Raw genomic sequence first — 115,343 nt, 5'->3', positions numbered from 1 at the left:
TAACACTACTTGCTCTCGCTCCTGATAATTCCCAGTTAGAAGGGTATCGATGCGTGGCAATAGGACGATTATCGGTATGTCCCTCTACCTTAATCATATTTGGAATAGCTTCTATTAACGTACCCACCTTCTCAAGGAAAGGTTTGGCATCATCTAATAAACTCGCTTCACCAGATTCAAAGGTTAATCGCTCTTGTAAAACTAAAACAACACCTCGATCATCCCTTGTTGCTGAGATATGCTCATACAGTTGATTTTTCTCAATAAATTCTTGAACCTCTTGTAATAGCTCATCCATCTTGACTTCTTGATCATCTTCAAATTCCTCTGTATACTCCGCATCATTCGCTTCAGATCCAGATGAATCAAACTCAACCATCGAAGGCATAAACTCAAAAATTTGTCTTTGGTTAAAAGAATCAGCCATAGCCTGAAACTTTTGATTATCAATAGCTGACATGGAAAACAACATAATAAAAAAGACAAGTATTAACGTCATCAAATCAGAATATGTGATCATCCATTTTGGTGCACCACGTTCTGGCTCTTGTTTTCTACGCTTCAGCATTTTGCTCACCTTGCTGAGTCACAATCTCTTCATCTTTTTTCTTTGATTGACGATTAAAAGCACTTAATTTCTCTTCTAAAATTTTGGGATTTTGTCCGGATTGTACTCCAATGACACCTTCAATAATAATCTGCTTTAAAAAAACTTCCTCCTCAGTCCGGTTAGCTAGCTTTGCTGCCATTGGAATGAAAACTAGGTTTGCTAAAACAGCTCCATATAAGGTTGTAATAACAGCTAAAGCCATAGCAGGACCTAATGATGCTGGATCTTCCATATTCTGAAGCATTAAGACTAGTCCAACTAATGTACCAATCATACCCCAAGCAGGTGCATATTCGGCAGCACGCTCAAAAATGGAACGAGCATGGCGATGACGGTCTTCCATCGCCACAACCTCTGCCATTAATATATCCTTAATAACATCCTGCTCAATTCCATCAACAGCAAGTAAAATTCCCTTTTTAATGAAACGGTCATTTACTTCATCAAGGCTAGCTTCTAATGCGAGTAATCCTTCTCTTCTAGCTTTTCCAGATAACTCAACAAATGTATCAATTAAACCATTGATGTCTTGCTCGTTCGATTTGAAAACCTCGAGCATCATTTTTGGGACTACTAAGATTTCTTTTAATGAAAAATTGACAACGAGTGCTGCCATTAATCCACCGAGCACAATAAAAACAGATGCCCAGTCAAAAAAAACACCGAGTCCGCTTGGACCTGCATTTGCGATGACAGCCATCAAAAGAACCGTCAGTCCTAAAAATAATCCTATGGGTGTCATCAGATCAAACTTTTTCATATTCCACTCCCCGCCCGAACGTAACTGTATCGTTATGATTTCGTTGAATTTCGATATTCAATACGGTGTGGTAATACGACGATATGATTATCCAGCTCTTCTTTATTCATAAACTTAGTTAGTAATCTCATTGATACAGCACCAATATCATACATTGGTTGGACAACAGTAGTTAATGTAGGCCGGACCATTGTTGCCAATCGCGTATTATCAAATCCAATTACCTCAAAATCTTCAGGGATTTTGTATCCTAGATCTTGTGCACCATGAATAATACCTAAAGCCATTTCATCATTTGCAGCAAAGATCGCAGAAGGCTTGTCTTTTAATTTCGAGAATTTCTCCATCGCTTCAATTCCTGAATCATACGTATAGTCACCAACTAAGACATAATCCTCATTAAATGAGGCGCCACCATCCTCTAAAGCTGAACGATACCCTGCAAATTTTTGAAAGCCATTAACAGGATCATCCAGTGTACCTGATAACATGCCAATTCGCTTATGTCCCTTTTCAACTAAACTTGAAATCGCATCATAAGCGGCTTGCTTATAATCGATGTTTACAGAAGGGATTTCTTTATCGCCATCTAACGTAGCTGCTAATACAATCGGAACAGGTGATAGCTTAAATTGCTGCACATGTTCATCGGTAATTTGACTACCCATAAACACAATTCCATCCACTTGTTTCTCTAATAAAGTATTGATGAGGTGGATTTCTTTGTCTTGATTTTGGTCGGAATTACACAAAATAATGTTGTATTTGTACATCGTGGCAATATCTTCAATTCCTCTAGCAAGTTCAGCGAAAAAAATATTGGAGATATCCGGAATAATCACACCAACCGTTGTCGTTTTTTTACTAGCTAGTCCTCTAGCAACCGCATTAGGACGATAACCTAACTGCTCAATTGCTTCAAGTACTTTTTTTCTGGTTGTTGGCTTCACATTCGGATTTCCATTCACTACACGTGAGACAGTGGCCATTGAAACCCCTGCTTCTCTTGCTACATCATATATTGTCGTATTCACTGTTATCCTCCTTTATAATCGTGCCTAGATAAATTATGTATAATAACATTTATCATAGTATACAATGGGGAGGTCCGCAATGTCTTTACACTTCTTATATCGACATCTTTCGTAATATTTTCAATAAAAAGTGATGTAAATTGCTTCCCCTAAATTAGACCTATCTTCATTTAAATGTCTTTTCTTCCATAGTATATGTTTTTTATAAATTTTCATCAGGAATAAAATTTACATTCATTCCCTTTCAATTATACGGGAAAAATCAGCCCTTCGAAAGGGCTGATTCCATTTTAACCTTTTAATACACCGCTTTTATATAAACCAGATTGCTGTAGTTCATCTAAAAATGTATTAAATTGAGCAATATTCATTTGTTGAGCTGAATCTGATAAAGCAACAGCCGGGTCCGGATGCACCTCTGCCATAACTGCATCTGCTCCGATCGCTAAAGCGGCTTTAGCGGTTGGTAATAATAAATCGCGGCGACCGGTTGAATGCGTTACATCCACTAGTACTGGTAAATGCGTTTCTTGTTTTAAAATAGGAACAGCAGAAATATCTAATGTGTTACGTGTTGCCTTTTCATACGTACGAATTCCTCGCTCACAGAGCATAATTTGATCATTACCTTTAGAGATAATGTACTCAGCTGCGTGGATGAATTCTTCAATCGTTGCTGCTAAACCTCTTTTTAATAAAACAGGCTTATCTACAGAACCCGCTGCTTTTAATAGTTCGAAATTCTGCATATTGCGGGCACCAATTTGAATGACATCAATATAATCAACAGCCACTTCAATATCAGCAGGATTGACAATTTCACTAATAACAGCCATGTCTAATTCGTCTGCGACTTTTTTTAGAATTTGTAGCCCCTCTAGCCCTAACCCTTGGAAATCATATGGTGAAGTCCTTGGCTTGAAAGCTCCTCCTCGTAATAAGCGTAATCCCCTTGCTTTCATTGCTTTAGCTACGGTAAGAACTTGCTCATAGCTCTCAACCGCACAAGGGCCAATAATTAGATTTTGAGCACCATTACCAATTAATTCACCTTTAATATCGACGATTGTGTTCTCTGGTCTCTTTTTACGTGAGACAAGTAAAGCTTTGCTATTGTCATCTTCCTGAAGTTCCAAACTCGCTTTAAAAATTTGTTTGAAAATATGCTGCAAGGTTGAAGTCTCAAAAGGTCCTTCATTATGATCGGCAATATGATCAAGCATTTTTCTCTCTCTCACTGGATCAAAGCGCGTGACACCTTGCTTCCCTTTTAATTGACCTATTTCTTGAACCACTTCAGCTCGTTTATTAATTAACTCTAATAATTTCAAGTTAACCTCATCAAGCTCTGAACGCAACACTTCTAACTGATCACGACTCATACTCTCCACTCCCTCATCTCAACTACTTTATTTATGATTACGGTCATTATAGATCATTTGCAGAACATTGTCACTACTTTTTCTTTATTAATTAAACGCTTTTAAGTGCTAAAGTGAACTTTTATCAAATGACCTTTCAATTTCTAAACAGTATAAAGTTTACTTTAAAAAAAATCAATTGATTTTATCTTTTCTCGAAAACAAATTTTTCACACAATACCAGCTTCATCTAGTAAAATAATAGCAAGACTAATTATAGAGGAGACATGATGACATATGGATGAGAGAAAGCAGTCACCGTTATTTGCTCTCGACATCGGTACAAGGTCTGTGGTTGGTTTATTATTACAACCAAAAGATGAGCAATTCCAACTAATTAATATGGAAATAATTGAACATAAAGAGCGCTCTATGCTTGATGGCCAAATTCACGATATACCTGCGGTTGCAACCGTTATACAACAGGTAAAAGAAAAACTAGAGGAGCGACACGGTACACTTGAAAGGGTTTGCGTTGCAGCTGCAGGACGTTCATTAAAAACGAAAAGAGCCACCTATTCTTACGAATTAACCGGAAAACAAATGCTCACACAAGAAGATGTCATGCACATGGAATTAAGTGCTGTTCAAAAAGCACAATTTGAGCTGGCAAGAATAGAAGAAAAAGAAGACTCGCTTCATTATTTTTGTGTCGGCTATTCCGTCATTCATTATCAAATCGACGGAGAAGTTATTGGCAGTTTAATTGATCAAAATGGTGCCGAAGCAACTGTTGAAGTGATCGCCACCTTCTTACCCAAAATTGTCGTGGAATCACTCATACAAGCTTTATCACGTGCAGAACTGGAGCTAGAAGCTCTAACCTTAGAGCCAATTGCTGCGATTAATGTCTTAATTCCATCTTCCATGCGCCGATTAAACGTCGCTTTAGTAGATATTGGTGCTGGTACTTCTGATATTGCCATCACGGATGAAAATACAGTCGTTGCTTATGGGATGGTCCCTTGTGCAGGCGATGAAATTACTGAAGCCATTAGTGATCATTTCTTATTAGACTTCCAAGAAGCCGAGACAGTTAAAAGGCAGATCCGTTCAAATGAACCGATTTCTATACATGATATTTTAGGTTTTGAGACTCAATATAAAGCAGATGAAATTATTCAAGCAATTCGCTCACCCATTCGTCAATTGGCTAAAAAGATAAGTGATGAAATTCTTGAACTAAATGGAAGGCCGCCCAAAGCAGTTATGCTTGTCGGAGGTGGTAGTTTAACGCCTGAATTGACGACACATGTAGCTGACCAACTGAGACTTCCCAGGAATCGAGTCGCCATTCGTGGCATAGACGCTATACAGAAGCTCGATCGCGATCATCTTCCAGCAAATATAGGTCCAGAGCTTGTGACACCAATAGGTATTGCGATTGCAGCAAAAGAAAATCCAATTGAATATCTAAGTGTAAGCGTTAATGAACAAAAGCTTCGTCTCTTTGATATCAAACACTTAACCGTTGGTGATGCTCTCTTATCAGCAGGAGTAGAGATCTCTAAACTTTATGGAAAACCTGGTCTTGCTCAATTTATTACCATTGACCATAAGAAGATGACAATTCCTGGTGAGCTTGGCGAAATACCGACCTTAATGAAGAATAATCACATCACAACTTTACAAGACCCGATTTATGCTAATGATAAGATCGTAGTTAAGCGAGGAAACGACGGGAAAAAAGCAGTCGTTACGATCGAGGAAATGTATGGTGGAACGCCTAACTACCCTCTACTAGTTAATGGGGAGAAAGTTAACATACCAGGTGCATTTACTTTACATAACCAAGTATTACCTGCTCATTATGTTTTACAAGATGGTGATTCCATTTCTATTACGTACCCCAAAACAATAGCGGACATTTTACAAGCACTAAATATGGAGCCGCACTTTTTTGAGAAGCTTCAAATTAAAATAAATGGTAAAAGCCACCGTCTGCTCTATCATGGTTATGAACTACGTTGTAATGGCCAATTAGCAGATTTATACACGCCTGTTAAAGCATTTGATCACTTAATGATTCCAAAAGATTTACATGAAGTAACATGGACTTTAGCGAATGTTTGCCAACATTTAAACGTAGACGTAAAGAAACAACTGACACTTTATTTCAATGGACAAAAAACGGTCCTCACGAAGGATATAAACCAATTTTTCAGAGGCAATGAAAAACTTGAGGCAACCTCGCTCCTATATCCCAATGATGACTTAACACTGCAAGAAATACCTGATACACCTTTTATTTTACAAGATATCTTTGCCGTTATTGACATAGATACCGCACCAATGCAAAACCGTAAAATAGAAATACGTAAAAATGGGATCGAAACTGGCTTTGCCGAAACCGTCTATGAAGGTGATGAGATAAGCCTGACTATCACTTAAATAAGAATACATTTAAAAGCCGGTGAGAGACTCTCACCGGCTTTTCCTATTAGAGATGGGGAATTTCCCCACCCACCTCTTCATACGATTTATTTACTTTTTTCAACTTCTTCAATTTTAGATTGAATATCAGCTACTTCTTTTTTTACTTTTTCAGAAATTTCGCCTTCTGCTGATTCGATTTCGTCGGCTAAATCACTTGCTAGATCTTTTACATCATCTTTAACTGCATCTGCTTCTTTACGCACACTAGACGCGACATCTTTAACTTTATCTACAACTTGAGAAGACTGTTCAGATACCGTGTTAGCTATTTCGCTCGATCTTTCCTTCGCGTATTTAGCCCAATCATTCCCTTTTTCATAAGCATTTGTAGCAAATTCATTCGTCTTTTCCTTAGCAAGGTGAGCTTGCTCTGAAATATCCTGACGTAATTCTTTACCTGATTTTGGAGCCAATAAAAGTGCTGCGGAAGCCCCTACGATTCCACCTATTAATGAGCCAATTAAAAAGTCTTTCGTATTCATTTCTGCCATTTCTTATTCCTCCTTAGATTTGCTCTTTTTCTTTTTTTCTTGCTTTAAATTTTTCATAAAAATCAATAGCAACCTGTCCCCATTGTACCACTTGAGCTATTTGCTCAGATTGTTGATTTGTTTTCGTTGTGATCGTATGGGACACGTGCTTAATTGACTGATTAACTTGTTGAAAGGATTGACCTAATTCTTTGACGGAAGCAAATACTGGGTCTAATGATTCTGATTTTTGCTGAATATCGTCTGCTAATTGATTCGTTCTTTGCAAGAGCTTTTCTGTTTCGGATGTTACTCCATTCATTTGTTTTTCTACACTTGCAATGGTCGTCGCAACATGCTCTAAAGTTTGATTAGCAGATTTTAGCGTTTTAATGAGATAAATGACCAAAATTGCAAAAGCAACTGCTACAATTAGGGCACTTATGTATACTAATTCGATCAAGCTTCCACCTCCTTACATATTAATGTCATTCCCTTAGATTGAATAAAATAAACTTCCAAATTTGAGGATTATCATTTGGTAAATCATAAAAATTTAATTCGCTTTAAGGCAATGTAATTCCTTCTTTAAAATTGAGTATTTTTTTACAAACTTAACATGAATCTTATGGAAAATATTTATATACACCATACTACCACAATTGGATGTAGATTTCATAACCGAACCCAATTTTATGTAAAATTAAGCGACGATTTATTTATGTATGAAAGTTATCCTAAAGGCGATGTGCTCTCTTTTTCATTCACGTCGCATTGGCAGTCCTTTTTCCAGCTTCATTGCTTCGTATATCGATTTACTCCGCATTGACCTCTCTTTTTTCGGCTTCATTGCCACGTATTTTGATTTGCTCCGCATTGGCGGCCAGTTCTCTCGGATTCATTGCTACGTATTTTGATGTTGGTGGCGAAGTGAATCAGACTTCGCCATGTGGGTTTTGTATGAAAGTGTACGGAGGGAGATATGTGGAGGTCTGCTCGTCGCTACCGAAAATCATGCTCTGCGACAATCACGTGCGCTGAGCTAATCGGCTACGCCGCTGGATTTCTGCCCTGCCACTACGCCCCACGGCAGTCTCCACATGACTCGCCCGTTGGGTATGTGCTAACATCAAGTACAAATAATCACTCATACAACAATAACTAAAATTTATTTGAATGAAAAGTCACCAGTTAAGGACTGTAGGTAACTCATAGGATACGGAGTATGTTTTTTAATAGTGACGAATAGCTATCCGCATATTTTATACAACTCAACTGGTTTTTTTCTGGTCGTTAAATTGTTAAGTATACATAGGATCTAAATAAAGCGTAACGTAGGAGTGGTCTCCTGGACGTTACGCTTTACGTATTGTCAATCAATGTGCTGTTAATAATTCTTCATAGGCTTGCTGATATTTTTGAATATCACCAGCACCCATAAATAAGACGACGCCTTGATTATAGGAGCGTAATACACTCATATCACCATCATCAATCAACTTTGCGCCTGGGATTTTTTCTTGTAAATCATGAATGGTAAGCTGCCCTTGATTTTCTCGAGCAGATCCGAAAATATCACATAAGTACACTTGATCGGCTTTCGAAAGTGATTCAGCAAATTCTGTTAAGAATGTTTTAGTTCTTGTAAACGTATGAGGCTGGAACACAGCGATCACTTGTTTATCAGGATACTTATTTTTGGTCGCTTGAATCGTAGCAGCTATTTCAGTTGGATGATGGGCATAGTCATCAATTAAAATTTGTTGACCTATCACCTTTTCTGTAAAGCGTCTCTTCACACCTGCGAACGTTTTTAAATGAGGCTCCACCACATCTGCACTAATGTTTTCATAATGACAGATGGCGATAACTGCTAGTGCGTTTAGAACATTATGCTCACCAAATCCAGGTACAATAAACGTTCCATACAGGTTATTACGAACATAGACATCAAATTGCATCCCTACATCCGTTCTTTCAAGATTACGTGCTTGAAAATCATTGTCTGAATTAAAGCCGTAAAAAACAACAGGTACATTCGCATGCATTTCCTGTAAGTAACGATCATCTCCACAAGCGACAATCGCCTTATTGACTTGCATCGCCATTTCCTGGAAGGCGGTAAAAACATCCTCAACATTTTTAAAATAATCAGGATGATCAAAATCAATATTTGTCATAATACAATAATCGGGCTTGTAGTTCAAGAAATGTCTGCGATACTCACAAGCTTCAAATACAAAATACTCGGAGTCTTCCTTACCTTTACCCGTACCATCTCCAATTAAATAAGATGTAGGCTTGCTTGCTCCAAGTACATGTGATAATAACCCGGTCGTTGATGTTTTTCCATGTGAACCCGTTACAGCGATACTTGTAAAATTAGATATGAAATCTCCTAGAAATTTAGGATATGGCTTCACATCCATCCCTAATTCATGTGCTTTTTTTATTTCAGGGTGATCTTGTCCATAAGCCGCAGAAGCAATTAACGTCTGTCCCCCTTGAATATTTTCAGGATTAAACGGCAATAAAGGTATTCCTTTTTTCTCTAACGGCACTTGTGTAAAGAAATTCTTCTCAACATCTGAACCTTGTACTTGTTGATTCATATCATGCAAAATTTGGGCTAGTGCACTCATGCCTGACCCTTTTATTCCAATAAAATGATACGTATTCATAGATGGACCTCCAAAATCAACTCATTTAACTAAATGTCCAATTTATCGATATTTTTGATTGTTAAGCTGTCGATTCATTATAACAAACTACTTTGTGATGATCTAGACTAGCTAGTATTTCCTCTTTTGATTGTATTTCTATTATATACGGTAATCGAAGGATTGGTGCCTATAGCTTCATCGTATTGAAAAATCGCACTAAGTCACTTTCCCCTTATTACCTACTATTCCCTTTTTTAAACTTTTCATAGCCTTATTCTCCGAAGCTTAGTAATTCCTCTAATTCATAATCATCGACAAGAACATGTCGAGGCTTACTTCCCATCGCTTCTGAAACAACACCTTTCGCCTCCATCATGTCTACGAGTCGGGCAGCCCGATTATAACCAACCCTAAACCTTCTTTGAATGCTAGAAGCCGATGCATTCCCTTGTTCGACAACAAAATAACATACTTCTTCAAATAACTCATCATCTTGTTCTACAGCGGCCAATGCTGATTTTTCTAATTGACCATTTTCAATTAAATAATGTGGTTCTCTTTGCTTCTTCACAAAAGCGATGACATCCTCTATCTCTTCATCTGAAACGAAAGTACCTTGAACACGAATGGGTTTAGGTGTGCCATTTTCATGAAACAGCATATCGCCTCTTCCTAACAGTCTTTCTGCACCTGACATGTCTAAAATTGTTCGTGAATCGGTTTGAGACGAAACCGAGAATGCAACACGTGTTGGTATATTGGCTTTAATTAACCCCGTAATAACATCAACTGAGGGTCGTTGTGTCGCTAATAATAAATGAATGCCGCATGCCCGAGCTTTTTGTGCAATTCGGCAAATAGCGTCCTCAACTTCCTGTGGCGAAACCATCATTAAATCAGCCAATTCATCAATGACGACCAAAATATAAGGAAGTGCTGGTTTATCTGCTGCTTCAGAGAAACGTTCATTATATCGACCTATGTCTCTCACACCTTTTTGACTAAATAGTTCATAACGCCTTTCCATTTCCGTTACGACCCATTTTAAGGCATGTGTAGCTTGCTTAGCATCTGTAATGACCGGTGTTACTAAATGTGGTAACCCATTGTAAGGAGCTAATTCAACCATTTTCGGGTCAATTAGCATCATTTTAACCTCATCAGGATTCGCCTTATAAAGCAAACTGATTAAAATGGAATTTATACAGACACTTTTTCCAGATCCTGTAGCACCTGCAACCATTCCATGTGGCATTTTTTTTAAATCCGTCACAATGGGTTGCCCAGATATATCTAAACCTAAAGCTACATTTAAAGGAGAGTCTGGCTGGATGAACTCTTTACGCCTTAAGATTTCTCTTAAGAAGACTGGTTTAGATTGACGATTGGGAACTTCAATTCCTATTGTATTTTTCCCAGGAATAGGAGCCTCAATTCGAATATCCTTTGCCGCTAAAGCTAGTTTCATATCATCTGTTAAACTGGTTACCTTTGTAACTTTTACACCACGTGCTGGCTGAATTTCAAAACGTGTAACGGATGGACCCTTTGTCATGAACACGACTTTGGCATCGACATTAAAGCTGGTTAGTGTCTCTTCAAGTGTATCCGCCTGTTCCTTTAACCAATCGGAGTCATCCTCTGTCTCGACAGATGGATACTTTAATAATTGGATACTTGGTTTTTGATAAGTCCCGTTCAAAAGCTTTTGCCCATTATGTTGCTTATGCTCTTCTTTTGATACCCGCTCTGTAAAAGCTTTCGTCTCCTGACTTTTGGCGTACTTCTTCCGGTCTGAAGGTAGCATCATCACATTAAAAGGTAAGGTTGGTTTACCCTTATTATTTTGAGTAGTACTATGCTTCATTCCCTGCTTTGCTACTGCTTTACTCTTAACTGGAGCACTAGGTTTGACTTCCTCAACAACGGCTCGTTCTTCTGCTTGATCAGCATAAGCGTTTACTAGATCAGGAGTTGAAACAGCTTCTTGTTCCGATAGGTCATCGTCCATAACACGGTCTTCTGACTCTTGGAGGACAACTTCTGTTTCACTATAAAAACCATCTATTGTTTCAAGAGATTCCACTTCTTCATAACTTTGCACTTCCTGTAAATGCAAAGAGGGAAGTTCGTCTTCAATCGAAACGTGATTATCATTCGTTTGGCTTTCCTGACTCTTGAACGAATCCCTATCCATCTCTTCTGTTTGACGGTCAACTTGCTCTTTATGCAATGGCTCAGCTACGGCTGCCGCTAGTTCTTCATTCACCTCAGAAAAGACATCACCATCTGTCTCTAATGAATCATCGTTTGACTTCACATAAATGTGACCATTATTTTCCCATTTGCTTTTTTTCACTTTATACGGTTTATAACCGTAAATAGGTGATGGGACAACAGATGGTTTAAAACTAGCATTCGTGAATTTTTGTTTAGGTTGAGATTCAATATCCTTATTCGAATGACTATCTTGCACCGGATGTTTATTAGAACGATTCTCGTAAGTTGGTTGAAGATTGGAAGATAATGATTGCTTTTGTTCGTCCCTTAACTCAACGTTACGACTCTGATTCGTTTTTGTTTGTGTTCTGTTAACAGTCTTTTTTGATGGAAATTTTTTATCAATGGCTTTGACACTATTATTTTGAGCGTGCACCTTTTCCTTCTGTACAGATGTTCTCTTTGCTATAGAGTGATCATCCATTACAGGAAATCGAAACTTACCAGGCTTGGCATATTCGTATGTCATTTTTGATTGAGCTTGCCCTTCATGTTCTTGAACTGTTCTTCCGCGTGTATGTATCGATTGTTCTTCCTTTTTATGCTTATGATGAGATGCTAAATAATCAGAATCAGTTTCAGAATCCTCTCCAAAAAAGTAACGCCTTACTTTTGACCATACATCTTGAAATGTTGACATACTACCCCTCCGTTTCCACTCTGACCTAGTCTAGCTTTGAATAAAAAAACCACTAGAAAACTAGTGGTTCCAAGCTGTAGCATCTATCGAATGTTCAGCCTGTTCTTTTTTCAAAAACGTTCCTACATCTTCACTAAAGAATGATCAAATTGACTTCCTACTACAAAGGCGTCTTCTAATACTAGAATGCCTTTTTCTTCAGGTGCATTTGGGATTTGAAGCTCTTTAGCTGAACAAATCATACCGTGGGAATCTACACCTCGAAGTTTTGCCGCCTTAATTTTCAGTCCACTTGGCATTACAGCATCTACTGTTGCAACAACAACCTTTTGTCCTGCCTCTACATTCGGTGCACCGCATACAATTTGAACGGTTTGTTCGCCAAGGTCTACTTGACAAACACTCAATTTATCGGCATTAGGATGCTTATCCTTTTCTTTTACTAAACCAACAACAAAAGAAGCTTGGTCCTCAAATTGCAGTTCATTGACATCCGCTTTGTTGTCTGAGAATGCTTTTTGTATTAATTGTTTCATTTCTGAGTTTACTTCCAATTGGCCCGTACCTACAATTTGACCATATTTAGAAGCATGAAAGATATTAAATCCTGATAACTCTTTTGTATCTTGATCATATATTCGCACGACATCCCCATGCTTTGAGAATGCTCTTTTTTCTAGCTCAATATCTTTTACAAAGAGTAGCAAGGTATCTCCTACTCCTTTTTCATTATAAAATACATTCATTTCTTTTAACTCCTTTTGTCGAACACTCATCATTAATAGCACAACAAGAATATTGTACCATAATTACTTCTTCGTTGATGATGGGTCTTTAGGTTTTTTTTGCGCTAAGATAAAAGTAGGCTCAAGCTCCCCATTTTCGTAAAGAAACGGTAATGCTGTGACTGGGATTCTTCCATCTTTAAAAAACTGCAGGGCAATTTGTGCTAGGACATCATAACCTGTATCGTTTTGAATATCAGCAAAAATTAATACATCTTGATGTGGAATCGCAACAGCTAGCTTGCCAGTAACCTTGCGTTCCATTTTATCTATAAGTGATTGATCTAGAATTCGGCTGGCATCATAACCATCTTTGGCTCTTAAGAAATAAAAGGTGTTTCCAGCTACTCGGTCTTCATTTAATGGATGTTCTAATGACCGAATATTAAAAAGAGCGATTTCTCTAATTTTATCCGCCGTTAGCTTCGAGCTTTTTATCATCTCTTCGTGAATAAGTGTATAAGATTCACCTAAATCTACCGCGTAATATATACGTGTTTCACCAGTATGTTCATGGTAGATTAACTGCTTATTTTCCTTTGTTTCTGTTGGAAATGAGCTAGAACGAATGACAGGATATATATTCTTTTCGTTTCCTTCTAATGATACTTCTATTTTCATTGAGTGTAGGCCCAACTCAACATAACGTACGACTTCATCAATGGATCCAAATTCATTTCTTTCCCATTTTGCTAATAAAGGTTTTAATTGTAAAGTCACGCCTTTTTTTGTTTGTTTATCTTCAACTCTTAATGTGGATTCTTTATGGTCATAGGCCGTGGTCCATTCTTCATGAACGAGCTTTGCCTCAATTTTTTTACGAAATTCTCTCATTTCCATGATTATTCGCCTCCTTATACCGTTATAGTTTAACATGTTTATATAGCAGTCACCAATTTTGGTTTTATGTTTTGTATGGAAGTTGGTGCTAATGATTGAGTGCGGAGTTCTACTTGCCTCTACCGAAAATCATGCTCCGCTGGGTACTGCCCATTCTCAAGTTCAAAATCATACTTACAACAAAGATTAAAATGAATAAGAACAAAAAACAATGGGAATTAAAAACCACAAGTTAATAAGCTCTTTATCCAGGTACTGATTCTCTTGACTTCTGTTTCTACACATCAACTGTCAGTTTGGACAGATACTCGCGGTAAGAATAGGATTATCTGCACGATTTGCCTTGTTCATGTCAGTTACCATAGGGGAGAGGGCTAGTAAGTGCACGAAAAATAGAGGCTTGTGCTCACGCATTCGGCTTCCCCTCATTAACCTCCTTCTTTGTGCAGTTACTCGCTCTTCCAGCTCCCGTCCTCCCCACTGTGTTATCACTCACTTTCTCTTCATGAGATCAAAAAAACACGAAATTCTCATGAGAATCTTCGTGCCTTTTCGCATTTTTTTACTTAAACGCTTTTTCCTCTGCATTAGTTAGGAAGGCCTCAATCTCTTCTTCCGTCTTTCGGTCTTTGCTTACAAAGCGGTCGATTTCTTCACCACCAGAGTAGACAAGGAAACTTGGAATTCCCATAATTCCTAAATCAACACATAAATCAACAAATTGATCGCGATCAACATAATAATAATTAAACGTTGGAAAGTCCGCTTCCATTCTTGGCAAGTAAGGCTCAATCACGCGGCAATCTGGACACCAATCTGCCGAAAATAAAAATACAGCTGTTTCTTTTTTAACGATCTCTTGAAATTGTTCTACACTTTTCAACTGTTCCATCATCATTCTCCTTTATTCTTGCTGAATCTTCATATCCCCAGCTTTGATTTTTCCTATTTTTCGTAACCACTCTGATAGTATCAAACTAATAAATGCAGGTGCAACTATTAAAAATATGAAAATAGATATAAATGTCTCTTGATTAAAACCCATCTCACTTAACATCATAATAGGACCTACTAAACCACTTGTACCCATTCCAGCCCCCGCTGCATTATTTACCATACCAAAAAGATGAATTCCAATTGGGGCTAAAACCATACCTGCCACCGTAGGCGGAATAAGGATTATAGGGTTCTTAATAATATTTGGCATTTGTAACATCGACGTTCCAAGACCTTGTGACACTAATCCTGACAGTCCATTATCTCGATAACTACTTACTGCAAATCCGACCATTTGTGCCGCACAGCCAATTGTCGCCGCTCCAGCAGCAATACCTTCTATTTCTAACATAATGGCTAAAGCGGCACTTGAAATCGGTGCCGTAAGAGCAAGCCCCATAATTGTCGCTACTAATACCCCCATTATAATAGGCTGCTGTTCCGTTGCCCAAACAATCACGGTACCTATGGACTGTAATCCAGACTGAATCCACGGACCGATAAAACTAGCTGTTATAAAACCGGTAGTTATCGTAACAAATGGCGTAATAATCATATCAAGCTTCGTTTCACCAGATACCAATTTCCCTATTTCAGTCGAAATAATCGCTGCGATTAAACTCCCGGCAGGCCCCCCTAAAGTAGCTCCTGCCGCTCCACTAACAACGGCAGCAAACAACACTAACTTTGGAGCTTTCAAACTATAAGCAACGGCGACACCAATTGCTGGCCCCATCAAACTCATCGTCAACTGTCCTAATTCCTGTAAGTCTGTTAATAGTCTATTTTGTTCAAAAACAAGCATAAGTTGGTCAGCGGCTGTTTGAATAATTAATCCAATAATTAAGGATGCAAACAAGCCCAACGCCATAAAACTCATCGCATCAATGAAATACGTTTTAAAGCTCAATTGAATCCCTTTTTTATGTAGAAGCCCTCTCATGACTCCCCTCCTAGATGACTACTTATCATTCCAGCGATAAGAATGCAATATTTCCATCAATACCACGGTATCGTCTACTATTTTATCGTAATTCGTGAGTTTTGTAAGCTTCACATGTCCACTACCTACCGTTAACTCTATTTCGCGAAGTTTATCATCCGATTTCACAGATAAAAAAAAGTGTTCTTCTCCTTGTTCTTCTGTTAAAAATAATAATGACTCTGCCATTGCTTCTTGCTCCAACAAGCGCGGCTCATCTTCTTTTGGAATATAAAATAAAATGACCAGGTCCTCATGCTGGTCAAGAAATACATAATTAAATGTTTGTTCTTTTACCACCTCATAATTGGTGGGGATATAAAGTGAAATGTCCCCAAAATCATTATTAATATCTTGTCGATCAGACATCGTTTTTTGTTTAAAAGAGGCTTCTACATCCGGAAAAGTTTCTTCAATATTAGGGTAACATCCGACTAATAAAAGCAGACTTACGAATAAGAATACGTTTATTAAGTTAGTTTCCTTTATCTCCATGATCATCTCACCTTTTCATATACTCTTTGCTAGTCCCAAAAGTCCATCTTTGATTATAGTATGTAGCAAAAGATAAGCATCTCATTCGATCCTACTCCAAGAACAGGCTATACTAAGTATAGATTATTTCTAGAATATGGAGGGATTAGCAATGGAATTACTCGTATACTTAGCTGGTGAAATTCACTCACCTTGGCGTGACGACCTAAAGAAGAAAGCAGAGTCGCTTCAATTGCCTCTAGTTTTCAAAGGACCCATGGAGGACCATGACCGCTCAGACAATATCGGTGAAGAGATTATTGGCAATCAGCCAAATCCCGTTCAAAAAGATGAAGCGGCATCAGCTTTTAATAATCTTCGCACACAAATATGGATGAAAAAAGCCGATGTGGTTATTGCGTTATTTGGCGAAAATTATAAACAATGGAATACGGCTATGGATGCGTCAACAGCTATATCGCTCAACAAACCACTCATTTTAATCCGTCCTGAAAAGTTACACCACCCATTGAAGGAGTTATCCAATAAAGCCCAGGTCGTAGTTGAAACACCTGAACAAGCCCTTCAAGCCCTTTCTTATGTATTTGAATCCTAATAAAAAAGCTCTCTTCGGCCACATCAGTAGCCGAGAGAGTTTTTTAATGCTTCCATTCTTGCTGATTATATTCGTACTGGCCATACAACATTTCCACAATATGTAAAAACATTTGTTTTCTCGTTATTCGTCCAGCTGTAAATACTCCAATAGCGCCTTCTTTTTTACGAATATCATGATCAGCGGTTAGCTCTGCCATGATATCACCCAGTTCTCTTCCTTCTCTTAAACTTCTCGCAACATCAAAAGGTAGTAATATCTTAGCTCCACTTGCAAGCCAAACTTGACCTTGCTTATTAACAAGCGCACCCCAATTACAAAGCATAAGACCACCAGTTGTTTCTGTTACGCCACCTTCTAAACCAAAACCTAGGTCTGACTCGGTTATCTGAAGAGCTGCTTTCGCTCGGTTCACAGCACCTTCCACTGTTTCTTCATCACTAAATGGTTGTGACGAAACTCCTGATGGAACTTCTACACTTTGAACACCTGCATTCATTTTTAAGAATAATTCTTGAACGGCATGGACTTTGGCAGGATTTTTTGTTCCGACAGCAATTTTCATGATGTCAGCTCCTTACACTAAAATTGTGAACGTGCTATGCATTCTTATTGTTGTAAAATAGAGGCTAAAGTTGAACTGTCGCTCTCTTTGACAAGCTTGACGAGTAATTCCTTTGCTGCAGCATAATCGTCGATATGAATGATAGATGCTGAAGTATGAATGTATCTTGAACAAATTCCTACAACAGCAGACGGAACACCGTTATTACTAATATGTACACGTCCCGCATCCGTACCACCCGCAGAAACAAAATATTGATATGGAATGTTATTAGATTCAGCCGTATCCAAAATGAATTCTCTCATGCCTCGGTGTGTAACCATCGAACGGTCTAAAATGCGCAAGAGTGCTCCCTTGCCTAAATGACCAAATGCATCTTTACCACCTGTAGCATCATTTGCAGGACTAGCATCTAACGCATAAAATAAATCAGGCTTAATCAAATTAGCAGCCGTTTGTGCCCCTCTTAGCCCAACCTCTTCTTGAACAGTTGCACCGGAATAAAGGATGTTCGGCAATTTTTCATTTTTTAACTCTTTTAATAATTCAATCGATAAGCCGACCCCATAACGGTTATCCCAAGCTTTTGCCAAAATCTTTTTCTCATTAGCCATTGGCGTAAAAGGACAGATTGGCACAATTTGTTGACCTGGTTTAATCCCAATATTAATAGCGTCCTCTTTATCGTCAGCTCCGATGTCAATGTACATATTTTTTAAAGCCATCGGTTTAGCACGCTGAGCTTCTTCTAATAAATGTGGAGGGATTGACCCAATCACACCAATAACTGGACCTTGGTCTGTCATAATTTGAACACGTTGAGCTAGTAATACTTGACTCCACCAGCCACCTAATGTTTGAAATTGAATAAGCCCTTTCTCATTAATAGAGGTAACCATAAAGCCAACTTCATCCATATGTCCTGCCACCATGATAGTTGGTCCAGAGTCATCCCCTCTTTTAACGCCAAAAATACTTCCGAGTTTGTCCTGCACTATTTCATCCGTATATTTTGAAAGCTCACTTTTCACAAATTTGCGGACATCATGTTCAAATCCAGGTGCTCCCTGTAATTCTGTTAATGTTTTAAACAGTGATAATGTTTCCTGATTCATTGCAATAACTCCCTTCCAACTCATATAACTTTGTATTTAAATTGAACATACTCTTTTATCTTATCTGAAAATGACAAGTTTGACCACCTTTGGAACTAGAAACTCCTTCACAAGTTTAGACTAGATTATCGATAAATATTGATATTCTTGCGGTTGTGCTTGAAAGACAATGTTTACTTTCTGTATACTAAGAATGAGTCAATAAATGAAACAACACTTTTATAGAAAAAGCTCTTTATTCCTCTAATAGAAAGGAAGTATTTCGATGAGTACAAAGAATTTCTTGGCTGGATTAGGTCTTGGTCTTGTTGCTGGTTATTTAGTTCGTGAATCGATTTCCCATGCAAAAATCTCACCAGAACGTGCATTAAAGAATGTCAAAAAACAAGTAAGCACCATTCACCATATTTCTGGCTCTTGGATACATATGGTTCCCGAGACTTTACATCGTCATGATTTAACATATGAAGTATACATCGGTGGTATCTCAACTAAACAAAGCCAAGGCATTGTTCAATACGATTTCGTTGTCGACACAAAAACGGGAACTATTTTAGAGATGACCAAAACTCAATAAGAGAAAAAGCTACACCCATTTTAGTAATGGGGTAGCTTTTTTAATATGTTGATAAATGACTTTATTTTTGTCTAAAGACAGCTTCACAACGATATATTCTCATATTTCTTTCATGAAACTTTTGCTCGTACTCGGTCATGACATTTCCTTCAAAGTTACTATTATGAAGATCTAAACTGACATGATTTAAAATTAAGCCGTACTTAGAAAAGCTATGAAGTGAATATTCAAATAATCCTTGATTATCTGTTTTAAAATGAATCTCGCCTTGTTCCTTTAATAACAACTCATATTTTTCTAGAAAGCTTTGATACGTCAGACGACGCTTCTCATGACGATTTTTCGGCCAAGGATCTGTAAAGTTAATAAAAAACCTATTAATTTCCCCCTCACCAAAGAAGTCCAATATTTCTTCAACATCTTCATTTAGGAAAACAACATTGGAAAGTCCAGCCTCTTTCACTCTCTCCATCGCTGTAATCAGCACACTATCGTATTTTTCTATCCCGATAAAGTTTACATTAGGATGTGCTTGTCCCATCCCTAAAAGAAATTGACCTTTGCCCGTTCCTACTTCCACATAGATAGGATGATGATTCCCAAAAAGCTCTGACCACTTCCCTTTCACTCTTGATGGATTTTGAATAACGATGTTAGGGTTTTTCTCCATTTCTTCTTTTGCCCATGGTTTATGACGCAACCTCATTGATTAACACCTCTAATTTTTCAATTCGAATTTATAACGTATAAATTTTCTTTCATTGCTTAAGCTACTGATAACTTAATCAAAAAAGGAGTCTCCATCATGCCTTTATCAAAAGCTGACAAACTTGGACTAGTTATTGATCTTCTTCAAGATGCTGATTACGAACACCACTTTACACCAAATGAAAAAGAGCAATTAGACCTATTGTTATCTAGCTTATCACAAGAATTACAATTTCAATCAGATACAATTGTTGCCCTCACAAAAGTGCAAGATATTTTATCAAATGGTCACCTATCAGCTTATGAGAAAGAGGCCTTTGTCATGACTCTTCAAGAAGAACAACTGACTCATTCCGACATCGACTGACACTATTTCCTCGGAAATATCCTATTTTCCCACAACAAAAGCTCTACTTCACTCATTAGTAGAGCTTTTGTTCTGTAGGAAAATCCTTATATATAAACTCTTCTCTTCTTATCATCCTTCATCGTTTGATAAGTTCATTAGCAAATAATTCTTTAACTCTTCAGCTTGAGTTTGTTCATCTCTTTCTACATGCCATACGATCGAAGCAATCGATTGAGAAACGACGTACCACTGCATCCGTTCATAAAGAGATTCACCTACTTGAACACCATATTGGGCTAGCCACTTTTCCCACTCCGATTGATCTATATAATGATAAAGTAGCAGACCTAAGTCTAATGCCGGATCAGCGACAATCGCTCCATCCCAGTCGATTAAATATAATTGTTCTTCTTCGGTAAGCATCCAATTATTATGATTAATATCTGCATGACAAACGACATGGTGGTCATAATGTATGCTTGGGAGCTTTTCTTTTAAATACTGCATACCTTGTCTAATCGGTTCATCACCTATATTAAAAAGCTGCAGTTGTATGTTTAAGTTTTCATAAATAATCTCCGGTGTTAAAGGCTCATTACCGATTCTTTTAAACATATCTAATAATTCACTGGAACCATGAATTTTCGCTAATAAGTTCGCAACTCTTTTCTCATTCATTTCGTTGGACTTTAATTCTCGTCCATGTACCCATCTCTGTGCCGTTACGACATCGCCATTTTCTAAACGCTTCGTCCATAATAACTTGGGTACAATTCCCTCTGCTGAAAGTACAGCCAGAAAAGGTGATGAATTACGTTTTAAAAAAACCTTCTGGTCACCTTGCTGGGCTATATATGCTTCTCCAGTTATCCCACCAGCTGGCATCACCTTCCAGCCTTCTCCTAAGAACGTTTCCAACCAATTCACCCTCATTTTCATATACTTTCTCCATCTTCCCAAATTAACACTTATATAAGTATAGCTTATTTTACATGAAACTACCTTAAAAAATTTAAATTTTTTACAAAGAAAACAAAACGAAGCAGAGTTCAATTCGCTCTGCCCCTTTTATGGCTATCTCACACATACAAATGTTGAGACTGGCTTTATCTTTATCTCGTTTCCGTCGAATGTATATAATGGTATCAAAGATGCAACTTGATCGTCAACGACAACTTGCCATTTTTGTGGTTCAATTGGAACCTTACGCTCATACTCACTTGCATTAAATATGACAATAACCTGTTGCCATTTTCCGTATTTTTCCACTTGATTCAAAGAAAAACCAAAGCATTGTTCTTCAACGTGGAGCCAATTCAAATGGTTTCCAATTTCTTCATATGTAGATAAAGAGAAGGCTTTGTGGGACTTACGTATGGCGATAAGTTCTTTTACATAGTCAACGTAAGAACAATATTTTTCCCTTCTCCTCCAATCAAACTGGTTAATATAGTCAGGTGACCTATACGAGTTCTCCACCCCATATTTCGTACGAAAAAACTCTTGACCAGCATGGAGAAATGGTACGCCCTGGGCTAATAAAATCATCGCTGTCGCTAATTGATGTCTTTTTTCCCTCCACTGTTTATCTTCACTTGTACTTAAAAGTAATTTATCCCATAATGTATGGTTATCATGTGACTCTACATAATGAATCGCTTGTTCTGGACATTTGAATAACTCCGGGTTACCTACAATGCCTGACTTAATAGCTTCGAAGTCGCTTAAACTCCCCTGTATAAAACCTTTTGCTTCAAGCTGAAAAGTACTTCCTTTTAATGCATCACGGTAGGAATCTACAAAAAAAGCCACCTCTAATTGTTTGGCATTCGATAAGATAGCACGTTTTTGTTCGTCATATGTCGTTGGTAAATTCCAACCTTCTCCTAAAAGTAACACGGATGGTTTTCTCTCTTTTAGCTCCTTTGTTAGTTTGTTGATCGTATTCACATCAATAATTCCCATTAAATCAAAACGGAAACCGTCGACATCAAATTCCTCTAACCAATAAACCACACAGTCAATGATGAATTTTCGGACCATTTTTCTTTCTGTCGCTAAATCATTACCAACACCAGTACCATTGCTTAAGCTACTATCATGTCCGTAACGGAAATAATAGCCTGGTACTAATGTATGAAAATCTGATTGCTCGTGAATATACACATGATTAAAGACGACATCCAGAATAACTTGAAGATTCTCTTGATGTAATATGGCAATGAGTTTCTTCAGCTCACACACTCGTGTATAACCGTTAAACGGATCAAGAGAATAACTACCCTCCGGGCAAAAATAATGGACAACATCATAACCCCAATTGTATTCATGTGGCCAATTAGTTTCATCGACACTACCAAAGTCAGCGACTGGTAATAACTCTACATGTGTTATTCCTAGCTCTTTTAAGTAATCCATTCCTGTTCGTTTATTGTTCAAGCTCGTTCCTTGCTCTGTCAAACCTACGTACTTTCCCTTTTCTTTTATTCCATTATGTCTTCCAATTGTAAAATCACGAATATGCATCTCATAAATAATAGCTTCTACTGGTCGAATTTCAGTCGTTGGTACAGGCCATTGCGACGGGTTCGTTTTTTCCAAATGACCAATCATCGCCTTTTCCCCATTAACGGTTAACAATTTCGCATACGGGTCATTGGCTGTTGCCCATTCACCATTCACACATACATGGTATTGATAGAAATACCCTTCAAATTGTCTTGGCAATGTAAGTCGCCACACACCCTTCTCTGTTCGAAACAGGGGAATAATCTCGATTTCTTTGCATGACCAATCAACCGAAAGAAGCAGCTGCATTTTCGTTGCGGTCGGTGCCCAAACCGCCCAATGATAATGTTCATTTTGAAGTGAAAGGCCTAAATCGTCACCATGATACGTATATAGTTCTTCAAACATTTGAGTTCTTACAACCTCTTCAGCTATTTTGACTGTGAACTTGATTCCATCGATGTTGACTTGATAATGATTACCTAATATATAAATTTGTTCTAATTTTAAATAAAGTTTTTGTTTATTTTCTAAATGAATAGAAAATGATACGTACTCATTCGTCCCATCGCTCATCGATAAAAGTGAAAGCTTTTCTGATTTGAAAATTTCATTACCTTCTATAACAATCGTATATAAATCAATGAGTCTAACGTCTTTGATTATTGATTGGACACGAACCTTATCCATGACCCTCACCCCTTTTTTTACAGCTACACTTACGATATAAAGACCCTCTCCTATTGATGTATATCCCAAATAAAATGCCCTTATACGATTGATACCATTAACAATATGTATAAACTTTTGAATTCCCTTACCCTAATTAATGCTAGGCAAAAGCTAGTTATTCCGATAAAATGTAATCGATCACGTAGAGAGATTTTCACCAAAAGATATTTTCTAGGATGGGGGTTTCAACATTGAGTGACAAACAATTAAACCGAGCTCGTTTGCTCGTTTCTTGCCTAGATCGACCAGGAATCGTCTCCGTTTTATCTACATTTTTATTTAAACGCGGAGCTAACATTGTCCAATCGGATCAATATTCTACCGATCCAGCCGGCGGTATGTTTTTTATGAGAATTGAGTTTGATTTACATGAAGACGATACATTTCAACAAATGAATGAACAGTTTACTGAAATCGCCTCACAATTTCAACTCCATTGGCAATTGAGCCTTGCTCGTAAAAAAAAGAAAATGGCTATTTTTGTTTCGAAGGAAGATCATTGTTTAATGGAGCTTTTGTGGAAATGGAGAGCAGGCGAGCTCGACGTTGACATTCCCTTAGTCATTAGTAATCATCCTGACAGTAAACAAGTTGTTGAAAATTACGGTATACCTTTTTATCACATTCCTGTAAACAAGGAGAACAAACTTGAGGCTGAAACAAAAATGATGAAGTTACTTCAGCAAGCAGAAATTGATTTCTCGGTCTTAGCCCGGTACATGCAAATACTATCGCCTTCTTTCGTTGAACGTTTTCCCGATCGAATTATTAATATTCACCATTCATTTTTACCCGCATTTATTGGCGCCAACCCTTATGCAAAGGCGTTTGAACGTGGTGTGAAATTAATTGGAGCTACCGCCCATTATGTGACGAATGATTTAGATGAAGGACCGATTATTGAACAAGATGTTATTCGGTCCCATCATAGATACTCCTCAGATGAACTCCGAGTCCTAGGGCGCAATGTTGAAAGAACGACGCTAGCTCGTGCAGTACGATGGCATATTGATGATCAAGTAATCGTTCATGGAAATAAAACGATCGTATTTTCCTCATAACTAAAAAAATACCTTTATTTCCAATGAGATCACAAAAAAACTCAGGTAGATAATATCTATACCTGAGTTTTTTGAGTTACATGAATTAGCCCTGCTTTTCTTGTAACATTTTTAGTTCTGTATTTATATATTGAAACTCTTCTTCATTCATGTCTGTTTCTAAGTAAATGAGTTGTCCGCCATCATTTGTATCTGGTAATAATTGTTCACCGTTGGTTCTGATCCAAAGCTGCAAGGATTCCTTTAAGCCTCTCTTAGCTTCGTAAATGGTATCTCCAAAGCTAACACAACCATCTGCACCGATAATCTCAAACATAAACTCAGTTCCACCTAACCAGTTTGGCACTCGCCTAACAGACCATGAAAATTCTTCAGGCTGAACGATATGAATTTCACCCGATCTTCCGTTAATCATGTAGTCCCTCCTTCATCCATTCATTCGTTCAAATTTCCAAATTGAGTATAATCCGTCCCTTGTCACAAAGCATCTATCTCAAGTGATTTGTATTTTCCATCTATACCCATTTAAGGAGTTACTAAAACCCATTATTCATTTGACACATACTTAGTCATTATAAAGATTTTATAATTGCTTTTCAATACTAATGATATTTTTACTATTCATGAAATTCTTCCACTTCATCGCCATTTTCAACAATTTTTGTTTGGCAATAAGATAAAAGTATAAGAGCAAGGTCACATTGTGTTCTTTTAATTGGAGATGATGTCTTCGTAAGTTTGTCCATCCATTGTTTATAGTTTCTTTTATCAACGAATTCAACTGTTGAGCCCTGAAGTTTATTATCAATCATACTTTCTGGAGATAAGACAACTTTGCGAATGGGAAATGACAGTTGTTCTTTTTTTAATATGTACTGAATGACATTAGACATTCTTGATAAGCTTAGTAAAGGGCTTAGACGTTTTTGTTGTTTCTGATGAATATACTCTATCCAAAACCTCTCTGAGCTTGCTTCAAATACACTTAGATTTTCGCCCTCAAGAATCGTTACACAATAAATTTCGGAGGGACTAATGACTATTACCTCCATCTCCACTTCCGCATTTTTCACAAAAAAAGTCGGGTGATAAAGCAAAAAGAAGTTGTCTGGTATACGTGTACAAAATGACTTTAGGTGCTTATCTCCAAAGTAGAATGAATCTAAATTGGAGCGCTCACCTAAAGAAGAGCTTGCCCAAGTCATTTGTGATTCAAACATTAAATCGAGAAATTCCTCTCTCTTTCTTTGCAATTGGTTCTCTGAAGCTTCTTTAGGGTCTAAGTCTGTCGTTGTTTGTTGTTGTATAAAATGAGTTAATTTCTTTAATTTTTTCATAAACGGATTTAACTTTTTATGATTAATTGGGCTTGATTCTTCCATGACCATCTGGTCTGGCTTTCGCCATTGACTTTGTTCCCATTCGGTCTTGATATAATACCAATGTTCTTTTTTCTTACGTGTAAATTGGTTAACATACTGGTTGAATTCCCCTTGATATCGAGACACATAATCTGCTAATTTTATTAAATGAGCCATGGCTACCTCCACCATTTATAAGTTGATCGTTATATCGGCAAAAAAATAAAAAATTATAGACGACCATTTTATTGAGGGTAATAACGTGTGGATGTTGGCTGCTAGACCTGTCTGGCGACTGTACCTTTGTTTATATTCGGTACCTTATGGTAAAATAACATGACTAGTTTAAAGGAAGTGAAACGTTATGAAGGTAGTAACGAACATGGCACAATTAATTGGTGATACACCTTTATTACGCTTAAATCGGGTGACATCCCCACATGGTGCGACTGTTTATTTAAAACTTGAAATGCAAAACCCTAGTGGTAGCGTGAAAGATCGTGCTGCCTTTAATATGATTGTTGAGGCAGAAAAGCAAGGACTAATTACGCCTGGTTCCACAATCATCGAACCAACATCGGGTAATACAGGCATCGGTTTAGCTATGAACGCAGCAGCGAGAGGTTACCGGGCAATGATTGTCATGCCTGATACGATGTCTAAAGAAAGAATTAACCTTTTGAAAGCTTATGGTGCAGAGGTTGTCTTAACCGATGGTAACCTTAAGATGCCTGGAGCTATTGATAGAGCCTATGCCTTGCAACAAGAAATCCCGAATAGTTTTTTACCGATGCAATTCAAAAATCAAGCAAATCCTGATGCTCATAGGAAAACAACGGCCATCGAAATACAAGAAGCCGTTAAAGAAATTGGCAAACCGCTTGCGGCTTTTGTCGCAGCTTCTGGGACTGGTGGAACCATTACTGGTACTGGTGAAGAGCTCAAGAAATTTTATCCTGAACTTCTTGTAAAAGTCGTAGAGCCTCTAGGTTCACCCGTCTTATCAGGAGGAAGACCAGGACCTCACAAATTGGTTGGGACAAGCCCTGGATTTATTCCTCCTATTCTTAATACAGATGTATATGATGAAATATTAAAAATTTCTGATGAAGATGCTTATGAAACGGTAAGATCCTTAGCTAAAAAAGAAGGCATTCTAGTTGGCCCTTCTTCTGGTGCCGCATGTTATGCTGCTATGGAAGTAGCCAAAAATTTACCAAATGACCAAATTGTCATTACGATTGCCTGTGACACAGGTGAACGTTATCTATCCACAGACCTCTTTAACTATGAAGATAATGAATAATAACACTTAAGAGCCAAAGCCGCTTAACCAACGCTTTGGCTTTTTGACTTTTTACGTTTATTTGGCTAGTTCGTATAAGGCCTCTGCGTAAATAGCCGTCATCTTTAATAAGTCTTCTACGATGATATATTCATTTTTTTGATGGGCTAAATCTTCCCTACCAGGAAATTGAGCACCAAAAGCGACACCTTTTTCTAAGGCTCTTGCGTATGTTGCTCCACCTGTTGATAATAATACAGCTTGTTGTCCGGTCTGCCTCTCATATACGGATTGAAGAATTCGAATTTCTTCCTCTTGTTCAGATACAAAATTAGCGTTCATTTCGCTCTTCACCTGACAAGTAAAGGATAATTCTTCTGCTTGTTGCTTTATAGCAAACAAAGCTTTATCCATCGGCACTTCAACAGGAACTCGAATGTTTAACCCAATGATGCCTTCTTCTTTAGAAAAATTAAAAATTCCAGCATTCACTGTTAAAGCACCTGAAACGCTGTCACTACAGGCAATATTCAGTTTTTGACCATCCGAATCTATATATTCGTTTATAAACGATAGGTATTGTTCCGCTCGCTCTTGTAAAGATAATGTCAATAAAAATTCAGTTAATAGCAAGCCGGCATTGATACCTTTTTCAGGAGTTGAACCATGGACTGATACGCCTTCACATTGTAAAATTAAGTGCTCTCCTTCCACATATGCTCGTCCGAGGTATTCGGATTCTGATAGCCATCTCTCAAATTTTAATCGAACCTGATCTTCTGAAGTCCCAGCTATTATCGAAGCACGGGCTGTATCAGGTACCATATTCAAACGTTCTCCGCTATTAAACTCAATGAGCTCCAAATTTGATTGACAATCGCTATCTCCTTTAAATTGTAATTCAACGTCTAATAAGCCTTTTTCTGCATTAATAATAGGAAAGTCAGCATCAGGGGCGATTCCAAAGCTTGGCATTTCCTCATGCTTTTGATAATACTCCACACACCGCCAGTCGCTTTCCTCATCTGTACCAATAATTAAGCGAATTCTTTTGGATAATGGCAGTTTTAACTCTTTAATAATTTTCATTGCAAAATAAGCAGCCATTGTTGGTCCTTTATCATCCATTGCACCACGTGCATAAATTCTGCCATTTTCTAACGGTGCCCCAAAAGGAGGATAATCCCAACCTTTACCAGCAGGAACTACATCCAAATGACCTAGGACTCCTATCATATCTTTTCCTTCTCCTAATTCAATAACTCCTGCATAACCGTCAACATTCTTTACAAAAAATTCATCTTTTTTTCCTATTTCTAATATAAAGTCCAACGCTTTACCAATTTCTACTCCAAATGGTTGACCTTTTTTACTTGTACTTTCATCCAAAACGCTTGGTATTTGTAGGAAATCCTGTGTTCTTTCTATTAACTCTTTATGATATTTTTCTACCTCTAACTTCCAATTTATCGTTGACATATCGATTCTCCTTGTTAATGAATGTGCCAAAAGTTTTGATTGTTTTTTGAAAATGGTGTACACTATACCAAACGAGGGTGATTGGTTTTATTTTTGAACCAATAATAGTATTAGCATATCCCTACAACACGAAACTTCATCACACTACTATTTTGACTTATTATTATGGAACACCCGGTCGCTTTGCTTCAGCAGCATCGGGTAGCCTACATGAATCCCTTGTCACTATATTCCGGTCAATTAGTCATAAGTCTGCATGTCGTAGCAACTTGCTACATACACATCTTGTAAAGACTAGACTCAATTATGAAAGGTGAGTGGTTATTTGAATACTTCAACTGATCGTATGCTGACTCGAATTAAATCCATCTACCTCTACATCAAACAAAGGGGCACCGTCACGACGAATGAATTAGTTGAAGAGTTCGGGATTACGCAGCGGACGATCCAACGAGATCTCAATGTATTAGAGTACAATAAGCTTGTTGAAAGTCCTACTCGAGGAAAATGGAGCGTCACAAAGAAAAAAATTCGGATCTCATAATGCTTGAATAGAAACCCAGTCTTTTATTAAAGGCTGGGTTTCAACTGCTTTCATGTACGTGCAATGCTTGATCGTTTTTTTATTCTTCCTTATCGTTTACCAACTAATAATTGCTTCTCCTGCTCCGTCAATTCACGGTAATCTCCGAGCTTTAGATTCGAATCCAATTCTAACGCTCCCACTTTTAACCGTTTTAATTCAGTTACTTCTTTATCTCGAGCTAGAAACATTCTTTTTACTTGATGAAACTTCCCTTCCGAAATCGTTAATAAAATTTCGGATGTCTCATTACTATCTACAATCACTAATTCACCAGGTTTCGTCATATAGCCATCATCCAACTTAACTCCTTCTCGGAAAGCCTTTTGATCTTCTTCGTTTACTCTTCCTCTTATTTTCGCCCAATACTGCTTGGTGACATGTTTTCTTGGTGACATCAAGGCATGAGAGAAATCACCGTCATTCGTCAATAATAATAACCCTTCTGTATCTTTATCTAATCGCCCGACTGGAAAAGGCGCGTAAATGCTTTGTAAATCCTCATCCAATAGGTCAATGACAGTTCGATGAAGCTTGTCATGCGTTGCACAAATCACTCCTTTAGGTTTATTCATCATGACATAAATATACGGTTTATATTCGACTTCCTGACCATCCACTTGAACCTTTTCTTTCTCGGGATCCACCTTTATGGAAGGATCTTTCACGATTTGGTCGTTCACGAAAACCTTACCTTTTTTAAATAATGGCTTTACTTCTTTTCTTGAGCCATAACCCATATTCGCAAGTAATTTATCTATCCTAATCATCTATATCCCCCTACGTCATTCTTGTTAACTGCCAGTAAGGGCTTTATGTTAAGAAGCTGCTAACTACTCCATCACCCTTGTAAAACTTGCCTTTTTTTGAAAAAGAAAGAGCTGATAATCAAAACGATTAGCAACTCTACTCTAATTCATCACTTTCAAACATATAGTGCTTCGTTCTCATATTGACATTCATCACGATGCCCATGGCAACCATATTCGTAATAAGTGCCGTTCCTCCATAACTGATAAATGGAAGAGCAAGACCCGTTATTGGCATTAACCCAACCGTCATCGCGATATTTTGGAAAATCTGGAAAACAAATAATCCGATAATACCAGCCACTAAATAGGTACCAAATAAGTTATTACATGTCAAAGCGATAATAACCATCCGGTAAAACAAAAAGAAATAGGTTACAAGCAAAATCGTCGCTCCGATAAAACCAAATTCTTCTCCAATCACTGTGAAGATAAAATCGGTATGAATCTCCGGAATTGTGTCACTTTGAGTTTGAACCCCTTGTAAGAACCCTGAACCATACAGCTGACCTGATCCAATACCCTTTAATGCCTCCACAAGCTGATAACCTTCAGCCCCTGATGTACCATATGGGTCTAGCCAACCGTAAATCCTCGATAGCTGATGATCTTCAATAAAGAAAAAGAATAATTCTGGGTGATGATTATGAAGCCACACTAACGCTGCTAACCCCATAAACACAAGACCAACTAAAGATAAAATAATCCTCCAGCCAATACCCGAAACTAAAATAATTGTAGCTATTAGAGCAGCAATAACTAAGGCTGTTCCTAAATCAGGTTGTTTAAGTATAAGGAAAAAGGGTGGTAAACCGACCGCTAAGATTTTCCCTAAAATAAGTAAGTCTGTTTTAATATCATGACTTCGCCTCGAAACCGTAATACGGTAAAGTAAATGAGCTAACGTTAATACAAGAATAACCTTCATAAATTCCGAGGGCTGAATCGTTGTAAAACCTAAGTCTACCCAGCGCTGTGCCCCATTACGAAAAACACCTAAAGGGGTTTCGACTAAAATAAGTAAGATCATACCGATAATATAAAGAGGAATGGTAAAATTTTTAAATAGGTCATAATCCATTACCATCATCACGATCATAATGATAAAACCACCTACATAAAAGATTACCTGTCTCTGTACATAAAAGAAAGGATCGGTATGATACTGCCCTGCCGCACTGTATATCGCAACTAAGCTAAAACACATCAGCACGAACAACAAAAACAATGTCGTATAATCAATTTGTTGTAGGCTTGTTTTTTGTTCCTTCATTGTTCCCTCCAAACGAAACAACTACCCATCTATGTTAAGCTGGAACTTGTTCCTCCACATTTTCCATATTTCGTTTTTGCCTTTTATTATTCCTTGATATGTTCGCAATAATAGCTAAACCTATAAAGGTTACGAGTAAAGATGAGCCGCCATTACTAACTAATGGAAGGGTAACCCCTGTTATCGGTAATAATCCTGTCACCGCACCTACATTAAAGACAATTTGAATTGCCATTAAAAAGACGATTCCAAAAGCTAATAGGCTACCAAATGGTGACCGACTCTTTGTACCGATGACTACACCGCGGAATATAATAATCGCATAACATACAAAAATAAAAAGTACTCCTAATATCCCTAATTCTTCTGCCACGACCGCTAAAATAAAATCCGTATGTGCCTCTGGTAGATATAATAATTTCTGTACACCTTGTCCTAGACCGGTTCCGGTTAAACCTCCATGAGCAATAGCTATGTAAGATTGAACAAGATGATATCCTTCTCCCCACATATCGGCAAAGGGATCCATAAACCCTGTAATTCTTTGCATTCGATATTCTTCGGAACGAACAAAAAAGACAAATACGGAAACCCCTACTATTGCTAGTCCTAATAAATGTCGGAATTTTGCTCCTGAGAAAAAGGCTAGTAGCATGGCAACAGCCATAATGGATGTTGCGGTACCAAGATCGGGCTGTAACATGATTAAGCCAAATATAACGCCCACCATAATGAGAGGTGGCATAACGCCTACTAGAAATTTATCAATATAGGCTTGTTTTTGTGTATAAACCTGAGCTAAGTAAATAATAACTCCTAGCTTTACAAACTCTGAAGGTTGAATGACACCTAGACCTGGAATTCGAATCCAGCGTTCGGCACCGCCTACAGTATGACCTATTCCTGGTGTTTTCACAAGGATTAGTAAAATGATTGAGATAATGATGATGATAACGGATAAGTTCCGATAATAACGAAATGGGACATGCATCACGAATAAGAATGCACATGTAGCAATGATAAACCACATGATTTGTCTTTTTATAAAGTAATACGGATCGGAATTCGCTGTTTCTGCGATACCTATAGCATAGCTAGCACTAAATACCATAACTAAGCCAAATGTAGCAAGGAGGAAAACCGTTAAGATCAATAGCCAGTCATTGTCTTTTATAAATGAATACTTCATATCCTCCCCTCTTTCTATTTAGGATTCGAGTTTATTTTGTATGAAAGTTACTTATGGGCGATAGTTTGTGCCGTGAAGTTAGCTCGTCATCCATCTTGCGATCAATGACCTTAGTAGGACAGTGCTCCCTGTTCCTTACGTTCAAATAACATCTGCCCATTTATAAACATGTCTTTTATGTAAAGCCCTTTTATATTTTTGGTTATTAAGAGGTATTTTTGCCTCTGTTTTGTTCATTTGGTACTACTTGTCCATGTTAGTTTAATTATAGCAAAGCTCTTTTCATTTCTAAAGAGCAATCCGCTTGAACCTTTGTCTAAATTGAGCAAAAGATTGCTACACACTTTTATAAGCTTAATATAAACGTTCACTTTCAAATATTTAATGCTTTGTTCTCATATTCAGATTCATCACAAGTACAATAACAACCCTATTGATTATTAGTGCGGTACCTTCATAACGACTGCACCTAATGCCTGAGTTCCTCTAATTTGAAATACAACATACACGTAAACACTAATGTATACGCCCAGTTTACTCCTTCTTTCCCCTTAACTAACTATAGACTGCATATATACCTTACTTTTTTACTTTAGTGTATAACGAACGCCCCTTCTAAGGAAGAGGCGTTCGTATTTTACACGATTTTATGAAAATGGTTTATTTTGATTTTTTCTTATAATTTAATAAGTCAAAGCGTTCGCCTAGAATCTGCCCTGCCAAACGTGAACGTACAGCTAAGAAGAAATAGATAATCACACCGACCATAACAGAAACGAGCATGACAACAAAGCTATTCAATCTACTTTCTAGAGGTAAAAATTGCTGCAAACCTTCACTAATAATCCATACCCCTACCGCCATAATAGTAGAGAATATGACCATTAACAGTAATCTTTTTAAGATAAAACCATAGCGATAATCGGCATAATACCCGATTGCCCATACATTAATAGCAATAGAAACTGTAAAACTTAAATAACTGGAATAAATAGCTCCAAATTCTCCAAACCATAGGATGAATAAATAATTCGTTAATGCCTTTACAATTAAACCAATTAATAAAGCTACCACAGCAAATTTTTGCCTATTCATTCCTTGTAAAATAGCAGCTGTGACCGCGAATAAAGAAAACCATAAAGCTATCGGTCCATAAATACTAATTACTTCACCACCAAGCACAGCTTGAGCGGATCCAAATAATGAGTAATAGATGCTATCTCCAAGTACAGCCATTCCAATCGCAGCTGGTAATGAGATAAATAAGATAATTTGATATGTTTGTGTGATTTGCTTTTGTAATGTACCTTGATCCTCACTTATAAATGATTTCGTAATAGTCGGTACAAGCGTAATGGATAATGCCGTTGCCAATGCCATAGGAATTAAGACAATTTTATGAGCCATACCGCTATAAATACCAAAAAAGCTCGTTGCTTCAGGAAAGTCAATGGCCCTTAATCCTGCCGGAACTGAAAACAAATCGATAAATTGGTACAAAGGGATTGCCAAGCCTACAAATGAAATCGGGATCGCATATAGTAGTAACTCTTTATACATGTCCTTTAACTTGATATCATGATGGACAGTAGAAGCTTCAACACTTTTTAAGATACCTTTCCTTCGTTTAAACCAATAATATAAGAGTACGGCTAGTCCACCGAGACCTCCCACAAATGCACCAAATACAGCAAACCCTACAGCCAACACTTGGTTACCACTACCTACATTCATGATAAAAAAAGCGGCCGCTAAAATAAAACTAATACGTACGATTTGCTCTAAGACTTGCGAGACACTCGTTGGTCCCATTGATTGAAAACCTTGAAAATAACCCCTGATAATAGCCATTACAGGTACAATAATTAACGCAAAACTAACCATTCTAATAGCAAAGACAATATCCGTTATAGAAAAGTGGTCTTCACCAGCAGCCGCATCAGGTGAAATACGTGGTGCCAATATAGGTGCTAAAAAGAAAAGGAACAAAAAAGCCACCGTACCTGATATAGCCATAAAAACTAAACCAGAGCGAAATAGTCGATATCCGGTCTCGTAATCACCTAACGTCTGGTATTTTGATACAAATTTTGACACAGCTAATGGAACACCTGCTGTTGCTAAACTCAACATAACGGTGTATGGAATATAACCAAATTGGTACAATGTAATTCCTTCAGCTCCAACGATATGAGAAAAAGGAATGATATAAATAAAACCGAGTATTTTAGATATAAGTGTGGCTGCGGTTAAAACCATTGTTCCACGTAGTAATTTTGAATCTGCCATCCGTTCCCCCTGCCTATTAATACCCCATCATTAAATTCTTTTATCCTTCAATTATTTTTACGTAATAATCTCGGTAGCGAGGTCCATCAAACTCACAAAAATAGATACCTTGCCAAGTACCTAAAATTAGCTCTCCACCTTCAATAATAATTGATTGTTGCACACCAACTGTACTTGCTTTTAAATGGGCAGCCGAATTGCCCTCCATATGTTTGTACAGGTTATGAAACCAAGGATAGACCTCATCTAGACGCATGAGCATATCATGTTTCACATCTGGGTCCGCATTTTCATTAATCGTAATTCCAGCTGTTGTATGGGGGCAATATACATATACCACACCATTTTTCACACCTGAAGTATGAATAATCCGTTTGACTTCCTCGGTTATATCGACCATTTCATCACGTTGATTCGTCTGCGTACTTCTTTTCCGTAGCACCATTATGCCCCCCAATTAGCGACTAGAAAAATTTATAGAATACTTATTAGAATATACTACTGATTCCTATGTATTTCAAACGTTACTAAGCTATATGAAGTTGGCAAGTGTTTCTCTATATGTGTTAGCAAGTTTCCCCCAAAAAATCGATATCTAAATAACGAGGGGTATCTGCATTTTGTAAACCCTTTACTCAGAATCCTACTCTTATTATATAGGATTGGCGTTAAATGTCGTTAACTTTATGAAAAAAATGATAAAAGGACACTCTTTATTCAAGTGTCCTTTTTATTCTTGTTCTTGTTTTGGTGTTCGGTAAGCTCTTAGTGCTGTTTTTATCGAAGCATAGGTACCTATAGCAGCTGCTCCATAAAAGAAACCCATAAATATACCAGCTGCAAGGTCATGTCGATGACTGATAAAGATGGATACTGAATATCCAATGATATTGGCCAAAGTCGGTACCCATGCTTTGTTTAGTTTAAAAGTAATCTTGAGAATCTGTGTGACAATAATAATGGTTGGTACGGCTAAAGTGGCATCCCAAAAGTTTGTTTGAATATCAGGGAACATGATGGCTCTCCTTACGTTCTATTTTGAAAATGATGCTGATTATGTGCGGAGTTCTACTTGCAGCTACCGAAAAGTCATGCTTCACGTCCTGTGGGCTGAGCTAATTATTGGTAATGGTCTTTGGACTTCCGTTTTGCCATGACACCGTTTTAGCCTCTGACCATCTTATCTTCCATTCATTAAATCATTCATTCGAACTTCTAATAATTCCGAGACAGTTATAAAGGAGTAGCCTTCTTTTTTTAATGTTGGGATAATAGATTCGAGAGCTTGTATCGTATTATTACGACTTCCTCCAAAATCATGAAACAGAACAATATCGCCATTTCTCGCATTCGTTATGACTTGATTGATTATCCGACCTGCATAGGTATTCGAATCCCAATCTCTCGTATCTTGATGCCAGGACCACATTACCGTCATATAACCAAGTTCTGTAGTCAAATTCACTACACGCTCATTAAACACACCACCTGGCGGCCGGAAAAGCGTGGGCTTGATACCTATTTCTTGATAGATTAAATCCCCTGTTTTTATAACCTCTTCTTTGATCTGTTCTTCATTTAATCGATTCATTTCTCTATGTGAATAACTGTGATTAGCAATTTCATGCTTCTTTTCAAAAAGGTCATGTATGAGCCCAGGCTCTAACTCTACTTGCTTACCCGTTACAAAAAAAGTGCCCCTTGCACCATACTTCTCTAATATTTGAGCGATATCTAAGGTGTATGTAGGGTCTGGCCCATCATCAAAGGTCAAACAAATGACTGGTTGATCAGTTGGATAATCCCAAATCACTTGTCCCTTTGACTCATAGTACGAACGATCTTTTTCAAGAGCAGTTACTTCTGAGACACTGAACAATACCATAAAAACAAGTAACATCCATTTTCCTTTTTTAATCAGATTCACCCCTTCACCATTCCTCTTGAATTCCAATTAAAGTCATATATTCATTAATTCCTTCGACCATCACTTGAACAATCTCTGATCTTATCTGCTCATCAAGCATCTTCGCCCTATCTCCTGAATGGCTAATAAAACCAAGCTCAGTAATAATCGCAGCGGTATCCGTATAGTTCATTAAGTAATACTTTTTCCCTTTTAACACAGATAAATCTGTTTGATACAAATTATTAAGGTGCTTTTGGATAATCGTTGCTAGAGAATAACTTTTATCATTTTTTTGATAAATAACAATCGGACCGTGTGCTTTCTTACTTTTTGACCAATTGATATGTACACTTAAATAAATCGTTGGTTTCAATACATTGGCGATAAAAGCTCGTTGCCTTAAATCTTTAGAATGCCGATTTAATCTTGGCCCCTTATAATCGTCACTTAATGCATAATCATCAATTCTCGTTATAGCGACTTGGTAATTGGCATCTGCTAGCTGTCGATATAATTCTAATCCAAATAATAAATTGATTTCCTTTTCTAATATTCCATTAAAAGATGTGCCACCATCAACTCCACCATGACCGACGTCAATAATGACATCATATTGAGGCTTCAAAAATGCCTGAACCGGCATTTGATAACTGACTAACAACATCAAACAGAGTGGCCATACAACCATCAACTTTTTCACAACAAATCCCCCAAAACTTCAATCATACTTCTATTTTCTATATTTATCAGCTGACTTATACATCCTATTACATATATGATGATTCTCCATTCAAACGTAAAGAGAATGTATAAATGCTAGGACTATTCGAGTGGATGCCACAACAAACTAACCATTTCACTTTTCCTTTGTTTATTTCATTTTATATGAATGATGTTAAATTGTTTTGTGAACTTGAGAATTAGCAGTAACCCAGCGGAAGAAATGCAGCGGCGCCACCCCGGAGGACGCGGAACGAGCATTTCTGTAGCGACGAGTAACACTCTCTCTTTGCACTTTCTTAAAAAATGTTTAATTCCATAGCATAATGCTTATTCTGGTGATATGATAAGAAACAGTTTAAAACGAATAATTCTATGAATAACTAAAGGGTGAATGTAATGTACGATGTAATAATTATAGGAGGTGGCCCCTCGGGACTCATGGCTTCTGTTGCCGCCGCCCAGCACGGTGCCAAAGTACTTTTGATAGATAAAGGTGACAAATTAGGCCGAAAACTAGCCATTTCTGGTGGTGGTCGCTGTAATGTCACTAACCGTATGGAGCGAAAACAATTAATCGAGCACATACCAGGAAACGGCAAATTCATGCATAGCCCTTTCTCTGTTTTTGATAATGAAAATATCATTACATTTTTTGAGAATTTAGGGATTGAATTAAAAGAAGAAGACCGAGGTAGAATGTTTCCCGTCAGTGATAAAGCCAAAACCGTCGTTGATACTTTATTAAAAAGAATACGTACTCTTAATGTTGATATTAAAACCAATCATAAAGTTACCGATATCGAATATCGTGATGAGTACGTACATGCTGTTGTTTTGGACAACGGATCTTCTATAGAAACGAAAAATATCATCATCGCTTCTGGTGGGAAATCAGTCCCGCACACGGGTAGTACCGGTGATGGATATCCATGGGCTCAAAAAGCCGGTCATACGATCACCGAGTTATATCCAACAGAAGTACCGATTACTTCCAATGAATCGTTTATTCAAGATAAGAGCTTACAAGGCTTGGCATTAAGAGATATCGAACTCTCGGTTATCAATCCAAAGGGCAAAAGGATTATTACACATGATGGTGACATGATTTTTACTCATTTTGGTATTTCCGGTCCTGCAGCACTTCGATGTAGCCAATTTGTTGTCAAAGCTTTGAAAAAGTTCAAAGTAAATACGATAGACATATACATCGATCTAATGCCAACGATCAATCAAGAAGAGGTATTCCAACTACTAAATAAAAAACTAAAAGCAGATCCTAAAAAAACGATGCGTAATGTTCTAAAAGGCTTTTTACCTGAGCGCTTTTTATTGTTTCTTTTTGAGCATTTGCAGATCGATGCTTCCCAAACACAAGCTAATATATCTCATGAAGACCTTCGCAACCTTGCTCTTCATTGTAAGCAGTTTCCACTACGAGCCAATGGAACATTATCGATAGAAAAAGCATTCGTTACTGGTGGTGGTGTTTCAGTGAAAGAAATAGAGCCAAAAACGATGCACTCTAAAAAGAAAACAGGGTTGTATTTTTGTGGGGAAGTTTTAGATATTCATGGATATACGGGTGGTTATAATATTACCTGTGCTTTTTCGACAGGTTTTACAGCCGGAAAATCAGCAGCTGAACGTCAAGGAACCTCTCATACGCTATAATCAAAAGAAAAGGCTTCGATATTATATTAGACGTATACATGAAATACGCCCTGATTAAAGCCCTCATCTCATTATCTCTTTTGATGGGTTTAGAATTAGTTCTCGAAATCCTAAACGAAAACCCTCACTCACAACTGTGTGAGTGAGGGTTTTCTTCATTTATCCAACAACGATATTGACTAATTTTCCAGGTACAGCAATGACTTTACGTACGGACTTTCCATCCATTGCAGCTTTTACTTGCTCATCTTCTAAAGCTAATTCTTGCATTTGCTCTCGGTCAGCATCTGCAGGAATCACAAGCTTTGCTTTCACTTTTCCATTGATTTGGACAACAATCTCTACTTCATTTTCAACGAGCCAGTTCTCATCATACTTCGGCCATTCTACATAAGCAATCGTATCAGTATGGCCCAATTTCTCCCAAAGCTCTTCCGCTAAATGCGGCACGAATGGAGCAATCAGTTTTACAAAACCTTCCATCATCGACTTTGGTAGTTGCTCTTGCTTATAAGCTTCATTAATAAAGACCATTAATTGAGAGATAGCTACATTAAAACGTAAACCCTCTACATCTTCACTTACTTTTTTCACAGTTTGGTGATAAGCACGTGTCAAAGTATCGGTACCATTTGTATCAGCAATCTTTTCACTCAACTCACCTGTTTGCTCATCAATAAACAAGCGCCAAATACGGTCTAAAAATCGTCTTGAACCATCAAGACCATTTGTTGACCAAGCAATGGATGCATCTAATGGCCCCATAAACATTTCGTATAAACGAAGTGTATCTGCCCCGTGACTCGCTACAACCTCATCAGGATTCACGACGTTCCCTTTAGATTTACTCATTTTTTCATTATTTTCACCTAGAATCATTCCTTGATTATAGAGCTTTTGGAACGGTTCCTTCGTTGGTACAACACCAATATCATAAAGGAACTTATGCCAGAATCGTGCATATAACAAATGAAGCACAGCATGCTCTTGGCCACCGATATAAATGTCTACAGGTAACCATTGCTTTAATTTTTCAGGGTCAGCTAACGCTTGATCATTTTTAGGGTCGATATAACGTAAATAGTACCAGCAGCTTCCTGCCCAGTTCGGCATCGTATTCGTTTCACGACGACCTTTCATTCCAGTCTTAGAATCTACAACTTCTAGCCATTCTTTATTGTTGGCCAGTGGCGATTCTCCTGTATCAGAAGGTTTGATTTCTGACATCATCGGTAATGTTAATGGTAGCTCTTCTTCTTTTACTGCTGTCATCGTCCCGTCTTCCCAATGTATAATTGGAATAGGTTCACCCCAATATCGCTGACGACTGAATAACCAATCACGCAAACGATACGTCACTTTTTTCGTACCTAAACCTTTTTCCTCTAACCAGTCAATCATCTTACTAATACCTTCTACTTTATCTAATCCGTCAAGGAAATCAGAATTAACATGGTTCCCGTCACCAATATAAGCTTCTTTCGTAATGTCACCGCCAGCTACAACTTCTCTAATTGGTAGATCAAAGGTTTTGGCAAATTCATAATCGCGTTCATCATGAGCTGGAACAGCCATAATCGCCCCTGTACCATAGCTTGCAAGAACATAGTCACCGATCCAAACGGGAACTTCTTCTCCGTTTGCCGGATTAATGGCGTAAGCACCAGTAAAGACTCCTGTTTTTTCTTTGGAAAGCTCCGTTCTTTCTAAGTCACTCTTTGAAGCTACTTCTTTCTTATAAACCTCAACAATAGCACGTTGTTCAGATGATGTAATTTCGTCGACAAATTTATGTTCTGGAGCAAGCACCATGTAGGTTGCACCAAATAATGTATCGGGTCTAGTCGTGAACACCTTTACTTCTTTATCATAGCCCGCTAATTTGAACGTGACTTCTGCACCTTCTGAACGACCAATCCAATTGCGTTGCATATCTTTAATGCTTTCTGGCCAATCAAGGTCCTCTAAATCATCAATTAAACGGTCGGCATATGCCGTAATCTTTAACATCCATTGCTTCATTGGACGACGTTCAACTGGATGACCGCCACGCTCACTTTTACCATCAATCACTTCTTCGTTCGCCAAAACTGTACCAAGTGCCGGACACCAGTTAACTGCCACCTCATCAATGTAAGCTAAGCCATTTTCATAAAGCTTTAAGAAAATCCACTGTGTCCATTTATAATATTCCGGATCTGTTGTTGATACTTCACGGTCCCAATCATAAGAAAAACCTAATGATTTGATTTGTCTTCTAAATGTATCAATATTTTTCTTTGTAAATTCTGCTGGGTCATTTCCTGTATCAAGCGCATATTGCTCAGCAGGAAGACCAAATGCATCCCAGCCCATTGGGTGAAGAACATTAAAGCCTTGCATCCGCTTATAACGCGACAAAATATCTGTTGCCGTATACCCTTCTGGATGTCCAACATGTAAACCAGCCCCTGATGGAAATGGGAACATATCTAACGCATAAAATTTCTCATTATTTTGATCTTCTTTCGTTTGAAATGTATGGTTCTCTTCCCAAAACATTTGCCACTTTTTTTCAATTTTGTGATGTGAAAAAGTCATTTTATTTCCTCCTTTTTATCTATACAGACGGAATTGAGACGATCTTTAGAATTTAAGACCTTCCATAACGAAAAAAAACACCCATCCCTGATATAATCAGGGACGAGAGTTTATTTAACATTCCCGCGGTACCACCCACATTAGCAATCCATTAAGATTGCCCGCTTTGCACTGTTAACGAGGGTGACCCGTCGAGAATTACTTTTCATTCACTCTCAAGACTAAAAGGGGAGTTCACTTAACTCTTCGACTGACTTGCACCAACCGTCAGCTCTCTAAATATCCAAGTCTAAGCTACTAGTCCTTTGTTTCAAACGCCTTTGTATACGATTTATTATTTGTATTGTATGAATTGCTGCGCCAACTGTCAAGCGTCATATGTGGAATTCTTCGGATTTGTTGTGATTTTTTGTCGATTTTCGTTTTGTAATGGCTTCTCATAGATAGCCGCTGTCACAATGGCAACAATGATAAACACTAACAAAACATATATCATAATTTGAAAAGAATACATATCAACTAAGAATCCACCAAATAGAGGTCCTATCATTTTTGCACTTGTTGAAACACTATTAACAAGCCCTTGAAAGGAACCTTCTTTTCCTTTAGGTGCAAGCTTATGAGCGATCGTTGGAACAACGGGCCAGAAGAACATCTCACCGACCGTTAAAATAACCATGGCAATCATAAAAGCTGAAAAAAGCTCGGCTTGTGACAATACCGCATAAGATACAAAGAAAAGCGATATGCCGACAACCATTTGCCTTCTTAAAGAGGTTACCCATTTCTTTATAAATATAGACAAAATTGGCTGAGCTAATACGATCAATAAGCCATTTATAGTCCAGAACATACTATACTGTTGTAAAGTTAGTCCTAAATTTTGTGAATGGACAGACACATTTGCCTGCCATTGTGTGTAAACAAGCCAACAAATGAAAAAGCTTGAAAGCACAAGAGCTAATGAATAATAAACATGTTTACTTAGCTTTTTAACCGTTTCGGATTCAATGCTGACGGTTGCCCCAACTTCTTGGCCAGTATTAATTCGCTTAAAGGTAACCGCTACAAAAAGAAGAACAAAAATATACACTAGTGCATTGGCATAAAAAACAGTGGTAAGCTCGGTTTGTGTAATGAAACCAATACTTGCTGTTCCTATCGCAATCCCTAAGTTTTGAGCAACATACATTGCATTAAATGGCTTTCGCCCTCCATCTGGCCAAATACTACCCGCAAAAGCATACATGGCGGGAAATGTTGCTCCAGCTCCAAACCCGATCCCCATTAAACAGATCGTATATCCTATAACCGATGTATGAGCAAAAATTAATGCTATCGTTGAAACGACTGCAAAGCTAAGCCCTAACAGAATCGTTCGATAAGCTCCTATCTTGTCAAACAATCGTCCGCCTGTCATATTTCCTAACACACCTGCACCTGAGTGTAAAAATAAAATAAATCCTGCAGCGGTTAATGATTTGCCAAGTTCTTGATGAATAATCAGTGAGTTTAAAGGCCATAAAAAAGACGCCCCAGTTATCTGAATCGCAACGGCAATTAATAAAAACCAAAGTGACTTGGGCAACTTCTTCCTCTCCCCTTTGTATGAAAGTTACTGCTGATGCTCATGTTCGAAGGTTTACGTCCGCTGGGTTTCTGCTGACTCTCAAGTTCGAAAAACAATCCACCATCATTCATTTAAATTGAAAAAGAACAAAGTCAAATTGAACGAAAAACCAACAGTTGAAAAGCTAAACTACACGTTAATTTTTGTTGGTGGCGGAGTGAATTGCTTCGCCATGCGGGTTTTATATGAAAGTTCGTTCAAGGCACAATCTACTTCCTCTAATTTATACTTTACCCTTCCATAACACTTCCATAATATTGTTTCGTCTCTCTAAATAGTAATACTATAGTAAAATCCTGAAATTGACAATTGTTTTTTCTTAGTTGGTGCTTGTTTTTAAACGTGATAAAATACGGTAGAAGTGAATATGTTCGGAAAGTTAAAAGGATGATGAGATATGAATAATAAGTTAATGGAGTTGCCTGCACAATTTTCTCAAAAAAGATATTACACTTGGAATGAACATTTAAAAGAATATTTTGGTACAAAAGTATTTAAAGTCCCCCTTGATGCTGGGTTTGATTGCCCTAATCGTGATGGCAATGTCGCTTTTGGTGGTTGTACGTTTTGCAGTGAACGAGGTTCTGGGGATTTTGCTGGTGATCGGAAAGATGACCTCGTCACTCAGTTTCATACGATAAAAGGGCGTATGCACCGCAAGTGGAAAGAAGGCAAATACATTGGATATTTCCAAGCCTACACCAATACATATGCACCTGTAGAAACGCTGAAATCCTATTATGAAACTATTCTACAGCAAGAGGGTGTTGTTGGTTTAGCGATTGCAACGAGACCCGATTGTCTACCTGATGATGTCGTATCCTATTTAGCTGAACTTAACCAACGTACGTATTTATGGGTAGAACTAGGTTTACAAACTGCTCATGACAAAACAGGAAGACTCATTAACAGAGCACATGACTTCCAATGTTATGTTGAGGGTGTAGAAAAACTTCGTAAACATGGCATTCGCGTATGTTCCCATATTATAAATGGACTACCTTTAGAAACACCGGAAATGATGATTGAAACGGCACGCCAAGTATCTAAACTTGATGTGCAAGGGATTAAGATTCACCTACTACACTTATTAAATAAAACCCCTATGGTTAAGCAATTTGAGAAAGGTCTAGTCGAATTAATGTCATTTGATGATTATATTGATGTGGTTGTGAAGCAAATTGAACTACTCCCTCCTCAAATGATGATACATCGTTTAACGGGAGATGGACCGGGCGATCTTTTAATCGGTCCGATGTGGAGTAGCAATAAGTGGAAAGTTTTAAACGCGATTGAAAAAGAGTTAGAGGAACGTCAGACATGGCAAGGAAAACTATTTCACCCATAATAATAGAGCGCTTATTATCTGTTTTAGGAGGAGATAAAGATGAAAATCCAAGGGATTTTACCATTTGCACGTACGCTTTTAACCCAAACACTGGAGCCTGGTAATATCGCTTTAGATTGTACTGCGGGCAAAGGAAATGATACTGTAACGCTTGCCCAATTAGTTGGTGAAGCTGGTCACGTGTACAGTTTCGATATTCAAGAAGAAGCGATAGTCATGACTGAACAAAAACTTAAGTCGCTTGATTTACAGGAAAGAGTGACTCTCTATGTAAATGGTCATCAGAATTTCGATGCCTGTTTACCGGAAGAACATCTCCACCAAATCAAGGGGGCTATTTTTAATTTAGGCTATTTGCCTGGTGGAGATAAATCGATTGTCACGAAGCCCGATTCTACAATCGAGGCGATTAACAAGCTCTTGCATGTCATGCCGAAAGAAGGTCTAATCGTCTTGGTCATTTATCATGGTCATGAACAAGGACAAATAGAACGTGACCATTTATTAGACTATTTTAAAACAATCGACCAACAGCAAGCACATGTATTAACCTATCAATTTATGAACCAGAAAAACAATCCACCTTTTATTATCGCTATTGAGAAAAGATAATTACTCTCTATGTGAAATAGGATGAGAGACTATTGACAATTCGTACTAGTAAGTTGAAAATAAAAGACATTCAAGTACAAAAAATAAAATCGATCGATAGGAGCGTGGCTAGTGTGACAACCATTTTAGATTCCATTATAACGTTTAACAAATCGTTTGTAGAAAATAAAGAATATGAGCAATATCAAACTACTAAATTCCCGAACAAAAAGCTAGTTATTCTCACTTGTATGGATACTAGATTAGTAGAGCTACTTCACCGTTCCATGGACTTAAAAAATGGGGATGCCAAAATCATTCGAAATGCTGGTGCTGTTATTTCACATCCCTTTGGTTCAATTATGCGTAGTATTCTCGTTGCCCTTTACCAGCTTCAAGCAGAGGAAATTTTGATTATCGGGCATCACGGTTGTGGAATGACGGGTCTCGAACACGAAACTTTATTAGAAAAAGCAAAAGCCCGTGGAGTCGATTTAGATGTTATTGAACCGCTTGAATACGCTGGTGTTGATGTCAAGCAGTTTTTATCTGGTTTTAGTAGCGTTGAGGAGAATATTCTAAACAGTGTTGATCTCGTCAAAAAACACCCACTTCTCCCGAACAATGTACCTGTTCATGGGTTAATTATCAGCCCAGAAACCGGGGAACTTGACGTATTAGTGAATGGGTATACAGAAGAGACAAACGTCTAATACCTTCAGAAAAAAGAACCCTATTATTAATATAAGAACAAAAGCCACCAATCAAACTAGACTGGTGGTTTTTTATATCATTTAAAGTCATTCTCTCATTTAATTTTCAAATAAAAAATAAGCCGTCTATCCACACACCACAGTGTATAAACAACGGCTTCCACATATCAGATTGGTATCAGTCTAACGACATATCTCAGTTAAGATGAACGGTCTCTTCGATAAATCCAACTATTTAAATAAAATAAAAAGGTTGGGAGACCACCCATTTTAATCATTTGCTTTGACTTTTTTTTCAACTCTTTATTTTTTTGTACTTTAGAATCCGATAAATAAATGGCAATAATACCACGCCAAATTTGACGGTGGAATTTCGGATCAGGCATCGTTGACAACCTTTGTTCCGCTTGCTTGACAAAGTATTGAAATCGTTCAATCATCTGCTCATCATTGTCATAATAAAATAAAAAATTTAACTCATCATCAGCAATGTCCTCTTCTTGATCAATAAAATAATCAAGCAACAAATGAACGCCTTGAACCCAAGGGTAATAACCATCCTTAATGACATTTGCTTCTGCTTCTGTTAAGCCTTCTTTCGTGCCATAGGTCGCTAATGAATAAATCCCTAAAGTAGATCCTGTACAGGCTGAGAACTCGAACCAAGTCATCTCTGGGAGTTCGTTTTTATATTCCTCAAACCAAGCTTCTAATCTGGGAATTCGCTCTTCTTTGACCACATGCTTATGCACTTGTAAATCACCGTATAACTTACTGAGCTGCAACATGTTATCTTGAACAATTCGGAAAGATGGGAATGTCACTAAAATATGCTGACACGTTTCAATGAGCTCGTGTAAATAGCCACCGTCTTCCTGTTCAACTCGATATTGATAATAATTTACTAACGGTTCACCAGGCGTCAAAGCAGCTAATAAAGCATTATGTAAAGAACGGAAATCTTTCGGATCTAAATAGTCACTTTGGTCACACAAATTGTCTAAGTAATCACACATAATCTGATAGGCAATTATAAACTGGATTAATTCATCGAAGCGGTCTCGGGCAAGTAACCCATAAATACCGCCACCTTCACAATGAAATTCTTTTCTTTCAAGTGCATCAAGTGCCTGAGCTCTTAATTCTGGATCAGGGATTAATTCGGCTCTTTCTTTCCATTGGTCATAATAACGATGAACCGTCGGTAAAACATCCCTAAAAATATTCATCATTAATGGGATTGGTTGTGTCGGAACTTTCAAAGTGGATCCTCCTTATCTATACCTAACGTTAGCACAAAATGAGTCCGACAACAAACGATCAAATCTTAAAATCTTATGAAGATACTCATGTCCATAAGTTCATAATTCCAACCGCATGTCGAAATACAACTTCTTTTTCAGGCTCATTAAAAACCTCATGATATAGGCCTTTCCATTCTTTATAATACTTCTCCGTCACATCTAAGCTATCAAACCAGTCACGCACGGCATATTTACTCACAATCTTATCATCTCCGGCTTGCAAAACAGCAAGTGGTATATCTGGCATTTTTTCTGGATAACGTGTGGCAAGGTGCATATTTTTATGAAGCTCCTGGTACCACCTTACGGAAACCTTTGTTACTCGTAACTCATCACGAACATACTGATCTCTTATCTGTTCATCTCTCGTGACATGATTCGAATTTATTCCAGATGCTACCGTAAGAGTTGGGGTTAGGCGATTTAATACTTTAGAGGCTAAATCTTTGCTTGTCTTAATAGGCCTAAATAGACCTAAACAAGGTGAGGATAAAAGTAAACCTTGAATATCCTTCGCTTTGCTCTCCATCACATAACGAATCGCAACAAGCCCACCCATACTATGACCCAATATAAAAATAGGCTGTTCAAACTTCTTCGCTTCATCTACCCATTCTTGCACGGCATCTATATATTGAGAAAATTGATTGATATGACCTCGTTTACCTCTTGTTTTTCCTTGCCCTGGTAAATCACCCATGATGACATGAATACCATGCTCATTCCACTTCTGAGCTAACCACTCATAACGACCATGATGTTCACCTGCTCCGTGTATTAAAACAATCGTCGCTCTGGCATCTTTACTTGCATATGTCCACATGCAATCAACTCCTTTTACTCAGCCAAAATCTTGTCTTCATTTTACCGAAAACATGAACTAAAAGAAAGAAAATAGATTTTTTTGATGCTATTCACCTAGCATTTATGAAGTTTTTGACATGATTTGATACAATATATGAGGGAGCAAACATTTTTATAAGAGGAGTGTGCCAACTATGATTTATGCTTATAACGGAAAAGAACCTCAAATCGCTAAATCAGCTTTTATAGCTGATTATGTTACGATTACAGGTGATGTTGTGATTGGCGAAGAATCAAGTATTTGGTTTCAAACAGTCATCAGAGGTGACGTAGCACCAACTATTATTGGAAACAGAGTGAATATCCAAGATCAATCCATGTTACACCAAAGCCCTGATCTGCCACTTATTATTGAAGACGATGTCACGGTTGGTCATCAAGTGATGTTACATAGCTGCCTCATTGGCAAACGCTCATTAATTGGGATGGGTACAACGATTCTAGATGGAGCGGAAATCGGTGAAGGTGCATTCATTGGGGCTGGTAGTCTCGTCCCACCCGGAAAAAAGATTCCGCCCAACACTTTGGCATTTGGACGACCCGCTAAGGTTGTTCGTGCTATTAATGAAAAAGATCGTCAAGAAATGGAGCGAATTGTTAAAGACTACCGGAACAAGGGACAGATTTATAAACAAGCACAAGTAAAAAAGGATGTATAATATCGATAATGATAATCAATATTAATGGTAAAGGGTAGGAACGCCATTCCCACCCTTTACAGCTAGCTAATTAACCTAAATGTTCTGGCTCGAACGTTTTACAGTCTGTCTCTTCTGTCTTTTTGGCTTGCTTACCCTTATGACTTACCACATAAATTTTATCTGCCCCACAGCGATTATTATGATCCCAATACACACAGTTGTTTACTTCACATAATACTTCAACAGCCATTATCATCACCTCCTACGTACATTTTTACCTGTTTATATGCCTCGCATACCCAAAAGCCTCGGAAAATGTCTCACATTACAGGATAAATCTGGCTCTGTTTTTTTATGTCACTATACAGTAAAAAAGCCCTTCTACCGAGAGCATCGATTAGAAGGGCCTTTATCATTCATTTCATATCAAGGTTAACGTAAAACTTTAGCTTGCTCTTTTAAAGCGGCTGCTTTATCTGTGTTTTCCCATGGTAAGTCAACATCTGTACGTCCAAAGTGACCATATGCTGCCGTTTGCTTATAAATAGGGCGACGTAGGTCAAGCATTTTAATAATGCCTGCTGGACGAAGATCAAAGTTGTCTGCAATAAGCTGAACAAGTACTTCTTCTGATACGACACCTGTTCCAAATGTATCAACCGAAATCGATACCGGGCGTGCCACACCAATCGCATACGCTAATTGTACTTCACACTTATCAGCTAGACAAGCAGCAACGATGTTTTTGGCTACATAACGAGCAGCGTAAGCACCAGAGCGGTCTACTTTTGTTGCATCCTTACCAGAGAATGCACCACCACCGTGACGAGCATAACCACCGTACGTATCAACGATGATTTTACGTCCTGTAAGACCTGCATCACCTTGTGGTCCACCGATAACGAAACGACCTGTAGGATTGATAAAATACTTCGTTTGATCATCAATTAATTCAGCAGGAACTACTTCATTAATCACATATTGCTTTAAATCTTTTTCAATTTGTTCTAAAGTAATCTCTGGATGGTGCTGAGTTGAAATAACAATCGTGTCAACACGCACTGGTTTTCCAGCTTCATCATATTCAATCGTTACTTGTGTTTTACCATCAGGACGTAAGTAGTCTAAAATCTCATCTTTACGAACTTGAGCTAAGCGACGAGATAATTTGTGACTTAATGAAATCGGTAAAGGCATTAATTCATCCGTTTCATTCGAAGCAAAACCAAACATTAGCCCTTGATCTCCTGCACCAATTGCTTCGATCTCTTCATCTGTCATTTGACCTTCACGAGCTTCCAAAGCTTTGTCTACACCTAATGCAATGTCAGCTGATTGCTCATCAATCGACGTTAAAACGGCACAAGTTTCTGCATCAAAACCATATTTAGCACGTGTGTAGCCGATACCTTTAATTGTCTCACGAACAATTTTAGGAATATCCACATAAGTGCTTGTCGTAATCTCGCCGGCAACTAATACAAGACCTGTATTGACAGAAGTCTCACAAGCTACACGAGCATTTGGGTCACTTTTTAAAATCTCATCTAAAATCGCATCTGAAATTTGGTCACAAATCTTATCTGGGTGTCCTTCAGTAACCGACTCAGAAGTAAATAACCGTCTACTTTTTAAAACCATATCTCATTTCCTCCTCTGCACACAACTACAAACAGCTATGAGCCAATAATTTATAACGGCACTCATTTCCGATTGAATGGGAGTAAAATAACAATCGAAGACACAATTTGACAAATATAAACAATAAAAAACCCATTCCACACATACTGAGGAAAAGGGTTGGAGTGTTTACCTTTCGCCTCTTATCGTTCAAGGTCATATGCCTTGCAGGTTAGCACCTTTTCATTTCTTTTCATTGAAATGATGGTTGCTGGGTTTCTTCGGGCCTGTCCCTCCACCGACTCGGGATAAGAGTATCCGTTCGCAACATATCATAACGCAGATTAAAATGACTGTCAATTATTTTGAGATTTTCTTTTTATTTAATTATTTCCATTCTTTCACACACTAAATAACCTTCTTATTTTTGAGGACTACTTGTCTGTTTTTTCATCCAATTGGCAGCTTCCGTTAATATGCGCTGTTGATCCTTTAAAGGAAAATGATGCGAAAAATGAGGATAGTACCAGCTTTGAACATGACCATGTAACGCATTTTCTAACCGATAAGAATGTTCAATCGACACATGTTCATCTAACATACCATGTATCGTTAAAATCGGTACTGCACTTTGCTTTAACTCTGGAATTGGACTTCTCTCTTGATAGCGTTCGGGGTATTTATTTGGTGTACCACCAATTACACGCTTCATCATCCTCCTTAAATCAATACGCTCCTCATAGGTTAGAAACATATCCGTCACACCATTCCATAAAACACAACTAGCTAATGATGGCCGTTTTAAAGCCGTTAATAAGGCCATAACACCCCCCCGTGAAAATCCTAATGCATGGATTTGATTGTGCTGAACTTCTTCACTTTCATATAATAAATCGTAGGCTTTAAAAGCATCTTCACGATCCTCACCGGCAAAATCTTCTTGCCCTTCACCACCACGATTTCCCCGATAAAAAGGGGCGATGACAACGAACCCCTCACTGGCCCACTGAATGACTCTCTGAACTCTGACCATTCCAACATTTTTTATACCACCTCTTAAATATAATAGACCGGGTAGCTTACCTTTATTTAAAGGGGTTGCCAAATATCCCTTCACTTGTAATCCAGCACTTAAATAGGTGATTTCAAATAAATCAATCCTCTGATGAGGAGACGGAATTCTCTTTTTTTCTAACAACATCATGACACAACCTTTTCTCGCAGTAGGCAAACACACATTCAACCCTTTGAACATAGACTATCACAGATCTAATTATACAAATGTGCAAGGAGTTGATAAAGATGAGTACCTTAAAACGTTTAACTTTTATGCTGTTACTTCTTTTCCTTATATTAATACCTGTTGCTTGCTCAAATTCAAACGCCGAATTAGAAAAAGTGCGTCTAGCTGAAGTGACACGTTCTATTTTCTACGCTCCCCTCTATGCGGCTATTTCAGAAGGTTTCTTTGAAGATGAAGGAATTGATTTAGAATTAACAACAACCTGGGGTGGAGATACAACAATGACAACACTTCTATCTGATGGAGCAGATGTTGCTTTAGTAGGTGCGGAAACATCGATTTATGTGTATGCCCAAGAGGCCAATGATCCTGCCATCAACTTTGCCGCTTTAACTCAAACTGACGGAACCTTTTTAGTATCTCGCGAAAAGCTCGACTCATTCGAATGGAGCGATTTAAAAGACTCTACATTCCTCGGTCAACGTGTCGGTGGTATGCCGCAGATGGTCGGTGAACATGTATTAAAACAGCATGGCATTGACCCTCATGGAGATTTAGAATTGATTCAAAGTATTGATTTTGGCAATATCCCAAGTGCTTTTGCTTCCGGTACTGGCGACTTTGTTCAATTATTTGAACCACAGGCCACACAATTTGAAAATGAAGGGATTGGTTATATCGTTGCTTCATTTGGAGAAGAGTCTGGGCTTGTACCGTACACAGGATTTATGTCGAAACAGAGCTTCATAGATGAAAACGCCGAAACACTTGAAGCATTTACAAGAGCTTTATATAAAGGGCAGCAATGGGTAGAAGAGCAACCTGTGGACATTATAGCTAGTTCAATTGCTGATTTTTTTGAAGATACAGATGAAGAGCTTATAGCCCAAGTTATTGAACGTTATCAGTCTCAAGGTTCTTATGCAACAGACCCTCTTTTAACAGAAGAAGCTTGGAAGCAATTGCAGTTGATCATGGATCAAGCTGGGGAGCTTCCACAGGAAGTTAACTTTACCGAGCTAGTGAATACTTCTATTGCCGAAAGTGTTATGGAGTAATGACCATGTCACAAATCCATATCGATAACGTATCAAAAATATATTTAACAAAAGAAGAAGCCACCTTGGCTCTTGAAAACATTGATTTAACCATTGAGGAAGGTGAATTCATCTCGTTAATAGGACCAAGCGGCTGCGGAAAAACAACCTTACTTTCTCTGATTGCAGGTATTTTGAAACCGACTGAGGGAAAGATTTTGTTAGATAATCAGCAAGTTGATCCACAAACGACAAATGTCGGTTACATGCTGCAGCAAGATTATTTATTCCCATGGTTAACGATTGAACGAAATATAACTCTAGGTCAACATATTCGTCATCAAGATAATAAAATGGCCCAAAAGAAAGCCTTACATTTACTCGATGCAATGGGTTTGCTTGATAAAAGGTCCTTTTATCCAACACAGCTTTCCGGTGGCATGCGTCAACGTGTCGCTCTAGTAAGAATGCTCGCTTCTGAACCTTCTTTTATGCTTCTTGACGAACCTTTTTCTGCTCTTGATTACCAAACGAAATTAAAGTTAGAGGACCTCGTATTTGAAACATTAAAAAAGGAAGATAAAACAGCAATTTTAGTGACACATGATATCGGTGAAGCTATTTCGATGTCGGATCGTGTTGTTCTATTAAATACAAAGCCTGGCAGAGTGCATCGAATTTTTGAGATGCCTGAAGAAATTAAAGAATTAGTCCCTTTTGAGGCAAGACAAACTCAAGCCTATACCGAGCAATTCAATTTAATATGGGAGGAGTTGGAATCCCTTGAACCTCGGAAAGCTTCATCATAACTATCTTCAATCATTACGAAAACAAAAGTGGATTGTATTTAGCGTTCAGCTTTCGATACTGATTACCTTTATTTCTCTATGGGAAATCGCTGCAAGAGCGCAGTGGATTGATCCTTTACTTTTTAGCATGCCTTCAAGGATTTGGGATTTAATGGTGGCACGAATTCAAGATGGAAGTTTATTTTTGCACACCTCCTTTACGTTATTTGAGACAATCTTAGGCTTTTTAATTGGAACTTTAGTAGGCGTTCTACTGGCTGCATTACTTTGGTGGTCACCTTTTCTCCAAAAGGTACTAGATCCATATTTAGTCGTTTTAAACTCCATGCCTAAAGTGGCCTTAGGTCCTTTACTTATTGTTGGTTTAGGTCCAAACTTCACATCTATTTTAGCAATGGGGGCGTTAATTTCTGTTATTATTACAACCATTGTTGTCTATAGTGCTTTTCGTGAAGTTGATGTTAACTATATTAAGGTGCTACAAACCTTTGGTGCTACTAAAGGTCAGACTTTTGGTAATGCGATTCTACCTGCCTCGATGCCTACGATTATTTCTACGTTAAAAGTGAATGTCGGATTATCATGGGTAGGGGTCATTGTTGGAGAGTTTCTCGTTTCTAAACAGGGGTTAGGTTATTTAATCATTTATGGCTTCCAAGTATTTAATTTCACGCTCGTTTTAATGAGCTTAGTAGTCATCGCTATTTTGGCGACGGTTATGTATAAATTAGTTGAAATGCTCGAGAAACGGTTAATTCAATTTTAATGTGTAAAAGGTGCCTCCGAAATGGAGGCATCTTTTATATGAAAGTTAGCTAAGGGCGCTAGTTTTTCCCTTCGGATATCACTACGAACATGGGACACGCACCCTCAGGTGGGTGCTGAACTAACTTGCTAATGCAGCTGTTTGTTGACCTTTTTGCCTACTTGGTTATGGCACTCAATACAGTTGTCTATTTTTAACAACGGAAAGGCTTAATGGTAGAACTTTGTCCTTCATTATGAAGCTATACTCTTTTTGCTGATTGATTTGAGAGGGCCATTCGCTAACTAGTTGAGGTCCACTTGTCTCAAGGTAATCGTCATTGTGATCCATGGCATCTATCGTCGCATAAAAAATAGCCTTAGAAAAGCTTTCCTTCTTTCCACATACTCGGTACCAGCCAAGATAAGTTAACTCCTTTACTTTACCACCTGTTTCTTCATACACCTCTCGCTGACAAGCCTCTTCAAGCGTTTCACCTTTTTCAACTTTACCTCCCGGAAACTCTAGTCCCCGCTGAGAATGTTTGGTTAGTAACCATTGCTCCTGATAACGGCAGATTACCCAAACATGGTGAATATCCTGCGGTTTATCTTCGCGGTTAAAACTCAAGTAAATTTTGCAGCCATTCCAATCTTTAAATTGATAAGTCATCTTCTAACTCCTCACGATTTATACCTTAAGTATATAAGTCTATTCGAGAAAGAAGCAACGCTTACCAAGTATATTTTAATTTTTCACTAGCTTTTATCATAAATATAGCTATTAAAAAGATGAGAAAGCATAAGATTCCATTTACTAAGAAAAGAAATTGATGAGAGATTTTTATTAAAAATGTAAATACAGGTGGGCCAAGAGCTACACCTACAAACCTCATGGAGCTATAAAAAGAAGAAACCGATCCTCTTTGCTCCTTGACAATCCCTTCTGTAACAAAAGCATCCAGGCTTGGTAATGCAAAACCAATTCCGATCCCACTTACAAAAATACAGGTTAATAATACATAAATATCCTCTGTAAACGCAATGCAGCTAATCGAAATGGCTAGAAGCAATAGACCCATTACCGTCATACTTTTCATTTTCTTTAAATCTTGTCCAATATATTTCCCTGTAAAAAAAGAGCTAAAGCACAAAGCTGCTAAGGGAACAGCCAAGACAATTCCTTTTTTTACTCCTTCAATTTGATATTTATCCTCTAACATCGTTGATAAATAAAAAAGCACACCAAATAATACAAACATACAAACTCCACCAATAATAAATACGGCATATAACCATCTACCCTCACGCCTAAAAATACTTTTTAAGATTTTCAAAAAATCTGGTAGTTTGATTTTTTCGGTACTTAATGGAGGAGACTTCACGAGAAAAACCATTAACAAAATAGAAATAAAACAGAATATCGGGAATGAAAAAAACGGTAGATACCATTGTAAAGTAGCTAAGCTCGCTCCCAAAATTGGGCTTAACACTTTACCAAATGTATTAGAGGTCTCAATCGTACCTAGCCCTTTACTAACCTCCTGTTGATCTTGGTACATATCCCCAACTAAAGGCATAACTATCGGAGAGGCCCCAGCTGCTCCTACACCTTGCAAGAAGCGACCGACGAGAATAAGGTAGTAGGGATTGGCAACATATACAGCTGCAACACCAGAAACCAAGCCTCCAATTCCTGAGATAATGAGGCTAGGGATAATCACTTTTTTTCTGCCAATCTGATCAGATAAATAGCCCGCAATTGGAATACAAATGATCGCTACTACCGAATAGATGGTTATGAGCATACTTACTTGTAATGATGTAATTCCTAACTCTTTTTCGATCATCGGTAAGACAGGAATGAGCATGGAGTTTCCGAGCGTCATGACCAGAGGAATAGAGGCCATTGAAATGATCGCTAATTTTTTATTTTCACCTAACATGGCTTTTCCCCTTTATGAGAAGCTATTTACTTTTCAGTATGTGACATAAATCACATCCTATTCTTCATAAAAAGTGGCATAAAAAAAGAACCAACAGAGCTTGGTTCGAATTTTTTATGAAAGTTATTGAGGTGCAGTGCGAACATAGTGTGCTGCTCGTTGCTCCGGAAAATTATGCTCCGTCCTGTTGGTAACATAAAAGGTTAAAGGCAATCCAAGATTGTCATGCTAATCGGTAATCCCCTGTTTTCTCTAACTCTTGGTAGATTTCTTCTAATGTTCTTTGAGAGTAAGCTGTCAAATCAGCTTTTCTTCTTTTGAATTCGTCAATAAATTCTTCACCTTGATAGTTATCAGCAACTAAATCTTCAATAACATCTTCTAACACATCGTCTTTACCTAAAACAAGCTTACCCTTCATGAGAATACTTATTCCATTTGATAATTGGGTAATTTCGGATACTTTTGTAATAAGTGTTGCTGGGTAATTATCTTTTCTAGATATGACAACATCAAGTAATAAATCCTTGTCATCTTGTTGAACCTCACTAAAGAATGGAAAGAGATCTTTTTCTACTACTGCTTCGATTAGCCATGTTTGCTTGGAGTTCTCCATATTTATAATTAATCCACGATCCAATTTAAGTGATGATGTTGTTACTTTTCCTGACTCATTTTGTAATAAATAGATTGAGTAAAGCTTAAATGTTTTCATAATTTAACTCCTCCATTCCATTCGAACAATTCTATTTCTATTTAACCATATTAATGAATAGACAGCCAATTTTTTGTATGAAAGTGTAACTAAGGACGATGTATTCTTCTTCGAAGAGCGCTCCAGGAATGGGGGCTTTCCTCCTGCAGGAGCCGGCATGTTCGTTTTATAAGGAAGTGATATCATGATCTTGCCTTTTTTTGCACTTGCTCCCCTCTTCTTCAGTAACTTCTTCGATATCTAGTTTGGCTCGACTTCCAATCGGTCTTCTTTCGCATAAAAATAAAAGAGCTACTGCGATGGTAACATCAGTCAGTAACTCTTCATTAAAACGACTTAGTCTGTCTTTATACTTCTTCAAACAGTGCCTCTAATTTCTTTTCTTCAATCCACATAATTAGTTCTAATTCTTGTTTTGTCAAATTTCGATTAAGCTTACATTTAAAATCGTCGACTAACTCTAGAAATTGATTGATTTGTTTCATGTGCAAATATCTCCTTTTTCCACGTAAACTTTGTCAATCGGACAAGCTATACAACAATATATGTTTACTCACTTCAAAATATGACAGTCTTCATTCTTTCTTCCGTATAAGAATAATTCGTTATACAGATCTTAAATCCTTCATTAAATAATATTAATTAACTGATATTATCGTATGCTCTTTTTAACCTAGTTAATGCTTCCTCTACTATACTTGAAGGACAAGCTAAATTCATTCGCTCAAAGTTAGAACCTTCTTCACCAAACATTGCCCCATGGTTAAAACCAACCTTCGCTTCTTCAATTAACCATTTCTTCCGCTCAACTGGGTCCATATTTAAACCTGTGAAATCTAACCATAGTAAATAGGTTCCTTCAGGCTCCATCCACTTAATCTTTGGCATATGCTCGGTTATAAAGGTCGTGACTAACTGATAATTATGTTGAATATAAGTCATCAGTTCCTCCAACCAAGGCTCGCCATACGTATAAGCCGCTTCCATAGCCACTTCTGCAAAGCTATTATTCATACCTGTAAAAGTTGTTGCCATATATTTCTTGAACTCAAGACGCTTCGCCGCATCCTCTATGACGACGTAAGACGCTTGCATTCCCGCTAAATTAAATGTCTTACTAGGAGCTAAACAAGTGAAAATTCGATTACTCATCTCTAGATCGATGGAAGCAATCGGTGTATGAGTGAAGCCATCATATAATAGATCGGCATGAATTTCATCCGATACAATATATAGATTATGCTTTTTACAAATGGCTACAAGTCTTTCGAGCTCTGCTTTTTCCCAAACACGACCTCCAGGATTGTGTGGGTGACATAAAAGCAGCATTTTTGTATGATCCGTAATTTTTGATTCCAAATCCTCATAATCCATCTCATAACGTTGCCCATTATATTTCAGAGGATTTTTCACTAGCGTTCGTTCATTCTTTTCAATAACATCATAAAAAGGATAATAAACCGGTGATTGTATAATAATCTCGTCTGATTTTTTTGTAAATGTACAAATTAAATGACTTAAAGCTGGCACAACTCCTAACGTGTAAATAAAAGCGTTTTCCTGTACTTCCCAGCCGTATCTTCTTTTTAACCATGACTGTACAGCCTTATCCAGCGATTTTGCATGGGCTGGATATCCAAAGATGCCATGATCAGCTTTTTCCTTAATAGCTTCAATAACCGCATCAGGGGCCCGAAAGTCCATATCTGCTACCCATAAAGGTAAAACGTCATCGGAACCAAAACGTTCCTGTAACATGTCCCACTTTAAAGAATTCGTTCCTTTACGCTCGATTACTTGATTAAAACGTTCGCTCATTCTTCTTCCCCTTTCTTCAGACCATTGATTCATTTCGTTTATGAGTTCGGCACTTCATAAACGAGCTCTTTATTTGTTAATCCATTTATAATATTCGTTATCGTTACTTGTACCATCTCTTCTCTTGTTTCAACAGAAGCACTTCCGATATGTGGAATCGCTAATACATTATCTAGCTCAAGCAAAGGATGCTCTGCAGAAATAGGTTCTTTTTCAAAAACATCTAGGCCAGCTCCCTTAATCTCACCTGATTTCAGGGCTTCATAGAGAGCTTGCTCATCGACATTCGTACCTCGAGAAGAGTTAATCAAATAAGCCGTATTTTTCATTTTCTTAAATTGCTCTTTCCCAAGCATTCGATAGGTAGATTTTGAACCCGGGGCAAGCAACACAACAAAATCACTTTGCTCCAAAAGCTCATCTAACTGGCAATACGTTGCTCCAACCTCTTTTTCTGCTTCTTCATGGCGATTACGATTATGATAAAAAACGGCCATTGAAAATCCTTTTGCTCTTCGTGCCACACTTAAGCCGATTCGTCCCATACCGATAATACCAATTTTCGAACCATATACTTGTTTGCCTGTTAAGCCAAACGGACTCCAGCTTTTCCATTGATCATTTTTAATCATTTGTTGTCCTTGTGGCAGGTTACGTGCCACCGCTAATAACAGGGCAAACGTTAAATCCGCTGTAGCCTCCGTTAACACATAGGGAGTATGTCCAATCTTAATGCCTTTAGCCTTAGCTACTTCTAAATCAATATTGTCAAAACCAACGGCCAACGTACTGATAACCTTTAAGTTGTGAGCTTGTTCTAACGCATGCTTATCTAATTTATCTGACAGATTAGAGAAAACGGCATCCGCGGTTTTTAACTCTTCAACAAGTCTTTCATAAGGCATTGGTTCATCTTCTTTTTCAAACATAACAATCTCTGCGTTTGGTAGTTCGTTCAAAGGTTTCAATAATGCTGCAGGAATTTTCCTTGTAACTAATATTTTCATGAGCCAATCTCCTATCGTATGTAAAATCTTCTTCAATATGAGTAAGTTTACTATCAATCAAAACCTACCTAACACTTCCTTCCCTAGTATAGCACGGATCATGTCGATATTATGAATGGGACGCTTAAAAATCGCCAATGAATCCTTCAATTACCATATGATTTTTGTGATTATATGGTAAGATATGAGAAGAAATAATGTCCGATTTAGAAGAAGGGTGTCGTTATGAGTATTTTAACTGTATCTAATTTAAGTCATGGTTTCGGTGACCGAGCCATTTTTGAAAATGTTTCTTTTCGCCTTTTAAAAGGGGAGCATATCGGTTTAATTGGTGCGAATGGTGAAGGGAAATCAACCTTTATGAATATAATAACTGGCAAACTAATGCCAGATGCAGGAAAAGTGGAATGGTCAAAACGTGTTCGTGTTGGTTACTTAGACCAGCACACCGTTCTAGAGAAAGGGATGTCGATACGTGACGTTTTAAAAAGTGCCTTCCAATATTTATTTGATTTAGAACAAGATATGAATAACCTCTATGACAAAATGGGTGAGGTTACACCTGAAGAGCTCGAGAAAATGTTAGAAGAAGTTGGCGTGATCCAAGATATATTAACGAACAATGATTTTTATATCATTGATGCAAAAGTAGAAGAAATTGCTCGTGGTTTAGGTTTAGAAGAGATTGGGCTCGACCGAGATGTTACGGATTTAAGTGGTGGGCAACGTACGAAAGTCTTACTAGCTAAACTACTTCTTGAAAAGCCAGATATTCTTTTACTCGATGAACCGACAAACTATCTAGATGAACAACATATTGAATGGTTAAAGCGCTACTTATTGGAGTATGAAAATGCATTTATTTTAATATCACATGATATTCCCTTCTTAAATAGCGTTATTAACTTAATTTATCATATGGAAAACCAAGAATTAAATCGTTATGTTGGCGATTATGACCATTTCTTAGAAGTCCATGAGATGAAAAAGCAACAATTAGAGTCAGCTTATAAGCGGCAGCAACAAGAGATTTCTCAACTAAAAGACTTTGTTGCAAGAAATAAAGCACGCGTATCAACGCGCAATATGGCCATGTCGCGTCAGAAAAAATTAGATAAAATGGATATCATTGAACTAGCAAAGGAAAAGCCAAAACCGCAATTCAACTTTAAGGAAGCTAGAACACCTAGCAAGACTATTTTTGAAACGAAAGAGTTAGTTATTGGGTACAATGAGCCACTCTCAAAGCCTCTTAATTTAAGAATGGAACGTGGTCAGAAAATTGCCCTAGTAGGTGCGAACGGGATTGGTAAAACAACGTTATTAAAGAGTCTTTTAGGTATTAATCCCGCTCTTTCCGGTACGATCGAACGCGGTGATTATCAAGAGATTGGTTACTTCGAACAAGAGGCTAAAAGTACAGATAATACGTGTATTGATGAGATTTGGAGTGAGTTCCCTTCCTTAACTCAGGCCGAAGTACGTGCTGCCTTAGCCAAGTGTGGCTTAACGACTAAACACATTGAAAGTAAAATTGTTGTGCTTAGTGGCGGAGAGAAGGCAAAAGTTCGTCTTTGTAAGCTCATTAACAATGAAACGAATATTCTTCTATTGGATGAGCCAACAAACCATTTAGATGTAGATGCCAAAGAAGAACTGAAAAGGGCTTTACAAGCGTACAAAGGCAGTATTTTATTAATTAGTCACGAACCAGAGTTTTATCAGGATGTCGTTACGGATGTTTGGAATGTCGAGGATTGGACGACGAAATTAGTCTAACAAGACTAAACTGTTTGTAGCTAGATTTCTCTTTCAGGAAGTCTAGTTTACAACAGTTGCGGCTCTTTAAAACAAGAACACGAGGAGGTTTAGTATGCAGGATACACCTTTTATTGCGATTGAAGGTCCTATTGGTGTAGGAAAGACTTCATTAGCTCAAGCTATTTCTCAGTATTTTCACTACCCGATTTTAAAGGAAATCGTTGATGAGAATCCTTTTTTAAGTAAATTCTATGAAGATATTTCTGAATGGAGCTTTCAAACGGAGATGTTTTTTCTCTGCAATCGCTTTAAACAGCTTGAAGATATACATAAGCAATACCTTTTGAAGCATCTTCCAGTTGTTGCTGACTATCATATTTTAAAGAACTTAATTTTTGCTCAGCGGACCTTATCAGACAAGCAGTACGAGAAATATTATAAAATATTTGAAATCCTCACTGAAGATATGCCAAAGCCAAATGTTATTATATACCTTCAAGCAAGTCTACCTACACTGCTAAAGAGAATTGCACTTCGTGGTCGTGAAATGGAACAAAATATTGATCCAACCTATTTAGAGCAATTAAGCTCAGACTATGAAAAAGCGATCGACCTTTTTGAAAAAGAGAATCCCTCTATACCGATTATTCGATTGGATGGAGATAAGCTCGATTATGTGAATAACCAAGCAGATTTAGAAAAAATCATACAACAACTCGAACATAAAGGAGTCGTTCCTCTTGAATCTACGAGAAAAATATAATATACCTTCCAATGCTGTGATTACAATTGCCGGAACGGTTGGCGTCGGTAAATCAACGATGACCCAAAAGCTTGCTGAGGCCCTACAATTTCATACATCATTTGAAAATGTTGATCATAACCCTTATCTCGATAAATTTTATGCTGATTTTGAACGCTGGAGCTTTCACTTACAAATCTATTTCCTTGCTGAACGATTTAAAGAGCAAAAAAAGATGTTTGAATTGGGTGGTGGATTCATTCAGGATCGCTCAATTTATGAAGATACAGGTATTTTTGCAAAGATGCATTTTGATAAAGGAACGATGAATCCAACTGATTATGCAACGTATACAAGCCTTTTTGATGCGATGGTTATGACTCCTTATTTCCCACACCCAGACGTACTGATCTACCTTGAAGGCGACCTTGATCATGTCATTAATCGCATTCATGAACGTGGCCGTGATATGGAGCAGCAAACACCACTTACATACTGGCAAGAAATGCATGGACGTTATCAAAATTGGATTCATGAATTTACTGCCTGTCCCGTTTTGAAATTAAATATTAAAGACTATGATTTATTAGAAGATGATGGAGCGACAGAAGAGATTGTGGCACAAATCTCTCAACTAATGAAGCAGCATGTCTAAAAGTACACATCAACAAAACCACCTTATGCAAGGTGGTCTTGTTTTGTATAGATTGGAGCTTTGCCATGTGTGTTTGGTATCATTAATAGTGCCTTATGAAACCCATTTCTTCGTATTAGGTACGTCCTCATCTTCTTCCATTTGCTCCATTTTCCAATAGTAGACCTTTGGTAAATGCTGATACGATACATATTCTTGCCATACAGAAAGAATAACGAACAATAGACCTTGAATATCCACCCCTTTGACCATACGAACATCCCTCCTTACTGATTTCTATGCTAAAAAGGAATTGTCCTAGTCTTGAGTGCTGCCACTTTTTAGTAAGGTCCGCGAATGTAACCTTCTACATAGTCCTGGTAAAACGCCTGCAATTTCCCCAACTCCGCGTCCGAAAATTTCTTTTGCTCGGCTGAACCTAAATTACTAATAACTTGTTTTTTTGTTTTAAAACCTGGAATTGCACAAGTAATACCTTGTTGATCGAGTACCCATCGAATCGCCGCTTGCCCCATCGAATCACGACCGTCCTCAATCCATTTGAGCTGTTCAGATAGTGCCACTCCTTTTTTAAAACCTAAGCCAGCAAAAGTCTCTCCAACATTAAAGGCCTCTCCATTTTCGTTAAAAGAACGATGGTCATCCTTTTCAAACTGATAATCTAGCGAAAACTTTCCAGTTAATAAGCCACTTGCTAATGGTACCCTGGCTAATATACCAACACCCTTTTTTTCAGCTTCAGGAAATAATTGCTCTAACGGTTTTTGACGGAAAATATTAAAGATCACTTGTAGTGCTTGGACGTTAGGATGCTCCAAACAAATGAGCCCTTCTTCTACCGTTTCAACACTCACACCATAATGTTTAATTTTCCCTTCCTTTTGAAGGCGATCTAAAACATCAAACACTTCACCTTCTTTTAAAATATCCGTTGGTGGGCAATGAATCTGATAAAGGTCAATCGCTTCACGGCCTAATCTTTTTAAACTCGCTTCGCAATATTCTCTCACTTTATCATAGGAATAATTATCTCGTGCTTGTAAGTTACCTTGCCGACAAAATTTCGTCGCAAAATAGATCTGCTCCTCTTTTCCTTTGGTAGCCTTAGCCAAGAGCTCCTCACTATGACCATCGCCATAAACATCAGCCGTATCAAAGAAATTCACACCTGCTTCTATCGCATAATGAAGAGCATCGAGTGATTGCTCATCACTCGTTTTCCCCCATGATCCACCAATCGCCCATGTTCCTAAACTGACTTCACTTACTTTTATACCTGTTTTACCTAGTGGTCGATATTCCATCATCACAAGCCCCCTTTTTCTTATACACATTATTTTATCAATAAAGCTATTATTTTCATAATTTTTAGTTTATTACACCTAAAAAAAAGCCTCATTTAGCTTTTAACTAAATAGGCTTTTCTACAAAATCGTTAGTTATTCAAATCTTCGATCGAGTCAATATCCATATAAGTTGGTACGACTAAACCAATCTTAGCACCTTCTAAGTTTGGTCCTAAATCATCAACTTGATCTTGATATAGATCCCATTGCGATCCGTGTGTTGCTGGTAACCAAGCGGCTACCATTGCATCCGCTTCACCTGAAGCAACAGCTTCCCACATAAAGCTATTTTCTAGTACACTAATTTCTACATTATAACCAACGCTCTCTAACACTAATTCCATTAAATGAGTAGATGCAATTTCTGAATCCCATGCTACAAATGCTAAAGAAATTGCGTCGCCATCAACATGATTAACGCCATCTGTCCATTCTGCAACCTTATCTTGGTTATTGTCAAACCATTCTTGGGCAGCAGCTTCTGGGTCTGCACCGTTATTAATATCATTCATAATTACACCCATATCATCTTCTGTCCAGAAGAAGTTGCCTAACACCTCTACAGCCTCTGGCATTTCATCCGCTAAACCAAGGCGAGTGATTGTATGAATATCTTCCGCTGCCCCAAAAACACCTTCCGGATCCTCTAGATACTTAAGATCATACTCAGCAAATTTCCAATGTGGATTCCAACCAGTGACCACAATTGGTTCCTCATTATCAATCGCCGTTCCAAGAGCACTTGTCATCGCTGCCGATGAACTCATTTGAACTTCATAACCCTCTAAGTCATATACATCTAATGCGTCTTGAGCTGCAGCTACAACACCTGCTCCTGCATCAATGCCAGTAATCGTGTAATCCAGTGATTCTGCTACGGCTGTAGAAGATTCTCCGTCATCTCCGTTTGTGTCGTTGTTTGCTGTGTCATCATCAGTTCCACATGCTGCTAATACAAGTGCTGCTGATAAACCTAGTGCCAAACCTGTACGTTTCCAAGTCTTATTCATAATTGACCACTCCTTATAAGTTAGTATCTATTAATCAAAGCCTTTTTATAGCTTGATTACGTGTTTTGTATGAAAGTTGGTGCGTTGTTCACCGCTACCGAAAATTATGCTCCGAGACCACCGCGTGGTGCTGAGCTAGTCGGCTATGTCGCTGGATTTCTAGCTTTCGCCACACATTCCGCGGGAGTCGTTCCCACATCTTTCTCTTTCGTATTTATCCTTCTTCTTTTTTACTATTAAAGCTTTGTGTGAGTCGGTCTAGGATGATGGCTATTATAACAATCGCGATTCCTGTTTCGAAACCTTTTCCTTCATTATTTTGTCCAACCGCATAATAAACCTCTTGTCCAAGACCTCGTGCTCCAATCATGGCAGCAATAACAACCATAGATAGAGCTAACATAATACTTTGGTTAACCCCTGCCATAATTGTTCCTTTTGCCATTGGCAGTTCCACTTTAAATAGCTTCTGTGCAGGTGTAGATCCGAATGCATCGGCCGCTTCGATAAGCTCGTTCGAAACTTGTCTAATTCCTAAATTCGTTAATCGAACTGTCGGTGGCATTGCAAAAATGACAGAGGCAACAACTCCAGGAACCATACCAATGCCAAAGAAGGCAACAGCAGGAATTAAGTATACAAATGCAGGCATTGTTTGCATTAAATCTAACATCGGTTTTAGGATGCTTTCGACAATTTTACTCTTAGACATCCAGATACCTAATGGAATTCCAATCACTAATGCAATAAAAGCACTCGTTAAAACAAGAGCGAGCGTTAACATCGCTCCATCCCAATAACCTAAGTTATAAATTAAATAGAGTCCAATTAATGTGAATATAGGTAAACCAATTTTTTTCTTACTGACTAATACAGCTAAACCAACAACAATAATGATGAATAACCATGCTGGTGGAAAAGTAAGAATGTCTTCAAATCGATCAACTAACCATCCAATCCCGTTACGAATGACATCAAAAAATCCAGCTGCACCTCTTAACCAAGTAACAAAACTATCAATCCATTCAGCTAGTGGTAGACGCGGTATTGAATCCATTAAAATCCACCTCCGTTCCAGATAAAGCACCAAGGACTGCTCCGCGGACGATAATGCCACGTAATTTTCCATCCTCAACGACAGAAATAGGAATTGAACTTGTTGATAACGAATCCATTAAATCATGTATGGATGTATCTAAAGTAACTCTCGGCACATCTTTATCAATAATTTCTTGTAAATCATTTTTCTGTTCTTTTATTAATCGAGAAACGTCAGTAGCATGGACAACACCAATCAATTCCTTTGCTCGGTTCGTCACATATATGCTTGATAATCCAGCATCCTTCATCCTTTGAATCGCTACACGCGGACCATCTTTTTCATAATTAATCGTTTCTGGACGTATCATAACATTCTCTGCCGTTAATACTTTTGAACGGTCAACATCTTCTACGAACTTTTCTACATATTGATTTTCAGGCTGAGTCAAAATTTCTTCAGGTGTTCCTACTTGAACTAATGCCCCATCCTTCATAATCATAATACGGTCACCAATTCTTAAGGCCTCATCCAAATCATGCGTAATAAAAATGATCGTCTTTTGCATCTTTTCTTGTAATTCTAAAAGCTCATCCTGCATGTCCTTTCGAATTAAAGGGTCCAATGCGGAGAAAGCTTCATCCATTAATAAAATATCAGGTTCATTCGCTAACGCCCTTGCTAAACCAACACGTTGCTGCATCCCACCCGATAATTCATTCGGATACTTCGTTTCATATCCTGAGAGGCCAACCAATTCAATGGACTCCATTGCTTTAGCTTTTCTTGTTGCTTTTGGTATCCCTTGTACCTCAAGACCGTACTCAACATTCGCTAAAATGTTTCGATTCGGGAACAATCCGAATTTTTGGAAAACCATCCCCATTTTCTTTCTACGAACTTCTCTTAATGTCTTACTATCCATCTTCGCTAAATCTTCACCATCTAACCAAACGCTTCCAGCAGTAGGTTCAATAAGACGATTTAACAGCCGAATAATCGTTGACTTACCACTACCAGACAACCCCATGATGACAAAGATTTCACCATTTTCAATTTCAAAGCTAGCTTGATTAACGCCAACGGTCATTCCTGTTTCTTTTAATACATCTTCTTTTGTTTTCTTTTGATTTAGAAGATCCATCGCCTTTTTTGTCTTCTTACCAAAGACTTTTGTGAGACCTTCCACTTTTACTTTTGCCACGTTTACGTTCACCTCACTTACTTTTTTCTCTCAATATCCGACTTACCTACTATAGCCTTTTAAAAAAATTACGACAATCTTGATATTCTGTATATATCGTCTATTTATTACGTACAGTTTAAACTGTACAAAATATACAGGAATGATCCTTAGAAATGCTAGCTTATCCTTACATATCATCACTTTTAAGAAACTACCACGTTTTTAACTTTTTTGATACGATACATGAAGAAGTCCGAATTAAGAGTGACGAATAAGCTTTACCCTTTTATAATTATGTATAAACCTAAAATAAATAATTATTTATTTGGGATAATTTGAAAGAATCGATTTTTCACTATGAAAATGGGAATGGACAAAAAGAAACCGATGATATCTTTCTGGGGAGGACAAACTAAATATGGTTGATCACATCAACAATAAAAGTTGGGAAAAGCTCGAGCAAGCTCGTGAAGAATTTTCTCATGAATTATCAAAAAATATTCATATGTACGGGATATCACAGTCAGTTGGACGTTTATATGGAACGGTTTTATTTGCTGAAGAGCCTATGACGCTTGATGAAATGAGTCAATCGATTGGCATGAGTAAAACGAGTATGAGTACCGGCATTCGTACGTTACTCGAGGCTAATATGGTCGATCGCGCTTGGCAAAAAGGGGTTCGAAAAGATCTTTATCAATCAGAGGATGATTGGTATAAATCATTCTCCACTGTATTTGTTAAACGCTGGAGGAATTCTGTTGATAATAACTTAAAGGCCGTCGAACAACATTGTTCAACGCTGGAAAGTCTCTCTAATTTTGAAGATGAGAGCCTCCAGAATGCGGTTCAAAACGACTTAATCAAAATGGAACATGCTCGTAACTACTATAGCTGGCTGAACGAAGTTATCCACTTATTTGAATCTGGGGAAATTTATAATATTATTCCAAAAAAGGAATGAAAGAACAAGAGCTAGATGCCTATTCTTATCTAGCTCTTGTTATCGTTTATAATAATAGTCGCCTACTTTTAAAATGTGACGCTCCGTATCCAATTGTTCTAAAGAATTTTCATATTGGTACGGTTCAACAACAAATGCTTCCTCCATAAATAGGCGAGCCTGCTCCACTTTTCCTTTTTTTAAAAGCTTTATAATATGTTCTACCCCGTCTCGGTCAATAATTCCAATTTGGGTTGCCAAAGCTAATTGATAGCAAGGGTCTGAAATTCGTGAACTCGTTGTAACAATCAAACCTCTTTTTGCCTCATAAAATGCCTGTGCTGCATATACTTCTTGAACGGCCGTGAGCCCCAATTTATCAGAATATCGCTTGGCTTGCAGGACAGTCTTTTCTAAATGTTGATTATAAAAAATCATATCTGCCCCAAAATCTCTGCTTTTTTTTGTTAAATAAATATCTTTAAACCCAAGTGCTGCAAACAAGACAACTAAATAATCCTCAAAGTCATGACCTGACATTTTATCAATATCAGCTAACGAAATTTTCGTTAGGTCATACTTTTTACTTCTAAGCTTTTTTATCCACAACCAAAAACAGACTGTCATAAGTAATAGAACAATAATACCCATCATCAGTAATTGTAACAATTCCAAAAGAACATCATCCATTCTTCTCATTTGGTTCACCTTTATTTTACTACAATCTACCATACAAATACAAACAAATGTTTGCTATGAATCTACATCTATAGTTGTAGATACTCTCCTTCCATTTTATTACTTATCCTCCCAACCAATCCCCGATGTTTAAAAAACGATTCAAACATACAATGTACATAGAAACATGACACAACTACTCATTCATGGCGAAGCCGATTCACGTTTGCCCCTTGACTGGTGGCATTTTTGTTCAATATGCCTTTGCTTCTTGGTTTGTTAACTTTTATTACCTTTCATTCATCTATTTTGTATGAGAAGTTTGCTAACCAAGAAGCCTGCACTAACCAAAGCGGAGGGAATGGCGGGTGCTGAACTCCCTTCTCGGAGCGAGCTTCGAAGAAGAGCACACCAGCTTTAGTACACTTTCATACAAAACGAAAGGATGATTAACATGAAAAAAACACAAGAAGTTATCATGATTACAGGCGCCTCTAAAGGATTAGGCGAACAACTGACATACCATTTTGCAAGCAAACAACAGAAACTCATCATCTGCTCAAGAAACATCCATGAACTAAATCAAGTAAAAAGAAAAGCAGAAGCATTAGGTGCTACCATTATCGCAATAGAAGCCGACGTATCTAACTATCAGGACGTTGACCGCCTTGTCTCCGTTGCGGAAGAACAATTTGGTCACATCGACACGCTCATTAACAACGCATCCATTTTTGGTCCTGGACCAACGGAATTAATTGATTACCCAGAAATACATTTTAACCATGTACTCCAAATTAATATTCTTAACCCATTTTTAGTTACAAAAAGAGTTCTATCAGGCATGTTAAATCGTGAAGAAGGGCTCATCATTAATATAACCTCTGCTGCAGGAAAAACGGGATTTGCTGAATGGGGAGCTTACGGTATCTCTAAATTTGCACTTGAAGGTATGGTACAAACGTGGGCGGATGAACTTGAGGGAACAGGTGTGCATACTTGCTTAATCGATCCAGGAGAAATGAATACAACGATGCATGAAATCGCTGTTCCAGATTGCGATTACCCGCTACTCGAGCCCGCCCAACTACTTCCTTTGTTTGATCAAATTATGGAAGAAAGATACAAATCAAACGGTAAGCGCTATAACATTGAGGATTACCTGAATGGAGATTCGATATGAACGATACCTTATCTACCAATAATCAAACCTTTCAAATCCCCTCTGAACTAAACGCAGAAGCACCAATCGAATATAGTAAGGGCCAAAGAGATCGCGTACAATTATTAACATTAGATAGGAAAACAGGTACAATTAACGATCAAACATTGCTAGATTTACCACATCTATTACAAACAGGAGACTTACTCGTTTTCAATCGAAGCAGAACCATACCTGCTGTCTTAAAAACGTCTGACCAGCAAACGGAAATACGATTAGCTAGAAAAATCACCGATACTGTTTGGGAAGCAATTTTATTCCCTGATTCATCACAGACGTTACTCAAACTCCCTGAAAATGTGCAGATCAAGATAATCGGAAAAGGAAGCGAGTCTCCACTTATCAAGATTCAATTTGAACAACTGAAAGAGCCAGTCTTGTCTTATTTACACAAATATGGCACACCTATTCGCTACGAATATATTAATAAAAACTGGCCACTTTCAGATTATCAAACGATGTTTGCATCCGTTCCTGGTTCAATTGAAATGCCTTCTGCAGGACGTGCTTTTACATGGAGTCTTATCAAGAAATTGAAAAAAGTAGGTATTCGAATAGCCTTTTTAGAATTACATGCTGGCATTAGCTATTATGGAAATGATCATTGGCCAAATCCACTTTTTCACCCTGAAGCCTATTCGGTTCCAGAACAAACATTCACAGATGTTATCGAAACAAAAAGGAATGGCAATCGTGTTATCGCTGTAGGGACAACCGTTGTCCGTGCCCTTGAGACCGTCGCTTTAAACAAGCATTCACCTACCCTTTCAGGGCATACGAACTTATATGTCACCGGTGATACATCACTAAATTTCGTCGATGGGCTCCTAACTGGTTTGCATGAACCTGAAACTAGCCACCTCCATATGCTTCGTGCCTTTACAAAAGAAGAGTATGTACGGAGAGCCTATCACCATGCACTCAATCATAGGTATCTCTGGCATGAGTTTGGTGATATTAATTTGATTCTTTAGTGAGGGGAAGTAAATGAACGTACATCATATTGGTATCGAAGTTACGGATTTATCAAGAAGTACACATTTCTATCAAAGATATTTTCAGGCCCAAATCATTAATCATTTTTTTATTAATAACGAAGAGATCATCTTTTTAAAAATTGGTTCCTTTCTTTTAGAACTCTCTTATATTAAAGGTTCCACCGAAAAACAAATAGCAAGGCATCAGCCTATTCACTTCGCTATTGAAGTCCCCTCTTTAGTTGGTCAAATGAATCTACTAAAGCAAGCTGGCTTATATCCGATAGAAGGACCTTTTCAACTTAGCAACGGCTGGAAGATTGCCTATTACGAAGGGGTTGAAAAGGAAATCATCGAGCTTATCAGTACGGAGGAAAAACCCTAATCTCATATGAAATTAGGGTTTTATTTTAGACATAACTCTTTGTCTCTAAAACTGAACAACCTTATTTTTTATAGCAAATAGAGCGGCTTGTGTTCGGTCTTGCACATCAATTTTTTGAAAAATATTTGATATATGTGTTTTAACCGTTTTTTCAGTAATCGCCAAACTTATACCAATCTCTTTATTACTTTTCCCCGTCGCAATCTCCTGTAATACGTCTATCTCACGTTTTGTTAGAGAAGCTACTCGCCTTTCATCTTCGGATTGTGGCTGAGCGATCCGTGTCAGAACAAATTTTGTTACTTTATCATGCAGTTTATGCTCTCCCTGATAAACTGCTTGTATCGTTTCAGCTAGCTGTTCTGGTTCAATATCCTTTAATTGATAACCACTAGCTCCAGCCTTTAATGCTGGAATCACATGGTCTTGTTCAGAGAAGCTACTGAGGACTAATACTTTCACATTAGGAAATTGAGCAACTATGTGTTCCGTCGCTTCAATACCGTCCATAACAGGCATCATCACATCCATAAGAACTACATCCGGCTTTAGCTTTCCAACTAATTTTATTGCCTCATCTCCATTTTCAGCATCACCGACAACTTCAAATTGATCCATCGTTTCCAGGAAAAAAATCAAACCCTTCCGCACGACTGTATGATCATCTACAATTAAAAGTTTTATCCCCATGTTATCGCCTCTTTTTCATGTTGTAGGAACTTCAATTACAATCGAAGTCCCATTTCCAGCGTTTGAATGTACTTGTACCGTTCCACTGACTTCCTTGATTCGTTCTGCCATTGTTTTAAGACCGATACCCGTAGTCGACTTTTCTGGTTTAAAACCTACACCATGGTCCTTAATCAGAACTTGAACACATTCAGAGGAGAATTGAAAAGTAACAAATAATTCAGTGACACCACTATGTTTTTTTGTATTATTCATAGCCTCTTGAATCACTCGCCACAAACACAGTTCCTGCTCATCAGTTAACCCTTTTAAGCCCTTTGCTTCAATATGAACCACCAGCCCCAGTAGCTGCCCGTATTTTTGAATGGCTGCTACAAGCCCAAACTCTAAACCTTCTGGCCTCAGCTGATAGATTAATTGTTTCAGCTCCTTCAAAGCTTCCGTACCTAAGCTATGAATCGATTGAATAGAAGCGTTTATGTGTTCATCCTTTACTCTCTTTTCCAAACCCTTTGCATGTAAAATGAGGGAAAACAATAGTTGATTCACCGAATCATGTAGGTCGCGGGCCAGACGATTACGTTCCTCTGTGCGTACAATGTTTTGTTTCCTTCGTTCAATTTCAATTTTTTCAAGTTGGAGGGAGAGGTGGGTAGCAATCTCTTGAAGAACCATCGTACTGCCCTGCGAGAAAGAATCTGAAAAAACAACTAATTGTAGGTCTGAATCTTTAAAGCCGACCTTTATCTTTCTTTGCTGACGGTTCCTTTGCCCAAAATTGTATACACTTTCTTGTGCTTGAACTTGTAAACCACTCCAATGAAACAACTTCATTAACGTTTCACTTGTATGCACTAGAAATTCCTGCTCATTACTCCACTCTGTTTGCAGGGCAAGATAACTGCCAAGCTTTGATAACAACATGGTTCGTTCCTGTTCTTGCAAAAATAGCTGAAATCTCTTCACTGCCGCACCCATTTGATAAGCAACCGTCTCTAATAACTCAAGCTCAGTTTCATCAAATTCATCGATATGTGCCGACGCGACATTCATAATTCCTAAGCCTTCTATTCCAGCTCGAATCGGAATCGTTGCATGTCGCTCTAAATTATCAGTGCCACCCCAATTATATAAATTGGCTTGCTCAAGCCTTTTACAATTCATAATATTAACAGCATGAGGTAACTCATTATTTTTATATTTATTCATACACCAGCAACCACCTTGTTTAAGCGGGAGGCAATCCTGATACTTTAATCCTTCTGGTAAACCCGACGCAGCAACTAAACGATGTTGTCCAACTTCGTCAATTAAAAAGATCCAACCGCTTTCGATACCTGTTGTTTCTAATAATGTTTCAAGGACAGCTTGTAACATGTCTTCAAGGTTTTCACCTTGATTTAATGTCATTGATATTCTTCTTAACGTATTTAGTACCGTCACTTCATCACAATCCCTTAACCTTCAATCTATGTTTTCATTGTACATGATTTTTCAGGAGACGTCCTAGTAATGAACGAATTTTCTGAAGGGTATTGAACTCAAAGAACTTCTACTTTTCAAGTCAAGCACTACTCATTCACAATTGATGTCAAAACCTCCTCAATTAAGTGCACAAATAATTATCATCCACTAAAAAAGAAGACTCAAGATGGAGCCTTCCCATTTGTTAATACACCCAAATAAAGGTGATCGTAAAATAAATAACCACAATCGTAAAACCTGTAACCACAATATTTTCAACAAGACTTCCGGTCCTAATCGTCACGGGGAAACGAAACGTCAATGGGAATGGATAAAATAAACGAACACCATTCCGAGTGAAAGAATCTAATAAAATATGACTCGTCATTCCCGTTAATACACCAACCGTAATCGCCTCAACCGGCATAAATTGATTAAGTATAAATCCAATAATCGCCAAAAATAATAAGCTGTGAGTAAAAGTACGATGACCAAAAAGAGTATTGACGATTCGTGATGTAACCGGGAACCTCCTACCCATTTTGCTACCACCATGACATATATCAGGCAATAAACCACCAACTGCCCCCGAAACCATCATCGCTAACGGATCATAATTCGTAAAATATGCGACAGTAGCTGATGCTGCGATTCCCCCCATAATATGTGTTTTTCCCGTCAAAATATTACCTTCCTTTACTAATACATTCTTCAATCTACCATTTTAACACTATCATGTGAGATGACGATCTTTTTTTACCAATTTCTTTTAAGAGATGGAAAATCAAGCTTTAACATGTTCATTGCCGCACTAGATTATGTACGTTTTACTTTCAATTATACTATGAATATAAAGGAGTTGAAGCAATGAAAAGAGCACGTACCGCCCCCTCTAGAATTACAAATAGGTAAATTACTCACACAACGACATTATTCTATGCAACAAAGTGAGGCAGATTTACTTAAACATGCAGAAAAAGGCTATGTAGGAGAAGGTAACTTTGACATGTGGCTCTTTGAACGAGTTATTACTTAGTTGCTAAAAAAAGTCCCAACCCTCCCTTGGATTATTGTCGCCATCTCGCTTTTACGACAAGATAACCTAGCTCTCACCTTCCTTTTGTTGTCGTCATCCCTCTTTCACGAAAACATAACCTAGCTCTCGCCTTCCTTTTGTTGTCGTCATCTCCTTCCCCCGACAAAACTCTAACTTCCTCACATCCTAACACTGAACCTTTACTGCTCATGTATAAAATCCCTCATTTTTGTCAACCTAATAATATAGAATATGCTGGATAAAAGGAGGGACTAGTATGCCACCAATTAATAAAAACCTTATTCCATTACTATTATTTATACTAAGTTATGTACTCATTCAACTTTTTCATTATGATATGACGGTCTTTATCTATATAGTTAGTTCCCTACTTTTCTTTACACTTGTTTGGCAATGGATTAAATGGAGCAGCCGAGAGAATGAATGGCGACGCCTGACCGCAATACCTTTAATACAACTAACGAACGTTCAACTACACCAGCTATTAAAAGAGGTGTTTCGTAGACAAGGCTATCAAGTTGAGGAAAACCAAGGTATTGCTGCTTTCATATTAATGAAAAGGAAAAAGAAAACCTCGGTTTTTATTCATCATTCAGAAGTGACAAGTCCAACCATCCAACAGTTGATAAATTTTAATCAAAATAAAAACTTGACCAACAGCGTTCTAGTTAGTATAGAGGGATTTTCGCTCTCGACAAAAAAATTAGCGAAAGCGAACCGTATTACTTTAATTAACACGGAAATTTTACAAGCTCTGACTGAACATTTAAATCAATCTCGTTTATTCTTCCGTCCAGCTACAAAAAAACAGCAACACTCAAATTCCTCACAGTCAATCGATTCTTAAGCACTTCACCAAATCGCTAAGCATAGAAAAAACCGCTCAATAAGAACGGTTTTTTCTTTTATTTTTCAAATTGAATGTCTATTCCTTGATTGATCTTTTTAGCAGATACGGATAAACATATTGACGTGATGCCACCAATTATTAATAGATACACGATAAAAGCAATCAAACTACTAGCCGTACCAGCATCTAACATGTTAACAATAAATGTTGGCAGTATTTGACCCTCTGCGTTGGAATCAATGATAGCTTGTGCGTAGGATCCTGGAAAAAACGTAACGGCTGTAGGAATAGCCATGATGAATAAATAAGCAAAAAATAGCATCATCATTAAAATAGAACTCCCTGTATCGACACGATTTTGCGGATTTTTCTCATTATACTTACTGCCAATACAGCCGATAAATAACCCAATACTCACACTACCTAGCATTATTCCTGAAATTGCGATAATGCCTAAAATTGTACTCCATATCGTCCATTGGAGAATAATTGCTGCAATAATTTGAAGACCCGCCATTGATATGATCATGATAAACGCATTCGCTTGAAACTTTCCTAAACTAATTTGCCAGCCTGATAGTGGCAATACTTTTAATAAATCAATTAATCTTTCCTCACGACCAATTGAACCCGCGGTGAAAATCCCTGCAGCAAGCACCGCCAGAAAACTAAAGCTCATTTGCATCGTTGGCCATGATATATGGGGAGCATCCCTTAGCTCAGCAAATCCCCCTTCAAGTCCACTAAAATTTGCGAATGGTAAAATGAGAATAAAGACCATTGGCAGCACTGTCGTCCATTCACGAATATCACGCTTAATCATCAGCCATTCTTTTCGACTGACCATCCGAATGACACCTTTCAGCTCGGCTTGCCCTTTCTTTCTTTGCTTCTTTTTCTTACTTCGTGACTCACTTATATTTACCCAACCTTTTAATAAGGCCTTTTCTACGATTATTGACGTGATAACAACTAATGCAACGGTTATGAGCATTAAGCCTAATCCAAAGAGAAACGTGCTGCCACTCCATTGACCTTGCATGGCATCATCAATGAAAACGGCTCCCCAATGAGTAGGCAACCACTCGGGTATAGTGGGCAAGCTGGAAAAATTAATTTCTTCATCTTTCATCACAACATTCATATTAAAAAGCTGGAACCCTAAATAAAAGATAATTCCTGACATAGCTGATACAGCTGTTAAAAGCTCTCTAGCTTTGTTCGGTGGGATTATTTTTATTAAAATTAAATTAATTAAATAGGCAAGGCATATTGCAATAAACGTAATAAAGATAAGTACGACAGTTCCAATGACATAATACATAACTGGAGCACCTGCACCAGCTCCGAAAATAAACATACAAATAATCGCAACAACTAAAAGTAAGAGAGGCACACCTAATAAATTATAAACAAATTTTGCCCAGAAAATTTGTCTTATCTTTAAAGGTAGTGTAAATAGCAACTCTAAATCACTTTCACTAAATAAACGATTAAATACAAGTGGAATCGTAAAAACTAATAAAGCTAGGGCAAAAAGAAACAAACTATAATTAACAACAATGATTTGGTGTTCCTCGGGAAGAATGGCACCTAATGTTGATAAAAATGCACCAAAAAAGAAAAGGAAAAATAGCACAACAAAGCCAAGGGCAACATATCCAATAATTGTCGATGGCTTTGCTGATAAACTTCTGTAATCATTTTTGGCAAATATCTTTATAAGGCGTTGCATACTATTGCTCCTCCTTCATACTAGAAGCTAGAAGCTGTGCTTCCTCATCGCCAGTTAGATCTAAGAAAATGTCCTCTAGCGTAGAATCTCCACCACTTTCTCTTTTTAATTCCTCCATTGTGGCCACGGTTATCAATTCTCCATCTTTAATAATCCCAACACGATCACACATCTGTTCTGCGATTTCTAATATATGTGTCGACATAAAAATCGTCATACCTTCATCACATAACTGCCTTAATAAATTCTTCATTGTTCGGGCACTTTTTGGATCAAGTCCAACAGTCGGTTCATCTAAAAATAGAATATCTGGCATATGGATAAGTGCTGCACAGAGCGAGAGTTTTTGTTTCATTCCGTGCGAGTATTCACCTGCGTATTCATCAAGTCTGCCTGTTAATGAAAATAGCTCCGTATATTTTTTCATTCTCGTTTCAAATACTTCTTGTTCCACACCATAAACACTTGCAATAAATTCTAGATATTCTCGTCCTGTTAGTTTTGCATAAACTAAAGGCTGGTCAGGTACATAGGCTATTTGCTTTTTGGCTTTTAATGGTTCTTTTAATACATCAATGCCGACAAGTTCGATGGCTCCATCTGTTGGTTCTAATAAACCAGTCATCATCTTAATCGTCGTCGTTTTCCCTGATCCGTTTGGACCGAGGAAGCAAAATAATTCGCCTTTTTTTACGGATAAGCTTACATCCTTTACAGCATGCTTTGCTCGAAATCGTTTATCTACGTTGGTTAATCGGATTGTTTCTGTCATTTTATTCCTTCTTTCTTTTGTATGTCTAAATCTCATGTGCGGAGGATTAATCACCGCTACCGAAAATCATGCTCCACTGGGTATGTTCTAGCACTTAAGGACAGATTTCACTCTTACAACAAATAACTAAAATGAATGTGAAGGATGAGCCACCAGTAAAAGAACAAACCATACTTTCATCCTTTTGGTGGGGAAGTGAATCGACTTTACTATAACTAGTTTGTTTTTTAATTTTAATTGTTAATGGTTACCTTTATTTTCCTCTACTATTCTTAAACTAAACGTGAATTGGGCATATTGTCAATGGAAAACCAATGAAATAGTGAGTATTTTGCCTGCCATTTTATCTATGATGAGTTGAATGAAAAACGCTTGATTAGGAATGGCTTGTCTATTTTATACATTTGACGAAACTTTTTTGTTAGATTACTTGGCAAAACGCTATTAGAATTCCTATTAATTATGTACATTTAAAGAAACGAATGGACCTAAAAATGAGGTGATGCTAGATGATTACTCTTGCACATATATTAGAGCTTCATACATTTCAACAAGTCAAGGTTCTTGCTGGGAAAAATGGCCTTCATCAATCTATTCAATTCGTTCATCTAACCGATATACAGGAAACCCCTCCATTTATAAATAAAGAGCAACTGTTATTAACAACCCTATATTCCTCGCATTCCAAAGAGAACTTGTTTCAACTTGTCAAACATCTGGTAGAAAAAAATAGTGCAGGCATTGGTTTTAAAGTATCCAAAAACATGCAGCAAATTCCAACTGAGATTATTCAATTTGCTAACCAGTCAAATTTCCCAATCCTTGAATTACCTTTACATTACTCTATAGAAGAAATGTTGAGTGAGGCTTTAGGATTTATTTTAAAAGAACAGACTACAGAGCTTCAATCAGCCTACTTTATTCATCAAGAATTTACTCAATTAATCTCTTCAGGTGGCGGCTTCCATATTCTCATTGACCGATTAACCCAATTAACCGCTCTCCCGATTGTATTATTAAATGAAAGATTGAATATTATTAGTGCCTCTCCATTAGCTAATGAACATTTATTTTTTGATGTTTATCAATACCTTTATGAACTTATTTATGAAGTTGAATATGAGCAACCCCAATACCTAGAATTACCTTATGATGAAAATAAGCATGTATATGGGCATTTTTACATTTTTCCTATCCTGGCCTCCAAGAAACCACTTGGTTACCTTGTTCTACTTGGAGCACCAGACCCTTTACCTGCGGCGACATTTCTAACCATTGAACATTCTGCTAATGTGCTTTCTTTTGAATTAATGAAACGACAAGCCATTGAAAAACAAGTGCAACAAGAAAAAGATGAATTTTTCACTGACTTAATAAACGGAACGTTACAAACACACGAAGAAATTCAACACCGTGGAAGCCCTTATAATATAGTTTCCTTTCAAAATTTTATATGTATTGTATATCAAATTGATTTTGAGAATAGTGCTCACCCCTTAAACCTCAATAGAAAAGAAGTGATTTTACGTGAACGTTCCATCGAATTAATAGAGAAACGTATCAATGAACACTATCATGATGTTAGTTCCTTTAAAAAAGAAGAGCTTTTCATTACATTCATTGACTTTGACAAAAATGAACCGTCATTTGAAAAGAATCTCATGGAAATTTTGCAGGTTCTCCATACAGATATCTTTCAACTATTTGATACTTTGCTTTCTGTAGGAATTAGTACTATACACGAAGATTTATTAGAAGTTCCTATTGCTTTTCAAGAATCGATCGATGCTCTTGAATCTGATTTCCACGAGAATTCAAAGACCATGATCAGAAAATATCATACACAGGAGTTGAGCGAAATTATTAAGGCAATTCCTTTAAAAAAACTAAAGACCTTTTATTTATCATCCTTGCGTGAGTTGGCAAAACCTAATGATAAGGAGAAGGAAGATTTGATGATAACATTGATGACTTATTTAAACCATCATTGTCAAATTTCTGAGACGGCGAAAAGTTTGTTTGTTCATCGAAATACGGTTATTTATCGTATTAAGAAGTGTGAGGAATTACTTGGTAACAGCTTAAAGAACCCTGATGAAACGTTAAAGCTACGTTTGGCTTTATTTGCACGGCCTTTAATTGAGAGGTATATAAAGTAGGGTATTATATGAAAGTTACTTATGGGCGATAGGTTGTGCCGTGAAGTAAGCTCTTCATCCATCTCTCGATAAATGACCTTAGTAGGACAGTGCTAGCTGTTTGTTCAGTCCGACTCCTGATGGTGATCGAGTTGTAAACGGGCCATATGTATAAAAAGTCGCCACTACGTCCCACGGTAGTCTCCGCATATTTGCGTCCGCTTGGTGACTGCTCATTCTTATGGACAAATTGCATTCATTAAAAAGAAATAACAACAATAATAAAGTGAATGAAGAGCCACCAAGCTAAAGGCAATATCCAACCTTCGTGTTTGTTGGTGGCTCAGTGAGTTGGACTTTGCCATTCGTAATAAACTTTCCTTTTCTCCATACGGTATCAACTATTCCAATTTCTCTGCTTATGATACACTCACCTCTATGCTTCCTACTATCAATCTGTTAAACTACTTATAGACAGAATAGTCTGACTCAAAATGGTATAGGAGTTGTTATGTATGAATAAAGTTGAAATCCCAGTTAGGTTTAATGATTGTGATATGTTAGGTCATGTGAATAACGCGATGTATTTAACTTATTTTGAAACCGGACGTTTAGGCCTTTTTAAAATTTTTAATCCAACCCTCGATATAAGCAAGTGGAACCTCATAGTCGCTTCTGTTAAATGTGACTATATTCATGAAATTAATTACGGGCAAACCATTACCGTTTATTCTTGGATTAGCCGCTTAGGTCGTTCAAGTTTTGATATTGAACATGCTATTTTGGATGAGAACGGTAGATGGGCGGCACGTGGTAAAGTCGTGATGGTTCACTATAATTTCAAGGAAAAGAAAGCAATGCCTTTAACTGACTCCATCAAAAGCCAGCTACTAGAACTGCAACAAAAGCCCGAGGGTGTTCCTTCCCTGCAATAGTGCTCTGCAAAAATTTATAAAACACAATAGCTTTATATCTGCTAAAATAATAAGAAAACTTTCTCAAGGAGCAAGAACATGCAGCTACCCTTTCAATTTATTCATGCATCAATAGAAGACCTACCAGAAATTGTCCGAATATACAATACAACCATTGCAAATAGGATGGTTACGGCTGACATAGAGCCAGTCAGTGTTGAGAGTAAGGTCGGTTGGTTCCAAGAACATAATCAAGAAACGAGACCATTATGGGTCATAAAACAAGAAGAGCAAGTTTGTGGTTGGATTAGTTTTCAATCCTTTTACGGAAGACCCGCATATCAAAAAACGGCTGAGGTTAGTATATATCTTGATCCTATTTATCGTGGTCAAGGTTTAGGAAAGGCCGCTTTACACTATGCAATCCATACAGCACCACAACTAGGGATTGTTACAATATTAGGTTTTATCTTTGGTCACAATCAACCAAGCTTGGCTCTTTTTAAAAGTTTTGGTTTCTCTGAGTGGGGAACGTTCCCGGGGATTGCGGAACTTGATGGTATTGAGAGAGACTTAATCATATTAGGCAAACGAATTAAATCATAAAGGAAAAAATCAAGCTCCCATTCTGGATTAGAATGAGAGCTCATTTTATGTTGCACTACCCAACTAGCGATCGTTCAACAATCTCAACAATATCAAGTGTTTTCACGTTCTCTTCCTCAACTGCTTTCACACCATCACTTAGCATCGTTAAGCAATAAGGACAGCCACTACTTATTACACTTGGAGCCACAGCTAAGGCTTGCTCCGTCCTCTCGACGTTCACACGTTTTCCAACGTTTTCTTCCATCCACATCAATCCTCCACCAGCACCACAGCACATTCCATTTTCTCGATTACGTTTCATCTCAACAACTTTAACGCCTGGAATCGCTTTAAGAATTTCACGTGGTGGTTCGTAGATTTCATTGTACCTGCCTAAATAACAGGAGTCATGGTAAACAACCGTTTCATTTACTTCATGTTTAGGTACAATCTTTCCTTCTTGGATCAACTTGTGAATGAGTTCTGTATGATGATACACCTCGACACCCTCTAGACCAAACTCCGGATATTCATTTTTAAACGTGTTGTAAGCGTGCGGGTCAATTGTCACAATCTTTTTGACGTCATTTTTTTGAAAAGTTTCAATATTGGCAACCGCTAATTCTTGATATAAAAATTCGTTTCCTATTCGTCTCGGTGTATCGCCCGAATTCTTCTCTTTATTACCAAGTATCGCGAATTTCACTCCTGCCTCATTTAAAACCTTTACAAATGAATGGGCTATCTTTTTACTACGATTATCATAAGAGCCCATAGAACCTACAAAGAATAAATACTCAAATTCCTCATCTTTTTTCTTCATTTGTTTAACGGTTGGAATGTATAAATCATCTCGATCATCGACCCACTTCTCACGGTCTTTTCTACTAATTCCCCAAGGGTTACCTTGTCGTTCGATATTAGTCATGGCTCTTTGAGCATCTGGATCGACTTTCCCTTCCGTTAAAACTAAATATCGTCTCATATCAATAATTTTATCAACATGTTCGTTCATCACGGGACATTGGTCCTCACAGTTACGACAGGTTGTACAGGCCCAAATCTCTTCCTCTGTAATGACATCACCTATTAAGTTCACTCCATAAGCTGCCGCTACTTCATCAGCACCACCAGAAGCCATAGCTAACTGATTTGCTTTAGATTGGTTGAATAAAAACGAAGGTAGCCAAGGTGACTTTTGAGTGACAGCTGCTCCTTTTTCGGTCAAGTGATCACGCATATGTGTAATCAAATGCATCGGTGAAAGGATTTTCCCTGTACCTGTTGCCGGGCATACATTCGTACACCGACCACATTCTACACAGGCATAAAGATCAAGGAGCTGTTTTTGATTAAAATCTTCAATTTTATTCTTACCAAACACCTCTTGGTCCTCATCTTCAAAATTAATGGGGGCTAGGCGCCCGACTTTATGTGTTCTTCCCAAGAAAACATTAATTGGGCCAGCAATTAAGTGTGCATGTTTAGATTGCGGGACATACACCAAAAACGTTAATAAAAATAATAGATGTGCCCACCAAAAAACATAAAATAGTACGACCGCTGCACCACCTGGTAACCAAGCAAAAACGGCTGCGATACTAGAAGCCACAGGCTCAAACCCCGTAAATGATTTACCTAACCAAACCATTTCCATACCTTTACCTATTAACTTCGAGGTCATTAGCCCACCAATAAAAATAAGCACCATTCCTGCTTTCCAGCCTCGCTTTAAGCGTGGAAGCTTCTCCACATATCGCCGATGAAAAGCCCAGACAACTGCAATTAAGATGACAACTACAACAAATTCCTGAAAAAGAGCAAATGCTGGGTAGAGTGGCCCCAGGGGAAGATGTGCCCCTGGATTCAGCCCTTTATAAATAAAATCTATTGCTCCAACTTGCACAAAGAGGAATCCATAAAACAACATGGTATGAATGATCCCACTCTTTTTATCCTTCATCAACTTTTTCTGACCGAAAACATTCACCCATACTTGATGGAGGCGTTCTTTCATCGAATGATCAAACTCTGCTTTTTTTCCGAGTTGAATAAAGTCATAACGAGTTTTAACAAGCGATGCAAATAAATAAACGGCATATCCAGTTATGAGGACAAAGAAAACCGTATTGATGATTAAAAAGGTCGACATTCCTTACCACTTCCCCTTAGTCAAATAGTCAAATTAGTGTCATTACACTTTTTCTGATACGTTGAGTACTTTCTTTAATTCGTCCGTTAATAACGGAACAATATCAAATAAATCTCCTACGATGCCGTAATCAGCAATATCAAAGATAGGTGCTTCTGAATCTTTATTAATCGCGACAATTATTTTTGAATTGGACATTCCAGCCACGTGCTGAATCGCTCCAGAGATACCGCAAGCAATATATAAATCAGGGGTAACAACTTTTCCTGTTTGACCAATCTGTAAGGAGTAATCACAATACTCGGCATCGCAAGCCCCACGAGATGCACCAACTGCTCCATTTAATACTTGTGCTAATTCCTTTAACGGTTCAAATCCTTCGCTATTCTTAACACCACGGCCACCTGCAACAATGACCTTTGCCTCTGATAAATCAACACCCTCTGTTGTTTTACGAACAATGTCTTTAATCGTTGTTCGTAAGTCTTTAATATCGACATTAACAGGGGTTACCTCACCAGACTTTGAAGTGTCTATTTGTAAAGCGGCGATGTTATTAGGACGAATCGTCGCCATCACAATACCATCATTAATTTTCTTCTTTTCAAAAGCTTTCCCAGAATAAATTGGTCTTGTAAAAACAATCTCACCATCAACTTCTTCAACTGCTGTCACATCAGAAACAAGGCCCGCTTCAAGCTTCATCGCTATTCTTGGACTAATATCCTTCCCGATCGATGTATGACCTAAAATAATAGCTTCTGGCTGCTCCTTGTCAATAACCTGTAAAACAGCCTGCTGATATGCATCCGTTGTAAAATTCTTTAAGTTAGCCTCATTAACTGTCACAACACGGTCTGCCCCATAATGGAAAAGTGAATCTGTTAAACTATCAATTGATTCTCCTAGTAATACTCCTACTACTTCTCCACCATCTGCTATTTTCTGGCCTACTGCTAAAGCTTCAAAAGAAACTTGACGTAATTCTTGATCTTTAACCTCTGTCACTACTAATACTTTTTTAGTCAATGGAAACCCTCCTATAGTAAATAATACTTTTATATGAAAGTTGATACGGATACTCATGTGCGGAGCTTTGCTGGCCGCTACCGAAAATCATGCTTCGCGCCCTGCAGGGTGGCGCTGAACTAACTGGCTTAGCCAGTGGATTTCAGCCCGCCACTACGTCCCGCGGGAGTCTCCGCATGTTTTCGTCCGCTGGGATACTGCTCATTCTCAAGTAAAAATCAATCTAACACCATTCTTTTAAAATGAATAAATACAAAGGCAAAGTGAACGAAAAGCTCCCAGTTAAAAGCTAAACCCTACTTTCATTTTTGTTGGTGGCGGAGCTGGTTTTGGCTCCACCACGTGGGTTTTATAATGAAAGTTACTTTAAGGCTTGTGCTTGCTTTAGATTACTTTGGCTTCTGATTTTAAGAGAGCTACAAGTTCTTTAACTTGCTCTTCAGGTTCTCCCTCGAGTTGTTTTCCTGCTTGTTTATCAGCAGGTAAGAAGATTTCAAGTGTTTCTGTTTTGGCTTCTACGTCCTCTTCCTCTAAATCGATATCATCTAAATCTAAAACTTCTAAAGGTTTTTTCTTTGCTTTCATAATTCCAGGTAAGGATGGATAGCGTGGATCATTCAAGCCTTGTTGAGCTGTGACAAGTACAGGGAGTGAAACTTCAACTGTTTCCTTATCACCTTCAACATCACGGACAATCGTCGCAACACCATTTGTTATTTTTATATCGGTAATCGTTGTCACTTGAGGAATACCTAATGCTTCAGCTACTCGCGGCCCTACTTGACCCGAGCCACCATCAACAGCTACATTACCTCCTAAAATGATGTCATATTCTTGTTCCTCTAAATATTTTGATAACATTGCTGCTGTTGTGAAAGAGTCATATTCTTCGACGTCTTCACTATTTAAAAGTACGGCTTTATCCGCTCCCATTGCTAGGGCTGTACGCAATTGTTTTTCCGCCTCTTCTTCTCCTACTGTCACTACTGTGACTTCACCACCATGTTCATCACGTAAGACAATCGCTTCTTCAATGGCATAATCATCATAAGGATTAATAATAAACTCTGCACTTTCTTCATCAATCTTTCCATTTTGAATCACAATCTTCTCTTCTGTATCAAAAGTTCTTTTCATAATGACAAAAATATTCATCGTATTTCCTCCTTAGAATGATTCATAATAGTTAAAAAAAGTAAAAGTAAGCGTTTACTTTTTTTCTTGTTCATAGCTACAACCAACTTCATTGCCTTTGGATGAATTTGTCGAGAAGCATTCGTACAATTTTATATATTCGACAAAAATCTACATTTTTCAACAGACCAGTCTGTCTTGTTGTAGTATAAAAAATGTCCTTAACAAAAATTTGCTACGGATCCTGTTGAAAATATTACTTTCTTACATCGTAAATTATTCCCATACATTAGTCAATAATTTTGAATGAATTATTAGAAAATTAGATACTTTTATTCTTTTTATTCATCGTGCACCTACGTATCTCCCCACCTTAATTAAGTAAGGATAGAGGAGAAACATAATAATCTTCAACAAAGAATCACTTATTTTTTTGGTGCAGCTGTTTCCTTCAAGAAAAACTCTGAGAACTGATAGTTCTTTTTTGCTTCTTCTGTAAGTAATGAATTTAAAGTAAAATCTGCATAAATCGTGACAATTTCCTCATTTGTGAACGGCCCTTCCGGCTTGTACCATTTGTACGTCCAATTCACCATCCCAAATATAGTCATCCCAATTATCGGTACAGGTAAATTAGGTAAAAATTCTCCTTTTTCCATACCATCTTGAATAACTGAATTAATTAAGTCCCTTACTTTATCACGCTTAATACTAATTGCATTAAAGTAGGCTTCTGGTAAATACGTGTGGTCCTGATAAAATACAGTTTGGTGTGGTTTGTATTTTGTGAAATTCTCCGAAGATGTTTTGAGTATTTCTGCGAGCTGTTCTGTAGGTGTTGCGTTTTCTTCTACTGCATTTTGAATTGTATTTAGGGCATAGCTAATAAATGTATCGTGAATGATGTAAAGCAATTCATCCTTCGATTTAAAGTTATGGTAAAAGCCACCTTTTGAAGTGCCACTTTCTTCTATGATTTTATTAATACCCACTCCATGATAACCATGTTTTTCAAAAAGTGCTAATGCGGTATCAATAATTCTTTCTCGTGCTGACTTCTCGGCCATCTTGAAACCTCCTTTATTATTTTATAATGAAAAGACATTTTCATTTACCTACTATTATTCTTTTTTTCTGATAAATAGTAAAGGCGAAAAGCAAAAGTTCTATGAGATTTTTTTCTCACAGAACTTTTATTTGGTAGATTTTAGCTTATTTTTATATGAAAGTTACTGCTGATACTCATATGCGGAGCTTTGCTTGCCGCTACCGAAAATCATGCTCCGCATCCTGCTGGGTGGCGCTGAACTAACTAGCTTCGCTAGTGGATTTCAGTCCGCCACTACGTCCCGCAGGAGTCTCCACATGTCTTCGTCCGCTGGGTTACTGCTATTTCTCAAGTTCACAAAACCATCAAACACCATTCATTTAAAATGAAAATGAAAAAAACTAATGGAATGAAGTGCCAAAAACCACTTTATCCTTATCGGTTGGAGGAGCGTTTTGGCTCCGCCATGCGGGTTTTATATGAAAATTACATGGATGGTGCTCATCTCTCAAGTTAACTCGACGATTCGGTCCACAAACACTTGGATTTTAGATACTAATCCTGATGGAATACAGCGTCATATTGCCCTTTTAAAGTTAGATAATCTTCGAAAGGAAGAGTTTTGTTCGTTCATGTTTCGGGTTGTCGAAGAGTTCGGTTGGTGTTCCCATTTCGACGATTTCCCCTTCATCAAATAATATAATTCGGTCAGCTACTTCTCGGGCGAAGCCCATTTCGTGTGTAACAACTAACATCGTCATTCCTGTATTACATAGTTCTTTCATTACATCTAATACTTCTTTTACCATCTCGGGGTCAAGAGCTGATGTAGGTTCATCAAATAACATAATTTTGGGCTGCATAGCTAGGGCACGGGCAATGGCTACACGTTGCTGCTGTCCCCCTGATAGCTGACCTGGATATTTAGTTGCCTGCTCTGGGATACCAACGCGTTCAAGCAAACCTAAGGCTATTTCCTCCGCTTTTTTCTTCGGCCATTTACGTACCCAGATCGGTGATAAGGTGATATTCTTTAAAATCGTTAAATGAGGAAACAAATTAAACGATTGGAACACCATACCTGTCTCCTGACGAATGGCATCTCGCTTAGCGACATCATTGGTTAATGGAATGCCATCAACAACGATCGATCCTTTTTGAATTTCCTCTAACGCATTAATCGTCCGTATAAATGTTGATTTACCAGAGCCTGATGGCCCAAGTATACAAACAATTTCCCCACGTTTAATCGAAACATCGACATCTTTTAAAACATGAAGATTATTACTTTTATACCACTTATTAACCCCTTCACAAACGATAATGTCTTCACGTTCCTGGAGGGGAATCGAAGGATCAAAATCATCTACGGCAATTTTCACAATCATAACCTCCCTTTAATGACTTACTTTAAGGTTTCTCTCAATTCGTTTACTTACAATCGACATAAAATAACAAATAATCCAGAACATCAACCCTACAAAAAGATAGATTTCTTTTTGTGTACCTAAAAATGCCGGATTGGCCATAACCGCTCGCCCGATTCCTAAGAGGTCAACAATACTAAATAAAAATACTAAAGTCGTATCTTTAAATATTGAAATAGATTGACCAACCATTGACGGTACGGTAATTCTTAAAGCTTGAGGCATAATGATAAATGTTGTTCGCTTCCAAGCATTTAAACCGAGTGCATCGGCTGCCTCGTACTGACTTCGAGGAATTGCTTGCAATCCACCTCTTATGTTCTCTGCTACATAAGCTGAATTAAATAAAGTCACCGCAATAATAATTCGGATTAATGAATCAAGCTGAAAACCTGATGGTAAAAATAACGGAAACATTAACATCGCGACAGCAAGTAACGCAACTAAAGGCACACCCCTAATTGTCTCAATAAAGGTTATACAAAATAGGCGAATAATTGGAAGCTTACTTCTTCTTCCTAAGGCCAATAAAATTCCTATTGGGAAAGAAGCGACAATGGCTGTCGAAGCAATAATAATATTTAAAGTTAAACCACCCCACGCATTCGTTCGAACTGTTGGTAAAATTCCGAATCCATTCATGAGGAAAATGAATATCGGGTACAATAGGATCCAGCCGACAATAGAGTACTTCTTTAATTTAGGGAATTTACGTCCAACTAACATGCCAAGAATGGCAATGGCAATCGCACTAGCAATCCAAGCTTTTGAAGACCAAGCGATAAAAGGAAAGAAGAGTTGCACCGCTAAATAGACATTCATAAAGATAAAAATTATTTTTAAAATGTTATTTCTTGAAACACCAAATGATAGACCAATTAAAAACATTAATAATACTAAGCTTAACCACGGCCTCCATAACTGTGCAAGTGGATACTGTCCTATAATAAATAACTTGAAATTTTCACTAATTACGGACCAGTTAGCCTCGGTAAATACCCACGTTAACGTACCGTTTAACACAAAAATTACTAGAATGACTGATAGCACAGTCAAAACACTATTGAACCAATTGCTAAATAAATTTTCTTTAAGCCAAACAGAAGCTTTTATTTGTTCCTTTGGCATTTCGACTGAATTTGTGGAAGGCTCTGTATTCGAATCCATCGGCTCACCTCTCTACCAATCTCGTCATGTGATTGTAAATATTCATAATCAACGCCGTTAGTAAACTTAATGAAAGATAAATAATCATCCAAATAATCACGACTTCGATCGCTTTACCTGTTTGATTATAAACAGTTCCACCAATCGCATATAGTTCAAAATAGCCCGCTGCCACACCTAAGCTTGAGTTTTTCGTTAATCCGAGATATTGACTTGTAACAGGTGGAATAATGGTTCGAATCGCTTGTGGGAAAGTAACAAAACGTAAAACCTTACCACTGTTGAGCCCAAGTGCTTTTGCCGCTTCAATCTGTCCTTTTGATACGGATTCAATGCCTCCACGAACGATTTCTGCAATATATGAAGCCGTATAAAAAACAAGTCCACATAAAATCGCTGCAAATTCAGGAGTAATGCGATTTCCACCAGAGAAACCCATACCTACTATTTCTGGAACAGTAATCGTCCAAGGGCCGGAAAATCCAGATGCAAGAAAAGCAACTAGGCAAACTACAACAAAAACCAAAATACCACTAACAAGTGGATATTTTCTATTACCCGTCTCAATTTGTTTCTTTAAAAGGACTGTTCTTGTCACAAGCGCTAAGATTAGCCCTCCAATAAGAGCAATTAACCAGATTGTATAACCATTCCATTCTAGCCAAGGAAATGCAAAACCTCGATTTGAAAAATAAAAGACTCCTAAAGCAGGTTGTGTATCATCTAACCTTGGTAACGTTAAGAAGAAGGCAAAATACCAAAAGAAGATTTGCACTAAAACTGGGGTATTTCTAAAGACTTCCACATATGTAGCTGATAATGTCTTAACTAACCAGTTAGAGGATAATCGACAAATTCCAATAATCACCCCAACGATTGTTGTTAATATAATTCCAACAAAAGCTACCCTTAACGTGTTAGCTAAACCAACCAATAGGGCCCGTCCGTAGGTATCAGAAGGCGAGTAATCAATAATATGATCACCAATCGCAAAGTTCGCTGTTGAATTCAAAAATGAAAACCCAAACGTGATTCCGATACGGTTTAACCCATTGGCAGCGTTGTTTATAAAAAAGGCAGCAATCGATATAACTGCTATAAGAAAAATTACTTGCCAAAAAACTTGAATAACAATTCTATTTCTCCAAAGTGGTGCTCGCTCTTGTAATTTCTCCTTGGCCACAAGGGTACCTCCTTCGAAATTTTCAATCCTTCTTATGTGATAGAAAAAGAGTCTGCTAACAATTTGAAAGCAGACTCTATCCAATTAGCAAGTGCTTATCTAAAAGGTGGTGAATAAAGGATTCCCCCATCTGTATAAAGAGCATTTAAACCACGCTCTAAGTTAAACGGACTATCAGAACCTATATTTCTTTCAAAAATCTCACCATAGTTACCCATTTGTTTGATAATTTGATAAGCAAAATCTTCATCTAATCCTAGAATTGCCCCATTACCTTCTTCTTGGCCTAAGAAACGTGCAATATCAGGGTTTTCACTTTCTAAGAACTCATCAACATTTTCTGAAGTCATCCCAAATTCTTCAGCTTGAATCGTCGCCATCACTGCCCAATACATCACTTCAAAGAATCTAGCATCACCATCAAGAACAGCTGGTCCAAGTGGCTCCTTCGATAATACAACGTCCATAATAGTATGTTCACTAGAATCAAGAATCTCATAAGAAGATACTAGTCCAGATTGGTCTGTTGTCCATGCATCAACCGTACCAGATTCATAAGCAGCAATTAAACTATCACGGTTATCAAATACGACGGGTTCAAATTCTACACCAGCCGCACGCATTTGGTCAGTTAAATTCAACTCTGTTGTTGTTCCAGACTCCACACCGATTCGGGCTCCATTTAAATCTTCTAAAGTTGTAATACCAGAATTAGCAGGTACCATCATCCCTTGACCGTCATAAAATGTTGTTGGACCAAATGCCAAACCAACCTCAGCATCACGAGTTAATGTCCACGTAGTATTACGAATTAAGACATCGACCTCACCTGACTGTAAAGCCGTAAAACGCTCTTGGGCTGACAACGGACGATAGTCAATCGCATCCTTATCACCAAATATAGCAGTTGCTAATACTTGACCAAATTCCACATCAAAACCTTCGTATTCACCAGCTGAGTTAATATAACCAAATCCTGGCAACGTGTTATTTACACCAACAATAATTTCCCCTCTATCCATGACTTCAGCCAACTTTCCTCCACTTCCAGTTACGGATTCGGTAGGTTCATTCCCTTCATCTGTTGTATCTGTTCCAGCATCCTGTTCGGAACAACCAATCATGATAACCATTGATAATACAACCATACCCAACATCATTAAAAATCTTTTCGTCATGTTAACATTCCCCCTTTTTCATTTGTACGAGTCTACACTCTTAGTTATAACGAAAAAAACGTGTAAAAACATAAATCTTGTTAAATTTTCTGACTGATTTTTCTGAATTTATATAATATTCTAACTGAAAACGTTTACTTTTTGAAGTTCTTTTTCTTTTTTTTATTTAAAAGTTACAATTCATGGCATTAAATCTCACAGGCTCTACACAAAGAATGAATGATCCTATCTTTATTTATTCTTTCATTTCATTGTTATTTCACATTTATTTGTTAGTGTGGCATCATAATTATATTGGTTTATTAAAAGGAGCCTCTATTCATGAAAAATATGTTCTTTCTTTTATTATTTAGCATTTTTCTTATTTCCGGCTGTCAGTCAGTATCATTCGAAGTACCCAAAACCGAAAATCCTTATTTGATTTTATCTCATGTAAAAGATCCCAAAATCACATATATGGATTTAAGCACCTATGAAATATTAAATACAGTGGATAACCCCTATCTCATTAATCGGTTTGAGAAACTGCGTGGACAACAATATTTAGCAACGAGCCCGACACATGATTCCTTACTTTTATACGATTTTGAAGAAGGTTTCGTTGAAAATTTTAAATCACTGCATAAAGGCTTAACAGATATTTATTACCACGCTCCACTTAACCAGATCTATATCGCAGATACTGAGCACAATAAAATTCATGTCATACAGAGTGATACTCGTGAAACGATAGCAGAGATTTCGGTCAACCAACACCCGGCTGAGTTTTATTATGAATCGGAAAGTGAGGAACTGTATGTCCTACACACTACTGCTCATTCACTGCTGACTATTGATGTTCATACTAATCAAATAACGAATGAATTCCCTGTTATTGAAAGGCCCTCAGGCATTTATATTGACCGTGAAATCATTTGGATAGGTGGGCACGGACCGCTAGGAGAATTGAATAATAAACTGTACGGTTATTCGATGTCCGGAGAGCTCGTTCATGAGCTTGAGGTTGGCCTTATGCCTATTGCTTTACATGGTGACACAGAGTCAGACCACCTTTATGTCGTTTGTCATGGAGACCATATGATATATCAAGTGGATCTAGTTACAAAGGAAGTCGTAACCACGAGTCCAGTTGGCCAAAACCCAAACTATATTAACATATACGGAGACTCCATCTACATTTCAAACTTAGATGAAAGCTCGCTATCAATTTTAAATAAAAAAACTTGGCAATCAAAAACAATTCATGTTGACCAAGGTCCCTATCAAATGATTGTGGAGGAAAATCAATGAATGAACAATTCGAAATTTTAATGATAGATGATGAAATAGAGCTACAAAACTTAATGGTGACTTACTTATCCAAAGAAGGCTATCACGTACACACGTCAACCAATGCAGAAAAAGGCATTGCCTATTTACAACATACGAAGTCAAATGTTGCCTTAGTCCTGTTAGATATTATGTTGGAGGATATGAACGGCTTTGATGCATGTAAAACAATAAGAACATTCTCCCATGTACCAATCATCATGCTAACAGCTCGTGCTAGTGAAGATGACAGGATTAAAGGTTTAAAATTTGGCGCAGATGATTATGTAGTGAAACCATTTAGCCCAAGAGAGTTAATGGCAAGAATTGAAGCCACTTTAAGAAGGACCGGAATTTTCTCACATTCTAAAACGACTGGCTACACGGTCGGTAACCTTCATATTGATGAAGAGGGAAGACGTATTCTAATGAACAATGAGACATTAAATGTGACGAGGAAGGAGTTTGATTTGTTTCTCTTTCTGTTTAAACATAAAGGTCAAGTTTTTTCACGTGAACAACTGCACGATCAAATTTGGGGATTTGACTCAGAAATGGGAACTCTACGAACAGTCGACACTCATATTAAAACATTAAGATTGAAATTAGCCGATCAGAATCACTACATTAAAACAGTCTGGGGTGTTGGCTACAAATTTGAGGAGTAAAAAATGAAAAATTGGTCAATTAAATTGAGACTCTGGATAACGACAGGCATAGTCATAGTCCTAATTGTCTGCTTGATTATCATACTTACTTATTATTTATATCAGACCTTATATATCGATAAACAAATCGAAAGGCTTCATGAACAAGCTGCTCAATTAGAATTTACGTATCAGGATCATGGCACTTCTGATGTTTTTTTTCAACAATTAGAGATGGCTAATTTCTTGAATGGGCCTTCTGAGCTCGAAGTGCTTTATACGGATGATCCCATGTTACTTGGAAGCGGTACCCCTTTTGAACCATTTAGCTCACAAGAATTAATTAATTTCTCTGAGCGACAATTACTCTTAAATGGAGAAACTATAACGATCATTCGAGCACACCCGTTATTTGACCAAGACATTCTTGCCGTCGCACTTCCCTTATTTGAAAACGAGATGCTAACAGGAGCTCTTTATTTATCAATACCACTAGCTGAAATTTATGAGCCCTTCTCTGAGATTCAAGGCTACCTCATAACAGGAGGTATTATAAGCTTGCTTATCATTACGCTTATCATCGCTAAAACCGTACAAAATATCACTCATCCACTTAATAAAATGAAAGCACTTAGTCAAGAGATGGCCGAAGGCGATTTTTCTCAAAGAATTAAACATGTAGGAGGTGGTGATGAGCTTAGGTCGTTAGCGAATGCCTTTAATTCTCTAGCAAGCTCCCTGCATGAAGTCGAAACAAAAAGGAAAGAATTCCTCGCTAATGTTTCACACGAACTTCGCACACCATTAAGTTATATGAAAGGGTATGTGGAAGCTGTTAAAGAAGAGGTCATTGAGCCGAAAAAGGGTCTTTCGATTATTCAAAAAGAATCCGCCCGGTTAGAACGAATCGTTCATGATTTGTTAGACCTTGCTCAATTAGAAGGAGAATCTTACCCAATAAAAAAAGAGCCGATCGCTATGGCACAACTTATTCACGACGTAGTCGAATCATTTGAATTAGCCATGAAGCAAGCTCAGCTCAACATTCATCTCTACTTAGATGAAGAAGTTATTATATTTGCAGACTATGATCGTATGGAGCAAGTCCTTCGAAACTTATTAGATAATGCCTTACGATTTACAGGTGAAGGCAAAAGTATATTCATCCAACTCTACATTCGAGAGAAAAAGGTTTATATACGGATACAAGATGAAGGAGTCGGTATTGCTGAAAAAGACATCTCTTCTCTTACAGAACGTTTTTACCGTGTCAACAAAGGACGAACACGAGCAGGTGGTGGAACTGGCCTAGGGTTATCCATTACGTCTCAAATTATTAAATTACATGGAGGCAACATCACCATTACCTCGAAAGAACATGTAGGTACAAACGTACTAATTGAACTTCCTTTTACAGAGATGATTCATAATGAGCAAGAATGAACGTAAGCTTTAATGAACGTTTTTTTCAATACTTCACGAGCGTTTCACATTTGCTTGTTATATTATTCTCTGTATTTGAAAAGGAGGAGGTCCAATATGTTAAAAAGAATAACCCAATCATCAATCATTGTACTTGTCGTTATGGGTTTAATGGTTACACAAGGATTTGCACATACCCACCTCGAATCATCCACACCAAGTGATGGAGAAACTGTAGATTCATTAGTGAAAGAAGTTGTGATCGAGTTCGATGGTGGCATTGAACCTTTTGCAGAAGTCATTATTACAGATGAGCAAGGTAATGAAATTTCTGATTTAGACATTCAAGTTGAAGCCTCAAGTATTAAAGCGATACCTGGGCAGCCACTTTCAGCCAATACGTATACGGTTGATTGGTCAATTATTAGTGAAGATACCCACCCAATGGAAGGTTCATTTCTTTTCACCGTTACTGCCGAAGCCGTTGAAGAGGTGGAGCCTATAAGCGAAGTCATTGAGGAAGCAACCGAGGAAGAAGAAGCGGAGGAAGATGTCGTTATAGAGGGAAATGTAGAAGAAGAAGAAGCTTCTTCACATGATCATTCCGAGGAATCAGAAACACAAGGATTTCCATGGACAACAGTTTTTATTATAGCAGTACTTGTCCTTGGGTTAATCATCGTCATTACTATGATTAAGAAAAAGAAATAATGCTAGTTGTAAGTAACTTATTTACCTATATTTTCATCATCCTACTAACTGGCATTTTATTGATTAGCTTAAAGCCTGACCGTGATAAGGATATTAGAGGTAAGAGGTTCCTGAAATGGGGGTCAATTGTAGGTTTAATACTAACGACAGGTGTGAGTGTATATCAGTTATGTCATATGCTGTATACACAATTTTCTTTACCACTCTCTGAAGCCATCTTTCAAGTTTTAACAAAATTCCAGGCTGGCCATGCTTGGCTGGCCATTGTATTCTGTCTTTTTGTGATGATGATTATTGAAGGTACTTCCCAAAAGCGTTCACATCGCTTTACCGAATATAGTCAACTCTTTTTATTAATAGGTATCATGTTTTTTATAAGTCTGACCAGTCATAGTGGTGCCAGTGAAGGATTACTCGGTTCTTTGGTTCATCTGCTTCATATGCTCGCCTTTTCTTTTTGGCTGGGACCCTTATTTGTTATGGCTTGGCTAACAAAACCAAAGGAATCTATACATGACTTTCATCGGTGGTTCTCGCCATTAGCGATGTTTACTTTCAGCATGCTAGTCATCTCAGGTATACTTCTTATGAACTTTCTTATTCCTAATTATATGAACAGCTGGGCAATTGATTATGGCCAAGCGATGCTATGGAAGCATCTTTTATTTATCCCGGTAATTGTGTTTGGTTTTAGACATCTATATTTATTAAAGAAGTACCCCCAATGGCTGAGTAAAATAGAATATCAGCGTTCATTTCGAGTTGAGTCATTGTATGCATTCCTTGTATTAGCGATTTCAAGTTGGATGACTGAACGTGAACCCCCTCTTGAAATAAGCATGTCCGAAGGTTATAATTCGTTGTTTCTATTATTTCATAATCAGGCAGTTGATGGTGTGTTACAGAGTAGTTGGACATTTACTAGTGTGACTTTCATTATTGGAAGTCTCGTGATTTTTCTATCTACAGGTTATTATTTACTAAAAAGAAAACTTTTGAGTATAGCCGTTATTATGCTGTTACTAGCACATATTTGCCTATATATCGGTCTAATGCTTATTCGTATCATTATTTTAGGTTAATAAGATAAAACAGCTCAGAGTCATAGTCGATTCTGAGCTGTTTTGTATGAAAGTTGGTGTGAACATGGATCGTAAATCGGCGCTACCGAAAATCATGCTCCGCGTCCTGCGGGGTGGTGCTGAGCTAATCGGCACAGCCAGCGAATCTCCGTTCTGCTACTACGTCCAGCGGGAGTCTCCGCATGTTTTCGTTCGCTGGGTACTGCTCATTCTCAAGTACACATAACATCCATTAAATAAATAGCAACAAAAACAAAGTGAATGAAAAGCCACCAGTTAAAAGCTAAACCCTACTTTCATATTTGTTGGTAATAAGTTGCTTAGCCAGTGATCATGGAAGTTTTACCTGCACACCCTCTGTCACATAACCATCTAATGACAATGTAATGTCTAATATAACTTTACTCAACTTCTATTTCACTCCCCCTTTTATTCTTGTGCTGTATCAATTAAAAATGTAACACCAAACCGGTCGACCAAACTTCCATACCCTTTACTAAAAGACGTTTCTTGGAAAGGCATTTTAATAAGAGCCCCTTCTTTCAGACCGTCAAAGAACTGCTTTGAACGCTCAACGTCATGACTTGAAAGACAGATAGAGACTTGATCACCTTGCTTCACCGGAAATTTAGAAGGAGAATCTGAGATCATGATATCTGAGCTATCTATTTTAAGATGAGCGTGAGCAATCAAATCTTTCTCATCCTGTGAAGGAGAGTCTGGCATATCTCCATACGTAACCTCCATTATAATTTCTGCACCTAATACCTTTTGATAAAATTCCATCGCTGCTTTTGCATCACCACTAAACATTAAATAAGGAATTATTTTTGTATTCATAGAAATACCTCCTTTATTGATAGAGTTCATTCTATCAATAAAGGAGGCCTCAAAATTCTTTTTAATTGCTATCCTTTACTTCCATCACCGCAAAATAGTTCTCTTCGTCATCGGCAAAGTTAAATATTTTCCCTGAAGGCATTTCTACCATCTCACCGACAATAATTTGTTTCTTTTTAAATTCTTCATAGAGGTTTTCCACATTTTCTGCGAAAAACATAAGTGATGGTGTACCTAAATGAAGCTCTGGTGACATTTTTGCCACTGTTTCTTTGTGATGAATGATAATATGTGAGCCCTTCCCTGATTGTGGGGCAATCTCGATCCAACGCATGACTTCGTTTTCTTCTTCTGAAATTTTAGTGAAGTTTAGCTTTTCAGTCCAGAATGCTAAGGCCTTTTTTTGGTCATTTACATACAACATGACTTGTCCTAATTGATGAATCATTTTACCAGCTCCTTTAGTTTTTATATGAAAGTTGATGCTGATGCTCATGTGCGGAGGTTTACTTACCACTCCCGAAAATCATGCTCCGCTAGGTAAGTGCTAACTCTTAAATAGAACATCGTCCTTACAACATTCACAAGTGCCATCAATAAAAGTACGAGACACCACTTTTATATTTACTAGTGATAACAGCCATCTTGGACGTTTTGTATGAAAGTTAGTTATGTGTTAATTTTTTGCGTAATGTAAAAATTGGACCCCTGTGTTAAAGGTTTTGGTTTCAACTAATTTGAGTTTCTGTGTGTGTTTTTGAATAGGAAACATCGGCTTTCCTGACCCTAGTAAGAGCGGAAAAATGAACAATTGGAACTCATCAATGTAACCTTCTTCCATAAAGGTCTCAGCAATACTTGCACCCCCAAGTGAGATCGCCTGTCCTCGTTGTTTCTTTAAATCAATAAGCTCTTCTTCCATTAATGTGGCAATTCTCGTATGCTCTTGTAGTGATACATGGGACGCACGAGTAAAAACTATCTTTTGAGCATTTACCCACATGTTTGCCCACTCTTTGTCTGCTTTACTGGCTGTATGATCCGTCAACACATTAGGCCAGTAGGCTGCCATATTTTCGTACGTCTTCCTCCCATATATATGGGTATCGATTCTTTTTTCTAATTCAAGGATAAAATGAAAAACATCCTCATCTGGTTGACTCCAATCAATGTTTCCATTTTGATCCTCAACATAGCCATCAAGCGATACCATTTGAGAATAAATAACCGGTCTATTTACCAAAACATCTACCTCCTTACACCTATACTAACTATACATAGAAATAATATTCGAGCTTTCTTATTTCTTGCTATGTTGTCGCTCTGTCCAAAAAACGCTTCATTAATAGCGGTAATGATATTAAAATAGGTGGGTCATCTAGTTCTGGCCCTCTTAATGTAAGCTGAATGGGTTTTAGAGAAACAGAATCATCGACAATGAGTGGTTTTTTTAATCGTGCTCTCAGAGTATGATAAGGAAGATAAATGTCTGTAACTAATGAATCCCAACTTAAAGCCGTGACGAGCAAATAATACACACCTGAATTCACCCCTTGAAAGGTGAAGCTTCCGGTACCTTGAATTAATGTTCCATAAATCGGCATTCCCTCAGGAATTGGTTTTTGGAATAAGCCAATAAAAATGACACCATGAAAAGGCTCATTAGCTCTTATATGACCCGTAATGGCAGTTGATTCCTGACGAGGAGATACCACTTCATCTTGCCAAGTGGTTAAATGAGAAAGCTGTTCTAAGTAATTCTCTCGCCTTTGCCTTGCATAATGTCTAAATTTAGCTGGGGTCAGACCAATACTAGAAGAAAAACGTGTTGTAAAAGTCCCTAAGCTTTGTTGCCCAATTTCCATACCAATATCTCTAACAGGTAGATCTGTCGTCATAAGGAGCTCCTTCGCTTTTTGCAAACGTAAGGAAGAAACAAAATAAACAGGAGATAACCCCGTTTCTTGTTTAAATAAGCGTGAAAAATGATAAGGACTATATGAAATATGTTTCGCTATTTTATTAAGCTCTAGGGAATCATGCAAATTCCCTTTGATATATTGGATGACCTCTAATACTTCCTTTTGATACATAGAATAAACTCCTAACTCCACATACTATTTATGTTATACACTACGCGATCTAACCTTCAATATCCTTTATGTATTTTAATTATTTAAACCTTTTGAGCATTGTCTGGGTATTCATTAACATCTTTTCAGCAAGTAATCTTAGAATTTTTTTGAATGGTCCACTAAATACTCCCTCATTTGAAAATAAATCAAAAAAAAATTAAATGATTGCCAACACTTTGACTTTGTTATCCGTTATCTAAACGAACCTGCTAAAATAATGGGGGGTGAAAAAGGAGCGTTGATAAATGGAAGCTGTGTATAGAAGCCTAAAAGAAGACTTACACCGTTTTGCCAATTCAATTGCTAATCATGAACAGCACGCAAAGGACTTGGTTCAGGATGCTTTAGAAAAAGGCTTAAACCAAACAGAGCTTAAAGATTGGCCTATTTATAAACAAAAAGCCTGGTTTTATCGAGTCATGAAAAATCAATTAATTGATGAGCAGCGAAAAAGAAAAAAGGAAACAGAGTGGGAGGATGAGTTAGAAGTGCCTTTCCATGTTGAATATGTTTCTCAACTTGAAATGGTCGATTTAATGAGTCTGCTAGATAAGCATGAAAGTGATATTGTCTTTAGAAAATACTGGTTGGGTCATACGAGTAAAGAAATGGCTGAACAATTAAATATTCCGCATTCGACCATTCGTTATCAGTTAGCAAAAGCAATCAAAAAATTACGAAGATACTTAGAGGAGGAAGAAAGATGGGAAAGAAATTTGGAAATGTAGGCGTCGTGAATTTGATGAAAGCAACAGAAAAGAGTATGGCTGAAATTGATGAAATTAGAAATGCTGGTACCGTGATTTATTCACCAGAAACGGCACACCTTCTCACACAGTTAAAAATCGGAAATTTAGGGACATCATTCTCTATTGAGGGTGAAGTGAAATCAATAAGTGGTGTATTAGAAATAGATGCCAATTATTTAAAACAAGCAACCAATGAAGTAACCATTTTAGCAAGTGGTGCCATCATTATTGATCAAGATGTAACACCAGAACTGCTCTCTGAAACTAAGCTGAAACTTATCGTAAGTGGATCTGTATATTCTCCTAGTCATTTAAAAGGCTCCGTCCAGATGATTATTTCAAAACAATCCGGAGCACTAGCCATATATACGGGTGAAAAGCCCAAAATGACGGTTGGTCAGTTAAACCTCAGTAATGGTTATTTACAATCCTTAAACGATTCATCTTATTTAGTCGTAACAGGGGCTATCTATTTCTCAGAGGATTTGGATTTAGAACTATTCCGTCAAAAGATATCCAATATCGATCTAAGTGGGAAAATATTCATTTATGAGCATCAAGAAGCCGCTTTCTCTAATAAAGGTGTCGTCATAGGAAAAACGATCGTTATTCCGACTGGCTATGAATATGTTTCAAAACGAATTGAAGCATCTAATCTTTCTCTAAAACGATTTAAAGGGAAGTCCATTTCTACAACAAAGCCTATTATTTTAAGAAAAGATGTCTCAAGAGATGCTTTTGAATCAAGCTTTTCAAAGATTCATTCAAGCTCCTATATTATTTGCCATGAGGAAATTGAAGACTTGGTTTATGAAAAACTTGATTTACTAGAAACCGAGGTATTCAGTTATTCCAATGCATTCAAATTGATTACCGGAGAAACTTGGACTGAGAGTGATTTTAGTTTGTTAGAGGAAGATACGGTATTAATTGTCGCTGAAAACTTCAAAGTCGAAGGAAGCATTTCTAAGGAAGCTATGGCCCACCTAAAGGAAATCGTACTATTAGATACAATCACGGTGGAAGATGTTGCCGTGAAGTCTTTACTCCAAACGAAGGTCATTTATTCTGAAGGCGATATTGTGCTCCAACAGCCATCACATGCTTCTGATCTTGAGAACATAGGTGAGTTAACTCTTTAATGGAGGTGAATTGATATGAACGGACTGACGATTGACTTATATATGTTACAAGTAAAAGAATGGCGTAAAGCCGCTTCGAAAAAAACGAGAATAGGAAAAAAAACGAATTAATACAGAGGTTATCATGAAGTCGCCCCAAAAATAAAGGTAAAAAATTCATGCACACTCATCTCCTTAAGGTAAGGTAAATCCATTTCTACCACTATATCTTAAGGAGATTTTGTATATGTTAAAATCGTTACTTAATCCTCAACTTACGATCTCTTTATTGACCCATTTATAAACATGGTTCATTTGTACAACTTTTGATCCATTGTTTGTCAATGTCTTAAGCATTGGTATATTATTTTGACTAGTGGAACCTATGTATGTTTTAGCTTGATATGTATCCCTTAACAAGCTTAATGCATCTTGATGAAGCACTCTACTTCTCCCTTTTCCTCTTTCTTCCGGCAAAACACCTAAATAAAAGATTCTCCCTTCAGCTTCCGTTCCGGGCTCAATATGGGGGATAATCATCCCAATTGGATGACCATTTTCATAGGCAAGTAAACAATTGTGCAGGTAGCCCGGACCTAATTCTTCTTCAACACTATCCATATGTTCATCGATACTTAATCGAGATCTGGCATTCAAAGAACCATGTAAGCACTCTTCCCAAATGCCTTTAAAAGTAGAAGTAGATACCTCTTGTAGATTTTTATACTGATATGTGGTTGGCCCTTTGACATGCTCATCAGTAAGTGTTTGATATACCATCACGACTGTATCATGTAAATGAAAATCCAATTGATTCAAGTGCTCCCATACACATTCATTGAATTGATGACCAACTAGAATGGTTACCGATTTCAACCTCTCCATTACTTGGTTTTTAACCAGAAGCGATAAAGCATTGATTAATTCATTTTCATTTAATCGATTAGTATCTTCAATAATTAAGTATTGGGCACCTTGAATTATTTTTAGTTTCTTAAATACTTCATGATGTTTTTCCAAAGAAAATCTCATCTCCACACCTCCTACTCTTCCATACTATATCACATAATAAAAGACTGATAGAAAATGAGCAGCTGTTCCTAACATAATAAAAATATGAAAAATCTCATGAAAACCAAAATGCTTAAATTCAAATTGCTTAGGCTTTAATGCATAAATAACACCGCCAATTGTATAAAAAACACCACCTAAGATGAGTAGAAACAGCCCCATCGTACTTAAAACATCTGCTAAAGGCGAAAAAGCAAATATAATAATCCAACCCATCCCGATATACAAGCCTGTCGATAGCCATCTTGGACTATTAAACCAGATCATTTTAAAACATACACCGAGTACTGCTAATGACGTAACGATCGCAAAAATCAACCATCCAATCGTCCCATTAAGTGCCATTAAACAAAAGGGCGTGTAGGAGCCTGCTATCAGAACATAAATCATCGAATGGTCAAGCCTTCTTAAAAAAGCAATCACTCTATCTCTTGCTATGACCATATGATAGGTCGCCGAAGCTGTATACAACAAAATCATACTCATTCCAAAAACTATCACTGAAAATATATTTAAAATAGAAGGATCCATGATACTTACTTTAATAACCATAGCAAGTAAAGCAACAAACGAAAGTAAGGCTCCAACTAAATGTGTTAGACCATTAATTGGCTCTCGAATATACGTGAACAACTTAACATCTCCCCTTAATATAATGTAATGTAGTTTCAATAACTACATATAATCATACAACCACAACATAAAGTAGTCAACATTTACTTGTCTTAACAAATCCTATACAATAGAACAAAGATAACAAGCTAACAAAAAAGCTAGCTCAGTGCCACGCGATTGTCGCAGAGCATGATTTTCGTGAGCGACGAATAGAACTCCGCATTCCAGCGTCAGTAGACTTTCATACAAAACGCCCATGGCGAAACTTGAGTTCACTTCGCCAATAAAAAATATGAAGGTGTGGTTTAGCTCTTAACTGGTGGCTTTTCATTCATAAACGGTTTTGAGGATACTCATATGATGCCGTAGCCCCGCCACTTTTTGGAATCTGCCCGTAAGGGCTTGTCCAAAAAGATTCAGCGCACCGCACAAACAGCCACCAACAACAAAAAGAGAGAGTAGTACCCATCAGGATTAGCATCTAAAATCCAAGTGTTTTTGGACCGTTAGCCAAGCTCGCTTGGCTACTTCACGCATTTGTGTGAAGTTTTGAAAATCGAAATGAACCTTCAGACGAATTCATTCGACTGTGAGGTCATTAAGATTTTCAAAAACGGACCAAAAACAAAAACCAAAAGGTTAAGTTATCTCGACTCACAAGCATGACTCATTGAACTTTCATACAAAACGATCATGGCGAAGCCCGGTATTCACTTCGCCACCAACAAACATGAAAGTAGGATATTGCCTTTAGCATTGGCTCTTCATTCACTTTCATTAGTGTTATTGGTGTAAGAATGTTTATTTATACTTGAGATTGAGCAGTACCCAGCGGACGAAAACATGCGGAGACTCCCATGGGACGTAGTGGCAGAGCTGAGATCCACTGGCTGTGCCAGTTAGCTCAGCACCACCCCATAGGACGCGGAGCATGATTTTCGGTAGCGACGAGTAGAACTCCGCATTCTAGCATTAGCAACTTTCATACAAAAGGAGAACAAAATGAAGAAAAGTATTGAGCACGCCAAAGAGCTTCATTTCGAAAAGACATTAAAGCTTGAAGATATACCTGATCTTGACCTCTACATGGACCAAGTTATTCAGCTCTTCGATAAAACCTACAGCCAAAACAAACGAAATGAGGAAGAAAAAATACTAACCAAAACAATGATTAACAACTATGCAAAAGGAAAAATCCTTCCACCTATAACAAACAAAAAATACTCAAAAAATCACCTCATCCTCATGAACTTCATCTATGAACTAAAAGGATCATTATCGCTAACAGACATTAAACAGACATTGGGGGCTTGGAAACAGAAGGCTGAGGAAGGTAACTCCACACTTGATGAGAGCTATAATACCTATCTAAAGCTTCATTCAGAAAATGTCGAGTATTTTTACGGAGAACTGCAAGAAATTGAAGCAAAAATTGAAGACGTCGTCAAAAGAGTAGATACCCTAGACAACGCCCAGTTACAACAAACCATGCTGATTTTATCCTATATTCATATGAGCAATCTCTATCGAAAAACGGCTGAAAAATTAATTGATGAGTTAGCTTTCGAGACTCAGGAGGAAGAAAATATCAAAAATAAAAAAGGTGAGAAATCTTGATTTTCTCACCTCACCCATACTAACATTTATACATCTTCACCAATAATACGGACCTCACGCTCTAACTCAACATTAAATTTATCTTTTACTGTTTTTTGAACATGCTCAATTAGATTCATGTAGTCTGTGGCCGTGCCACCACCTACATTGACAATAAAGCCAGCATGTTTTTTTGAAACTTCCGCTCCTCCAATTCGCTTTCCTTGAAGGTCGCTGTCTTGAATCAATTTACCAGCAAAATAGCCAGGTGGTCTTTTAAAAACACTCCCACAGGATGGATATTCAAGAGGTTGTTTCGATTCACGCAAGTAAGTAAGTTCATCCATCTTCGCTTGAATCTCCAGCACATTTCCGCGTTGAAGAACGAAGGTAGCCTCTAGTACAAGGTAACCATTCTTCTCAATATTACTCGTACGATAATCAAGATCTAAATCTTCGGCGTCTATAACCATTAATTCTCCCTCTTTTGTTAAAACAAGGGCCTCTTTTAAGACATCCGACACTTCCCCACCATATGCACCAGCATTCATATACAAGGCACCACCAATAGACCCCGGAATACCACAAGCAAATTCAAGTCCCGTTAATTCATGCTGTAAGGCAAAGCGAGATACATCAATGATTGCCGCACCACTTTGAGCAATGATTTGATCATTTTTCTTCTCCACTTTATCCATATCCGTTAAAATCATTACCACACCACGAATGCCACCATCTTTAATAATAAGGTTAGAGGCGTTTCCTAAAACAGTAAGGGGAATCTTGTGCTCTAAAGTATATTGAAATATTTTCTGTACTTCTTCATAAGTGGTTGGAAAGACAATAATATCGGCTGGTCCACCCGTTTTTGTGTACGTATAATAACTTAAAGACTGATTTATTTTTATATGATCCTCATTCGAATCCTTCTCTAAAATTACTAATAGATCTTCATAGATTTTTTTATTCATATATAATTCTCCTACTTCTCAAATTCATCATTCATTATATAGTATAGGCAAACGATCTTATATCGTTTCCATGATTTTTTAGTTTTTTTGATAAAGTGCTAATGATTATGACCTACGTCTAAACGTTCGCCCACTTCTTATTATATGCTTTCTCGTCAAAAGTGACCACCATCTAATGATGCTGGTCACTTTATCTTAACTTACTTCTTGGCTAGGACGGTGTTCTTCTTTTTTTACTGGATCAAACTTAATAAAGAAATAAGAAACCAGCGTGCTTAAGGCAAGTATTGCTATGACGGTAAAAGAAATATTAACCCCAAAAATGTCCGGTGATGCAATGGTTCCTCTTTGTTCGGCCATTGTTCCAACTGAAGTCATAACCGTCACTAAAACAGCCGTCCCCACAGAAGCTGCAGTCATTCTCATCGTTCCATCGACTGCTGCACCATGAGGGATTAGACGCTTAGGTAACTGATTTAAAGCAGCCGTTTGAATCGGCATCATAATGAGTACAAGCCCTAACATCCTAATTGAATATAGGACCGTTATATAGGCAAAGGTTGTTTGAGTATCAATCAAAATAAATGGAACAGTCGCTGAGGTAATAATGATAAGTCCCGGTAGAACCAGCCATTTCGCTCCCACTTTATCAAAAATCCTCCCAATAATTGGTGCAAGTAAACCAGTAATTAATGCACCCGGCAGCATCGCTAACCCTGCTTCAAAAGCCGTGAACTCTCGCATATTTTGCATATATAGTGGTATTAAAGTTTCAACACCTATTAAGCTCATAAATGTAATGGAGCCGATAAAAACAGAAAAAGGGAAGATCGCATACTTAAAGACTCGGAACTCTAACATAGGGTATTTTAATTGCAATTGTCTTTTTATAAAAAGGGTTAATGAAATGGCACCAACAGCCAAGGTAATAACTGTGATCGGAGCTAACCACCCAAAATTTCCAGCATTTGTTACTCCATATAATAATCCTCCAAAACCAAAAGAGGACAATATGACAGAAGCAATGTCTAATTTCGTTTTCTTTACTTCAGTGACATTTTTCAAAGCAAAATGTGCAATGATTATATCAATGACGGCGATTGGAAAAATAATAAAAAATAACATCCGCCATGAAAAGTGTCCTGTTACCCAACCCGAAAGTGCAGGCCCAATCGCTGGCGCAAACGAAATGACTAAACCAATTAACCCCATGACGGAACCACGTTTATTCATAGGAAATATAAGTAAAAATACCGTCGTCATTAATGGTAACATAACGCCAGCACCCATCGATTGAATGACTCGACCGACTAATAAAAGTTCAAAGCTTGGAGCAATACCGGCTACAAGTGTTCCACTTGCAAATATACTCATTGCCGTCATAAACAGTTGCCTTGTTGTAAATCGTTCTATTAAAAAAGCACTAATTGGAATCATAATTCCATTCACAAGCATAAATACAGTTGTTAACCATTGAGCACTATTAGGTGATACACCCATTTCATCAATGATTGGAGGAATCGCCGTAATCATCAACGTTTGATTTAATATGGCGATAAAAGATCCTGCTAAAAGTAAGGCGACCACGGTTGGTCGATGAATCTCGTGCATCCTCATTCCTCCCCTAATTAAAATTACACTTAATCAGATTAAACGAATTTAGGGGAAGATGCTATCATTTTTTTATTTTCTTTTGTATGAAAGTTAATGCGAACATGGTGTGCTACTCGTCGCTACCAAAAATGATGCCTCAGGTCATTCACTTAGCAATTTGCGTATTCAAACTATGTTTCTTAACTAACAATAGGGGAATAGCTGTAATTATAGAGGAGGGATACTATGCCGTGGAATTTACATGATTACCCCAGTTCTTTAAAAAACTTAAATAAAACGATTCGTCACAAAGCGATTGAAATTGCGAACTCAATGATCGAGGAAGGTTATGATGAACAAGACGCTCTACCAATTGCTACTTCACAGGCAAAAAAATGGTATAGCAACGCTAGCTATAAAGAAAAAGAAGAAATGAACCAAGCTAGTCATCAAGATATACAAGCTGATTCAACAAAGCAAAATAGCTCATCCTCAAAACTTCAAACAAAGGGACAATATGTGCTAGCACATGAAAAAGGCTGGGCTGTTAAGGCTGAGGGCGCCAAAGGTGCATCCAACATTTTCACTGATAAAAAAGAGGCAATTAAAAGAGCAAGAGAAATTGCAAAAAACAAAGAAACACATTTAGTCGTATTATCGAAAAATGGAAGTGTTCAAGAAAAAATATCCTATGAAAAAAAGAGTAAAAGATAATGATTAAAGAATTTATTACCTATCTGAACACTTATTCTCTTAGATATATCCATTAATTGAAGTTATTTTCTTTTTAAAATGACAAATATATGATAAAATTCTGCCATCTAGAGAGGAGGACGAGCTATGAACAACACAATTCCAAATTTCACTTTAAATGATGGCCAAGAGATCCCTGCTGTGGGGTTAGGCACTTATAAACTTAAGGGAGAAGCTGGCGTCCAGTCTCTAATTACCGGCATCAATGCAGGCTATCGTTTACTAGACTCTGCTTATAATTATGAAAATGAAGGCACAGTTGGTGAAGCTGTAAAGCGAACGCATATTCCGCGTGAAGAGCTACTTATTACTTCTAAGTTACCTGGTCGTTATCAAGAGTTTGGTCTTGCTCTATCAACCGTACAAGAGTCCTTGTTTCGAGCTGGCTTAGATTACTATGATTTTTATCTTATTCACTGGCCTAATCCACAACAGGATCAATATATAGGAGCTTGGCAAGCATTAATTGAAGCCAAAAAAAGAGGATATGTCCGTTCTATTGGTGTATGCAATTTCTTACCCGAGCACTTAGATAGGATCGAAAAAGAGACAGGCGTCAAACCTGTTTTGAATCAAATTGAATTACACCCTTACTTTAATCAAGAAAAGCAACGCCACTGGCATAACGAACACCAAATCCTCACACAATCATGGAGCCCGTTACTACGCGGTAATGAGATTTTTAATCATGAGGCTATTACACGGATAGCAAGCCAACATCATAAGAAACCCTCTCAAGTTATTTTACGTTGGCATTATCAATTAAATGCCATTGCTATTCCGAAGTCAGGCAATGCCGAAAGACAAGTTGAAAACATCTCAATTTTTGATTTTGAGTTAAGCGAAGCCAATATGGAAGCCATTTCCGCACTGACTCAAGAGCAGGGACGTATGAAGGATCAGGATCCAGCCATATATGAAGAATTTTAATCGTTTATCAAAAACAAACCCACCAATTATGGCGGGTTCTCTTTTTTGAGCAAATGGTTGACACTTTATTTTCGCAAAAGAAACAGAGAGGTTAGCCCCATGACAAAATCATTCACTAACCATTTCCCCCCTTACATTTAACAAAACTATAGCCTATCCAACAAATAGGGGATTCATTCCGCTATGTTTTTACAATATGGTCGATAGCACTCAGCTCTTCTTGGCTAAACTCTAGATGATGTAATGCTTTCACATTCGCTTCGATTTGACTTACTTTACTAGCCCCGACTAAAACACTCGTCACGATACCATCACGTAAAATCCAAGAAACCGCCATTTCCGCTAATGACTGCCCGCGCTGAACAGCTATTTCATTTAGCTTCTGTACTTTCTGAATCGTAGCTTCTACATTTTCTTTTTGTAAAAAGGGACTGGAAGATCGATTTGCTCTTGAATCATTTGGAATCCCATGTAAATATCGGTCCGTTAATAACCCTTGTGCGAGTGGGCTAAAAGCAATCGCACCAATCCCTTGCTTAATGAGAACATCCTTTAGTCCATCCTCAATCCAACGGTTAAACATACTATAAGAAGGCTGATGAATAATAAATGGCGTTCGTAACTGTTTAAAGATTTTTGCGATTTCTACCGTTTGCTCGGCCGAATAATTAGATATTCCAACATATAACGCTTTCCCTTGTCTGACCATTAAATCGAGTGCTTCTGCCGTCTCCTCAATCGGTGTCTCTTCATCGGGACGATGTGAATAGAAAATATCTACATAGTCCACTTGCATTCTTTTCAAACTTTGCTCAAGGCTAGAAATTAAATACTTCTTTGAACCACCATCACCGTAAGGACCCGGCCACATATAATAGCCTGCTTTTGATGAAATGATCATCTCATCTCGATATGCTTGAAAATCTTGCTTAAGAATCTTGCCAAAATTTTCTTCGGCACTTCCTGGAGGTGGACCATAATTATTGGCTAAATCAAAGTGAGTAATCCCTAAATCAAAGGCTTTACGAACCATTTCTCGGCCGTTCTCAAAAACATCGACTCCTCCAAAATTATGCCACAACCCTAACGAAATGGCTGGTAACTTTAATCCACTTTTCCCAACGCGGTTATAAATCATTCCTTCATATCTACTTGCGTGTGCTTTATACATTAGAAAACCCCTTTGATAAATCGACATACTGTAAATAATTCTATCATATACCCCTTTTTTCCTTTAAAAAAATGAAAAGCTCCCCCACCAAGGAGGAGCTAGCCAATTTAGTTTTCCATTATTTCTTTACGGTTTTTCTTAAAGATTTTTGATAAAAACTCATACACAATCGGTACAACAACAAGTGTTAATAAAGTCGAGCTTGCAAGCCCACCAATTACCGTTATTGCTAAACCTTTAGAAATGAGGCCGCCTCCACCCGTTCCAATCGCTAATGGAACGAGGGCACCCATTGTCGCAATCGCCGTCATTAAAATAGGACGTAACCTCGTTGCTCCTGCCTCTAAAATAGCTTCACGCATCGTCATACCATCACGTTCCATATGAATGATACGATCCACTAAAACAATCGCATTCGTCACAACGATACCAATTAACATTAGTAGGCCCATCATAACAGGTACTGAAATCGTTTCACCTGTTAACCATAAACCAACAAATGAACCAACAATCGCAAATGGCAACGAGAATAAAATTGCGAACGGAGCTAACCCTTCACCAAATGTAACAACTAAGATAAAGTAAACAATTGCAATCGCAGCTAACATTGCAATGCCTAATTGCGTAAATGTTTCTTCCATATCAGCCGTTACACCTGCAACACCTAAAGTTACACCAGACGGTAGCTCAAGCTCATCAATTGCTTCATTAACGTCCGATGTTGCTTTTGTAATGTCATCGTCAAGAATAGTAGCAGATACAGATGCATAGTACTCACCTTGGCTTCGAGCGAGCGTATTCAGAGTCGTTCCTTCTTCTACTGTAACTAGCTCTGATAACGGCAAGCTTGTTCCTAAAGCTGTTGGAACTTCTAACTCTAACATTTCATCAATAGATGCTGGTTGTTCGAGTGCTTCTCTTTGAACAATAACTTCTAAAGTTCGGTCATTATGATCAATCGTTGTTAAAACTTCTTTCGTATGGTCATTCATGAGCATCATCACGATTTGACCCGTCGTTAAACCATATTGTAACAATTCATCTTGTTCTATTTTTAATACATGCTCGACATAAGCAGCTTCTGCCGTTGAACTGACATCAGCTAATCCATCTGTTTCGTTCATGACATCTTCCACTAAAAGAACCGCTTCATTCAATCTATCTAAATCTTCACTGTAGAATGTATAACTAAGTTCATTTGTGTTCATACCCATTGAAGAGAAATCTTGGCTTTTCCACTCACCTGATTGCCCGATCGTAAAGACATACTCCTCAATCTCTTCCCTCACCTCTGGGAAGTTTTTCATATCAGGGTCAAAGGTTACAAACATGAGAGCTCCACCTGCTCCTCCACCCATCATGGCCGACATCGCATCTCCACTATTATTCATCGAAAATTGAAGAATGTCGACATCATCACGTTTGACTAACTCTTGCTCAACAACCTCAATATTTTCTAATGTTTCATCCACTAGTTCCCCTGAAGCTGGTGTATACGTTAAATACATGACCTTTTCTTCTTCACTTCCAAGGAAGCTAAAACCAATCAGCGGCGTTAAAGCTAAACTACCCGCTAAAAGAGCTACGGAAATCAACGAAGTAATCACTTTGTGGTTCAATGTCCATTCAAGAATACCTTTATACCAAATAGCAAGCTTTCCAACTTCTTTATGTTTACTTTCTGACTTCTCAGCATATAATTTCTTCTTGAATAAGAAATGAGAAAGTGCTGGTACAATCGTAACCGCAACGAGTAAAGAAGCTAACAATGCAAACGTCATTGTTAAGGCAAATGGCATGAATAACTCACCAACCATCCCACCAACAAATACAAGCGGAGCAAATACAGCAACCGTTACAAGTGTGGATGATAAAATTGGTTTGAACATTTCAATCGTTGCTTCACGTACAAGGGCACGGCCGGTTAATTTCTCTTGCTTTAAATGTAATCGTCGATAAATATTTTCTACGACAACAATCGAATCATCAATAACACGACCGATAGCTACGGTGATAGCACCAAGCGTCATGATATTTAAGCTAATATCCATCCAATGTAAAAGTAGTAATGCCATAAATAATGACACCGGGATAGACACAATCGAAATGATCGTTGACTTAAAGTCACGTAAAAAAAGTAAAATAATTAAAATCGCAATTAAGCCACCGAATAATGCTTTTTCCACCATTGTAAAGACAGAATCCTCAATGGGTGTCGCTTGATCTAGTGTAATATCAATAATTAACCCATCATTTGCCGCTAATTCTTCCTCTACTAGAGCTTTGACACGATTAACGACATCGACCGTATTATCTTGCGGTCCTTTGATAACTTGAATAGCGATCGCATCTTCACCATTTGTTCGAGAAACGGATTCAACTTTACCAACCACCTCAACATCTGCTACATCAGCAAGTTGTACAAATGGAGATGGGTTGGTTTCAGAAGGAGTTACAGGAATAAGCATTTCCTCTAGCTCAGTTAATGTCATAAATTTACCATCAACAGCTACAGCCTGTTCACCTTCTTCAAATTCATATAAACCTAATGAAATCGCAAGGTCACTTGCTTCAATCATTTGTTTCACATCATCTTCTGTTAAACCAAAACCTGCTAAGGCTTCTTCATCATACCTTAGTTCAATTTCTTCAATATGTTGTCCTGAAATCATCGCAGAGGCAACACCAGGTATTTTTTCAACCTTTGGTAATAAATCCTCTTCAACTCGATTAGTTAAATCAACAATGTCTTCTGAGGAACTACTCACACTTAAAGCGACAACTGGCATCATATTCATGCTAATTGTAGTAATTTGCGGTTCTTGTGCCCCATCTGGCAATGTTACGTTACCTAAAGCTGATTCAAGCTGACGTTTCTTTTCATCCATATCGACCCCATATTCATATTCAACTTGAATACTAGCCATATTGGAATACGAGTTTGAATAGACAGATTTTACATCCTCCAGATTTTCTATCGTTTTTTCTAAAGGAATCGATACTTCCTCCATTACTTGCTCAGGCGTAGCACCTGGATATACATCCATCACCATTAAATAAGGGATTGAAATGTCAGGAAGTGTCTCCATTTTCATTTTAGTACTTGAATAAATCCCAGAAACAATGATAATGATGGTAAGTAGCCAAACCGCTAGCTTGTTTTTCAGAACGAAATTAACTAAACTTTGCATATTACACCTACCCTTTTTTTCTCTATATCTAATCTAATTATTCATATTAATGACCGACTGGTCATTTGTCAATTATTAAATTATGTAACAGGAGCGTGTTCGAATTTATGGATAAAAAAAATCTTATTATGAAAAAAGCTCTTGAACTGTTTGCAGAACAAGGATCTGAAGCAACATCAATTCAACGAATTACGGAATACTGCGGAATATCTAAAGGAGCATTCTACTTACATTTCAAATCAAAAGATGAACTAATTGTGGCGATTGTCGAACACTTTACAAAAGAAATCTTATTCGATATTGACCAAGTGGTCAAAAAGCAAACTTCATCTGAACGATTATTGTTTGATTTTTACATAACAACCTTGCAATCATTAGAAAAAAATGTATCCTTCACCAAAGTATTTGCCAAAGAACAAACACATTCAATTAATCAAGAATTGATTACGATTTTGCACAGATTCGAGCGCGTCATGAAAGAAATCATCATCAAAGTGCTTGACCGCGTTTACGGTGAACAAGTGGAAAAAAGTAAATATGACTTAGCTTATTGTGTGAATGGGTTTATTTCCATTTATTCTAAGCTTTTCTTATTCTATCGAATCCCATTAGATTTTGAGAAACTCGCTCATTCATTAGTCGAAAAAACGGAGGTATTAGCTTTACATGTTACAACTCCTTATCTAACCTTTGATATCGATCAATTTATTTCATCACAAAGTGAAGTAGACGTAACAATTGGAAAATTAGTGGCCATCATCAAAGACAAATTAGAAATCGTAGAAGATTCAACGGAAAGAGAATCCTTGCTCTTATTACACAATTATTTAACGGATAAACAAACATTTCCAAAAGCGATTATTAAGGGCTTATGCGAAAATATCCGTCTCCATCCTGATTGTAAGGATTTGTATTACTTCTTCCGAATTTATTTTGATTTTTAGAATGGCACTAACCACATGATTCTATTACCGGGAATTGTGTGGTATTTTTTATGAAAGTGTAATTAGGAGCGATAGTTTGAGCCGTGAAGTTAGCGGGTCATCCATCTTGCGATAGACGACCTTAACAGGTCACTGCTCCCTTTTTTTCGTGCGACTCCTCATGGTGAACGAGTTATTAACGGACCAATTGTTTAAAAAGTCGCTACTATCCACGAAGAACGGT

General features: G+C 37.6%; 109 protein-coding genes, 1 riboswitch and 1 other annotated feature (1 of these 111 running past the window's edge). Of the genes, 37 read left to right on the top strand and 72 right to left on the bottom strand.

Annotated elements, in window-relative coordinates; translation table 11 throughout:
• The 4 genes from motS to PQ479_RS16225 all read right to left on the bottom strand — a co-directional run.
• Positions 1 to 568, bottom strand: partial view of a flagellar motor protein MotS gene (gene motS, locus PQ479_RS16240; RefSeq protein WP_047987532.1) — the 5' portion only. The gene continues 170 nt to the left of window position 1, outside the view; 568 of the gene's 738 nt are visible here — the first part of the coding sequence; it begins with the start codon at positions 566 to 568; its stop codon lies off the left edge, out of view.
• Positions 555 to 1,370 carry a flagellar motor protein MotP gene (gene motP, locus PQ479_RS16235; RefSeq protein ID WP_047987531.1) on the bottom strand — a complete coding sequence of 272 codons (816 nt, stop codon included), beginning with the start codon at positions 1,368 to 1,370 and terminating at the stop codon, positions 555 to 557. The genes motS and motP overlap by 14 nt, the downstream gene beginning before the upstream one ends.
• Before the next feature lie 32 nt (positions 1,371 to 1,402).
• Positions 1,403 to 2,404 carry a catabolite control protein A gene (ccpA, locus tag PQ479_RS16230; protein ID WP_047987530.1) on the bottom strand — a complete coding sequence of 334 codons (1,002 nt, stop codon included), beginning with the start codon at positions 2,402 to 2,404 and terminating at the stop codon, positions 1,403 to 1,405.
• A 290-nt stretch (positions 2,405 to 2,694) separates the two neighbouring features.
• Complete coding sequence (locus PQ479_RS16225; protein WP_047987529.1) at positions 2,695 to 3,786, bottom strand: bifunctional 3-deoxy-7-phosphoheptulonate synthase/chorismate mutase; 1,092 nt, start codon at positions 3,784 to 3,786, stop codon at positions 2,695 to 2,697.
• Between the two features lie 276 nt (positions 3,787 to 4,062).
• Here PQ479_RS16225 and PQ479_RS16220 point away from each other — a divergent pair, with 276 nt between their 5' ends.
• Positions 4,063 to 6,216 carry a cell division protein FtsA gene (locus tag PQ479_RS16220; protein ID WP_047987528.1) on the top strand — a complete coding sequence of 718 codons (2,154 nt, stop codon included), beginning with the start codon at positions 4,063 to 4,065 and terminating at the stop codon, positions 6,214 to 6,216.
• A gap of 89 nt (positions 6,217 to 6,305) precedes the next feature.
• Here the strand turns inward: PQ479_RS16220 and PQ479_RS16215 are convergent, their stop codons facing one another.
• The 9 genes from PQ479_RS16215 to PQ479_RS16175 all read right to left on the bottom strand — a co-directional run bounded on the left by PQ479_RS16215 (position 6,306) and on the right by PQ479_RS16175 (position 16,412).
• Positions 6,306 to 6,752, bottom strand: a complete 447-nt coding sequence (locus PQ479_RS16215) for a YtxH domain-containing protein (protein WP_047987527.1) — start codon at positions 6,750 to 6,752, stop codon at positions 6,306 to 6,308.
• Positions 6,753 to 6,765: 13 nt separating this feature from the next.
• Positions 6,766 to 7,194, bottom strand: coding sequence for a DUF948 domain-containing protein (locus PQ479_RS16210; RefSeq protein ID WP_047987526.1), 429 nt, complete (start codon positions 7,192 to 7,194; stop codon positions 6,766 to 6,768).
• 913 nt (positions 7,195 to 8,107) lie between these two features.
• Positions 8,108 to 9,412, bottom strand: coding sequence for a UDP-N-acetylmuramate--L-alanine ligase (gene murC, locus PQ479_RS16205; protein WP_047987525.1), 1,305 nt, complete (start codon positions 9,410 to 9,412; stop codon positions 8,108 to 8,110).
• Between the two features lie 253 nt (positions 9,413 to 9,665).
• The gene (locus PQ479_RS16200) at positions 9,666 to 12,314 is read right to left on the bottom strand and encodes a DNA translocase FtsK (protein WP_047987524.1); all 2,649 of its coding nucleotides are present in this window, start codon (positions 12,312 to 12,314) and stop codon (positions 9,666 to 9,668) included.
• Between the two features lie 122 nt (positions 12,315 to 12,436).
• Positions 12,437 to 13,060: a YtpR family tRNA-binding protein gene (gene ytpR / locus PQ479_RS16195; RefSeq protein ID WP_047987523.1), complete on the bottom strand. Its 624-nt coding sequence runs from the start codon at positions 13,058 to 13,060 to the stop codon at positions 12,437 to 12,439.
• 63 nt (positions 13,061 to 13,123) lie between these two features.
• Positions 13,124 to 13,939 carry a DUF1444 domain-containing protein gene (locus PQ479_RS16190; RefSeq protein WP_047987522.1) on the bottom strand — a complete coding sequence of 272 codons (816 nt, stop codon included), beginning with the start codon at positions 13,937 to 13,939 and terminating at the stop codon, positions 13,124 to 13,126.
• 562 nt (positions 13,940 to 14,501) lie between these two features.
• A complete protein-coding gene (locus PQ479_RS16185) occupies positions 14,502 to 14,831 on the bottom strand; it encodes a thioredoxin family protein (protein WP_047987521.1) in 330 nt (109 codons plus the stop codon).
• A 12-nt stretch (positions 14,832 to 14,843) separates the two neighbouring features.
• Positions 14,844 to 15,878 carry a PTS sugar transporter subunit IIC gene (locus PQ479_RS16180; protein WP_047987520.1) on the bottom strand — a complete coding sequence of 345 codons (1,035 nt, stop codon included), beginning with the start codon at positions 15,876 to 15,878 and terminating at the stop codon, positions 14,844 to 14,846.
• 18 nt (positions 15,879 to 15,896) lie between these two features.
• Positions 15,897 to 16,412: a hypothetical protein gene (locus tag PQ479_RS16175; RefSeq protein ID WP_047987519.1), complete on the bottom strand. Its 516-nt coding sequence runs from the start codon at positions 16,410 to 16,412 to the stop codon at positions 15,897 to 15,899.
• A 151-nt stretch (positions 16,413 to 16,563) separates the two neighbouring features.
• Here PQ479_RS16175 and PQ479_RS16170 point away from each other — a divergent pair, with 151 nt between their 5' ends.
• Positions 16,564 to 17,007 carry a YtoQ family protein gene (locus tag PQ479_RS16170; protein WP_047987518.1) on the top strand — a complete coding sequence of 148 codons (444 nt, stop codon included), beginning with the start codon at positions 16,564 to 16,566 and terminating at the stop codon, positions 17,005 to 17,007.
• A gap of 43 nt (positions 17,008 to 17,050) precedes the next feature.
• On the opposite strand, the gene PQ479_RS16165 is transcribed toward PQ479_RS16170, so the two are convergent.
• Together PQ479_RS16165 and PQ479_RS16160 are read right to left on the bottom strand one after the other, a co-directional pair.
• Positions 17,051 to 17,572 (bottom strand): DUF84 family protein, encoded by a 522-nt coding sequence (locus PQ479_RS16165; protein ID WP_047987517.1) that lies wholly within the window; start codon positions 17,570 to 17,572, stop codon positions 17,051 to 17,053.
• A gap of 44 nt (positions 17,573 to 17,616) precedes the next feature.
• A complete protein-coding gene (locus PQ479_RS16160) occupies positions 17,617 to 18,687 on the bottom strand; it encodes a M42 family metallopeptidase (RefSeq protein ID WP_047987516.1) in 1,071 nt (356 codons plus the stop codon).
• Between the two features lie 265 nt (positions 18,688 to 18,952).
• Between PQ479_RS16160 and PQ479_RS16155 the strand changes: the two genes are divergently transcribed.
• Positions 18,953 to 19,264 carry a PepSY domain-containing protein gene (locus tag PQ479_RS16155; RefSeq protein ID WP_047987515.1) on the top strand — a complete coding sequence of 104 codons (312 nt, stop codon included), beginning with the start codon at positions 18,953 to 18,955 and terminating at the stop codon, positions 19,262 to 19,264.
• Between the two features lie 61 nt (positions 19,265 to 19,325).
• Here PQ479_RS16155 and trmB read toward each other — a convergent pair whose 3' ends face one another.
• Entirely contained in the window at positions 19,326 to 19,970 is a 645-nt protein-coding gene (trmB, locus tag PQ479_RS16150; protein ID WP_047987514.1) for a tRNA (guanosine(46)-N7)-methyltransferase TrmB, read from the bottom strand.
• Positions 19,971 to 20,069: 99 nt separating this feature from the next.
• On the opposite strand from trmB, the gene PQ479_RS16145 reads away from it, so the two are divergent.
• Positions 20,070 to 20,339, top strand: coding sequence for a hypothetical protein (locus tag PQ479_RS16145; RefSeq protein ID WP_047987513.1), 270 nt, complete (start codon positions 20,070 to 20,072; stop codon positions 20,337 to 20,339).
• Between the two features lie 111 nt (positions 20,340 to 20,450).
• Here the strand turns inward: PQ479_RS16145 and PQ479_RS16140 are convergent, their stop codons facing one another.
• On the bottom strand, positions 20,451 to 21,254 hold the full coding sequence (locus PQ479_RS16140) for a phosphotransferase family protein (RefSeq protein ID WP_047987618.1): 804 nt from the start codon (positions 21,252 to 21,254) through the stop codon (positions 20,451 to 20,453).
• A gap of 141 nt (positions 21,255 to 21,395) precedes the next feature.
• A complete protein-coding gene (gene pulA, locus PQ479_RS16135) occupies positions 21,396 to 23,519 on the bottom strand; it encodes a type I pullulanase (protein WP_053070309.1) in 2,124 nt (707 codons plus the stop codon).
• A gap of 218 nt (positions 23,520 to 23,737) precedes the next feature.
• Here pulA and purU point away from each other — a divergent pair, with 218 nt between their 5' ends.
• Positions 23,738 to 24,622 carry a formyltetrahydrofolate deformylase gene (gene purU, locus PQ479_RS16130; RefSeq protein ID WP_047987512.1) on the top strand — a complete coding sequence of 295 codons (885 nt, stop codon included), beginning with the start codon at positions 23,738 to 23,740 and terminating at the stop codon, positions 24,620 to 24,622.
• A gap of 85 nt (positions 24,623 to 24,707) precedes the next feature.
• Here purU and PQ479_RS16125 read toward each other — a convergent pair whose 3' ends face one another.
• Positions 24,708 to 25,037, bottom strand: coding sequence for a type II toxin-antitoxin system HicB family antitoxin (locus PQ479_RS16125; protein WP_047987511.1), 330 nt, complete (start codon positions 25,035 to 25,037; stop codon positions 24,708 to 24,710).
• Between the two features lie 202 nt (positions 25,038 to 25,239).
• Positions 25,240 to 26,160: an NERD domain-containing protein gene (locus PQ479_RS16120; RefSeq protein WP_047987510.1), complete on the bottom strand. Its 921-nt coding sequence runs from the start codon at positions 26,158 to 26,160 to the stop codon at positions 25,240 to 25,242.
• Between the two features lie 187 nt (positions 26,161 to 26,347).
• Here PQ479_RS16120 and cysK point away from each other — a divergent pair, with 187 nt between their 5' ends.
• Positions 26,348 to 27,289, top strand: a complete 942-nt coding sequence (cysK, locus tag PQ479_RS16115) for a cysteine synthase A (protein WP_047987509.1) — start codon at positions 26,348 to 26,350, stop codon at positions 27,287 to 27,289.
• Between the two features lie 57 nt (positions 27,290 to 27,346).
• Here cysK and pepV read toward each other — a convergent pair whose 3' ends face one another.
• On the bottom strand, positions 27,347 to 28,747 hold the full coding sequence (gene pepV, locus PQ479_RS16110; protein WP_047987508.1) for a dipeptidase PepV: 1,401 nt from the start codon (positions 28,745 to 28,747) through the stop codon (positions 27,347 to 27,349).
• Positions 28,748 to 29,072: 325 nt separating this feature from the next.
• On the opposite strand from pepV, the gene PQ479_RS16105 reads away from it, so the two are divergent.
• Complete coding sequence (locus PQ479_RS16105; protein ID WP_003321166.1) at positions 29,073 to 29,291, top strand: DeoR family transcriptional regulator; 219 nt, start codon at positions 29,073 to 29,075, stop codon at positions 29,289 to 29,291.
• An 89-nt stretch (positions 29,292 to 29,380) separates the two neighbouring features.
• On the opposite strand, the gene PQ479_RS16100 is transcribed toward PQ479_RS16105, so the two are convergent.
• The 8 genes from PQ479_RS16100 to PQ479_RS16065 form a co-directional block, all read right to left on the bottom strand.
• Positions 29,381 to 30,100, bottom strand: a complete 720-nt coding sequence (locus PQ479_RS16100; protein ID WP_047987507.1) for a pseudouridine synthase — start codon at positions 30,098 to 30,100, stop codon at positions 29,381 to 29,383.
• A 136-nt stretch (positions 30,101 to 30,236) separates the two neighbouring features.
• Positions 30,237 to 31,412, bottom strand: a complete 1,176-nt coding sequence (gene rodA / locus PQ479_RS16095; RefSeq protein ID WP_047987506.1) for a rod shape-determining protein RodA — start codon at positions 31,410 to 31,412, stop codon at positions 30,237 to 30,239.
• 34 nt (positions 31,413 to 31,446) lie between these two features.
• The gene (gene ftsW, locus PQ479_RS16090; RefSeq protein ID WP_047987505.1) at positions 31,447 to 32,601 is read right to left on the bottom strand and encodes a putative lipid II flippase FtsW; all 1,155 of its coding nucleotides are present in this window, start codon (positions 32,599 to 32,601) and stop codon (positions 31,447 to 31,449) included.
• A gap of 660 nt (positions 32,602 to 33,261) precedes the next feature.
• Positions 33,262 to 34,890 carry a putative polysaccharide biosynthesis protein gene (locus tag PQ479_RS16085; protein ID WP_047987504.1) on the bottom strand — a complete coding sequence of 543 codons (1,629 nt, stop codon included), beginning with the start codon at positions 34,888 to 34,890 and terminating at the stop codon, positions 33,262 to 33,264.
• 40 nt (positions 34,891 to 34,930) lie between these two features.
• Positions 34,931 to 35,335, bottom strand: a complete 405-nt coding sequence (locus PQ479_RS16080; protein ID WP_420535556.1) for a secondary thiamine-phosphate synthase enzyme YjbQ — start codon at positions 35,333 to 35,335, stop codon at positions 34,931 to 34,933.
• A gap of 285 nt (positions 35,336 to 35,620) precedes the next feature.
• A complete protein-coding gene (locus PQ479_RS16075; RefSeq protein WP_420535555.1) occupies positions 35,621 to 35,905 on the bottom strand; it encodes a hypothetical protein in 285 nt (94 codons plus the stop codon).
• 165 nt (positions 35,906 to 36,070) lie between these two features.
• A complete protein-coding gene (locus tag PQ479_RS16070; RefSeq protein WP_273717090.1) occupies positions 36,071 to 36,817 on the bottom strand; it encodes a polysaccharide deacetylase family protein in 747 nt (248 codons plus the stop codon).
• A 4-nt stretch (positions 36,818 to 36,821) separates the two neighbouring features.
• The gene (locus PQ479_RS16065) at positions 36,822 to 37,499 is read right to left on the bottom strand and encodes an N-acetylmuramoyl-L-alanine amidase family protein (RefSeq protein WP_053070308.1); all 678 of its coding nucleotides are present in this window, start codon (positions 37,497 to 37,499) and stop codon (positions 36,822 to 36,824) included.
• Between the two features lie 419 nt (positions 37,500 to 37,918).
• Between PQ479_RS16065 and PQ479_RS16060 the strand changes: the two genes are divergently transcribed.
• Entirely contained in the window at positions 37,919 to 39,193 is a 1,275-nt protein-coding gene (locus PQ479_RS16060; protein ID WP_047987502.1) for a BaiN/RdsA family NAD(P)/FAD-dependent oxidoreductase, read from the top strand.
• A gap of 159 nt (positions 39,194 to 39,352) precedes the next feature.
• Here PQ479_RS16060 and leuS read toward each other — a convergent pair whose 3' ends face one another.
• Positions 39,353 to 41,773 carry a leucine--tRNA ligase gene (gene leuS / locus PQ479_RS16055; protein WP_047987501.1) on the bottom strand — a complete coding sequence of 807 codons (2,421 nt, stop codon included), beginning with the start codon at positions 41,771 to 41,773 and terminating at the stop codon, positions 39,353 to 39,355.
• Between the two features lie 95 nt (positions 41,774 to 41,868).
• Positions 41,869 to 42,088 (bottom strand) — a binding site (T-box leader).
• Positions 42,089 to 42,140: 52 nt separating this feature from the next.
• Positions 42,141 to 43,361, bottom strand: coding sequence for an MDR family MFS transporter (locus PQ479_RS16050; protein WP_047987500.1), 1,221 nt, complete (start codon positions 43,359 to 43,361; stop codon positions 42,141 to 42,143).
• Positions 43,362 to 43,800: 439 nt separating this feature from the next.
• Here PQ479_RS16050 and mnmL point away from each other — a divergent pair, with 439 nt between their 5' ends.
• The 3 genes from mnmL (at position 43,801) to PQ479_RS16035 (ending at position 46,055) form a co-directional block, all read left to right on the top strand.
• A complete protein-coding gene (gene mnmL, locus PQ479_RS16045; RefSeq protein ID WP_083991169.1) occupies positions 43,801 to 44,751 on the top strand; it encodes a tRNA modification radical SAM protein MnmL/YtqA in 951 nt (316 codons plus the stop codon).
• Between the two features lie 39 nt (positions 44,752 to 44,790).
• Positions 44,791 to 45,363 (top strand): tRNA 5-(aminomethyl)-2-thiouridylate-methyltransferase MnmM, encoded by a 573-nt coding sequence (gene mnmM, locus PQ479_RS16040; protein ID WP_047987499.1) that lies wholly within the window; start codon positions 44,791 to 44,793, stop codon positions 45,361 to 45,363.
• 113 nt (positions 45,364 to 45,476) lie between these two features.
• The gene (locus PQ479_RS16035) at positions 45,477 to 46,055 is read left to right on the top strand and encodes a beta-class carbonic anhydrase (protein ID WP_047987498.1); all 579 of its coding nucleotides are present in this window, start codon (positions 45,477 to 45,479) and stop codon (positions 46,053 to 46,055) included.
• 200 nt (positions 46,056 to 46,255) lie between these two features.
• Here PQ479_RS16035 and PQ479_RS16030 read toward each other — a convergent pair whose 3' ends face one another.
• Positions 46,256 to 47,317, bottom strand: a complete 1,062-nt coding sequence (locus tag PQ479_RS16030; protein WP_047987497.1) for a tetraprenyl-beta-curcumene synthase family protein — start codon at positions 47,315 to 47,317, stop codon at positions 46,256 to 46,258.
• Positions 47,318 to 47,402: 85 nt separating this feature from the next.
• On the bottom strand, positions 47,403 to 48,182 hold the full coding sequence (locus tag PQ479_RS16025) for an alpha/beta hydrolase (protein ID WP_047987496.1): 780 nt from the start codon (positions 48,180 to 48,182) through the stop codon (positions 47,403 to 47,405).
• Between the two features lie 175 nt (positions 48,183 to 48,357).
• Here PQ479_RS16025 and PQ479_RS16020 point away from each other — a divergent pair, with 175 nt between their 5' ends.
• Positions 48,358 to 48,882 carry a gamma carbonic anhydrase gene (locus tag PQ479_RS16020; protein ID WP_047987495.1) on the top strand — a complete coding sequence of 175 codons (525 nt, stop codon included), beginning with the start codon at positions 48,358 to 48,360 and terminating at the stop codon, positions 48,880 to 48,882.
• Positions 48,883 to 48,952: 70 nt separating this feature from the next.
• Here the strand turns inward: PQ479_RS16020 and PQ479_RS16015 are convergent, their stop codons facing one another.
• The 3 genes from PQ479_RS16015 to PQ479_RS16005 form a co-directional block, all read right to left on the bottom strand.
• Positions 48,953 to 49,114, bottom strand: a complete 162-nt coding sequence (locus tag PQ479_RS16015; protein ID WP_069187702.1) for a DUF1540 domain-containing protein — start codon at positions 49,112 to 49,114, stop codon at positions 48,953 to 48,955.
• Positions 49,115 to 49,296: 182 nt separating this feature from the next.
• Positions 49,297 to 50,505, bottom strand: coding sequence for a methionine adenosyltransferase (gene metK, locus PQ479_RS16010; protein ID WP_047987494.1), 1,209 nt, complete (start codon positions 50,503 to 50,505; stop codon positions 49,297 to 49,299).
• 179 nt (positions 50,506 to 50,684) lie between these two features.
• Positions 50,685 to 50,799, bottom strand: a riboswitch (SAM riboswitch).
• Between the two features lie 106 nt (positions 50,800 to 50,905).
• A complete protein-coding gene (locus PQ479_RS16005) occupies positions 50,906 to 51,685 on the bottom strand; it encodes an alpha/beta hydrolase family protein (protein ID WP_047987493.1) in 780 nt (259 codons plus the stop codon).
• Positions 51,686 to 51,786: 101 nt separating this feature from the next.
• Here PQ479_RS16005 and PQ479_RS16000 point away from each other — a divergent pair, with 101 nt between their 5' ends.
• Genes PQ479_RS16000 through PQ479_RS15990 form a run of 3 tightly spaced genes read left to right on the top strand, consistent with a single transcriptional unit; the run spans position 51,787 to position 54,339 of the window.
• Positions 51,787 to 52,785 carry an ABC transporter substrate-binding protein gene (locus PQ479_RS16000; RefSeq protein ID WP_053070307.1) on the top strand — a complete coding sequence of 333 codons (999 nt, stop codon included), beginning with the start codon at positions 51,787 to 51,789 and terminating at the stop codon, positions 52,783 to 52,785.
• Positions 52,786 to 52,790: 5 nt separating this feature from the next.
• Positions 52,791 to 53,573: an ABC transporter ATP-binding protein gene (locus tag PQ479_RS15995; RefSeq protein WP_047987492.1), complete on the top strand. Its 783-nt coding sequence runs from the start codon at positions 52,791 to 52,793 to the stop codon at positions 53,571 to 53,573.
• A complete protein-coding gene (locus PQ479_RS15990; protein WP_047987491.1) occupies positions 53,548 to 54,339 on the top strand; it encodes an ABC transporter permease in 792 nt (263 codons plus the stop codon). Before PQ479_RS15995 ends, PQ479_RS15990 begins: the two co-directional genes overlap by 26 nt.
• A 174-nt stretch (positions 54,340 to 54,513) precedes the next feature.
• Here the strand turns inward: PQ479_RS15990 and ytkD are convergent, their stop codons facing one another.
• The 7 genes from ytkD to PQ479_RS15955 all read right to left on the bottom strand — a co-directional run bounded on the left by ytkD (position 54,514) and on the right by PQ479_RS15955 (position 59,803).
• On the bottom strand, positions 54,514 to 54,990 hold the full coding sequence (ytkD, locus tag PQ479_RS15985; RefSeq protein WP_047987490.1) for an RNA deprotection pyrophosphohydrolase: 477 nt from the start codon (positions 54,988 to 54,990) through the stop codon (positions 54,514 to 54,516).
• Between the two features lie 61 nt (positions 54,991 to 55,051).
• The gene (locus PQ479_RS15980; RefSeq protein ID WP_047987489.1) at positions 55,052 to 56,263 is read right to left on the bottom strand and encodes an MFS transporter; all 1,212 of its coding nucleotides are present in this window, start codon (positions 56,261 to 56,263) and stop codon (positions 55,052 to 55,054) included.
• Between the two features lie 223 nt (positions 56,264 to 56,486).
• Entirely contained in the window at positions 56,487 to 56,978 is a 492-nt protein-coding gene (locus tag PQ479_RS15975; protein WP_047987488.1) for a YwpF family protein, read from the bottom strand.
• A 166-nt stretch (positions 56,979 to 57,144) separates the two neighbouring features.
• Positions 57,145 to 57,339, bottom strand: coding sequence for a hypothetical protein (locus PQ479_RS15970; protein WP_047987487.1), 195 nt, complete (start codon positions 57,337 to 57,339; stop codon positions 57,145 to 57,147).
• Entirely contained in the window at positions 57,326 to 57,463 is a 138-nt protein-coding gene (locus PQ479_RS15965) for a hypothetical protein (protein WP_273717089.1), read from the bottom strand. The genes PQ479_RS15970 and PQ479_RS15965 overlap by 14 nt, the downstream gene beginning before the upstream one ends.
• 157 nt (positions 57,464 to 57,620) lie before the next feature.
• The gene (locus tag PQ479_RS15960) at positions 57,621 to 58,796 is read right to left on the bottom strand and encodes a MalY/PatB family protein (RefSeq protein WP_047987486.1); all 1,176 of its coding nucleotides are present in this window, start codon (positions 58,794 to 58,796) and stop codon (positions 57,621 to 57,623) included.
• Between the two features lie 38 nt (positions 58,797 to 58,834).
• On the bottom strand, positions 58,835 to 59,803 hold the full coding sequence (locus tag PQ479_RS15955) for a 2-hydroxyacid dehydrogenase (protein ID WP_047987485.1): 969 nt from the start codon (positions 59,801 to 59,803) through the stop codon (positions 58,835 to 58,837).
• A gap of 225 nt (positions 59,804 to 60,028) precedes the next feature.
• Here PQ479_RS15955 and PQ479_RS15950 point away from each other — a divergent pair, with 225 nt between their 5' ends.
• From PQ479_RS15950 to PQ479_RS15940, 3 genes are all read left to right on the top strand, one after another.
• Complete coding sequence (locus PQ479_RS15950; RefSeq protein ID WP_047987484.1) at positions 60,029 to 61,582, top strand: ABC-F family ATP-binding cassette domain-containing protein; 1,554 nt, start codon at positions 60,029 to 60,031, stop codon at positions 61,580 to 61,582.
• 94 nt (positions 61,583 to 61,676) lie between these two features.
• Complete coding sequence (locus tag PQ479_RS15945; RefSeq protein ID WP_047987483.1) at positions 61,677 to 62,327, top strand: deoxynucleoside kinase; 651 nt, start codon at positions 61,677 to 61,679, stop codon at positions 62,325 to 62,327.
• Positions 62,305 to 62,961 (top strand): deoxynucleoside kinase, encoded by a 657-nt coding sequence (locus PQ479_RS15940; RefSeq protein WP_047987482.1) that lies wholly within the window; start codon positions 62,305 to 62,307, stop codon positions 62,959 to 62,961. Before PQ479_RS15945 ends, PQ479_RS15940 begins: the two co-directional genes overlap by 23 nt.
• A 93-nt stretch (positions 62,962 to 63,054) precedes the next feature.
• Here the strand turns inward: PQ479_RS15940 and PQ479_RS15935 are convergent, their stop codons facing one another.
• The 5 genes from PQ479_RS15935 to PQ479_RS15915 form a co-directional block, all read right to left on the bottom strand.
• Entirely contained in the window at positions 63,055 to 63,213 is a 159-nt protein-coding gene (locus PQ479_RS15935) for a hypothetical protein (RefSeq protein WP_273717088.1), read from the bottom strand.
• Positions 63,214 to 63,281: 68 nt separating this feature from the next.
• Positions 63,282 to 64,265 (bottom strand): aldo/keto reductase, encoded by a 984-nt coding sequence (locus PQ479_RS15930; RefSeq protein WP_047987481.1) that lies wholly within the window; start codon positions 64,263 to 64,265, stop codon positions 63,282 to 63,284.
• 131 nt (positions 64,266 to 64,396) lie between these two features.
• Positions 64,397 to 65,317: a glycine betaine ABC transporter substrate-binding protein gene (locus tag PQ479_RS15925; protein ID WP_047987480.1), complete on the bottom strand. Its 921-nt coding sequence runs from the start codon at positions 65,315 to 65,317 to the stop codon at positions 64,397 to 64,399.
• A gap of 214 nt (positions 65,318 to 65,531) precedes the next feature.
• Positions 65,532 to 66,374 carry an ABC transporter permease gene (locus tag PQ479_RS15920; protein WP_047987479.1) on the bottom strand — a complete coding sequence of 281 codons (843 nt, stop codon included), beginning with the start codon at positions 66,372 to 66,374 and terminating at the stop codon, positions 65,532 to 65,534.
• A complete protein-coding gene (locus PQ479_RS15915) occupies positions 66,343 to 67,560 on the bottom strand; it encodes a quaternary amine ABC transporter ATP-binding protein (protein ID WP_047987478.1) in 1,218 nt (405 codons plus the stop codon). Before PQ479_RS15915 ends, PQ479_RS15920 begins: the two co-directional genes overlap by 32 nt.
• Before the next feature lie 400 nt (positions 67,561 to 67,960).
• On the opposite strand from PQ479_RS15915, the gene PQ479_RS15910 reads away from it, so the two are divergent.
• On the top strand, positions 67,961 to 68,506 hold the full coding sequence (locus PQ479_RS15910) for a GbsR/MarR family transcriptional regulator (protein WP_047987477.1): 546 nt from the start codon (positions 67,961 to 67,963) through the stop codon (positions 68,504 to 68,506).
• A gap of 39 nt (positions 68,507 to 68,545) precedes the next feature.
• On the opposite strand, the gene PQ479_RS15905 is transcribed toward PQ479_RS15910, so the two are convergent.
• The gene (locus PQ479_RS15905; RefSeq protein ID WP_273717087.1) at positions 68,546 to 69,184 is read right to left on the bottom strand and encodes a restriction endonuclease; all 639 of its coding nucleotides are present in this window, start codon (positions 69,182 to 69,184) and stop codon (positions 68,546 to 68,548) included.
• Between the two features lie 433 nt (positions 69,185 to 69,617).
• Between PQ479_RS15905 and PQ479_RS15900 the strand changes: the two genes are divergently transcribed.
• From PQ479_RS15900 to PQ479_RS15890, 3 genes are read left to right on the top strand one after another with little or no spacing between them, the layout of a single operon-like run.
• The gene (locus tag PQ479_RS15900; protein ID WP_047987476.1) at positions 69,618 to 70,343 is read left to right on the top strand and encodes an SDR family NAD(P)-dependent oxidoreductase; all 726 of its coding nucleotides are present in this window, start codon (positions 69,618 to 69,620) and stop codon (positions 70,341 to 70,343) included.
• A complete protein-coding gene (locus PQ479_RS15895; protein WP_047987475.1) occupies positions 70,340 to 71,356 on the top strand; it encodes an S-adenosylmethionine:tRNA ribosyltransferase-isomerase in 1,017 nt (338 codons plus the stop codon). Before PQ479_RS15900 ends, PQ479_RS15895 begins: the two co-directional genes overlap by 4 nt.
• A gap of 13 nt (positions 71,357 to 71,369) precedes the next feature.
• A complete protein-coding gene (locus PQ479_RS15890; RefSeq protein ID WP_047987474.1) occupies positions 71,370 to 71,744 on the top strand; it encodes a VOC family protein in 375 nt (124 codons plus the stop codon).
• A 45-nt stretch (positions 71,745 to 71,789) separates the two neighbouring features.
• On the opposite strand, the gene PQ479_RS15885 is transcribed toward PQ479_RS15890, so the two are convergent.
• The 3 genes from PQ479_RS15885 to PQ479_RS15875 all read right to left on the bottom strand — a co-directional run bounded on the left by PQ479_RS15885 (position 71,790) and on the right by PQ479_RS15875 (position 74,580).
• The gene (locus tag PQ479_RS15885; RefSeq protein ID WP_047987473.1) at positions 71,790 to 72,434 is read right to left on the bottom strand and encodes a response regulator; all 645 of its coding nucleotides are present in this window, start codon (positions 72,432 to 72,434) and stop codon (positions 71,790 to 71,792) included.
• Between the two features lie 15 nt (positions 72,435 to 72,449).
• Positions 72,450 to 73,844 carry a GAF domain-containing sensor histidine kinase gene (locus tag PQ479_RS15880; protein ID WP_053070306.1) on the bottom strand — a complete coding sequence of 465 codons (1,395 nt, stop codon included), beginning with the start codon at positions 73,842 to 73,844 and terminating at the stop codon, positions 72,450 to 72,452.
• 259 nt (positions 73,845 to 74,103) lie between these two features.
• Positions 74,104 to 74,580, bottom strand: coding sequence for a metal-dependent hydrolase (locus tag PQ479_RS15875; RefSeq protein WP_047987472.1), 477 nt, complete (start codon positions 74,578 to 74,580; stop codon positions 74,104 to 74,106).
• Positions 74,581 to 75,211: 631 nt separating this feature from the next.
• Between PQ479_RS15875 and PQ479_RS15870 the strand changes: the two genes are divergently transcribed.
• Positions 75,212 to 75,802, top strand: coding sequence for a restriction endonuclease (locus PQ479_RS15870; protein ID WP_047987471.1), 591 nt, complete (start codon positions 75,212 to 75,214; stop codon positions 75,800 to 75,802).
• Positions 75,803 to 75,860: 58 nt separating this feature from the next.
• On the opposite strand, the gene PQ479_RS15865 is transcribed toward PQ479_RS15870, so the two are convergent.
• Together PQ479_RS15865 and PQ479_RS15860 are read right to left on the bottom strand one after the other, a co-directional pair.
• On the bottom strand, positions 75,861 to 77,540 hold the full coding sequence (locus tag PQ479_RS15865; protein WP_047987470.1) for a putative ABC transporter permease subunit: 1,680 nt from the start codon (positions 77,538 to 77,540) through the stop codon (positions 75,861 to 75,863).
• Position 77,541: 1 nt separating this feature from the next.
• Positions 77,542 to 78,312 carry an ABC transporter ATP-binding protein gene (locus PQ479_RS15860; RefSeq protein WP_047987469.1) on the bottom strand — a complete coding sequence of 257 codons (771 nt, stop codon included), beginning with the start codon at positions 78,310 to 78,312 and terminating at the stop codon, positions 77,542 to 77,544.
• Positions 78,313 to 78,821: 509 nt separating this feature from the next.
• Between PQ479_RS15860 and PQ479_RS15855 the strand changes: the two genes are divergently transcribed.
• From PQ479_RS15855 to PQ479_RS15845, 3 genes are all read left to right on the top strand, one after another.
• The gene (locus tag PQ479_RS15855; protein WP_273717086.1) at positions 78,822 to 80,471 is read left to right on the top strand and encodes a PucR family transcriptional regulator; all 1,650 of its coding nucleotides are present in this window, start codon (positions 78,822 to 78,824) and stop codon (positions 80,469 to 80,471) included.
• 494 nt (positions 80,472 to 80,965) lie between these two features.
• Complete coding sequence (locus PQ479_RS15850; RefSeq protein ID WP_047987468.1) at positions 80,966 to 81,385, top strand: acyl-CoA thioesterase; 420 nt, start codon at positions 80,966 to 80,968, stop codon at positions 81,383 to 81,385.
• Between the two features lie 78 nt (positions 81,386 to 81,463).
• Positions 81,464 to 81,970 carry a GNAT family N-acetyltransferase gene (locus tag PQ479_RS15845; RefSeq protein WP_047987467.1) on the top strand — a complete coding sequence of 169 codons (507 nt, stop codon included), beginning with the start codon at positions 81,464 to 81,466 and terminating at the stop codon, positions 81,968 to 81,970.
• Between the two features lie 55 nt (positions 81,971 to 82,025).
• On the opposite strand, the gene PQ479_RS15840 is transcribed toward PQ479_RS15845, so the two are convergent.
• From PQ479_RS15840 to PQ479_RS15805, 8 genes are all read right to left on the bottom strand, one after another.
• Complete coding sequence (locus PQ479_RS15840) at positions 82,026 to 84,104, bottom strand: (Fe-S)-binding protein (protein WP_047987466.1); 2,079 nt, start codon at positions 84,102 to 84,104, stop codon at positions 82,026 to 82,028.
• A gap of 42 nt (positions 84,105 to 84,146) precedes the next feature.
• Positions 84,147 to 85,133, bottom strand: a complete 987-nt coding sequence (locus PQ479_RS15835; RefSeq protein WP_047987465.1) for an electron transfer flavoprotein subunit alpha/FixB family protein — start codon at positions 85,131 to 85,133, stop codon at positions 84,147 to 84,149.
• A 384-nt stretch (positions 85,134 to 85,517) separates the two neighbouring features.
• Positions 85,518 to 86,288, bottom strand: a complete 771-nt coding sequence (locus tag PQ479_RS15830) for an electron transfer flavoprotein subunit beta/FixA family protein (protein WP_047987464.1) — start codon at positions 86,286 to 86,288, stop codon at positions 85,518 to 85,520.
• Positions 86,289 to 86,692: 404 nt separating this feature from the next.
• The gene (locus tag PQ479_RS15825; RefSeq protein ID WP_047987463.1) at positions 86,693 to 87,334 is read right to left on the bottom strand and encodes a TetR/AcrR family transcriptional regulator; all 642 of its coding nucleotides are present in this window, start codon (positions 87,332 to 87,334) and stop codon (positions 86,693 to 86,695) included.
• 577 nt (positions 87,335 to 87,911) lie between these two features.
• The gene (locus tag PQ479_RS15820; RefSeq protein ID WP_273717091.1) at positions 87,912 to 88,640 is read right to left on the bottom strand and encodes an amino acid ABC transporter ATP-binding protein; all 729 of its coding nucleotides are present in this window, start codon (positions 88,638 to 88,640) and stop codon (positions 87,912 to 87,914) included.
• Between the two features lie 72 nt (positions 88,641 to 88,712).
• Positions 88,713 to 89,909 carry an amino acid ABC transporter permease gene (locus PQ479_RS15815; protein ID WP_047987461.1) on the bottom strand — a complete coding sequence of 399 codons (1,197 nt, stop codon included), beginning with the start codon at positions 89,907 to 89,909 and terminating at the stop codon, positions 88,713 to 88,715.
• A gap of 4 nt (positions 89,910 to 89,913) precedes the next feature.
• A complete protein-coding gene (locus PQ479_RS15810) occupies positions 89,914 to 91,092 on the bottom strand; it encodes an amino acid ABC transporter permease (RefSeq protein ID WP_047987460.1) in 1,179 nt (392 codons plus the stop codon).
• A 95-nt stretch (positions 91,093 to 91,187) separates the two neighbouring features.
• Entirely contained in the window at positions 91,188 to 92,270 is a 1,083-nt protein-coding gene (locus tag PQ479_RS15805; RefSeq protein WP_047987459.1) for an amino acid ABC transporter substrate-binding protein, read from the bottom strand.
• Positions 92,271 to 92,591: 321 nt separating this feature from the next.
• Between PQ479_RS15805 and PQ479_RS15800 the strand changes: the two genes are divergently transcribed.
• The 5 genes from PQ479_RS15800 (at position 92,592) to PQ479_RS15780 (ending at position 97,440) form a co-directional block, all read left to right on the top strand.
• A complete protein-coding gene (locus PQ479_RS15800; protein ID WP_047987458.1) occupies positions 92,592 to 93,560 on the top strand; it encodes a YncE family protein in 969 nt (322 codons plus the stop codon).
• The gene (locus PQ479_RS15795; RefSeq protein ID WP_047987457.1) at positions 93,557 to 94,246 is read left to right on the top strand and encodes a response regulator transcription factor; all 690 of its coding nucleotides are present in this window, start codon (positions 93,557 to 93,559) and stop codon (positions 94,244 to 94,246) included. The genes PQ479_RS15800 and PQ479_RS15795 overlap by 4 nt, the downstream gene beginning before the upstream one ends.
• A gap of 3 nt (positions 94,247 to 94,249) precedes the next feature.
• Positions 94,250 to 95,668 carry a sensor histidine kinase gene (locus PQ479_RS15790; protein WP_047987456.1) on the top strand — a complete coding sequence of 473 codons (1,419 nt, stop codon included), beginning with the start codon at positions 94,250 to 94,252 and terminating at the stop codon, positions 95,666 to 95,668.
• Positions 95,669 to 95,764: 96 nt separating this feature from the next.
• The gene (locus PQ479_RS15785) at positions 95,765 to 96,358 is read left to right on the top strand and encodes a copper resistance CopC family protein (protein ID WP_047987455.1); all 594 of its coding nucleotides are present in this window, start codon (positions 95,765 to 95,767) and stop codon (positions 96,356 to 96,358) included.
• Positions 96,358 to 97,440 carry a copper resistance D family protein gene (locus PQ479_RS15780; protein ID WP_047987454.1) on the top strand — a complete coding sequence of 361 codons (1,083 nt, stop codon included), beginning with the start codon at positions 96,358 to 96,360 and terminating at the stop codon, positions 97,438 to 97,440. Before PQ479_RS15785 ends, PQ479_RS15780 begins: the two co-directional genes overlap by 1 nt.
• Before the next feature lie 429 nt (positions 97,441 to 97,869).
• Here PQ479_RS15780 and PQ479_RS15775 read toward each other — a convergent pair whose 3' ends face one another.
• The 4 genes from PQ479_RS15775 to PQ479_RS15760 all read right to left on the bottom strand — a co-directional run bounded on the left by PQ479_RS15775 (position 97,870) and on the right by PQ479_RS15760 (position 100,373).
• A complete protein-coding gene (locus PQ479_RS15775; protein WP_047987453.1) occupies positions 97,870 to 98,280 on the bottom strand; it encodes a VOC family protein in 411 nt (136 codons plus the stop codon).
• Positions 98,281 to 98,341: 61 nt separating this feature from the next.
• Positions 98,342 to 98,728 (bottom strand): VOC family protein, encoded by a 387-nt coding sequence (locus PQ479_RS15770; protein WP_047987452.1) that lies wholly within the window; start codon positions 98,726 to 98,728, stop codon positions 98,342 to 98,344.
• 228 nt (positions 98,729 to 98,956) lie between these two features.
• A complete protein-coding gene (locus PQ479_RS15765) occupies positions 98,957 to 99,523 on the bottom strand; it encodes a dihydrofolate reductase family protein (RefSeq protein ID WP_273717085.1) in 567 nt (188 codons plus the stop codon).
• Positions 99,524 to 99,590: 67 nt separating this feature from the next.
• On the bottom strand, positions 99,591 to 100,373 hold the full coding sequence (locus tag PQ479_RS15760) for a helix-turn-helix domain-containing protein (protein WP_047987451.1): 783 nt from the start codon (positions 100,371 to 100,373) through the stop codon (positions 99,591 to 99,593).
• Positions 100,374 to 100,660: 287 nt separating this feature from the next.
• On the opposite strand from PQ479_RS15760, the gene PQ479_RS15755 reads away from it, so the two are divergent.
• Both PQ479_RS15755 and PQ479_RS15750 read left to right on the top strand, forming a co-directional pair.
• On the top strand, positions 100,661 to 101,143 hold the full coding sequence (locus PQ479_RS15755) for an RNA polymerase sigma factor (RefSeq protein WP_047987450.1): 483 nt from the start codon (positions 100,661 to 100,663) through the stop codon (positions 101,141 to 101,143).
• A complete protein-coding gene (locus tag PQ479_RS15750; RefSeq protein ID WP_047987449.1) occupies positions 101,119 to 102,306 on the top strand; it encodes a hypothetical protein in 1,188 nt (395 codons plus the stop codon). The genes PQ479_RS15755 and PQ479_RS15750 overlap by 25 nt, the downstream gene beginning before the upstream one ends.
• A gap of 249 nt (positions 102,307 to 102,555) precedes the next feature.
• Here PQ479_RS15750 and PQ479_RS15745 read toward each other — a convergent pair whose 3' ends face one another.
• The gene (locus tag PQ479_RS15745; protein WP_053070305.1) at positions 102,556 to 103,317 is read right to left on the bottom strand and encodes a GNAT family N-acetyltransferase; all 762 of its coding nucleotides are present in this window, start codon (positions 103,315 to 103,317) and stop codon (positions 102,556 to 102,558) included.
• Positions 103,318 to 103,341: 24 nt separating this feature from the next.
• Positions 103,342 to 103,989, bottom strand: coding sequence for a PAQR family membrane homeostasis protein TrhA (trhA, locus tag PQ479_RS15740; protein ID WP_047987448.1), 648 nt, complete (start codon positions 103,987 to 103,989; stop codon positions 103,342 to 103,344).
• 984 nt (positions 103,990 to 104,973) lie between these two features.
• Between trhA and PQ479_RS15735 the strand changes: the two genes are divergently transcribed.
• Entirely contained in the window at positions 104,974 to 105,588 is a 615-nt protein-coding gene (locus PQ479_RS15735; protein WP_047987447.1) for a DUF1836 domain-containing protein, read from the top strand.
• 26 nt (positions 105,589 to 105,614) lie between these two features.
• Here PQ479_RS15735 and murB read toward each other — a convergent pair whose 3' ends face one another.
• Positions 105,615 to 106,538, bottom strand: a complete 924-nt coding sequence (murB, locus tag PQ479_RS15730; RefSeq protein ID WP_047987446.1) for a UDP-N-acetylmuramate dehydrogenase — start codon at positions 106,536 to 106,538, stop codon at positions 105,615 to 105,617.
• A 195-nt stretch (positions 106,539 to 106,733) separates the two neighbouring features.
• Complete coding sequence (locus tag PQ479_RS15725) at positions 106,734 to 108,149, bottom strand: DHA2 family efflux MFS transporter permease subunit (protein ID WP_047987445.1); 1,416 nt, start codon at positions 108,147 to 108,149, stop codon at positions 106,734 to 106,736.
• A 228-nt stretch (positions 108,150 to 108,377) separates the two neighbouring features.
• Here PQ479_RS15725 and PQ479_RS15720 point away from each other — a divergent pair, with 228 nt between their 5' ends.
• Together PQ479_RS15720 and PQ479_RS15715 are read left to right on the top strand one after the other, a co-directional pair.
• On the top strand, positions 108,378 to 108,845 hold the full coding sequence (locus PQ479_RS15720) for a DUF2188 domain-containing protein (RefSeq protein ID WP_047987444.1): 468 nt from the start codon (positions 108,378 to 108,380) through the stop codon (positions 108,843 to 108,845).
• A gap of 126 nt (positions 108,846 to 108,971) precedes the next feature.
• On the top strand, positions 108,972 to 109,814 hold the full coding sequence (locus PQ479_RS15715) for an aldo/keto reductase (RefSeq protein WP_047987443.1): 843 nt from the start codon (positions 108,972 to 108,974) through the stop codon (positions 109,812 to 109,814).
• 181 nt (positions 109,815 to 109,995) lie between these two features.
• On the opposite strand, the gene mgrA is transcribed toward PQ479_RS15715, so the two are convergent.
• Together mgrA and PQ479_RS15705 are read right to left on the bottom strand one after the other, a co-directional pair.
• Positions 109,996 to 110,985, bottom strand: a complete 990-nt coding sequence (gene mgrA, locus PQ479_RS15710) for an L-glyceraldehyde 3-phosphate reductase (RefSeq protein WP_047987442.1) — start codon at positions 110,983 to 110,985, stop codon at positions 109,996 to 109,998.
• 107 nt (positions 110,986 to 111,092) lie between these two features.
• Positions 111,093 to 114,176: an efflux RND transporter permease subunit gene (locus tag PQ479_RS15705; protein ID WP_047987441.1), complete on the bottom strand. Its 3,084-nt coding sequence runs from the start codon at positions 114,174 to 114,176 to the stop codon at positions 111,093 to 111,095.
• Between the two features lie 107 nt (positions 114,177 to 114,283).
• On the opposite strand from PQ479_RS15705, the gene PQ479_RS15700 reads away from it, so the two are divergent.
• Positions 114,284 to 115,120, top strand: coding sequence for a TetR/AcrR family transcriptional regulator (locus PQ479_RS15700; RefSeq protein WP_047987440.1), 837 nt, complete (start codon positions 114,284 to 114,286; stop codon positions 115,118 to 115,120).
• Positions 115,121 to 115,343 lie beyond the last annotated feature (223 nt).

The organism is Alkalihalobacillus pseudalcaliphilus, assembly GCF_028610675.1.
Lineage (GTDB): Bacteria > Bacillota > Bacilli > Bacillales > Bacillaceae_D > Alkalihalobacillus > Alkalihalobacillus pseudalcaliphilus.
This window is presented reverse-complemented; position numbering and strand designations above follow the sequence as displayed.

Coding starts and splice junctions, on each gene's coding strand:
- motP (WP_047987531.1), bottom strand. CDS start 1,370: ATGAAAAAGTTTGATCTGATGACACCCATAGGATTATTTTTAGGACTG.
- PQ479_RS16225 (WP_047987529.1), bottom strand. CDS start 3,786: ATGAGTCGTGATCAGTTAGAAGTGTTGCGTTCAGAGCTTGATGAGGTT.
- PQ479_RS16220 (WP_047987528.1), top strand. CDS start 4,063: ATGGATGAGAGAAAGCAGTCACCGTTATTTGCTCTCGACATCGGTACA.
- PQ479_RS16215 (WP_047987527.1), bottom strand. CDS start 6,752: ATGGCAGAAATGAATACGAAAGACTTTTTAATTGGCTCATTAATAGGT.
- murC (WP_047987525.1), bottom strand. CDS start 9,412: ATGAATACGTATCATTTTATTGGAATAAAAGGGTCAGGCATGAGTGCA.
- PQ479_RS16200 (WP_047987524.1), bottom strand. CDS start 12,314: ATGTCAACATTTCAAGATGTATGGTCAAAAGTAAGGCGTTACTTTTTT.
- ytpR (WP_047987523.1), bottom strand. CDS start 13,060: ATGAATGTATTTTATAATGAAAAAGGAGTAGGAGATACCTTGCTACTC.
- PQ479_RS16190 (WP_047987522.1), bottom strand. CDS start 13,939: ATGGAAATGAGAGAATTTCGTAAAAAAATTGAGGCAAAGCTCGTTCAT.
- PQ479_RS16185 (WP_047987521.1), bottom strand. CDS start 14,831: ATGGAACAGTTGAAAAGTGTAGAACAATTTCAAGAGATCGTTAAAAAA.
- PQ479_RS16180 (WP_047987520.1), bottom strand. CDS start 15,878: ATGAGAGGGCTTCTACATAAAAAAGGGATTCAATTGAGCTTTAAAACG.
- PQ479_RS16175 (WP_047987519.1), bottom strand. CDS start 16,412: ATGGAGATAAAGGAAACTAACTTAATAAACGTATTCTTATTCGTAAGT.
- PQ479_RS16170 (WP_047987518.1), top strand. CDS start 16,564: ATGGAATTACTCGTATACTTAGCTGGTGAAATTCACTCACCTTGGCGT.
- PQ479_RS16165 (WP_047987517.1), bottom strand. CDS start 17,572: ATGAAAATTGCTGTCGGAACAAAAAATCCTGCCAAAGTCCATGCCGTT.
- PQ479_RS16160 (WP_047987516.1), bottom strand. CDS start 18,687: ATGAATCAGGAAACATTATCACTGTTTAAAACATTAACAGAATTACAG.
- PQ479_RS16155 (WP_047987515.1), top strand. CDS start 18,953: ATGAGTACAAAGAATTTCTTGGCTGGATTAGGTCTTGGTCTTGTTGCT.
- trmB (WP_047987514.1), bottom strand. CDS start 19,970: ATGAGGTTGCGTCATAAACCATGGGCAAAAGAAGAAATGGAGAAAAAC.
- PQ479_RS16145 (WP_047987513.1), top strand. CDS start 20,070: ATGCCTTTATCAAAAGCTGACAAACTTGGACTAGTTATTGATCTTCTT.
- PQ479_RS16140 (WP_047987618.1), bottom strand. CDS start 21,254: ATGAGGGTGAATTGGTTGGAAACGTTCTTAGGAGAAGGCTGGAAGGTG.
- pulA (WP_053070309.1), bottom strand. CDS start 23,519: ATGGATAAGGTTCGTGTCCAATCAATAATCAAAGACGTTAGACTCATT.
- purU (WP_047987512.1), top strand. CDS start 23,738: ATGGGGGTTTCAACATTGAGTGACAAACAATTAAACCGAGCTCGTTTG.
- PQ479_RS16125 (WP_047987511.1), bottom strand. CDS start 25,037: ATGATTAACGGAAGATCGGGTGAAATTCATATCGTTCAGCCTGAAGAA.
- PQ479_RS16120 (WP_047987510.1), bottom strand. CDS start 26,160: ATGGCTCATTTAATAAAATTAGCAGATTATGTGTCTCGATATCAAGGG.
- cysK (WP_047987509.1), top strand. CDS start 26,348: ATGAAGGTAGTAACGAACATGGCACAATTAATTGGTGATACACCTTTA.
- pepV (WP_047987508.1), bottom strand. CDS start 28,747: ATGTCAACGATAAATTGGAAGTTAGAGGTAGAAAAATATCATAAAGAG.
- PQ479_RS16100 (WP_047987507.1), bottom strand. CDS start 30,100: ATGATTAGGATAGATAAATTACTTGCGAATATGGGTTATGGCTCAAGA.
- rodA (WP_047987506.1), bottom strand. CDS start 31,412: ATGAAGGAACAAAAAACAAGCCTACAACAAATTGATTATACGACATTG.
- ftsW (WP_047987505.1), bottom strand. CDS start 32,601: ATGAAGTATTCATTTATAAAAGACAATGACTGGCTATTGATCTTAACG.
- PQ479_RS16085 (WP_047987504.1), bottom strand. CDS start 34,890: ATGGCAGATTCAAAATTACTACGTGGAACAATGGTTTTAACCGCAGCC.
- PQ479_RS16080 (WP_420535556.1), bottom strand. CDS start 35,335: ATGGTGCTACGGAAAAGAAGTACGCAGACGAATCAACGTGATGAAATG.
- PQ479_RS16075 (WP_420535555.1), bottom strand. CDS start 35,905: ATGTTCCCTGATATTCAAACAAACTTTTGGGATGCCACTTTAGCCGTA.
- PQ479_RS16060 (WP_047987502.1), top strand. CDS start 37,919: ATGTACGATGTAATAATTATAGGAGGTGGCCCCTCGGGACTCATGGCT.
- leuS (WP_047987501.1), bottom strand. CDS start 41,773: ATGACTTTTTCACATCACAAAATTGAAAAAAAGTGGCAAATGTTTTGG.
- mnmL (WP_083991169.1), top strand. CDS start 43,801: ATGAATAATAAGTTAATGGAGTTGCCTGCACAATTTTCTCAAAAAAGA.
- mnmM (WP_047987499.1), top strand. CDS start 44,791: ATGAAAATCCAAGGGATTTTACCATTTGCACGTACGCTTTTAACCCAA.
- PQ479_RS16025 (WP_047987496.1), bottom strand. CDS start 48,182: ATGTGGACATATGCAAGTAAAGATGCCAGAGCGACGATTGTTTTAATA.
- PQ479_RS16020 (WP_047987495.1), top strand. CDS start 48,358: ATGATTTATGCTTATAACGGAAAAGAACCTCAAATCGCTAAATCAGCT.
- PQ479_RS16015 (WP_069187702.1), bottom strand. CDS start 49,114: ATGGCTGTTGAAGTATTATGTGAAGTAAACAACTGTGTGTATTGGGAT.
- metK (WP_047987494.1), bottom strand. CDS start 50,505: ATGGTTTTAAAAAGTAGACGGTTATTTACTTCTGAGTCGGTTACTGAA.
- PQ479_RS16005 (WP_047987493.1), bottom strand. CDS start 51,685: ATGTTGTTAGAAAAAAAGAGAATTCCGTCTCCTCATCAGAGGATTGAT.
- PQ479_RS16000 (WP_053070307.1), top strand. CDS start 51,787: ATGAGTACCTTAAAACGTTTAACTTTTATGCTGTTACTTCTTTTCCTT.
- PQ479_RS15995 (WP_047987492.1), top strand. CDS start 52,791: ATGTCACAAATCCATATCGATAACGTATCAAAAATATATTTAACAAAA.
- ytkD (WP_047987490.1), bottom strand. CDS start 54,990: ATGACTTATCAATTTAAAGATTGGAATGGCTGCAAAATTTACTTGAGT.
- PQ479_RS15980 (WP_047987489.1), bottom strand. CDS start 56,263: ATGTTAGGTGAAAATAAAAAATTAGCGATCATTTCAATGGCCTCTATT.
- PQ479_RS15975 (WP_047987488.1), bottom strand. CDS start 56,978: ATGAAAACATTTAAGCTTTACTCAATCTATTTATTACAAAATGAGTCA.
- PQ479_RS15965 (WP_273717089.1), bottom strand. CDS start 57,463: ATGAAACAAATCAATCAATTTCTAGAGTTAGTCGACGATTTTAAATGT.
- PQ479_RS15960 (WP_047987486.1), bottom strand. CDS start 58,796: ATGAGCGAACGTTTTAATCAAGTAATCGAGCGTAAAGGAACGAATTCT.
- PQ479_RS15955 (WP_047987485.1), bottom strand. CDS start 59,803: ATGAAAATATTAGTTACAAGGAAAATTCCTGCAGCATTATTGAAACCT.
- PQ479_RS15950 (WP_047987484.1), top strand. CDS start 60,029: ATGAGTATTTTAACTGTATCTAATTTAAGTCATGGTTTCGGTGACCGA.
- PQ479_RS15945 (WP_047987483.1), top strand. CDS start 61,677: ATGCAGGATACACCTTTTATTGCGATTGAAGGTCCTATTGGTGTAGGA.
- PQ479_RS15935 (WP_273717088.1), bottom strand. CDS start 63,213: ATGGTCAAAGGGGTGGATATTCAAGGTCTATTGTTCGTTATTCTTTCT.
- PQ479_RS15930 (WP_047987481.1), bottom strand. CDS start 64,265: ATGGAATATCGACCACTAGGTAAAACAGGTATAAAAGTAAGTGAAGTC.
- PQ479_RS15925 (WP_047987480.1), bottom strand. CDS start 65,317: ATGAATAAGACTTGGAAACGTACAGGTTTGGCACTAGGTTTATCAGCA.
- PQ479_RS15920 (WP_047987479.1), bottom strand. CDS start 66,374: ATGGATTCAATACCGCGTCTACCACTAGCTGAATGGATTGATAGTTTT.
- PQ479_RS15910 (WP_047987477.1), top strand. CDS start 67,961: ATGGTTGATCACATCAACAATAAAAGTTGGGAAAAGCTCGAGCAAGCT.
- PQ479_RS15905 (WP_273717087.1), bottom strand. CDS start 69,184: ATGAGAAGAATGGATGATGTTCTTTTGGAATTGTTACAATTACTGATG.
- PQ479_RS15900 (WP_047987476.1), top strand. CDS start 69,618: ATGAAAAAAACACAAGAAGTTATCATGATTACAGGCGCCTCTAAAGGA.
- PQ479_RS15895 (WP_047987475.1), top strand. CDS start 70,340: ATGAACGATACCTTATCTACCAATAATCAAACCTTTCAAATCCCCTCT.
- PQ479_RS15890 (WP_047987474.1), top strand. CDS start 71,370: ATGAACGTACATCATATTGGTATCGAAGTTACGGATTTATCAAGAAGT.
- PQ479_RS15885 (WP_047987473.1), bottom strand. CDS start 72,434: ATGGGGATAAAACTTTTAATTGTAGATGATCATACAGTCGTGCGGAAG.
- PQ479_RS15880 (WP_053070306.1), bottom strand. CDS start 73,844: ATGACATTAAATCAAGGTGAAAACCTTGAAGACATGTTACAAGCTGTC.
- PQ479_RS15870 (WP_047987471.1), top strand. CDS start 75,212: ATGCCACCAATTAATAAAAACCTTATTCCATTACTATTATTTATACTA.
- PQ479_RS15865 (WP_047987470.1), bottom strand. CDS start 77,540: ATGCAACGCCTTATAAAGATATTTGCCAAAAATGATTACAGAAGTTTA.
- PQ479_RS15860 (WP_047987469.1), bottom strand. CDS start 78,312: ATGACAGAAACAATCCGATTAACCAACGTAGATAAACGATTTCGAGCA.
- PQ479_RS15855 (WP_273717086.1), top strand. CDS start 78,822: ATGATTACTCTTGCACATATATTAGAGCTTCATACATTTCAACAAGTC.
- PQ479_RS15850 (WP_047987468.1), top strand. CDS start 80,966: ATGAATAAAGTTGAAATCCCAGTTAGGTTTAATGATTGTGATATGTTA.
- PQ479_RS15845 (WP_047987467.1), top strand. CDS start 81,464: ATGCAGCTACCCTTTCAATTTATTCATGCATCAATAGAAGACCTACCA.
- PQ479_RS15840 (WP_047987466.1), bottom strand. CDS start 84,104: ATGTCGACCTTTTTAATCATCAATACGGTTTTCTTTGTCCTCATAACT.
- PQ479_RS15830 (WP_047987464.1), bottom strand. CDS start 86,288: ATGAATATTTTTGTCATTATGAAAAGAACTTTTGATACAGAAGAGAAG.
- PQ479_RS15825 (WP_047987463.1), bottom strand. CDS start 87,334: ATGGCCGAGAAGTCAGCACGAGAAAGAATTATTGATACCGCATTAGCA.
- PQ479_RS15815 (WP_047987461.1), bottom strand. CDS start 89,909: ATGGATTCGAATACAGAGCCTTCCACAAATTCAGTCGAAATGCCAAAG.
- PQ479_RS15805 (WP_047987459.1), bottom strand. CDS start 92,270: ATGACGAAAAGATTTTTAATGATGTTGGGTATGGTTGTATTATCAATG.
- PQ479_RS15800 (WP_047987458.1), top strand. CDS start 92,592: ATGAAAAATATGTTCTTTCTTTTATTATTTAGCATTTTTCTTATTTCC.
- PQ479_RS15795 (WP_047987457.1), top strand. CDS start 93,557: ATGAATGAACAATTCGAAATTTTAATGATAGATGATGAAATAGAGCTA.
- PQ479_RS15790 (WP_047987456.1), top strand. CDS start 94,250: ATGAAAAATTGGTCAATTAAATTGAGACTCTGGATAACGACAGGCATA.
- PQ479_RS15785 (WP_047987455.1), top strand. CDS start 95,765: ATGTTAAAAAGAATAACCCAATCATCAATCATTGTACTTGTCGTTATG.
- PQ479_RS15780 (WP_047987454.1), top strand. CDS start 96,358: ATGCTAGTTGTAAGTAACTTATTTACCTATATTTTCATCATCCTACTA.
- PQ479_RS15775 (WP_047987453.1), bottom strand. CDS start 98,280: ATGAATACAAAAATAATTCCTTATTTAATGTTTAGTGGTGATGCAAAA.
- PQ479_RS15770 (WP_047987452.1), bottom strand. CDS start 98,728: ATGATTCATCAATTAGGACAAGTCATGTTGTATGTAAATGACCAAAAA.
- PQ479_RS15760 (WP_047987451.1), bottom strand. CDS start 100,373: ATGTATCAAAAGGAAGTATTAGAGGTCATCCAATATATCAAAGGGAAT.
- PQ479_RS15755 (WP_047987450.1), top strand. CDS start 100,661: ATGGAAGCTGTGTATAGAAGCCTAAAAGAAGACTTACACCGTTTTGCC.
- PQ479_RS15750 (WP_047987449.1), top strand. CDS start 101,119: ATGGGAAAGAAATTTGGAAATGTAGGCGTCGTGAATTTGATGAAAGCA.
- PQ479_RS15745 (WP_053070305.1), bottom strand. CDS start 103,317: ATGAGATTTTCTTTGGAAAAACATCATGAAGTATTTAAGAAACTAAAA.
- PQ479_RS15735 (WP_047987447.1), top strand. CDS start 104,974: ATGAAGAAAAGTATTGAGCACGCCAAAGAGCTTCATTTCGAAAAGACA.
- murB (WP_047987446.1), bottom strand. CDS start 106,538: ATGAATAAAAAAATCTATGAAGATCTATTAGTAATTTTAGAGAAGGAT.
- PQ479_RS15725 (WP_047987445.1), bottom strand. CDS start 108,149: ATGCACGAGATTCATCGACCAACCGTGGTCGCCTTACTTTTAGCAGGA.
- PQ479_RS15720 (WP_047987444.1), top strand. CDS start 108,378: ATGCCGTGGAATTTACATGATTACCCCAGTTCTTTAAAAAACTTAAAT.
- PQ479_RS15715 (WP_047987443.1), top strand. CDS start 108,972: ATGAACAACACAATTCCAAATTTCACTTTAAATGATGGCCAAGAGATC.
- mgrA (WP_047987442.1), bottom strand. CDS start 110,985: ATGTATAAAGCACACGCAAGTAGATATGAAGGAATGATTTATAACCGC.
- PQ479_RS15705 (WP_047987441.1), bottom strand. CDS start 114,176: ATGCAAAGTTTAGTTAATTTCGTTCTGAAAAACAAGCTAGCGGTTTGG.
- PQ479_RS15700 (WP_047987440.1), top strand. CDS start 114,284: ATGGATAAAAAAAATCTTATTATGAAAAAAGCTCTTGAACTGTTTGCA.